Raw genomic sequence first — 114,825 nt, forward strand, 5'->3', positions numbered from 1 at the left:
TTTTCAATCTCAGATCTGTCGAGCCAGTTACATCGCCTTCGAAGCGCTGAAAACTGAATTGATCAGCGCTTCCCTAGGTGAATGATGACGACCCTGCTAGCAACCAGACATTTGAGCAAGAGTTTCAGCCTCCAGCGCGGCGCGCTGTCGAAAGCGGCCGCCGCGCTGGGGCTGGCCCGGCCGGCCCCGGCGCGGGTGTACGCCGTCAACGACGTGTCGCTCGAGATCGCCCGCGGCGAGGTGCTGGGGCTGGTCGGCGAATCGGGCTGCGGCAAGTCGACGGTGGGGCGCATGCTCGCCGGCCTGCTGCCGGCCACCAGCGGCGCGCTGGAATTCGACGGCCGCGACATCGGCCAACCGAGCGTGGCCACCCACCTCGACATCCAGATGGTGTTCCAGAATCCGTACGCCTCGCTCAATCCGCGCCAGCGGGTGGACCAGGTGATCAGCGAGGCGGCGCTGTACCACGGCCTGGTCGAGAAGCGCGACGCGGCCGCGTTCGTGGCCGGCTTGTTGCGGCAGGTCGGGCTGGACCCGTCGTACGCCGGGCGCTACCCGCACCAGTTCTCGGGCGGGCAGCGCCAGCGCATCGCCATCGCGCGCGCGCTGGCGCTGCAACCGAAGTTCGTGGTTTGCGATGAGGCGGTTTCGGCGCTGGACGTGTCGGTGCAGGCGCAGATCCTCAACCTGTTCATGGACCTGCGCGAATCGCGCGGGCTGACATACCTGTTCATCAGCCACAACCTGGCGGTGGTGGAGCACATCGCCGACCGGGTGGCGATCATGTACCTGGGGCGGATCGTCGAGCTGGCCGACACGCGCTCGGTGTTCGCGCGGCCGAACCATCCGTACACGCGGGCGCTGATGGCCGACGCGCCGCGGCTGGACGCCAGAGTGGCGCAGCACCGGCCGATCCAGGGCGAGCTGCCCAGCCCGCTGAACCCGCCGTCGGGCTGCGCCTTCCACCCGCGCTGCCCGCACGCCATGGCGCGCTGCGCGCAACAGCGCCCGGCCCTGGCCGAGCTGGCGCCGGGACACTGGTCGGCCTGCCATCTCAACGATTCGAACCACGCATGATGCAACCACACGGAATATTACAATGATCAAATCAAGCAACCAGGTCTATTCGATCATCCGCCCGGGAGTGACGGAAACGCGCCTGCCGATGGTCGTCGATTCGCCGCACAGCGGCACGCTGTATCCCATCAACAGCGCGATCGTGGCGCCGGCCGATGCGCTCAGAAGCACCTGGGACGCCTACGTCGACGAGGTGTGGGGCGCCGCGCCGGCGGTCGGCGGGGTCTTGCTCTCGGCCCGCTTTCCGCGCGCTTACATCGACCCGAACCGCGCGCCCGACGATATCGATGAAACCATGCTGGCCGGCGCGTGGCGCACGCCGCCGGCGCCGTCGGCCGCGTGCCGCCGCGGCATGGGACTGATACGTCTCAACGCCTTGCCGGGCGTGCCCATGTACAACGGGAAATTGCCGGCGGCGGAGGTGGCGCATCGGCTGGACGACTACTACATGCAGTACCACAATGTGCTGGAAACCCTGCTTGACGACGCCGTCGAGCAGTTCGGCGCGGTCTGGCATCTCGACTGCCATTCGATGAAATCGGTCGGCAACGCCATGAATGTCGACAACGGCGCGGCGCGGCCGGACATCGTCGTCAGCGACCGCAACGGCACGTCGGCCCATCCGCGCTTCACCGCATGGGTCGCCGCCCAATTCGAGCAACTGGGTTACCGCGTCAGCATCAATACGCCTTACCAGGGCGGCTACATCGTGCAGCGCTACGGCGTGCCGCAGCGGGGCCGGCACAGCGTCCAGATTGAAATCCGGCGGGACGTGTACATGGACGAGAAAAATTGCAAAAAGCATCAAGGCTTCGACCGGCTGCAAGACGACCTGGGACGCTTCCTGCGGGCGATGGCGCGGCACGTCGCGCACGAGTTGAAGAGCAAGGCCGCGCGGCCGGCCATGACGGCACGGCGCGGCTGAGATCGGGCCGTCAAGATAAAATCGGAACATTGTTTGAAAGGAAGGGAAATGCAAGCTTTGATAGCACGTTTGAACGCCATCTGCGACGAGCAGCCGTACGTCACCGCCTGGTACCTCAAGAATCTGGTAACCGGCGAGCAGGCCGACCGCGATGGCCACACGCCGTTTCCGTCGGGTAGCACGCGCAAGACCGCCATCATGATGACGGTCTTGCGCGCGGTCCATCAGGGACGACTGTTCATGAACGCGCCCATCCTGTACGAGGAACGCTTGCGCGAAGGCGTGGTGTCGGGCACCTTCAAGTTCTTGACGCCCGGATTCTCGATCAGCCTGCGCGACGCGCTGGTGCAGATGATCATCGTCAGCGACAACGTCTGCACCGCCATGCTCATGGAGCGCGTCAGCCTGGACGAGATCAACGCGTTCTGCCGCGCCATCGGCATGAAAACACCGTACACAGGACCTCGGTGCCGCGTCCGGACATGCCGGCCAACCATGCGCTGAGCGAGGTCACCACCATCAGCGCCTGCGACCAGGGACTGTTGTACGATCTGATCCTGCGCGGCTGTACCGACCCGGCGGCGGCTGACAAACTGGGTTGTAGTCCCGAGCAATGCGCGTTCGCCGTCGAAGTGCTGAGCTGGCAAAAGCTGCGCACCAAGATGGCGTCGCAGTTGCCGTCGGACGCCAAGGTGGCGCACAAGGGGGGGACCGGTAAACGCGGCCGTATGGATGGCGGCATCGTGTTCCGCAACGGCAGGCCCCTGTTCATCATGACCGGCTATACCGACCAGGTGCCGTTGGAGATGCCGGATGGTCTGCCCGGCTATGTGTCCGCCTTCAACACGCTCGGCCGGCTGGCGCGCGCCTGTTGGGACGGGATCGAGGATGCGCGCGGCGACGCGTGAAATGGTTGATAGTTATTGATGAAAGAAATCGCATGAACGAGAAGAACGGCGCGACGGTGGCCGCGCCCCATGAAGCGGGAACACTGGCGCCGTCCTGGATCGACGCCAACGTGCCGGACGGATTCACCCTGGTGGCGGTCGGCGACCTGATTATCACCGATGCCATCTATCCGCGCCTGCGGCGCCAGGCGCCGGAGCTGATCGCCTTGCTCAAGCAGGCCGACGTCACGTTCGGCAATTTCGAGGGCACCGCCATCGACCTGCGGAAATTCGGCGGCCACCCCTCGGCGCTGGCCGGCGGCTCCTGGCTCATCAGCACGCCCGCCGTGGCGCGCGACATTAAGGACATGGGATTCAACTTCGTGAGTCGCGCCAACAACCACACGACGGATTGGGGCGTGGAGGGCATGCGCTACACCGATGACTTATTCGGCCAGGCCGGCATGGCGCACGCCGGCACCGGCGAAACGCTGGCGCAGGCGCGCGCGCTGCGGTTCCTGTCGACGCCGGCGGGACGGATCGCGATGGTGGCGTTCGCTTCGCGCTTCGAGGCGAACGCCCGCGCCATCGACCCGCTGGGGCAGATCCCCGGACGTCCGGGCCTGAGCGCCCTGCGCGCCACGCGCTACGTGCTGGTGTCGCCGGAGCGCCTGCAAATGCTGGCCGCGATCCGCGACGCGCTGCCCCAAGGCATGATGCGCAAGTCCATCCTGGCCGCCGACGCCAGGAACGGCACGGTCACCCTGTTCGACGTCAAGTATCGCGCCCGGGACGACATCGGCGACGGCGTCGATTTCACCTTCGCGATGGATGAGCGCGACCGCCAGGGCATCCTCCACAATCTGCGCCAGGGCAAGCAGAGTGCGGACTTCGCCATCGTTTCCATGCATACCCCCGAGCCGGGCAATTATTGCGAGGCGCCGCCAGACTTCATGCCCGTCATCGCGCGCGAAGCCATCGACAACGGCGCCGATGCCTTCATCGGCCACGGCCCGCACCAATTGCGTGGCATCGAGATCTATAAAGGCAAACCGATCTACTATTCGCTGGGTAATTTCTTCTTCATGGAAAATCAGCAGCAACCTGTCACACGCGATGAATACGACAAGGACAAGGTGGAGCCGATGTCCATGACTGAGGCCGAGTTCATGGAGCACCGCCGCGTGCACGGCGTGTTCAAGGAGCAGATCTGGTACGAAAGCGTGGTCGCGGTCAACCGTTACGACAGCCGCGGCGAGTTGCGCCAGATCGCCCTGCATCCGGTCGAGATGCACTGGCAGGATGAACGCGACGCCGACCGGGGCATACCGCGCCTGGCGTACGGCACCGATGCCCGGCGCATCCTGCAACGGCTGCAACGCCTGTCGGCGGCGTACGGGACCGAGATCGACATCGTCGACGGCGTCGGCAGGATCGACGTCGCCACTGGCGGGAAATAGCACCGGCCGGTACCGGCCAGATCGCGTGACGGGCGTCGATGCGCCATAAAAATACCGCTTGCCCGGCAGGGCAAGCGGCATGGCCATGCCGCGCGAGCGTGTCGGCGCAGTTTCCCGCGTCGTTCAGAAATCCCGGTCCTTCAAAAATCCCGCCGCCCATTGCTGCCGCATCCGGCCGCTCGGGGCGTGATTGCGCCGCGCCGGCGGATGGTCGAGGAACTGGTCTTTGCGCCAGTCCATCGCCTTGGCGGCGAGATGGGCCAGGATGGCGCGCAGCATCTTCGGCTCCATGCCCCTGAGCGGGTAGTGGTTGGCGAACACGACGCGGCCGGTGGCCGGCGACAAAGTGTACATCGGCCCGTTTGCCGCGTACATCAACAGGTTGGTTTCGAGCAGCGCCCGGTAGGCTTCCGCTTCGCGGCCTGCCTCGACGGTGCCGAAGTCGCAATAGACCAGCAAGGCGTTGGCGTCGACCTCTTCATTGTAGGCAAGGGAAAACACCACGTCGTTGACCGCCAGCGGTCCGCCTTCCAGGATGCCTTGCGCGCCCTGGACCTTGCACAATGCGCATAGCGCGTGTATCAATTCTTCGTAATACTGTTTGGACATATCGTTCCCCGTTCAGATCAGTTGTCCCGAGGTTCAGGCGTATTTTCTTTCCAGTCGCGCCAGCGAGCGTGAAAATTCCACCGCCATCTCGGCCAGCGCTTGCGTCGGGTCGACCAGCTTGATGTCGCCGTAGTCCTTGTCCCGCAGCGCGATGGGGATTTCCGTGCAGCCTTCCACGGCCGCCGAGATCTGGTGCCGGGACGCGATTTCCTTGACGCCGGCGTCCATCAACGCCGTTCCCCGCGCGACATCGCCGGCTTTGACGCCCTGGTAAATGCCATCCGTGATGTGTTCTTTTTGCGATTGCGACGACGGCAATACCCAGTTGATCTTCGGGCACCCGTAGGGCTCCATTTTTTGCGACGCGGTTTGGTACAGCTTGCTGGCGATGGTGCCGTCGGTGGCGAGCAAGGCGACCGACTTGTCCGGATCCAGGTTGCCTTTCTTGAGCGCCCACATGGTCGCCTCGGCGATATGCAGCAGCGGGACCTTGAGTTTTTCGGACAGCACGCCGTGATAGGCGTGGAAGGTGTTGCAGGGGAAGACCAGGAAGTGCGCGCCGGCTTCAACGGCTGCCTTGGCGCATTCGAGCGAGCCCCAGTATGGATTGTCGGGATCGGCCTTGAGCAGATGGGCGCGCCATTCCTGGGGATTGTCGCGATTGCCCATGAAGCTGTTCAGATATGCGGTGCGGTCGCCGATCATCCGCGACAGATTGAAGGTCACCACCGGCATGTGATCCTGGTCCTTGGCGGGCCGGCCGACCTTTAGCGCGGTGGTGAACAGCTTGTGGTTCAGGTCCAGCGTCGCTTCCGGCCCCATGCCGCCGACCACGCCGACGGTGACGAAATTGCCGATTTGCGGCAGGGGAACCTGGCTGGCGGGAATGTCGTCGGTGCGCAGGCGTTTGGGCGAGGGGGAGCCGTCCTTGAACGACGCGCCCAGTTTGACGTTGGCTTCCCACTTTCCTTCGAGAATGGGATAAATATCTTCGTTGTTGAGGACCAGTGCCGGTCCCCATGGTTTGACGCGCGGTTTGGTTTCGAGCACGCGGTCGGTTGCCGCGTCCTGGACGGACGAGGACGCGTCGCCGTGGCCGGCGGAAGCGGTGTGTGAAATGACTGCCATGATAGTACCTTCGGACTTGATTGTGACGGGCAAGGGCAATCTCTGCGCGGCGGCCGATGCCGCCGCCGTCGCCGGCGGCGGCAAGCCGGACAGGATCGCGCTGTCCGGCGCAGGATTATTTGTTCAGGATGCTGTCGGCTTGATCGACATTCTTCAGGATATCTGCCACCGCGCGGGTCGACCATTTGCACAGCTCGGTCATCTCAGCCTCGGTCACGCCGACCAGGTCCAAGGTATCCTCGCACAGCGGCTTCATGAATTCCGAAGCGGGCAGGCCCGTCGCCAGGACCTGGGCGGACACGCTGGCGAACTGCTTGGAGAAATCGCCGCTCTCGCCTTCGGCCAGCTTCGAACCGCCATCGATCTTGATGATGGCGGGAGCCGCCTTGAGCTGCGGTCCCTTTTCCTTGTCCGAGTAATCCGCATACACTGCAACGCGGAACTCGTACTTCATCGACTTCAGCGGCGAGTCTTCCTTGGTGATGCGGTCTGCGGTCAGGTATTCCGAAATGGTGTAAGGGAAGCCGCCGCGATCGCCGTAGGTGCCCTTGACGGATGCATAGGACTCACTGATTTCTTGGCGGATGCTGTCCGGTGTCGCTTTTTCCGGAATGTCGAAGGAGCGAATGCCGTCGCCGTGGCCGGTGCCGCTTGGCTTGATGATGGCGCGCTTGTCTTGTCCCAGCATGGTCTGGACCTTCTCTTCGATTTGCTCCAGGGTGGGCGCCTGCTCGTTGATGATCTCGCGCGCGAAGCCGGGGTAGGCGGCGCCCTCGCCCTTGTTGAAGTTGTTGATGAAGGCGTAGGCGTGACCCTTGGACGCCGCTGGCAGATAGCTGATGTTGTTGGACGTGAATTTCTTCGTGTCCAGCTTCTTGCCGCTGGCTTCGTTCAGCGCGTTGATATTCAGCACCAGGCGGTCATTGCCGATGAAGCTGACCTTGCGGCCATTCAGGAAGGGCGTGCCATCCTTGATTTCGATGGCTTTGGCCAATTGCGCCGTGTAACCGACCACCACGGTAGGCTGGGTCGGATTGTCCCAGTTGTGCTGATTCAACGTGGCCTTCATGTTTTCGATGCCATCCCAGTGAAAACGCCGGAGGGATGGTTCCATCGCGCCGAGCGGCGGTGGAAACGGCGAACGAAGGAGGGGGAGCAGGGAAAGAAAGCGTTGAAAAACCCAGGCCTGCTGGGCGAACGCCGGGCACGATGGAACGCGGCACATCCGCCGTGAGCGGATGGCGGGCGGCCGGAGCTGTCCGGCCGCCGCTAGTTTGCGCCGGAAGGAGGGCTTAACCGCCTTTGATGTCGCTGTCGGAAGACGAGGAAGTGTCGCCACCGCCCTTGACCGCATCCAGCGATTTGGTGTCGACGCCTAGGGCGCCCGCCAGTTTTTGCTCTTCTTCTGGGCTGATGGTGCCTTTCATCAGTTTCTTCAGCAGCTTCTTGATCTCGTCGTCTTCGCCGCCGCCCGAGCCGCCGCCGCTACCCTGGGTACTACCGCTTTCATCTGGTTTCTGGGATTGTGCAGCGCGGTTTTCCAGTTCTTTGAGAATGGCGTCTTTTTGCCAGGGTTCCATGCCATCCTTGCCGAGCGCTTTTAGCAGGTCGTCCGACGAAGCCCCTTTCAGGGTCGACGAAAACGAATTCATTTCAGAGCCGGTAGGGATGCCGCTGACGCCGCCGCCTGAGGACGAGATAGTTAAGCTCATGTTATTTCCTTAAAAAAATTGAGGGGAACATCTTTACTGCCCGGATGGGTCGCAAATGGATCATGGGCGGTTCCCGCGGTCCGGGCCGGAATTTGCGGGCGTCATTCCGCCATGGCGCGCCGGCCGGAACTTTTTCCCGTTTCGTTGCCATCCACAGCACAGCCGCGGACGATAAGAATGCATACCGGCCGGCGGCAATTTAAGCGCTTTTTCGATGACGCCACAGAACAGGGAGGCCAATTTGGCAAAGAAATGCGCCGCGTTCGACCCCGCCAAACTGGCGCGCACCATCAGCAAGGATCCACGCGCCAAGAAAGCCGTCGAGACCGCCAGGAGCGGGCTTAACGGTTTGTACCAACAGATGACCGCGCTGGTGAAGAATTTCCGCACCGAGTTGAACAACCGCGTCCAGCAGGGCGGTTATCGCCCCACCACCGAAGAGCAGCGGATCAATGGCCATTGGCGTGCATTCTTGCCGCATGGAGCGGCCTTCATGCCGGGATCTACAATCGATCCCCAAAGCCGTGTGGAGAAGATAAGCTGGCACAAGGACGGGGTCGTATGGATATCGACCCACAACCCCAATACCGGGGAACGCACTTCCTCCACCGGTTGGGGCACGATGGACGCCAACGGCTGGCAGCGGAGCCAGTCGATTGATCACCGGACGGGCCTGCACTGGTTCTCCACCCGCAATCCCACAACCGGTCAGCATACGAGTCAGACCGCATGGGGGGGCGGACGCGGAAGGCTGGCAGAGATGCAAAATGTTCGATCACAAGACCAAGTCGAATTGGACCTCGTTCCATCACGCCGCGGCCAATAAGAGTTTCTGCTGTAGCGCATGGAGCAAGCCGGGCGAGGATGGTGTCAAGTCGCGCACGACGATCGATCAAAACACCAGGACGCGCTGGCAGGAAACCCTCAATACCAGGACCGGCGAACATATATCGAAGACCGGCTGGCACCCCGATCAGGCGGGCGCGCGCCTTCAACGCTTGGTGAAGGATCATAGAACCGGGAAGACGCATATCGAGCTCGAGGACACTACCAAGCCTAGCGCGAATCACGAGAATTTTTCCTTTGAAATGAATGGCAAGACCCCGGAACGGCTTGCCGCCGAATCGCTGGCAAGCCTCGGTCTCGACCAGACCGTGACCGATAAGGCCACGATCAGAAAACAATACTTTAAATTGGCGCGGGAAAAGCATCCTGACAAGGTGGCGGACCAGAGTGATACGGCGGCCATCGCGAAGGCCAAGGACGAGTTCGCGCAATTGCAGAGCGCTTATGCTTTCTTGATGAGCGAAAAATTCCCAGTACAAAAAACGGAGGGGTGAACATGGTCCAGGATGATGATCCGAATTCTTTCTCCTATCCGGATCCGGCGTCGCTGCCGGACACGGTCAGGAAGGTCGAGCTCGACTATGCGGTCGATGTGGGCGCGTTGACCGAGGCGCCCGACTTCAGCCAGTTCTTTCCGCCGGCCGCGCCGGGCGACGAGAAGCTGGAGGCGACCGACGACGACAACGGGCTCAGGCAATTGGAAGCGTTGCAGACCAGCGGGCTGTCCGAACTGGAGCTCGAAAAGCTGCGCGCAAAGCTGCACCAAGGTTTTTCCGCAGTGATCGACCAGGTGTTCGCCTCGTTGGCCGCCGATGCGAAGCCGACAGCGGCCGCGGCGGCGCCGGCGCTGAACCAGGAGATGGATTTGCGCACCCTGGTGGCGGCTTCGCGCCGCGGCGAATCGCTGACCCGGAACGGGCGGGAACTGGCGGAGGACATCGTCATCGGTAGCCTGGTCAACTGGGGGAACGAGGTCTGGGACCCGCACGATCCGGAGACCAGTCACCCGAGCGAAAAGAATTTCTCGTTGGCGTTATTGCAGCAGTGAGAGCGATGTCGCGTTTGCCCGCGGGGACGCCTCCATGCCTTGGCATGGGCGCGTCCCTCGGTGCATTCTGGGATTGCGCTGTTCTTCGCCGCCGGCCGGCTTCAAAAATTCTTGTTCTGGAAAGGAAAAGATGGAACCCGGGAACGGCGGAGCGTCACTTATGGTGGACCGCCCGGTTCATTTTGCAGCGAGGCGGTATTTTTCAATCACTTATGGAGGTTACTATGGCAGCAGTTGCAGCAGGAGCGGCACTCGGCGCTGGACAAGGCATCATCGATCAAGAAGGTACCAGTGCGGCAAAGACATTACTCGACGCTGACAATGCGAAACTGAAGATGGCAAAGGCCGGTCGTGACAATTCCTTGCAATTGATCTGATCGCGTTATCCTGATCGGAGTAGATCTTCTGGGAACAGGGAGTGCAGCGGTTCGGTATTCCCTGTTCCGGGCGCCTTGCCCGAGCCGAGGCCAGCCAGCAAGTCCCCCGGCAACGGACTACCCCATTGATGAAAGAGACAACATGAGCACATACCAAAGTCAGCTTGATCGCGGTTACCAAACGCAGCAGGGTGCCGGATTCCGGCAGGACAATGCCAATCCCATGGTGCAGGCGGCGCAACAGGGTTCGGCCGAAGCCATGGAATTCCAGTTGTGGGTTTCGCAACAGGCGACGTCCCTGGCGAAGTTGAAGATCTTCAGTTCGATGGCGAAGAACGTCAACGACCAACAGTAAGCAAGGACGGGGCGCATGCCGATGGCGTTGCGTCGTTTAATTCAACACGGGGAATCTGTCATGACTACATCTTCATCAATCGGCGGCGCCGCCGAGAACGGTGCACAACGCTCGATCGCAACCCAGGAAGGTGTGAGCGCGGCCAAGGCGGATCTGGATCATGTTGCCGTGTTCACCCGATTCATAAAAAAAGCGGAAGAGGCGGCCCAGGCGGCGATCTGACGCCGCACGCGCAGCGGTTGCGTTTGCCGCCACCCGCATCCGGGACGCGACGGGCTTGCACGCATGGCGCCCTGGCGCCATTGCGTCATCGCCTCGCCCGGCGCCACCATGCGTGACGCCATCGCGCGGGCCGCTCGTCCAACAATCTTCGAAACACCTTTTTCCCGACCGCATGCGCCAGCCGGCGCCGCGCGGGTTGGCGCATGTTTTTCGCTGCGGGCATTCATCTTGACGCCGATTCCGGCGCCGGCCGGGATGGCGATCCCGCCGCCGATAAATTCTGGAACTATCAAATCCACCGTGCCACTTACTGCGGAGTCCATGTGAGCTGCGGCATAGGAAGACATGGTGCGGGAAAACCGTTTCCATGGGATACGCGACGCATCAGGGGCGAGCGATTAGTTAACCATTTTCGGAGAAAAGCATGTCGGTAAATATCACCACCACCACCACCACCACGACCACCTATAGCAGCGATCAGGATGCCCGGTTTCCGGGCGCCGGCAATTTGCCGGGGAATGCTTTTGATCCGGAATCTTCCGATATCCTGTTCAATAACGGCGATCCCGGCAACCCGTCTAACCTGGTCAATACCCTGCCGATTCCCGACAGCCTGAAAGATGCCCTCCTCGGCATGATGGGGTTGGGCGGCCATCGTTTGCCGTCCGATTCCAGCGCTGCCCAGACGATCCAGAACTTCCAGAAGGAAAACAAGACCGGCCTGCTATCCGCCGAGCAGATGAAGGATATCGCCGACACCGGCTATTACAAGGACAAGGACGGCAGTCTCAAGCCGGTTTCTTCGGAAGTGCAGGCCGCCGCCCAGGCGCTGATGGCCAATGGCGGCGCATTGTTCAAACGGTTAGAATCGGCCAACACCGGTAAACAGGACGGCCTGCTGGGCGCGCAGGATTTCCCGGCCGCAGTCAAGCAGGGCATGATTTCCGCTAATCCAAATAACGCGGGCGTGCAACCACGGAGCGGCCTGGCCAACGATTACTTCCTGCAGGCGGTGATGCAGGGGCTGTTGTCGCCGACGCGTCCCAGCGATTACAACACCGGCAAAACCATCGACAGCTTCATGAAGGATAACAAGCTCGACCTGCTGTCGGCCAGCGATATGCAGAGCATCGCCGACACCGGCTATTACAAGGACAAGGACGGCCAACTGAAGGCGGTATCGCCGGAAGTGCAGGCGGCGGCGCAGGCTCTGATGGCCAACGGCGGCGAATTGTTCAAGAAGCTTGAGGCGGCCAACACCGGCAAACAGGACGGCCTGCTGGGCCAGAAGGACTTCGCAGCCGCAGTCAAGAATGGCAGCCTCAACACCGGCAACGCCGGCACGCCGAATTATCCGACCATCGCCTCGTTGAACAACACGCTGCCGTCGGCCTACAGTGCGGCCAATACCATCGATCACTTCATGAAGGACAACCATGTCGACCTGCTGTCGGCCGACTTTGTGAAGAGCATCGCCGACACCGGCTATTACAAGGACAAGGATGGCCAGCTGAAAGCGGCATCACCGGAAGTGCAGGCGGCCGCCCAGGCGCTGATGGCCAACGGTGGCGAACTGTTCAAGAAGCTGGAGGCGGCCAACACCGGCAAGCAGGACGGCCTGCTGGGCCAGAAGGACTTCGCCGCCGCAGTCAAGAACGGCAGCCTGAGCGCCGGCGCGACCACTCCGACCGTCGCCTTGCCGAACAACGTGCTGCCGTCGGCCAACAGCGCTGGCAACACCATCGATCACTTCCTGAAGGACAACAAGATCGACCTGCTGTCGGCCAGTGATATGAAGAGCATCGCCGACACCGGCTATTACAAGGACAAGGACGGCCAGCTAAAGGCGGTATCGCCGGAGGTGCAGGCGGCGGCACAGGCCCTGATGGCCAATGGCGGCGAACTGTTCAAGAAGCTGGAGGCGGCCAACACCGGCAAGCAGGACGGCCTGCTGGGCCAGAAGGACTTCGCCGCCGCAGTCAAGAACGGCAGCCTGAACGCCGGTGCCACCACCCCGACCGTCGCCTGGCCGAACAACGTGCTGCCGTCGGCCAACAGCGCGGGCAACACCATCGATCACTTTCTGAAGGACAACAAGATCGACCTGCTGTCGGCCAGCGATATGAAGGATATCGCCGACACCGGCTATTGCAAGGACAAGGACGGCCAGCTGAAGGCGGTATCGCCGGAAGTGCAGGCGGCGGCGCAGGCTTTGATGGCCAACGGCGGCGAATTGTTCAAGAAGCTTGAGGCGGCCAACACCGGCAAACAGGACGGCCTGCTGGGCCAGAAGGACTTCGCAGCCGCAGTCAAGAATGGCAGCCTCAACACCGGCAACGCCGGCACGCCGAATTATCCGACCATCGCCTCGTCGAACAACACGCTGCCGTCGGCCTACAGTGCGGCCAATACCATCGATCACTTCATGAAGGACAACCATGTCGACCTGCTGTCGGCCGACTTTGTGAAGAGCATCGCCGACACCGGCTATTACAAGGACAAGGATGGCCAGCTGAAAGCGGCATCACCGGAAGTGCAGGCGGCCGCCCAGGCGCTGATGGCCAACGGTGGCGAACTGTTCAAGAAGCTGGAGGCGGCCAACACCGGCAAGCAGGACGGCCTGCTGGGCCAGAAGGACTTCGCCGCCGCAGTCAAGAACGGCAGCCTGAGCGCCGGCGCGACCACTCCGACCGTCGCCTTGCCGAACAACGTGCTGCCGTCGGCCAACAGCGCGGGCAACACCATCGATCACTTCCTGAAGGACAACAAGATCGACCTGCTGTCGGCCAGTGATGTGAAGAGCATCGCCGACACCGGCTATTACAAGGACAAGGACGGCCAGCTAAAGGCGGTATCGCCGGAGGTGCAGGCGGCGGCACAGGCCCTGATGGCCAATGGCGGCGAACTGTTCAAGAAGCTGGAGGCGGCCAATACCGGCAAGCAGGATGGTCTGCTGGGCCAGAAGGACTTCGCCGCCGCAGTCAAGAACGGCAGCCTGAACGCCGGTGCCACCACCCCGACCGTCGCCTGGCCGAACAACGTGCTGCCGTCGGCCAACAGCGCGGGCAACACCATCGATCACTTTCTGAAGGACAACAAGATCGACCTGCTGTCGGCCAGCGATATGAAGGATATCGCCGACACCGGCTATTGCAAGGACAAGGACGGCCAGTTGAAGGCGGTATCGCCGGAAGTGCAGGCGGCGGCGCAGGCTCTGATGGCCAACGGCGGCGAATTGTTCAAGAAGCTTGAGGCGGCCAACACCGGCAAGCAGGACGGCCTGCTGGGCCAGAAGGACTTTGACGCCGCAGTCAAAGCCAATCTGTTCTCGGCCTAAGCGACGGTCCCAAAACAAGGCTGTGTTAGACGGCGGATCAATGATCCGCCCCATGCTGCGGCGTGGGGCGGGTGGTTCGACACGCTGCCATCCGCAGCCTGGAATAGGCCAACGGTTAACGATTTTTTTGGAAATACTATGTCAATTTCTCGTATCGGCGGACATGGACCTTCGCGGGGCGTCGATCTGGCCATGCTGTTCCGCGAGTATTCGGATCTGGCCGACAGCCGCAGCGCCGCGGCGGCGCCAGCGTCCGCTTCCCAGGACAACGGGTTGCCGCAGGCGCCGCCGGTCAAGGCGATCGACCATCCACAGTATGGCACACGCTCGTTCCTCAAGCGTAGTACCGCGCCGGCGGAAAATCGCGTCAGCGGCAAACGTGGCCGGGGCGATTCCGGCGATGTTGTGCAAGGCGACATCCGGCGTTGGAACCGAATGGACGCGGAAGAATACCAAGCATTGGAAGCCATTCCGGGAGCACTCGAAGCGGAAGCCGCGGTCCGCTCGGACAAGCTATACATGCGTCGCCTGAGCGACATCACCGTGGGCCGCCGCAAAGCGCGGCCGGCGCCTGCGGTAGCGGCGCCGGCCGGCAAGAGCGCGCAGGGGAAATGGGCCTTCGGCGTGGGCAAGGCCCTGCGGGACAGGGCGCAGTTCGCCCGCATGCACGGCGGTTTTTTCGACGTACCGCCGGCCCCGCCGCTGGCTTTCGACTTTCCTTGAGAAGGGGCGGGACCATCGGCGGCGGCTGGCATTGACCCGAGATACCGCAGTCTATTTGGATTGGAGGAAGAGCATGATAAAGCAAACATGGTTAATCGATGAAACGGAATACAAGAATGGCCGCCGCCAGGCGCGTAAGCGCAGTAAAGCGCAGCCGTTCGAGGTCGAGGATCTATCCGACGACGATTTGATGCTGGGGGAGTATTTCACGGGGCATCGCATTCGCCGTCTGGACCTCGAGTAGTCCGGCGCAGGGAGCCCGCCGGTGCCAGCAATAAGTTGACCTGCGTGCCGGCGGGCTTGTCGTAGTCTCACTTCATTTTTAAGGAATGCCTATGGACTGGCATGAGGGTTATGTGTCCGATATCGATTATGTGGCCGAGTTCTTTCCGGAACAAAGTCCATCCCTGTTAAGTTTTGCCTGCATCCTCAACGGCTGCGAACCGCCGGCGCTGGATCGCCGGTTCACCTATTTTGAACTGGGCTCCGGCCAGGGCGTTACCGCCAATGTCCTGGCGGCGGCCAATCCGCAAGGCGATTTCTACGCCGCCGATTTCAATCCGGCCCACATCGCGGCCAGCCGCCAGCTGGCCGGGGCGGCCGGCCTGGACAACATGACTTTCCTGGAAAGCAGTTTCGCCGACCTCGCCGATGGGTTGGTCGACCTGCCGGCGTTCGATTTCATCACCCTGCACGGCGTCTACAGCTGGGTCAATGCCGAAAACCGCCGGCACATCATACGTTTCATCGACCGCTACCTGAAACCGGGCGGCCTGGCTTATGTCAGCTACAACGCCATGCCGGGGTGGACCACGACCTTGCCGTTCCAGCGCCTGGTGCTCGAACACGCCAGTCTTTATCCCGGTAGCAAGCACCAGCAGATCGAAAAAATGCGCGGCCTGATGCGCGGCTTGATCGACGGCAAGGCGGCGTATTTTTCCACTAACACCAGCGTCAATTTGCACAACTATATCGACGCGGCCATGGACGGCGACCTCGGCCGATCGCAGTATATCGCGCATGAATACATGAACCGCGGCTGGGAGCCGCTGTACCACATCGACGTGGCGCGCGCCGCCGCCGACGCCAAGCTCGACTATGTCGGCTCTGCCGGCTTGTCGTGGGCCTTCCCGGATCTCTACCTGACGCCGCGGCAGCGCGGTTTCCTGGACGACATCCATGACGACGGCCTGCGCGAGACCGTCAAGGATTACATGAAGAACACTTGCTTCCGCAAGGATATCTACGTGCGCGGCGCGCGACGCATGAGCCCAGAGCGGCAGGCGCAATGGCTGGGCCGCACCGGCTTGGCCCTGACGGTGCTGCGCGAGAACGTGACGCTCAAGATGAAATTTCCGGTGCGTCAACACCAGGCCGACGAGGTCGTCTACGGCGCGCTGCTTGATGCGTTGGCCGTGGGGCCCCAAACATTGCCGGAACTAAGCTTGCTGCCAGCCTTGAGCGGCAAGAGCCTGGCCGACATCGCCCGCATGGCGGCGCTGCTGATTGAAACCGGCCAGGCGGCGATCTTTTTCCAGACTTCCGCCGAACAGGACCCGGAACCGGCGCGCAACCTGAACAACGCCATCGCGGAGCTGGACGCCGGTTATCGCGTATTCGCCGCACCGTTGCTGGGCAGTGGCGTCACGGCGCCGTTGTTCCAGCGGCTGGTGCACGCGTCGCTGACGGATCCGGAATCGACCGCGGCCACGTCGATGGACATCGTTGACCAGGTGCTGTGGCATGTGGAGGCGCAACACCAGCCATTGATCGTGGACGGGCGCGAACTGGTGTCGCCGGAAGACAAACGGCGCGAAGTGGGGGAAACAGTCAAAGCCATCCTCACGCGGCGGCGGCCATTCTGGCGGCAGCTGCTCATGCTGCCGGGCGAAACGGCATCACCAGCTGTGCATGATTTGACCGCTGGGCCATGATCCGCGCTGCGGCCAGCGCTTGGCGGCCTGTCGCCACAGGGCATGGACAGGCCCGGGCATTTTTTCGCTAATAAGTCAATAAGTCCATGCCAGCTTTACCACCTGTTCGCACGATTCAGCAGGGGCTGCATTGTGCGTAGATCAGTACCGAAGGAATTCAATAATACGGGTATCTATCGGTCGGTCATTTGACAGTTTTCGCACACATTTTGACCAACCTGATGGAGTAGATTCGTTCCTGGCGAACCGTAGCTTGCCGTGGACTTAAGTCTCCCGTGACTATTCAGCCGCTACGGGGCTGGCGGGCGATAGAGCTCATGGTTGCTCTCGTCGGCAATTGTTTTGGAACTTCACGACTTTTCGCGTATGGGAATAAATATGGCAAACTCCATTACTCGTTATTTTTACAATCCGACTGAATACCCCCCGATCCAGCAAGCCACACCTGCTCAAAATCAGGCGTTGAGAAGCAATCCTGAATCTCCATTAAAAGATCGTTTCGATGAAACGCCTTTTCCGGCACGACTTGCATCTCGTCGCATTACCCGCGCTTCTCGGGGATCACTTCTTCAAACGCAATTTCTCCTAAACCGATCTACAGAAATTAAGGGAATTGGATACACAACTTCCAGTGGTCCGCCTGCCACCACCGGCACATCGAAATCTCAAGTGCTTTGCATGACTGACGGTCTTGATTTGTGTTTTGCTGTTGCTATTGGAGGGGAAAGACTTTCCGGGGAGCCCGGATCAAAAGTCCGAATTTTTCACGTTATGCCCGCGAATCAAGATGCTCAGCGTGATATACGAATTTACGTGCAACAGTTGAAGGGCGAGGGGTACTCGGTCCGGGCTGCTGTTCATGGCGGTGATTCAACATCACCAGCAAGTATGCGTAGGCTGGGTGCTGTCGACGCGACGCTGGAGGGACTTGAGGTTTCTGTAGATTTTCATGAGACAGGCGAAGGGGGGGAGGACAATGGCGCCCTTGGCGCAGTGATAGATTCAAACGGTCGCGTTCGATTTATAACCCAGCTTGTTAAATAGTCCGGCCTGAATAATTCGCCCCCCAGACAAAGACTCGACTGCGGGCGATAACTGCTGCTGGCGTCAAACAAGAGTGCCGGGGCCATCCATGCTCCAATCCACCCAAGTTAAGACATTTCAGCAGTTTTTCTGGGTCATTTTCTTGTGCGGTTTTGGACTCGGTTTGCGGGGTTTCGATCGATTCGCGCGATGTCGGTAGGTCTTGCCGGCGATCAGTGCCAACAGGTCGCGCAGCATTTTCGCGACCTTCCTGCCGATCTTGCCTCCAAGCAGAAGTATGGGCAACAATGGCTTGAGCGCGGTATGGGCGTAGCCATGGTTGATGCGTTTTTCCTCGGGTAAATCGGCGTCGGCATGGGCGGTCAGCGAGACGAGTGCCTGAAGCTTGTCGCAGACGATTTTGGTGGCCACATCCTGGGCCACGACCTGCTGGCTCAAGCCGGTGACATGTTCCAGATTGAGGCGGTGCTTGAGCCGATTGAACGCTTCCTCGATGCCCCAGCGCTTGTGGTAGAGCTCGCTGAAGCAGCCGGCCGGAAAGAGCTTGTCGTCGAACAGGTTGGTCATCAGCACGCGTTGCTCGCCGCCGGGCGAGACGGTGCGCACCAGGCGCACGCACTGAGGTTTGCGCGGGTACTCGTAGTCGAGCGCGTCCCGCTTGTTCGGCGCCGGCAACATGACGACCTGATCGAGCTTGTCCGAGCGCATGAACGCGCGCACGCAGGCGAAGCCGCCGGCATTGTCGACGCGTATGCAAAACTTGATGGCGCGGTGGTTCAGCACGGCGACGAGCCAGCGGCAGGGATAGCCGCGGTCAAGCAGCAGCAGGTCGTCCGGGGAGAGCCGGTCGAGGTGTTCGAACAGGAACTGGCGTTCGCCGCGTTCATGGACGTTGTGCAGGGAGGCGGCGAGCATCAGGTCGGGCCCCGGCAGGAACAGACCGAACAGGATTTGATCGGCGAGCTCGGCGCGTTTAACATGGCTAGCCCGCAGACCGAAACGCAGCGTCGAGGCGTCGGCGGCGACCAGGCGCAGGCCGCGCCAGCGCGACACGAAGCCATCGTGCTCGGAGCGCGCGATCAGCGAGTCGTTGAGTCCGGGAATGGCCACCAGGGACAGCTTGGCGCGCCTGCGCGAACGCCTGCTCTGACGCCTCGTGGAGCAACTGCGCTTGCTGGCGCAAATGCGCAAAGAAGGTGTCCAGTTCGGCCTGAACGCTCATGCGCATGCCCGTCAGCATGATGGCCACCAAGGTCGCCAGAGGCAGCTTGCGGCAGCGGGAAAACGCCGTGGGATGATCCGGATGGCGTGCTTCGTGGAGAAATTCTGTTGAGCATAAGCGGGCGGCGAAATCTTGAAACAGCGTGGTCAGAACGGACATGGCAGACAGGGATAGGAAAAATCCATGCTGCCGCCGCGATATTGGATCAATGTCAAGTATTTTTGTGAAAACATTGGAAATGATTTACTGAAATGCACGCCATCCGCTAACTTGGGTGGATTGATCCATGCTCCCGGTGTGAGGTGCGGCGATGCCATCCAAGCGGCGATGAATCCGAAGAAAAGCCGCAGTTTGCGCAGGTTGTGGCCGCAGCCACATAGCAGCGCGCTGTACGCGTCGCCGTGCGTACCTTTGAGCCAGTGCGCCGCAGCCTGCCGTCGTTCTTCATGTACCCGATGGCCGGTCCGATGGCGCCGCAGCGCCCGATGTCGCGGCGCAGACGCGCGGTGATGTCCCGCTTGGGCTTGTGGTGGTACACCTTCGTTCCCGTTTGCACGTCGGCGCCGCGATAGCCCAGGTCCGCAAACACTGAGGCTCACCTCACGGCCAGTCTGGGCGCCTCGCGGTTGTAATTTTGGCGCAGAGTCCCGGCCAGCTTGATCAACTGCTGCGTGGCTCGTTCCAGCAATTTGCTATCGGTCGGATCGGCGATGGCCTTTTCCTGCGCGGTGCTGTCGACGATCATTTTTGGAAGCTCTGGCGCTTGACCACCGGCGCCGATTCGGCCGCCTTGATGGTCTGCGTCAGCATCCAGTCCAGGCCGGCCTCGCCGATGCGTCAACGAACCGGAATCGATCGGTGAGCGGTGCTGGAGCCAGGTCTCGCCGTAGAACAGTTGCCAGTACGGGTTCTCCAGCCCCACACCACACTCTCGTCCGACAACGCGAACCTGTGCAGCAGGTACAGCAACCCTGCGATCATCCGGGCGGAGGTGGCGGGACGGGGAGTTGGCCGGCCCGTTCGCGCTGGAACACGGACCAATCGATGTGGGTGGCGAGCTGGGCCAGCGGGTGTCCGGGTCGCGAACGGGCTCCGTAGTCCGGCCTGAATAAATCGAAAATCACCCAAGACAGAGCCGTGCCTGCGGGCGATGGTTGTCGCGGGCGCCGTCAACTAAGCCTGCCAGAGTTACTCCCGGTCCCGGTGTGAGGTACAGCGATGCCATCCAAGCGGCGATGAAGGCGAAGAGAAGCCGAAGCTTTCGCAGGATCATGCGCAGGTTGTGACCGCAACCGCACAACAGCGCGTTGAAGGCATCGCCATCGGTGCCTTTGAGCCAATTGCGCCGTAGCCTGCCGTCGTTCTTCATGTGCCCGATCGCCGGTTCGATGGCGCTGCGGCGCCGGATGTCATGCCGCAGGCGCCCGGTGATGTCGCGTTTGAGTTTGTGGTGGTAGACCTTGGTGCCGGCTTGCACGTCGGCGCCGCGATAACCCAGGTCCACAAACACTTCCTTGGGCTGGTGCTCGGTGAGGATCGCCACCTGCTCCAGCGTTTCGTACAGGGTGTGGCCGTCGTACGGATTGCCCGGCATGCTGCGCATGCCCACCACCAAGCCCTCCTTGTGCGTGGTGGCGATCGACACCTTCACCCCGAATTCATAAGGCTGCCGCGTCCTGCCCCCTTGGCAATGCACTCGGCCTCGGGAGCGTGCAGGCTGTAGAGCTTGTTTTTGTCGCGCTGCTTCTGCGCGAGCAGGCGCTTGGCTTTGGCCAGCAGGTCGGTCGCCTTGTCCCGCAACGCACCGGGTATCTTGTCGCGTTGGCGCTCCACGTCGCGCCAGACACGGCCGACCACCGTCTTGAGTTTCTTCAGGCTGCCGCGTATGCGTTTGTATTGTTTGGCGTGCGCGTGGCGCCCCACCTGCACGGCCAGTCTCGGCGCCTCGCGGTTGTAATTCTGGCGCAGCGCCAGTCCCGCCTCGGCGGCCAGCCTGACCAGGTGCTGCCTGGCGCGCTCCAGCAATTTGCTGTCGGTCGGATGGGCGATGGCCTTTTCCTGCACGGTGCTGTCGACGATCACTTTTTGGAAGCTTTGGCGCTTGACCACTTGGGCCGATTCGGCTGCTTTGATGGTCTGCGTCAGCATCCATTCCAACCCTGTTTCGCCGATGCGCTGGCGCCAGCGCGTCAACGAACTGGGATCGATTGGCGGCCGGTGCTGGAACCAGGTCTCGCCGCAGAACAACTGCCAGTACGGATTCTCGACCCAGCCCCACACTGCGTCCTCGTCGGACAAGGCAAACGTGTGCTGCAGGTACAGCAGGCCCGCGATGAGCCGGGTGGAGGTGGCGGGGCGGCCGCGCGACTAGGGGAAATGCCCGGCCCATTCGCGTTCGAAGACGCTCCAGTCGATATGGGTGGCCAGTTGGGCCAGCGGATGCTTCAGGTTGACCAGTTCGTCCAGCCGTTGCCGGAACATGTCTGCGCTTTGTGATCCGGTTGGCTTTGGTCCCATTCAGGCCTCTGAAATTTGCAAGGAATTGCCACCATTTTAGCGAAAGCTTGCAAATCCCAGCGCCTGTTTTTTGGTCTTTCGCCAGCAGAATCAATCGGTTAGGATTTGTTCAGACCGGACTCCGTAGAGTCGGATGGAGAAGTCTATGGCAATCCCCCCCATCTGGTAACGGCGCCGCAGTAAGCATGCAGAGGTGGTGCCTGGGTGGTGCTGAGGAAAATATCCGTTCTACTATCCAAGCAGACGTAAGCCGTTATCGGCCTTCATATTGCTCTTCGACGTCTTGCACTACTCAGAGTAGTCTAACCCGGCATTTATTCGCTGTACTTATAAGTCTATGCCGTTTTTTCCATCTATTCATTAAACGGCGTAATACCTATACTAAATGTCATCTAAATTTATAAGAAGGTAGTTCGGAATTGGGCTGTGGATTCAGGAGCGAGCCTTCGACTAGCCCGGCCGCGTGAGGAGCCTGATCATGATCACATTCTTGTCAACGATATCCAGTCGAAACAGAACCAGCGAGCTTATCTTGCTTGCGGCGCTGTCTTTGTCTGCGCTCGCTTCCGCCACAGAGAGCAATACTGCTGCGCCGCTAACCATCCAAGAGCAAGGCAGTTTCGCCGTTGGTGGTACCGTCATTACCGGTCCCGCGTCCGTCGACCCGTTAAAGGCGGGGGCGGAGTGGAACACCTATCATGGCGACCACGCCTATGTGTTTTACCAAATACCGAAAAACGCGCGCACCTTGCCTCTCGTGTTCTGGCACGGCGCGGGTCAATCGTCGAAGACATGGGAAAGCACACCGGATGGCCGCGAAGGCTTTCAGAATATCTTCTTGCGTCGTAGCTTTCCAGTCTATCTGATCGATCAGCCACGCCGTGGCAAGGCTGGGCGCGGGACGGTGGCATTGGCGCTCGCACCTGCCCCAGACGAACAGCAGTGGTTCAACCAGTTCCGGCTTGGCGTCTGGCCCAACTTTTTCAAGGGGGGGCAATTCCCGCCCGGAGCGGAAGCATTGGAGCAATACTATCGCCAGATGACACCCAATACCGGACCGTTCGACGTTGATGTGACGTCGAATGCCACGGCGGCGTTATTCAAGAAGATAGGGCCCGGCACCTTGGTCACCCATTCGCAGGCGGGCGGCCCGGGTTGGGTGGCGGCGATGAAGGCTGCCAATGTGCGCGCGGTAGTCGCTTACGAGCCCGGCAGCGGCTTCGTGTTTCCACTGGGCGAGGTGCCGGCGCCAATGCCGAGTGCCGCCGGTCCGCTGGAGGCGGTTGGCGTTCCGCTTGACGAGTTCATGAAGCTAACGCGCATCCCGATCATTCTCTTTTATGGCGACAACATCCCGGATCATCCAAGTGCGAACCCGGCGCAGGATTCCTGGCGGGTGCGCTTGCAGATGGCGAGGGCGTGGCGGGACGCGGTGAATCGTCGGGGCGGCGATGTCACTCTGGTGCATTTGCCGGACCTGGCCATACGCGGTAATACTCACTTCCCGTTTGCGGACATGAACAACATCGAGATTGCCGATCTGTTGTCGGATTTTTTAAAGAAGAAGGGCCTGGATTGAAGTCGCCAGACAGTCGCACACCGTTTAATCACCGTCAGGAAAACACCATGCAAAACGACATATTGGAACAACGCATCCAGATACTTGAAGACAAGGATGCTCTAAAAACGCTCGTCGACACATTCTCCAACCTCGCCGACCAGAAGGATATGGCCAGACAAGCATTCCTGTTCACCGAGGACGCTGTGGTCGATACCTACTTCGAAGGCCAGCTCTTCGCGTCGCTCAAAGGGCGGCAGCAAATCCAGGAAACGTTTACAGCCTTCATGGCCAACTTTGAGACCGGCTATCACATCAATGGCCAGCATACCGCCAAGCTAGAAGGAGACCGCGCGACCGCAGTGCATTATTGCCTCGTTGTCCTCGTCAGCTCAGTAGATGGGAAAAAAATGAGGGGCACCAACGGGGTATATTACAACGACGAGTATGTTCGTCAAGCAGGACAGTGGCTGATCTCGAAACGAACTTCGTATTTCACCTGGCGCGATCAACAGGCCATCAGCCAGTTTTAAACGCGGCGTTTTGCAACAACGGGAATGGAATCCATGCACATGGCTGGCTTGCACAAAGATGAACAGGAGATCGTCGCGATGTATCGGCAGATGCAGCGCTCGATGGTAGCGGCTGATACGCGCTGCCTCGCAGCGTTGTTGACCGTTGATTTCCGGCTGGTTCACATGACCGGCTACGACCAGGCCGGCTCCGAATGGCTGGCCCACATCGAGTCAGGGCAGATGCGATACGACAGTTCGGAGGAGTCGCTGGTGATCGTCAAGTTCGCAGGCGAGCGTGCTGTGCTCATGGGCCGCAGCCGAGTCACGGCCAACATATGGGGAGCCCAAGGCACTTGGCCATTACAGCTTGATATCGACTTGGAACGGCGCGACCAGCGATGGATGATGGTCCACGCGCGCGCCAGCACATTTTGACCATCACAGCCAACAACACGGCCCGGCGCCTTCTGATAGCTCGTGCTGGCCAGCTCCTTCACTACAGCGAGTGGCGTTGAGCAGGTTGTGCAAGGCACCGCAATCGGGCAGCGAAGTGGCGCACGGACCGCATTTAAATTAACCTAGATTGGAGAGCCAACATGAATAAAGAAGTGGTAGTCGTTATCGGCGCCGGCGGTATCGGCCTGGCTATCGCGCGCCGTCAGGGCGTCGGTAAAACAGTCCTGCTGGCGGATTTCAATGAACAAATCCTGAACGCCGCAGCGGAAAGCATGCGCAATTCGAGTTACGCGGTTGAAACCCAGGCTGTCAATGTGGCGTCGCGCGAGTCAGTGGAAGCGCTGGTGGTCACCGCGGGCGCGCTGGGGAGTGTCGTTCAAGTAATTAACACTGCCGGCTTGTCGCCGAATATGGCGCCTGTAGCCAGTATTTTAGAAGTCGATCTGTATGGTTCGGCGCTGGTTTTCGATGCGTTCGAAAAAATCATTGCGCCAGGTGGCGCCGGCTTGATCATATCGAGCATGGCCGGACACATGATGCCGGCACTGCCTCCAGAACAAGACCACGCGCTGGCCTATACCCCCACCGAGGAGCTGCTGGGACTACCATTCCTGCAGGCGGATGCGGTACCTAACACGCTGGTCGCCTACATGATGGCTAAGCGCGCAAACCACCTGCGGGTCCAAGCGTCGGCCATTACTTGGGGCGCGCGTGGCGCAAGGGTGAACTCTATTAGCCCTGGCATCATCGTCACACCTTTGGCATTGCATGAGCTGAACTCCGAAATAGGCGGCATGTACCGTACCATGGTGGAAGCTTCGCCTTCCAAGCGCATGGCACCGCCAGATGAAATCGCCACCGCGGCGTCGTTCCTATTGGGACCGGATGCGGGCTTCATCACCGGTAGCGACCTGTTGATCGATGGCGGCGTTATTGCAGCCATGCGTGCAGGCAAGCTGCCGACTCCCGGCTAAGTTTGATGACGAAAGAGAAAACGCGATACAAGATATTCTCATCCTCGGTGCAAACGGGCAACTGGCACGCAATACCACGGAGCGTCCGCCTCAAACTCTACCTCCGCCGTGCCGCCCCGCTGGCCAACCCTAACCCTGACCGTATCACGGTAATGGAGGGGACGTGTGCGATGCTCAAACATTGCGGTCCGCAATGCAGGGCCTGGACGTGGTGTTAGCAAGAAAAACTGAAGAAAGCGGGAGAACGATATGGAACAAAGCCGAATGCAGTTCGCTTATTTTAACAAGATATTCTGACCCCAATCGTCATGTCCAATATCCTTGCATTCAAAGTGATCTTGCTGTCGTTGGTGGCGATCGTCGGACTGGAATTGCTCGCCAAGCGCCTGCGTTTACCGCCCGCCGCAGCGTTGCTGCTGGGCGGCGTGGCAATGGCGTTCCTGCCCGGTTTGCCTGTAGTTGAGCTGGATCCAGAGTTGGTGTTGTTGGTATTTCTTCCTCCTCTACTGATGAACGGCGCTTATTTTATGGTTTGGGATGAGTTTAAGCGCCATGTATCCGGCGTCATGCTGCTGGCGGTCGGCGCGGTGACATTCACGACGGCGGTCGTCGGCTGTGCTACCCATCGGATTGTTCCTGGCTTGCCGTGGGGCGTCTGTTTCGCTCTCGGCGCCATAGTTTCTCCACCTGATGCGGTCGCCGTCAAAGCCGTTCTCGAGCGCCTGCGACTTCCGCGCAGGATCATGATCCTGCTTGAAGGCGAAAGCATGCTCAATGATGCGAGCGGCCTTGTGTTGTACCGGTTCGCGGTGGCGGCTGCGCTGACGGGTACGTTTAGTCCGCTGCAAGCTGTGAGCAACTTCGTTCTATTGTTTTTCGGCGGGATCGTGGTCGGTCTCGTCATTGGCTACCTGGCGCTCCAGTTGCTCAAGGCGCTTACGGAAACGTATTTGTTAATAGTAGTTGCCGTGCTGCCCGCTTGGATTTGCTATGCGCTGGCCGAAACCGTAGCGGTGTCAGGCGTCATGGCGACCGTCACTTACGGAATCATGCTTGGCTGGCACCAGCATGACATCGTGTCTGCCACCGTGCGCACCCAAGGTGCTGCTTTCTGGCAAGTGTTGATCTTCTTACTTGAGTCACTGGTGTTCATCTTGATTGGTTTGTCCTTACGCGGCGTAATGGATCGGGTGGGGGGCATTGATCAAGCTATCGAACAATTTGCTCCGGCGGTCGGACAGATCGTCCTGGTAGTCCTATTGTCTCGCTTTGTGTGGATCTTTTGGGTGGACGGTTTCAGCGCGGCGTGGACGCGATTGTCCGGCGACGAGCGACTGGCGTTCGACTGGCGCGCCGCCACGATTAAAAGCTGGGCCGGCATGCGGGGCGTGGTCACGCTTGCGGCTGCGCTGGCATTGCCAACGTCCATACCGGGACGGGATCTCGTCCTCGTTACATGTTTCGTCGTGATTCTGGTGACCGTACTGGTCCAGGGGGCCACTATCGGTTGGCTCATCGGCAGATTGAAAATTGCCGGCGACGAGCACGGCAATCTGCGGTTTCTTACAGAGCCCGAGAGCTGGGCCTGGCTGGAGGCTGCACAGTTCGCCGCGATTGAGTCGTTGGCCTATGACGAGGAGGGTACGCTGCTGCATCCGAGACTGCTGGAGCAATATGGCTACCGCGCCAGGATCGCCCATGAGAACAGGCACGCGACCGAAGTGCCAGCGGCGGTGCGTACCTCCCACTACGATATCGTGCTTGCGGGGATTGCTGCGGGCCGAGAAATGCTGCTCGAACTGCATCGCGACAAACGGCTCTCGGATGAGTTATTGCATATGCTAGAGCATGATCTGGATCTACAGGAGATTACCGCACTCCACGGTAGGGGTGGTTAAATAAATAATATAAGTTTTACATTGGTAATAGGGTCGCCCCCTTCGCGGAAACGTTCCGAATGCAGGTGCTGTCGATGTTCCAGCCGACTGCCACCGAGCTTCGGCGTAAAGACGCACGATGCAACCTCGGGCCGCTTTTGCTCTTTAGTCTTTCTCCATCCAATGGCATACAGCGCCGACTGGGCGAAGGGATCGGAGGCTTCGACATAGCGTATCGCCGAATGGACATCGCGCCAGCCGATATACTCCATCAAGGTTTTTAAATTCCATCGGTTCGACGACGCGCAATGGGCGAATTCCGCCGCAATGAATGGGCCTGTATATTCGTTGGTGAAAGGCACGTCGGAGGCCATGAATAGCGCGTAGCAGCGGCACCAAGGCGTTCATGCCGTTTCAGTTTGCGAAGTCGTGAAACGTTCGCCGGCGCACGGCGCTCGTTGTGCAAGCTGATCGCTACCGCGGCCACTGGCGCCACCGACACCGGCGCCAGCCGGGCACGGGACGACTTGGTCAGCTGACGCATCCAACAACCGACCTGACGGATCGGAAAGCCTTGCTCAATGGCGTATTGCCCGTTGCGACAGCCCGCTGGGCCCGCCGTTGTGCCACACGTTCTTCCCACTCCTTCTGCCGGTCCTTGTATGAACCTTCCACCCCCCATATTGATCGAGAGGATAGCGTGGCACCGCCGATCAGGAATTCATAGATGGGACGGATGGACGATTACGCATAGTGCCCTCTGGCGCCGATTTTGTGGCTCCCGCACGCGCTCCGCTCCGCGCTGCGCCGTGGCGCTCCAGCTTCAGGCCATCCAATTATTATTCTCGGCAGGGGAACTGGTCGGCAGGAGGTCATCACTCATCGATGGCAAGTTGCATGCATGATACTTGCTAAACCAAGGGGAACGCGGGACGCCGGTTTCACGGTATCCCCTGACCGCGCCAGGATATGTCCAACCTGGCGTATCGATCAAAGGGCGCAATCATATATCAGGAGCGAAATGATGAAAAATTTGAATACCAAAACCGGTCTGGCCCGTAAAGTAAAAACCGTTACCGGCGCTGTCATGGCGCTCAGTGCCGCCGTGGCCGTGACCATGGTGCCAGCCTCCCAGGCTTTCGCCTATCAGTCATATGTGGCGCCAAGAGCGCTGGCCACCGGCATAAACTTCAAAGTCACGTTCAAAGGTCACGGCAACACGCTGGCAAAAGCACAAGCTGATGCCTGGAATGGTGCACGCTGCGACGCTGTTCTTCCCGGCATCCCGGAAACTGGTCCTCGCGTCTGGGGGAAGCCCGTAACAATGTACAACGGCACGTGGTTTAACGCATTCCTGGTATTGACGTGCAAAGGCTAAGCGACCCGGATGCGTCATCGATGCTCCCGCTTAACACTTTGACGGGGATGTGGCGCCCGCATTGACAGTCAGGCGAGGCGATATCAACGCCGATGGCGAAGCTCGCTCTTCCCGTGAAAGCGGGGGGGGGGGCGTGCCGAACGTAATAATTGGCGGCGGCACTGCGGCGCCGGCGCAGCACCCATTTTGGGGTGAACGATAACCACATTGTCGGTACGCGGGTAATTACGCAGGGCAACATAGGGGAATTTACCGCGCACGCCCTTCTTGCGAAGTTATAGAGTCGCATACAGCGCAGTGGTTATGCGCAACTATTGTTCGCCTGATTGGCGGCAGTCATTAGAGAACAGTAAGAAAATGCGAATTGGAAATAGTCAGCTTGGTGTTGTGCTGCAAGCGGTGCAACGCACCGAAAGCCAGTCACGTGAAGCGGTGGCGGCACTTCACAAAACGAGTGGCCCATCCGATTCGCAGGCCCCCCGAAAGGAAGCATATCCCCTCCTAACAAGCCGGGTCCCGACATCCCGGGGCGGAGCCGGAGAAGGCGGGGCAAGCGATATGCTGCGCGTGGTTTCTCGTTCGATGAAGTACGCCTTGGGCTTGGCGGGGGCGGCCTATCTTTACGACAAGGGCGCCAATGATTTCTTCCTTTCCACTACTTCTTTGCACGATGGGAAAGGTGGTTTTACCGGCAACGAGAGACTAGACAAGGCCAACAAAGCGGCGCAAGAATACTTCCAGCGCTACCACGGCAGCGGCCCTGATGAACAGAAGCTGAACCATCGCCCCATTAACCCCATCAGGACGTGCGGCAACAACCAATTCGTGACCATGACCGACTATCGGGCGGGCACCAGGGTACACGTCATGCACATGATAAATACCGAACAAGCGCATCAGTCGCTGGTGAAGAACCTCGCTTGCCTCAAAGGCCATCTCGTGAAGGCTGAGCATGTCGCCAAATATGCCCCGGCCCATGTCCCCCAGAACTCCGATTTGACGAAGAGCAGCCTGTACGACAAGAAAAACAGGTATGCGCTGGTGGGTGTTACTAATGAAGAAACCGGAGCCCGCGGATACGCATCACGGTCGATCACCCGGCCGTTCGTGCTCAAAGGCCACCAGCATTTCAAAGATGTATCCGAGGAGAGGGGCTGGACACCGAGGCAATGCGTCGAGTCGCTGGAGGCGTCGCTACGGAAGGACAGCAAGCTCAGCGAGGAGGCGCAGTTTGCCGCCGGCCGGACCCTCTTGAATTTCAGGCAGGTCTATGCCCGGGACCAGCACTGGGGAGATGCTGAAAAAGTCATTATGAAAACCCTGGCGGAGCACGGCGTGCTATCGCTGGATGAAACCCATAAGGTCGACGAGAGCCTGATGTTCGAGGACCCGTCGAAAAATATATTGAAGAGAAATAACGGTGTGATGGGGCCGCTATTGCACAAGCTCGAGGCCCGTTTGCAGGCGTTTCGCTTGCGGGACGATCCTGCGGCGCTCGACGATCTCAAGCCCATGGCGAGCTCGAAGAACATGGAGAATCTGGCGATCGCGCATTTCAAGCTGAACGAGCGGGGTAACGGATTTGAGGACAGCTCGGGATTGGGGGACTCGTTTACGAGCGCCAATGCCGTCGCGTGTATCAACCACGCGCGATTGATGAGCGGTGAAGAACGCTTGTCCAAAGAGGACGTGGTGGTGCTCGTGGGATGCCTCAATGCCGTGTATGACGACGCCAGCGGGATCAGGCATACGCTGCTGGAGGTGGCGCGAGGATGTTTCGCGGGTGCGGGCTATAGCGTGGCTGACGCGGACCGGTTCTATGAGGAAGTTTGCAGGAAGGCCGCGGAGGAGTTTTACGGTGGAAAGAACTTGGCAAGGCGCGCCTGACATGGGGACTTAAATCATATCTTGCGCATCCTGCAATATCGTGATGCAGGTAAGCGTTTTTTTCGGACGGATCTTTTCATTGGAGGGGAAATATGGATTGGAATCAGGGCTACGTGGCCGGCATCGATTATCCGACGGGGTTTTTCCGCGAACAAAGTCCGGCGCATCTGAGTTTTGCCTGCGTGCTCAACGGTGTCGAGCCTGTGCCTTTGGATCGTCCATTCACCTACATGGAGCTGGGGGCGGGACAGGGGTTGACCGCCAATGTGCTGGCGGCGGCCAATCCGCAAGGGCGCTTCTATGCCGTCGACTTCAGCCCTTCCCACGTGGTCGCGGCGCGCCAGCTGACGGAGGCGGCGGAACTGGACAACCTGACGCTGCTGGAGACCAGCTTTGCCGAATTGGCGGCCGGCAAGGTCGCCTTGCCGGCCATGGATTTCATCACCATGTACGGCGTGTATAGCTGGGTCGACGTGTGCAACCGCCAGCACATTGTCGATCTCATCGGCCGTTATCTGAAGCCGGGCGGCATCGTTTATCTCAATTATAACGCCATGCCGGGATGGAGTCCGTCGTTGCCCCTGCAGCGCCTGATTCTCGAACGCACGCAGACCGACCGTTACGCCTCGCATAACCAACTCGAGCAGGCGCGCCAGATGGTCGATGGCTTGGTACAGGCCGGGGCGACCTACTTCGACGGCAATCCCAACCTGCAGTACCGGCTCGATTCCCTGCGCAACGACAAGGCCGGCTATCTCGCACATGAATATATGAGCGACGGCTGGAGTCCGCTGTATCACGCCGACGTGGCGCGCGCGATGGCCGGCGCCAAAATGGACTATATCGGTTCGGGCGAACTCTCGCACGCCTTTCCCCAGCTGTACCTGACGCCGGAGCAGCTCGAATCGCTGGCGACGATAGACGATCCGATGTTCCGTGAAACGGTCAAGGACTATATCAGCAACACTAGTTTTCGCGAGGATATCTACATTCGCGGCGCGCGCCGCATGAGCACGGCGCGGCGCGAGCAATGGTTGCGCCAGACCGGACTGGCGCTGACGAGTCTGCCAGACGCGGTGAACCTCGACCTGCGCCTGCCGATCGGCGCGGTGTGGGGCGATGCGCGGCTCTATCGGCCCTTGATCGACGCCTTGGCGCGCAGGCCGCACAGCCTGGTGGAACTGGCGGAAATTCCGGCGCTGTTTTCCGCCAGCCTGGGCGACATCGCCCAGATGGCGGCGTTGCTGACGGCGTCGGGGCAGGCGTCGACGTATTTCCTGTGTTCCGCCACCATGCCGGACGCCCCGGCGCGGCGGATGAACGCGGCGCTGGCCGACGCCTCCCGTATCAAGGATCATTACCAGGTGCTGGCGTCGCCGCTGCTGGGCAACGGCGTGCAATCGGGACTGGTGCAACGCTTGCTGTTCAGGTTGTTGCGCTCGCAGCCGCCGACGGTCGACATCGACGCCTGCGCCCATGATCTGCGCGAGATCCTGCAGGCGCAGGGACAGCGGCTCAGCAAAGACGGGCGCACGCTGGACTCGGAACAGGAGGTGGTGGCGGAACTGCGGTTCTTGATCGATGCTATCATGCGGCGGCGCGCGCCGGTCTGGCGGGCGCTGAACATCCTGTGAACGGCGGCGCATGAGACGACCGCGCGGCGCCGCCAGCTTTTTCCCCGTTCACCGGGTTTGTTGGGTAAAATCGGCGGCGTTACTGCGGACATTCCCTTTTCAGCGCGCGCGCGTCCGTTTCGCCCGAACCGATTTTAAGAAGCGACGATTTTGCACAGCCATGACGACAACGCCGACCAGGCCAACGACGCTCCTGTAAGCAGGATCAATCGTTTATTGCTGGAACTGATTGAATTGTCTGGTCAGCAGGCATTCGCGGCGCCGGTGCTGGAACTGCTGATCGGCGAGGTCCTCACCCGGACCTCGATCGCTCCCGAGGCGGCGGACCGTTGTCTTTCCATTACCGCCCTGCTGCCGAAATGCGAGCAGCCGCATTATGTGCCACGGCTTTTCTCTCCGGCCGGGGCGGAGGCGTGGCCGGCCGGCGTCGAGGTCCTATGGCATGCGGACGAGGGGCGCTACATCGTTGTGCACAAGGTTCCGGTGGCCGGGTTGAAGGACGAGCGTGGCATTATGGACGCCATCTTGCTGACCGCCGATATCGCACGCGACTATTTCGCCGCCATAGGCGACGACCAGCCATCATCCTGACCAAGCCACAATCCTGGCGCGCTGGCGGAACGCATGCCGCGCCAAGGCCCGCATGCGTTCCCGTATTCTGTGGTTGCGGCGATCAACGGCCCGCCAAACCGCCGTTGCTGAACGGCGAGCTGCCATATTCGTTGCGCATGGTGGCGCGGACGCGCGAGACGCGTGAGCGGACCGTGCCGATAGGGATGTGCAAGTCTTCCGCTGCCGCCTCGTACGTGGCGTCGCCATCGAGCACGGCTTCGAACGTGGCGCGTATTTTCGGCGGCAATTCGCTGAGCAGGCGATCCACCTTTTCCGCGATCTGGCGCATTTCATACAGTTTGGCAGGATCGGCGTGGGTGTCGATGATCTGGTCCATGAAATTCTCGTCGACGGTGTCATAGCGATCGGCGATGTTGCGGCGCACCTGGTTGCGCGCCAGGTTCAAAGCGATGCCGAACAGCCAGGTCGATGGTTTTGACAGGCCGGAAAAACGGTGCGCGCATTTACTGGCTTCGATAAAGGTGTTTTGCACGACGTCCTCGGCATCTTCGTGGCTGCCGACATAGCGCTGCACAAAACGCAGCAGATGGTTGCGATGCGCGGTATAGAGCTTGACGATGTCGATGGTCTCGACGGGTGCCGCCCCATCCGCCAGGGTATCTGGTTCGACATCTACTTCCGTTACTGGGGGGGTGCCGGCGATTGCTTGAGTCATGTGGTTCTCCTTAATAGATCAAGGTGGTCGTGGGAGCGAGGTATCGTCGCGCCTTGCGTGGCGGAACTCGCTGGTTGAATGGAAGATAGCAGCGCGCCGACGGCTTGCATCCAATCAGTGAGGATTCCTGAGACTTTGAAAAAAATTGAGGAACCCATCAACAAATTATGAGAAATACAGGGAACTGGACGTGGCGGGCGCGCTACCAGCCCCGCATGCGCCCGGTCGGTGCGCGCCAGCGCATGTCCCATGGAACCGGGCGGCCGGGCGCCGCCACCCAATGCCATGAACATGAAAATCAACTCTTTCGACAATGTCGCACTGGATCCCGCCATACCGGTGGTCAAGCCGCATCCGCGGCATGGCCACCGGTATGGCGAGCACGCCATCAATCCCGATGCCCTTTTAGACCTCAGTCCGCTCGACGCGATCGATGCCCAGGCCGGCGTCAAGGAGGGGCTGGTCTATGGCCGCAAGACGCTCAAGCAACGCCTGCGAACACCGGCGCGTCCGCAGGGGCAGCAGAAACCGGCGCAGCCGTCGCGCAAGACGCGCGTCAAGGTCGATGGCAAGGAGCGCGAAGACGAGGACGATGAGTTGTTCGCGCCGGTTGCCGACACGCTTGACCTGTTGCGCAACGGTGCCGGCCGGGATCGCCAGGAAGAGGTCGAAGCCATGCTGTCGCGGTACTTCGAACCGTTGCAGCGTTACCACGTGCTGTACGAAGCGCTCGGCAAGCTGGAGGAAAATCCGGGCGGCAAGGACCTGGCGGTCAAAAACGCCCTCAACGAAATGATGAGCAATCTGATGGAGCGCCACCCGCATGAACTCAGGCGCGCTCTGCAAGAGACCGACGACCTGGTCGATTCCCTGGAAGCGATGGCGGGCGAGGAACGCATCGGTTCCGGCGGGCCGTCGACGCGCGAACTGCGGTTTTTGATCGGTGCCAAAAGCAAGGGCAATTTCGATGCGCCGCTGACGCCGTTGACCATGCTCAAGGCGCTCATCAAGAATTTCGGCGCCGACAACTGCGTGCCGGCGCTGACCAGTTTGCGTTCAAGAATGATGATTGGTTTTTAGATTTGGTTTCAGCATGCCGCCCCACCGCGGCGATTGATTAAACGGGTAGCAAGGATGGAAATGAAATTGGAACAAAATCGACATATGCATGTTTTCCCCCGCTTTGGCCTCGCCGTTGGCAAGAAGGCGCGCGGCGCGGGCCCGCGATTCGACTTCGCGGTGGGCGAGGCCCTGCGCCGGGAGTTGTTGGAGGGCCGCTTTGCCGCGCCGGAGGGGCATCGGCATGCCGTCTGGCGCCGCCGGTAGCCACGGGCACGGCGCCACAAGCTGTTTTTCAAGCAGGCATTCCGGTCGAACAGACCTCATTCATTGATTGCGCCGCGGGACTTGAGGTCGTCGCGGCCATCTTGCAGTCGGGAAGAATCGAAAAATGAAATCGGATTTGCGCAAGAACCCCCATAGGAGCATAGGCCGCTACTGGCTGACGATGTCGGACGCCTCGGCATTTACGTTGGTCAGGTCCAGCGTATCGATTGCCGAGGACCTGCGGCGGGACTTATCGGACCAGGAAAAGATCCTGATCAAACAGAGTGCCGCCGAGTTGGCGGTGGTGCTGCTTGCCGCCGCCGAGGCAGGCTGGGGCAAGGGCAAGGCCAGCCATCTGATCGCGCAGATGCTCGAACTGAGAAGGACCGGCAACGCCCAGAGGGCGCGCATTATCTTGTTGGTGCGTGACGCGATGGCGCGGCTGCCGACTATCCTGTGGCCCCAGGACAAACAGCAGGCGCGGCGGGAGCTGTTGGAGGAATTCACGCGTCAGGTCAACAATCTTCAGGTCGATGTGCCTTTGTTGCCGACGCGCGATGAGATCCGCGAACGCGAATGGCGGGAATCTATCATGGCATGGCGCAAGAGCGAGGCGCGACAACGGGGGTAAGGCGGCGATCATGGAAGAACTTCTCAAAACACTTTTACACGAAGCCAGAATGCAGCGGGCGGTGGCCATGCAGCGGCTTGACGGCGGGCTGCATGTCTTTGTCTATCCCTTGCCGAACGGCGTGATCGTCGCGCTCGGCGTTCCGCCGGAGCGGTCGTTGCCGCCGAAGGACGTGCTGCGCAAACGCTCCGCGGATCTGGCGCGTTACGGCGCGTGGCTGCCCGCCATGTTCAATGACGGCAGTCTGTATGTGTTGAGGCGCGTGGCCGGACAGGACGACGAAGCCTCGTTGACGGACGCGGCGCTCGCCGTCGCGGAGGAGTTGCTCAATTGATCAATCATCAAACCTCGGCGGCCGACCTCGCCCGGTTGCGCGGTATCGACGACCTGGCGGAAATCCACAGCGTTCCCGATGTCCCGGCGGTGCTCAAATCGCTGCCGGACTTGTTGCAGGTGGAGCAGGAGGCATCGCTGCCGCCCAGCGAAATCCCGACCGATGCGACGCTGGTGGTGCTCAACCGGATCCTTGGACCGCGATTGTCGTCGGACAGTCCGGCATGGAGCGGCAATCCGGTGCCGCGCATGCGGTCCTTGCAAAAGAAACTGATCGAACATTCGTTGAACCTGGACGAATCCGAACGCGGTCCCTGCATGGGGGCCATACTCCGGGTCAACGCGGTGATCGATTGGCGCTTGCGCTGGAACCAGATGCGCAGGAGCGACGCGGAGAGGATGTTCAACTTGCGGGATGAAAACGACGATGAGAAAAAAGACACAGCATGAGGCCATGCCGGACGAATTATTGCTGGCGGTCGGTCTGGTATGGGGCTATTTCAGTGCCCGTCAATATGAAGAGGCCTACGAGCTGGCCACGGGATGCATGCAGGTCTGGCCGCAGGACCATCATTTGTTCCTGATGGCTTCCTACGCGGCGGCCGAATTGCTGGAACCGGTCGACCGGGAGCGGCTGCTGTCGGTGCGCACGCCGGATAACGAGGCGTGGGTCAATCTTGTTCTGCGCAGGCTGGAGATACGGGCGGCGCCGCCGCCGGCGGCGGCCCTGAACGCAAATAGCTAGGGGGCGGTATGCAAGGAATTGTCGTATTGATGGCGTTGAACAAGTTTGCCGCCAAACTTGCCCAGCGCGCCGAACTGATGGTCGCCGCCTTTGTGATCGGCATCGTGTTCATGCTGGTGCTGCCCATGCCGGTATGGTTGCTCGACATGCTGATCGCATTGAGCCTGTGCATCGCGGGCCTGATCGTGATCGTGGCCATGTACATGGCGGGGCCGACGGCGTTTTCGACCTTCCCGGCGGTATTGCTGCTGACCACCCTGTTTCGCCTGGCGATCTCGGTGTCGACCACGCGCCTGATCCTGCTCGAAGGCGACGCCGGCCATATCGTCGAAACCTTCGGAAACTTCGTGGTGGGCGGCAATCTGGTGGTCGGCCTGGTGATCTTTCTGATCCTGACGGTGGTGCAGTTCATCGTGATCACCAAGGGATCCGAACGCGTCTCCGAGGTGTCCGCGCGGTTTTCGCTGGACGCCATGCCGGGCAAACAGATGTCGATCGACAGCGACCTACGCGCCGGCATCCTGACCGCCGAGGAGGCCAAGGAGAAGCGCGCCACGCTGGGGCAGGAGAGCCAGTTGCATGGTGCCATGGACGGCGCGATGAAATTCGTCAAGGGCGACGCCATCGCCGGTATCATCATCGTCGCCATCAACCTGGTGGGCGGCATTTCGATCGGCATCATCCAGCACAACATGGATGCCGCCGAGGCCATGCGCGTCTATTCCATCCTGTCGATCGGCGACGCCCTGATCGCGCAGATCCCGGCGCTGCTGATTTCGCTGGGCGCGGGCATCATCACCACCCGCGTCAGCAAGGATGACGAGGCCGGTGAAACCAGTAATATCGGGCGCGACCTGATCGGTGAATTGTTCGCCGAACCCAAGGCCCTGCTGACGGCTTCCGCCATCATGCTGTTGTTCGGCCTCATCCCCGGCATGCCGAGCCTGGTGTTCATCGTGCTGGCGCTGGGACTGTTCGGGTCCGGCATGGTGGGCCTGCTCAAGCCCCTGGCGGAAGCCGAACTCAAGCGCGAAGCCGATGAAAGCGAACGTACCAACGCCGGCATCGTCGACCTGACCAACTTTTCCGCGACCATGCCGTTTACCTTGCGCATGCCGGAAGCGATGCGCAACACACCCGAGGCCGAGATCATCCGTTCGGCGGTGCGCATCATGCGCAACGGTTTGCTGGAGCGGCGCGGCATCCCGGATCTCAAGCCGATCGAATTCGAATTCCACCCCGGCATCCCGGAAGGGCGGGTGCAGTTCCTGATGGCCGAGGTGCCACTGGTTGACGAGCAGATCATGCTCGGCTGGGGTGCCACGCGCGACAACCTCGAACGCGTCATCGAATTGGGCTTCGAGGCCAATGAGCGCAATATCGCCGGCTCCAGGCGGCGCCGGGTCTGGGTGCGCTTGGCGGACGAGCAGGCGCTGGCCGAGGCCGGGATTCCGGTTCAGCGCTGGGAGCACGTGTTCTCGGCCGATATCGAGATCGAATTGCTGCGCAACTGCCAGATGTTCGTCGGCGTCAACGAGGTTATCCGCTTCACGCGCTGGGCCGAGCGCCGCTATCCGGAATTGGGCAAGGAAGTCCTCAAATCGGTGACGTTGCCGCGCTTGACGGAGGTTGTCCAGCGCCTCACGCGCGAAGGCGTGGCCTTGCGCAACGCCCGGCTGCTGCTGGAAACCACGCTCGATTGGGCGCCCAAGGAACGCGATCCCGATGTCATCGCTGACTACGTGCGGCTGGCCTTCAAACGGCAATTGTGCCACGAGGTGGCGCGCGATGGCCTGATCGAAGTCATCCTGCTGTCGCCGGAACTGGAGGATAAATTGCGCAACGCCATGCGCCAGACCAGTCAAGGCAGCTACCTGGACATCGATTCGGAGTTGGAGCAGATGTTGCTCGACCGGCTCAACGAACTGTGCTCGAACGTCAGCACGCCGATCACGCCGCCGGTGCTGGTGACGGCGGCGGACATACGGCGCTCGGTGCGCAAGCTGATCGAGGAGGAATTTTTCCCCGTGCCGGTGTTCGCCTTTTCCGAACTGACCCAACACGCCAAGGTGAAACCGGTCGGCATGATCGAGGTGTGATGGCGGGCCCGCCTCGCCGCTTGTTTCCACGGAACTTGTTGCGGGATGCCGACATATAGAGGTATCGGTCCTCCAGATGCAAACGATGCCCGGAAGGTGACATGGCGCGGCCTCGATGAGGTCGTGGCGCCGGCCGCCACCGGCGTCGCCCCTGCAAGGCTGGATGGGCCAGACACCGCCGCCCCGCAGGGCGGACCTCGCATTTTTTTTGTTGGAGCAACCATCATGGCTTTTCATGTCAACTCGTCGGCCGCCTCCGCGGCCGACCCCAATCACGCCGCCGACGGCGCGGCCCATTCCGCGGAGGCCAATGCGCCGCGCACAGGATCGTCGTCCATTTTCAGGAGGGTCATGGGCGCGTATATCGGCTTTGAGCTGAAGAACCTCGCCAAGTGCATACACGCTTTTTCATCCGCGCCGCAGGTCGCGCCGGAATCGTCCCTCGACCAGAACGCGTTCATCAAATCGATCTGCGATCAAGTCCAACACCGGATCAGCGGCCAACAGAATGAATACGACGCCGCATTGCGCAGGATGCAAGAGCTGTTGAACGCGGCGTCGGCCCAGCCACCCGCCGGCGCGGCCCCGCAAGCAGAGCCGCGGCCAGGGCCGCAATCGAGGCCACAGCCGTCATCCCAGCAAACTCCGCGGCCGAGCGCGCAAGACGCGCCGCCGCAACCGCCGCATGCGGAACCGCCGCAACCGCCGCACGCCGCCCATGCGGAACCGGCGGAACCGGTCCCGGCTGGGCATGATCGGCAACAGCAGGCGCGGCGGCAGGCGGAGCAGCGTCAGGTGGAGAACGCGCGCCGGACGTTGGCGCAGGCGGGCCGCGCCAATGCCCTGTCGCTGTTGGGAGGACATGCCGCGCCGGGCGGCCATGACAACATCGGTAAGCACTCCGCGTCGGCGGACGGGGGGGATGCCTCCCTGCTGGAGCAGTTCAGGGCGCTGCGCGAGGAGTTGCGCGACGCCCTGGCCACCCGTCCGCCTCCTCGAACGGAGGCGGACAACGGATAGGCCAGGCGGCCGCGTGCACTTATTCATCCGGGGCAGGGCCGCCCGTGAAACCATTAGTTGATAGCCAGACCGAACGGAGCGTAAGCCATGAGCTTTCCTGCAAAAGAGATATCGACCCGTCATCACACATCGCCGATGACGCATGACGAAGCGTTGGGCATTATTGAAAGGGCGAGCAAGGACAGCTTTCTTGCCCAGGAAGTTGACCAGTTGCGAGAAAAATGCTGTGTCTTCATTGGTGAGGTCATGCATGACGTCAATCGTGCGCTGGCCGAGAAGGACCGGCGCACGCCGGCGCTGCTTCGCAGCAAGCCTAGCGACGCGGTTTCCCTGCAAGCGGCCGGGCGCGAGCGCGAGAAGCTCGCCAAGCAGCGGCGCGAACTGGCCGAGGCCATGGTCATCGGCGCGCTGCTCAACAGCGACAACCCCGACTGGAATCCACTCGATCCGTCCACCGGTAACGGCGGCGGTGGCAGCCTGTTGCTGGCGTTGCTGAAGAGCTTGGTCGGCTAGGACACGCCGTCGGCGGCACGTCGGTGCGTGCCGATCGCATTTTAAATTTGATGGAGCGTCACCATGCATGAGTTGCGAATTCTAAACGGCTACCACCGGGGGGCGACGTTCCCCCTGGACGGCCAGACCTATGTGATCGGTGCCGATGACGAGGCCGATGTCGTCATCGTCGATCCCGGCATCGCGCATCGGCACGCCAGCATTACGTTGTCGCCATCCGGCTGGTCGCTGGAAAGCATGGATGGGGTGGTGCACAATGCGCAAGACAATCAGCAACAGGGGGCGCTGCGGTTTGGACTGGGCGATTTCGCCCGGGTGGACCACATCTGGTTGACCGTGACCGAAGCGGGAGCCCCGTGGCGGGAGCCGCCGGCCGAGCCGACCGACGTCGCGCCGACGGCGCAGCCGGAACAGGAGCCGGCGATGGCGTCGGCCGACGGCGGTGCCGGCGAGGAACCCGCCGGGCCGGAGCAACCGGCGGTGGCGGACGGCGACGCGCGCGGCGTTTCCGCGCGTGGCAGGGGCAAGCGTCGCTTGATCGCGACACCGCTATTGCTGGCGACGATATTTTCCGCCGCCGCCGCCTACGCCATTACGCGCCACTATCCGTCGGGCGCCGAGGACGGTCTGACGCCGGCCGCGCGCGTCGCCGCGCCGGCGGCCTCCGCTTCGGGCGACAAGAAAATGGCGCCGGAAGCGCTGCGTGCGGCCTTCCGGAAAAGACTGGCCGAAATCGATCTGCTCAAGCGTTTCAACCTGCAGCTCGAGGACCAGTCGTGGTCCATGCAGGCGGCGTTGGACGAGGACGACGCCGAACGGTTTCAGCGCATGTTGAACAAGTTCGTGCGTGCGCACGATATCCAATTCCCCGTCAAGGTCAAGATCGGCAACGCCGAATCGATGCTGCCGTTCAGGGTGCAGCAAGTCATCTCAGGCAACAACGCGAGCATCGTCACCGACGACGGCAGGCGCATGTATGTTGGCGACGAATACCGCAGCGTGACACTGGCGGCCGTCGACGGCGGCCTGGTCCGCTTCACCGGCAAACACAATATCAACATCCGATGGTGACGGCGATGACGGTTGACGGCGATGGCGCCGACGCGCTCGACAGCAAGCTGCGGCATATGCACTGCCGCCTGCCGGCATGGCGGCAAAGTTTGAGTGCCCGGCCGGGGTTTGTCAGTTACGGCAAGGTGTCGCAGGTGCTCGGCACGCTGGTGGAGGCGCAGATGCCGCCGGTGCGGATCGGTGAGTTGTGCCATTTGCGCAATCCGGACGCCAACACCGAGCCGATCCTCGCCGAGGTGGTCGGTTTCACCGACAAGGCATCGATCCTGTCGGCGCTGAGTCCATTGGAAGGCGTCTCCAGCAACACCATCATCGAACCGTTGCGGCGCGCCCACAGCATCGAGGTCGGCGATCACCTGTTCGGCTGCGTGCTGGACGGCTTCGGGCGTTGGATGTTCCGCGCCCCGGCGGCGGCCGAGAATGTCGCCACCTGGCGCAGCGTCTCGGCGGTCATGCGCGACGCCCCCAAAGCCACCGACCGGCCGCGCATCTCGGTGCCGTTGGCGACCGGCGTGCGGGCGATCGACGGTTTGCTCACCATGGGGACCGGCCAGCGCATCGGCGTGTTCGCCGGACCGGGGTGCGGCAAAACCACGCTGATGGCGGCCATCGCGCGCGGCTGCGAGGCCGACGCCATCGTCTTCGGCCTGATCGGCGAACGCGGCCGCGAACTGAATGAATTTCTCGAGCATGAACTGGATGCCGAGTTGATCCGAAAGACGGTGGTGGTGTGCGCTACCTCTGACCGCACTTCCATGGAAAGGTCGCGCGCGGCGTTCACCGCGACAGCCATTGCCGAGGCGTTCCGCGACCGCGGCAAGAAAGTGCTGCTTCTGGTCGATTCGTTGACCCGTTTCGCGCGCGCCCAGCGGGAGATCGGCTTGGCCGCCGGCGAGCCGCCCGCGCGCGGCGGCTTCACCCCCTCGGTCTACACCATGTTGCCGCGCTTGATAGAGCGCGCCGGCGCTACGCCGCTGGGATCGATCACCGCCATGTACACCGTGCTGGTCGATGGCGAATCGGCGTCCGATCCGATCGGCGACGAGGCGAAATCCCTGCTCGACGGGCATATCCTGCTCACGCGCAAGCTCGCCGAGCAGGGCCACTATCCGGCCATCGACGTGTTGGCCAGCATCAGCCGGGTGATGGGCAACGTGACCACGCGCGAGCATCGCAAGGCGGCGTCGCATTTCAGGGAGTTGATGGCGCGCTACCAGGAAATGGAATTGTTGATCCGTCTGGGCGAATACAAGAGCGGGACCGATCCGGTCGCCGACCAGGCCATGAGGCTCAGGCCGGAGCAATTGGCGTTCCTGCGGCAGGACACCAGCGCCAGCGCGCCCTACCAGGCGACGCTGGACAAGATCATGGAGTTACAAGAGTGAACCGGCAGCCGCGAATGGGGGGCGCGCCCGGCGGGCGCGGCAAGCGCGAAGTGATCGACGTGGCCGAACGCAAGGTCGAGGATCGCCGGCTGGACCAGTTACTGCATGTGCGCAAGCAGCGGCTGGGGCGGCTGGAGCGCGAACGCAACGAGGCGCGCGACACGTGGCGCGCGCAGCGCCAGGCGTTTCGGCTAGCCAAGCAGCGTTGGCGCGACATGCTGGCGGAGGCGACGTCGCAATGGCAGCGTTCGCGCGCGGAGTTCCTTCAGATGACGCTCACCAATGGGCAATTCAGCAAGGCCAAGGCGGTATACAAGCGCCTGCAGAACGAGGCGGCCCAATTGTACCTGGCCTGCCAGGTACAACTACGCAGCTGTCGCCAGGCCGGAACGGAATTTTTCCTGGCGCGCCAGAATGTGCTGCAAGCCAACCGGCAGCAGGAGAAGCTGGGCATCATGCGCGACGAAATACGCGCCTTGGCGCAGGCGGCGGAGTGCTGACGTGGCACTGTCCACGATCTTCTCGGCTATCCAGGCGCCTCATGCGGATCCGGCGCCGGTGGCCAGCCGGTCGCCGCCCCGGGCCGCCACGGCGCCGTTTTCGGCGCGCCCGCCCGGCGCCGCGCCGGTGCCACCCCAGGCGCCGCCGCGCGCGCCGACGCGTCCACCGCAAAACGCGCGCGACAATGCCGCGCGGCAGGGCGGAGTCGAGCGCCAAGCAGCCGGCAACACGACCGCCGGAACCGCTGGCGCGGCCTGGGTGGCGGCGGAGTACCAGCGCGACGGGAACGGCGGCGGGCAGTCCGGCGACAGCGGCGGCGGCCGCCAGGACAAGTTGTCGGCCGGCGGCATCGGCCACGGCATCGATACCGAGGCCTTGCTGGACCTGCTGCCGATCGACGGTGACAGCGGGATTTTCGAAGTGCTGCTGCCCGGCGGGGAGCGCATCGGCGTGGCCGCCGATGTCAGGGCGTCATCGGCCTCGTTCCTGCTGACGACGGACAGCGACAAGCTGCGTTCCCGGTTGCAGCAAAAAAGATTGGAACTGGAAAGCGGCTTGAAGCGACGTATGAACAGGCCGGTCCGGCTCGCCGTGTTGTAGTGGTTGCCGCCTCATGCGAGCCGAGGCCGCCGGGCCGACTTTCGATCAATAGCACGCCGGAACCCGACTATGTCAGATATCGTTCTCCCCGAGCAGGGCGTAACAGAAAATGAGATGCCTTCGCGGCATGGCGGGGCGCTGTGGAAGGACGCGCCGAGGGTCGGCGCCGCGCTGGCGGCTCTGACGCGCCGGCTGGGCCGCGGATTGCACATCGCGCTGGACGCGCCGGCGGGCGATCCCGCCGAGCTGACCTTGCGCTGGGCGGATGCGGACGAGGCGTTGCCGCGGGCGCATCCGTTGTACCTGTCGGGCGCCGCCGGCTTGCTGCAGTTGTACGACGGCGCGCGCCTGCTGCGCGCGCTCACCGGCATCGACCTGACGTCCATGGTGGCCGCCGACGGCCGCTATCCGGACTGGTTTGTCGCGGCCGTGGCCGGCCGCCTGGCGGGCACGCCGTTCGATGGCGTCGCTGGGATCGCGTCCGAGGCCGCTTTCGGCGAGCGCGGCGCTTGCACGCTGCATCTGACATTGCGCCAGGACGGCCATGCCATCACGGTGGCCGCGCGCGCCGCGCCGGCGACTTGGCTGGCGATGCTGGACGGCGTCGCGGCGACGCGCCTGCGCGCGCCCCTTGCCGAGTTCCTCGACCTCGCCGTGGCTGCGCCCGTGCGGCTGGCACGGCATCGCCTGCCCGCCTCGGCCTGCCGCGCGCTGGCGGCCGGCGACATCATTGTGCCCGCCGGTCCGTCCTTCGACGCCGGCGGGAACGGCATCGCGCATCTGGCCGGCGCCGCCTGGCGGGTGCGTTACCTTCCACCCGGAAATTTGCAACTTATTGCTTTGGAGAACATCGTGGACATGGAACTATCGGACGACGGCATCGACGCCGGCGCTGCGCCCGCGCAGCAAGAGCATGGCGCGGCGGGTGGCGCGCCCGATGGGGCGGATCTGGACCAGGTGCCGCTGACCTTGGTATTCGAACTGGGACGCGTCGGCTTGCCGCTGGCCGAGCTCAGGACGCTGGCGCCGCAAACGATCCTGACACTCGACGACGGCGGACCGCGGGCGATCGCCATCGTCTGCGGCGGCCGTACCGTGGGACGGGGCGAGGCGGTCGATGTCGACGGCGCGTTGGGCATACGGATCATCCAATGGGGCGGGGCATGCTGAACAACCAGTTCGATGTCGTGTCGTTTTCGGTGTTGCTGGCGCTGCTGGCGCTGGTGCCGCTGCTGGTGGTGACGACGACCTCATTCCTCAAGATATCGCTGGTCCTGCTGGTGCTGCGCAATGCCATCGGCGTGCAGCAGGTGCCGCCGACGCTGGCGATCTACGGCATCTCGCTGGCCTTGAGCGTGTTCATCATGGCCCCCACCGTCCAGGAGATCGGCAAGCACGCGCTCAGCGCCGACGCCGGCCAGGTCAACTCCCGCGCCACGCCCTTGCTGGCGAAGGCGCAGGAATCGTTCGAGCCGTTGCGCACCTTCATGATGCGGGTGAGCCACCCCGAACAGCGCGAGTTGTTCCTGGCGTCGGCCAAGAAACTCTGGCCGAAGGACGCTGCCAGGGATGCCCGCCCCAGCGACGCCCTGATCCTGATTCCCGCCTTCGTGGTCTCCGAATTGCAGGCCGGTTACGAGATCGGTTTCCTGATCTACATTCCGTTCGTGGTCATCGACCTGTTGATCTCGAACCTGCTGATGGCGCTCGGCATGCAACAAGTCAGCCCGCAGACCATCACCATTCCGCTCAAGCTGCTGTTGTTCACACTGGTGGCCGGATGGGGCAAGCTGCTCAACGCGCTGGCCATGTCGTATGCGTGAGCCGCCGCCGCGCGCGGCCGGCCGATTTTTCAACCAAGTGGGGAATGAAACGATGCCCGATACGCTCAATTTTTTCCAGCAAGGCCTGTGGATGGCGGTCATGATGTCGGCGCCGCCGTTGATCATCGCCACCCTGTGCGGCGTGGTGGTGTCGCTGATCCAGGCGGTGACGCAGATCCAGGACCAGACGCTGCCGTATGTGGTCAAGCTGGTCGCCGTCGCCGTGACGCTGGCGACCATGGGCCGCTGGATCGGCGTCGAGCTGATCCAGTTGGCGGACCTGGCGCTGAGGATGGTGCCGGATGTCGGACGCTAGGAGCGGCGATGCAGCCCTCCCTGTTGATTGACCTGCACGCGGTGATGGTGACCATCGCCATCGTGACGCCGCGCGTGCTGGTGTGCCTGGTGATCCTGCCGGGATTCGGTTTGAACGTGCTGACCGGCATGGCGAAGAACGCGACCGCGATGGCGATCGCCTTGCCGGCGGCGCTGCCCACTTTCGTCTACGTGCAGCACAATGTGCCCGATTTCCTGATGTCGGGCATGCTGGTGTTCAAGGAAGCCATGATCGGCCTGGTGTTCGGCGTCATGATGGCCGTGCCGCTGTGGGTGGCGCAGTCGGTCGGGTCGATCTTCGACATGCAGCGCTCCCCGATCCAGATCCAGGCCAACAACGCCAGCGTCGACCGCGACGCCAGCGCCATCGGCGCCATGCTGGTGCAGGCGGTGGTGCTGGTGATGGTGCAGGCCGGGCTGTTTTCCGCGCTGGCGCGCATCCTGCTTGAGAGCTATGCCGTCTGGCCGGCACATACCTTGTTGCCGCCTTTCGAGCCGGGACATTTCGACGTGCTGGTGCAGCGCTTCGGCAATTTCCTCTGGTATGTGCTGGTGTACGGTGCGCCGGTGATCATTCCGCTGATGCTGATCGAGTTCGGTTTCGCCATGGTCGGCGTGTTCGCCTCCAATTTGCAGGTGTCGTTCGCCTCGGCGCCCGTCAAGAGCCTGGTGGGCCTGCTGATCCTGCTTGCCTACTGGGCGACGTTCTCGCACTACATCACCGGCGATTTTTCGCAGCTGCTGGATCTGCTCGCCAGTCTGACCGACGCGGGGAAACGATGAGCGACGACAAGAACGAAGAACCCACACATAAAAAGATCGAGGATGCCAAGAAGAAAGGGCAGATCGCGGTCAGCCGCGACTTGGCGCGTCTGGCCATGCTGGTGGTGGTGGCCGAATTGGCCTTCGCTACCGAATCGCTGTGGCGCGGCGTCATCTCCAACCTGATGGCGGCGAGCATCACCGGCGTGGGGCGGGACTTCACGCCGGCGATGCTGCAGATGCTGACGAGCGCCGGAATTTTCCTGGCGATCGTCATTTTTGTCTGCTTCGTGGTGTGCATCACGATCGCGGTGGCGGCCCACTGGGGACAATTCGGCATCCTGGTTGCCACCGAGGCGGTTACGCCCAAGTTCGACAAGCTCAATCCGGTCAACGGCCTCAAGCAGATCATTTCCAAGAAAAAACTCGTCGAATTGCTCATCACGGTGGGCAAGGCCGTGTTGATCGGCTGGATAGTCTACATCCTCGTACGCGGTAATCTCGCCAATATCGTCGGCTTGTCCGGCGGCGAGCCCAAGGATGTCTACTACGGTTTCATCACGATACTGCGCGCGATTTTCCACGTCCTGATCGTGGTGTGCCTGTGCCAGGGCATGGTCGACTTCGCCATCCAGAAATACTTCCATAAAAAGGAGTTGATGATGGACAAGGAGGAGGTCAAGCGCGAACACAAGGAGTCCGAAGGTGATCCGATGGTCAAGGGCCAGCGCAAGCGGCTCGCGCGCCAATGGGCCAATGAGGCGCCGGTGGCCAAGACGGAGGGTGCCAACGCTGTGGTGGTCAATCCGACCCACTTCGCCGTGGCCATGTATTACGACGCCGGGGAGCCCATGGTGCCGGTGGTGCTGGCCAAGGGCAAGGACGAGGTGGCCCGGGCCATGATACAGCGTGCCCGGGAATGCGGTATTCCGGTGATCCGCCACGTCTGGCTGGCGCGCACGCTGTACGCCGCCTGTCCGCCCGACACCGTGATTCCGAAGGAAAGTTATGAGGCGGTGGCGCACGTGTATGCCGTGGTCCACGAACTCGTATCGAGCGCGCGGACTGATCGCGAAGTCGAGTTGGAAAGCCATGGCGTGGCGCCGGACGGAAGGCAGGCATGAAAATGTTCGCCCTCCCCGGGCGCGCCGAGGGCGCCGTAGCGGCGCCCGCCGGCGCCGATGGCCCGGCGGCGCACGGCGCAGGGCCGCGTCTGTCGAAAACCGTTAAAACCGTCGTCAGCGCCACAGTGACGTCGACGGCGTGCCTGGCCAGAGTGCCGGACGGTGACGGCCCGGATGGCACGGTCGGCGTCGTGGCGACGCTGGTGTTGATCGAGTGCATAGGCGAAACCTGGTCCGTCTGCGCGCCGCGACACGAGGCCGGGTGCGGGCGCGTCGGCCAGGACGACGCCATCGCCGGCGTCACCGACCGGGCCCATCATCTGTCGCTCAAGGTCGCCCAAGTCGCGGTGGCGCCGCGCCGTCCCGCCGGCGGCGGCCCGCAGTTGGTCGAGCCGCGCCAGGCGCTGTCGCGCGCCGAATGCCGGCGCCGTTGCGGCAAGGCCGGCTTCTGCGATCCGGCTTCCGAGCTAGGATGCGGCGGCGAGTATTGCGGCAATCGCTATGCGTTCTAGTCTTTCGCCGGGAACCGCCGGCGCCGCTGGCGCCACTCAAGGAAGAGTCGAAACAAGGTCCTTCCTGGAGCGGAGTAAAACATGAATGCAACGATAGAACCGGCGGCCTCGGCACTTTCTTCATCCGTGCTGAAAAATAATAATGTTTCTCTTGAGCTGCAACCGACGGACGCCGGCGACGCCGCCCAGTTCCGGATGGCGCTCGAGCGTCACATGAAAGGCGATGCCGTTAAGAGTAAAACCGACAATGCCTCGCTCGGCTCGGCCATTGTCGGTCGCACCACGCATCTGGCGTCGGAAATCAAGCAAGACCAGCAATATGTGTCGAAGTTGCTGGAGCAGGCCACGCGCACGGGCGATTCCATGCAGCTGATGAAAGCCATGATGGCGCTCAACGATTTCCAGTTGCGCGTGCAGACCGTGTCCAAAGTGGTATCGAAGGCGGTTTCGTCGGTCGATTCGCTCACCAAGCTGCAATAAGACCATGGATCCCCGCTCCAACTTAGGGCCGTCGGCTGTGCCGCCGAGGCTGGATTCATGGCCATCGGCGCCGACGCGGCTGGCGCGCCGGCTCGGCGTCCTCGCCTGCCTGTTGCTGCTGTCGGCATGCGGCAAGATGGTCAACCTGCAAGCGAGCCTGTCCGATGGCGACGCCAACGAGATCGTCCTGGTGCTCAACCGCAAGGGCATCGGCGTGGAAAAACAGAAGGACAAGGAGGGCGTGACGCTGATTGTCAAGGAGGCCGATCTGTCGCGCGCCACCGCGACGATGAACGAGGCCGGCCTGCCACGTCGCAGTTTGTCCAATCTGGGCGAAGTGTTCAAGAAACAGGGCATGATTTCGACGCCGATGGAAGAGCGCATCCGTTATATCCACGGCCTGTCCGAAGAGCTCGAATCGACGCTGCAGCAATTCGACAACGTGGTGTCGGCGCGGGTGCACGTGGTCTTGCCGGAGCGGATAGCGCCCGGCGAGCCGATCCAACCGTCGTCGGCCGCCGTGTTCGTGAAGTATCGCCAGCCGCTGGACGAGGACGCGGTCCTGCCGCGTATCCGCAAGCTGGTCGCCTCCAGCATACCCGGGCTGGGCGGCGAAGAGGGGCGCAACAAGGTGTCGGTCGTGATGATGCCGGGGGAGGCGCCGACGGCGGGCATCGAGTGGACCACGTTGGGACCGTTCGTGGTCGCCGCCACCTCCGCCAGGGGGCTGATACTGACGTTGCTGGCCCTGGCGCTGCTGGCGCTGGGCTGCGGCGGCTACCTGCTGTTCTCGGTGGCCGTGCGCCATCCCAAAGTGGCGTTGCTGGTCGCCCGCTTCTCGATGGGCAAGGCGCGGCGCGCGGCGGAAACGACGGCCGCCGCGGCGGCCAAGCCGGCGGCCAAATCGTGAGGCCGGAGCGCGCGCAAGCGGTGCCCGCCGCCTTGTCGGAGGATTTTCTCGACTGGTGGTTCGCGCCCTGGTCCTATTTGGCGCCGGCCCGGCTGCCGGGCTTGAGCGACGCGCCGGTGGCGCGACGCGACGCCTATCGGCCGTGGTGCGCCGGGGTGGGCGCGGCGGCGGACCTGCCGCCCCATTTTGACGCGGAATGGCAGATCGCCGCCGTGCGGCGCGAACGGCAATTGAGCGACTGCGCGCGCTTGTTCGGCGGCCTGTTCGCGGCGCGTGCGCATGATGTCGGGGCGCTCAACCAACTGCCCAAGGGGGAGCAGGCCTGGTGCCGGAGCATTTCGCTGGCGCAGCCGCTGGTCGCTTGCGCCACGGCCTTGCCCGATGGCGCCGGCGCCGAGGCGCGCGGCCTGGCGGAACTGGCCTGGCGGCTGGAGCGTGATTTCCCCGGCATGTGGTCGCGGCTGCGGCTGCTGATACCGGGCGCGCGCGCCGACGTGGTCGGCCGCGCGCTGGAGCGCGGTCCGGCGGCGGGCGACGGCGAATCGGCCGCCGCCATGCGCCGGGCGCAGAGTTGCTGGCGCATTTGCCGCGCACGCGCGGGTCTGTCCGGCACAACGTAAGCGGCCGGCGCCATATTGAAAAAGAGAAAACCCTTATGAACGAATTTTGTGTTCAGGCCGTGTCCATGCCAGCCAACCTGCTTCCCGCCCATGGCGTACTGCGCACGGCGGCGTTGGCCGCGACGGCCGATGCCGGCAAGCTGGTCGAGGACATGCTGGCGCAGGCGCGCCAGGATGCGGAGCGGCTGCGCGCCGCCGCGCACGCCGAGGCGCTGCAGGCGGTGCTGCATGAACAGCGGGAGATCGCCAGTCAAGGCAGCCTGCTGTTGGAGACCTTGCGGCGGGCGCGGCACGACATGCTGGAACGGGTGGAGGCGCTGGTGGTGGAACTGGCGCAGGAAGTGGTCGATCGGCTGCTGCTGGAGCTGACGCCGCGCGAGCGCATCGCGGCGATGCTGCGCCGCATCCGGCAGGAGGCGCCTGCCAAGCTGCGCGAGGCGGTGTTGTGGGTCCATCCCGACGACGGCGGGCATTTGCCGGAAAGCCCGTGGGAGGTCCGGGTCGACGCCGGGTTGACGGCGGGCAGCTGCCGTCTGGAGGCCGCCAGCGGCGAATGGCGCGCTGAATTTCCGCTCGCCGCCCAAGCCTTGCGCGAAGGCCTGGCGGAGGCGGCGCGCATCTTGGGCATGCCGCCCGACGCTTGTGCGCCATGCAACATATTTGGAACCGAGCCGGCGCCCGCCGCCACCCATGTGTGTCAGGCGGTATGCCGAAATCACTGAGGAGATGATGCTTATGTCGAGTAATCCGGTATTGCAAAATTTGCGCCACATGGACAAGAAGTTCGATCAACTTGGCCAGCAAATCAACGATTTCAACCGCCAGCAGGCCGCGGGTGAAATGCCCGATCCCGCGGCGTTCATGGACCTTTTGCAAAAGCAGTCCGTGACCAAGAGCGCGATGAGCGCCCAATTCAACTTGCTGCAAAAGCCGTTGAAGACCGTTCTCAACGAAACCAAATAGCCCCATGGTCAATGACAGCCCCGAGCAGTGGCTGCAAGCCCTACCGCTTGACGAACCGGTCGATATCGATGGCGAGTCGGTTTTTCTGAGGGTTCAGCCCGGCGGCGCGGAACTGGGTGTGCGCCTGCTCGGTCACGCCAGCGACGCCAGCCTGGCCGATGCGTTGCGCACCGGCTTCCAGGGCGCGCTCGAATTCGATGCCGGCCTGGGGTGGGAGCAGGACGGCGGGGGATTGGTGTTGACGCAATGGCTCGTGGGCGCCGCCTCCTGGAGCGAGGTGCCCGAGGCGTTGGAGAAAATCCTGAACCAGGCCGGCATGTGGCGGGCGGCGATGGCGCCAGTGGCGGCGCGCCAGGAAGAGCGTTCAAGGCGCGTCGAAGAGCGTTTCCGAAAATTACTATCTGAGGGATAAAATGAATTTCCACGGGTTGATCAAGTCATGCTGCATGGCGATTCTGGTGGCGGGGTTGCTGCCATGGGGGGCAAGCGTGCATGCCGCCGTTCCCGCCGCATGGAAGGAGAGCGGGTTTTCCATCAATGCCGGTGGTATGACCTTGAAGGCGGTGCTGGAGGAATTTTCCCGCACCTACAATGTGCGGCTGTCGATGAGCGCGGACGGCGAGCGTCTGGTCAAGGGGCGCCTTAAGGCCGACAACGGCACCGACTTCCTCAACCGGCTGGCCGGCACCTACAAGTTCCGCTGGTTCGTCTACAACGACGCGTTGTACGTGACGGCCGCCGGCGACAATACCTCGGTGCGTCTGGAAGTGGGGGAGGACGCGGTGCAGGACGCCAAGGCGGCGCTGATGGGCCTGGGGCTGTTCGACGAGCGTTTCGGCTGGGGCGAGCTGCCCGACGAAGGCGTCGTCATCGTAAGCGGCCCGCGCAGTTATGTCGATTTGGCGCACGATGTCTTACTGCCGCCGGCGGAAAAGAAATTCGCCCGCAAGGGCAAGCAGATCATGATGTTCCGCCTCAAGTACGCCAGCGCGATGGATCGCACGATCAACGCGCGCGGCAAGAGCGAAACGATCCCCGGCATCAAGTCCATCCTCAGCAACCTGTTGTTCGGGCAGGGCACCGGAGAGAAGTTGGCCGCAGCCGGTCCGCGTTTCGACGCCGGCAGCAACAAGCGTTCGCGCACGCCGAAAAACGAGCGGGACCAGACGCGCGAACCGGCCGGTGGCGCGCCTGCCGGCGCGCCCGGCGGGGTGTTCGCCCCGCTGTTCGCCGCGCCGGGCGCCGGCGGCAAGAACCAGCTGCTGCCTGGCGGACCTGGCGGCGATGCAGGCGGCGCCGCTCCTTTCGCCTACCCGCCCGCATATGCGTCCCAGCAGCGCGGCAATGACGACGACGGCCGGCCGCGCATCGAGGCCGATGCGACGCTCAACGCCATCATAATCTACGACAATATCAACAAGAAGGACATGTACGCCGCGTTGATCGCCGACCTCGATGTGCAACCTCAACAGATTGAAATCGAGGCGTTGATCGTCGATATCGACCGCGGCAAATTATCGGACATGGGGGTCGAGTGGGGCATACGCGCCGGCGCCGTCAACACCACCATGAACGCGACCACGTCGGCCTCGCAAGGCCGGGATTTGCCCTTGCCGGGAGCGACGCTGCTCATCAGCAATGTGGCGCGGTTCTATGCCCGCCTCAAGGCGATGGAATCTACCGGCGATGCGCGCGTGCTGGCGACGCCGACCGTGCTGACGCTGGACAACGTGGCGGCGGTGCTGGACCTGAGCCGGAGCGCCTACGTGCCGCTGATCGGCGAGCGCGTGGCGGACATGACGGACATCACGGCCGGCACCATGCTGCGTGTGATCCCGCGCATCATCCACGACGGCGGCCAGACGCGGGTGCGGCTGGAGGTGGATATCGAGGATGGCTCGCTGGATAGCCAAGACAATGCGGGCGGCAACGGCGCCGGAACGGTCTCGACCAGCGTCACACGTTCGACGATCAGCACCCAGGCGATCATCGACGCGCAACAGACGTTGATGATAGGCGGCTATCGCGCCGAATCGCTGGGCAAGAACCGGCAGAAGGTGCCGGTGTTGGGGGACCTCCCCTGGCTGGGCGGTTTGTTCCGCAGCGAATCCCAATCGAACAGCACCAGGGAACGCCTGTTCCTGATCACGCCGCGCATCGCCGGCACCGATGGCGCGGACATGTCCACCATCAAGGCGCTGAAGGAAAGGGCCGGCGCGGCGCCGGGCGCGGCCAAGACCGAAGCGCCGCCGGCGGCGAACACCGCGCCGACGGTTGCCGCGGCGCCCGGCCGGGACATGTTGATGTCGCTTGGCGGCGGCTTGCGGACTCCCGTGCGCGTCAAAGGCGGATGCAAGAAGGCGGCCGGCTGGCGTACGTTGTAGTGATACTTGCATGTTGCAAGCAACGAGTGGAGCGGGGCCGGGATGGATGGCGCGCGGCCCTGCCTGCTCCGACATCCTGTGGGATGGTCCCCGTGTCGAAACATCCCGGTGATATTTTTTGAGAGTTCAATTCTCAAATATTCATTATTATCAAAAAAATTGCGATGCGCTCAGTGGTTCTGGATGCGGGCCCATGAGCGATGGAACAACGGGTTTTCGGACTTTCAACGATATGACGGAGAAGGGTTAGTCATGTATCTCAAACACACTCCCACCAACACCCTGGGCGAGGTGCTGCATGTAGCCGCTTTCGTGGCGGGTTTGGCCATGCTGGGCTGCGCCCAGGCGCGAGCGGCGGTGCCGGCCGTGCAGCATGCCTATGGGCTTGATCCGTCCCCACCGGGGTTCGGCCTGCTGGCCAGCGGTTCGCCGGAGGACTGCGATACGGACCCGCCCGGCGCCGCCGGGCAAGAGTGGAACCGGCCGGCCGTCTTGCTGAGCATGCTCGATACGAACCTCGATGCGAACCGCAAGCCGCGTTCCGCGTCGACGGGAGGCGCGGCGGCGGCCGCCAAAGGCAAGAAGGTGGCCACGGCGAAGGATGTGGAGGCGTTCCCGGTTTCGCTGCCGCAGGCCGCGACCGGGCCGGAGGCGCAGGACACCTGGGAGATCATCGTCTCCGATAAGACCCTCAACGCCGCCCTGGCGCGGTGGGCCAGCAAGGCCGGCTGGCAGTTGCTGTGGGAGTTGCCGGTCGATTACGCGGTTCAGGCGAAAACCACCGTGCATGGCAGTTTCGAAGACGCTGTCGGCACGGTCGCCAAGAGCATGGAAGGCGCCGAGATACCGATGAAGGCCATGTTCTATGAAGGTAATAAAGTCTTGCGCATCATGGCGAAAGGAGCGGAATAATGTCATCCAAAATGTGGGCGCTGGCGCCATTGGCGCTGGTGATGGGCGGTTGCACCTCCATCAGTCGGATGGAGGCCGATGTGGACAAGGCCAGCGACAAGACGGCGGGCTTGGCCAGGGAGGTGGGACGCACCGCGCCGGGCGCGGTGCTGCCTTCGGCACCGCTGGTCACGCATGAAGGCGGCATCTGGTTGGGCAAGAATATCGTTAAGCTGGGGCAGCCGGCGTTGCCGCCCATTTTTTATGAACGGACCACGTTCGACCGCACCATTTATTCGTTGACCGAACTGGCCGAGCGCATCACTTTGCGCTCCGGCATACCCAGCAGGGTCACGGCCGACACGCTGGCCGTCGCCAACACGGCGTTCCGCAAGCCGGGCGGCGCCGCGATCGCGGGCGGCGCCATGCCGCCGCTGCCGGCCGGCTTGCCGGGCGAGGTCGCGGCGCCCGGGATGACGCCGGGGACGCCACTGCCGCGCATGCCGTCCACCCCGGCGCCGACGCAGCAATTGCTGCCGCTGGCCGTCGACGCGTCCGGTGGTGTGCGCATCTCCTATGCCAACGGTTCCCTGAAGGGCTTGCTCGACACGGCGGCCGCCCGTTTCGGCGTGTCGTGGAAATATGTCGACGGCGCCATCCAGTTTTTCCATACCGAGTCGCGCAATTTCCAGATCAGCGCGATTCCCGGCGACTCCACCTTCACCGCCACCGTCACCAGCGGCGCGAGTTCCAGCGGCGGCGTTTCCAGCGGCGGCAGCGGTTCGTCGTCCGGCGGCAGCGCGGTGTCGGCGAACAATTCGCAAAACACCGGCGTGGCGTCCAAGCTGTCGGTCTACACCGGCATCGAGAACGCCATCAAGGTTATGCTTTCCCCATACGGCAGGGTGCTCGCCTCGCCGGCGACCGGCGCCATCACGGTGGTCGACACGCCGGATTCGCTCGAGCGCATCGCCGCCTATATCGAGGGCGAGAACCGGGCGCTGTCACGACAGATCGCGATCAACGTGACCGTGCTGTCGGTCAGCCTGGCGCAGTCGGACGAGTATGGTATCAATTGGAACGCCTTCTACAACAGCCTGAGCAGGAAATTCGGCATCAGCAATAGTTTCACGCCGGCCTCGTCGGGCGCAGGCAGTTTTACCGCCGGCATCGTCGGCGCCTCGAAGCTGTCCGGCACGACCGCGGTGATCAACGCCTTGTCCGAGCAGGGCAAGGTGCGCCGCCAGACCACCGCGTCGGTGGTGACGTTGAACAACCAGCCGGTGCCGGTGCAGGTCGCCAGACAGACCACCTATCTGCAGTCTTCCCAGACCTCTATCGTGGCCCAGGTGGGCACCACGACGACCCTGGTTCCAGGCGTGGTGACGGCCGGCTTCAACATGAGCATCCTGCCGCATGTGCTGACCAACGGGACGGTGATGCTGCAGTTCTCGACCGATATCTCGACCTTGCGCGGCATCCGCCAGATCGAAAGCAATGGTAGCAAGATCGAATCGCCGGAACTCGATACGCGCAATTTCCTGCAGCGCGTCGCGATGAAATCGAACGAGACCTTGATCATCAGCGGCTTTGAACAGACCGACGACAACGTCGACTACAAGGGCGTCGGCACGCCCAGGAACTTCCTGCTCGGCGGCGGCGTCAATGCGACCGGCAACAAGGAAGTGATGGTGGTGTTGATCACGCCGGTCTCCATGTCCGCCATCTGAGGTCGAGGAATCCGCCATGGCGATCTACGTCACCAAGATAGAGCAACACAAATTCGTCTGCGGCCTGTTCTGGCAGTCCTTGTCGCGCCCGCGTGAATTGAAGAAGGAGGCCATGGACCTGGGCCGGAAGATCGATTCCGATCTGCTGGTGATCCGCATGGACCACTCGACGGCCCAGGCGGGTTTCGCGCAGACCCGCGAAGGCGCGCGCCGCAAGATGTTTTCGCTGGCGGCCATCGTGTCCAAGACGCTGGTCATAGAGGGCGCGTTCTACGACGGCGAGCAGCAACCGGTGCACAACTGGCTGGGCGCGTTCAATCTGCCCGACGGCAATTGGCTGTACCTGGCCGTGCGCAACGCCAATTTCCTGCCGAACGGCGATTTCGCCGGCAGCAAGGAAGAAGTGCTGGAACGCTTGCAGAGCGATTACGCGCTGGGCGGCTGGAACGTTGTGATCGGCGACCCCGAACTGGCCGAACTGGGTTTCCACAATTTCAATGCGCGGACCATCGCGACCCTGATTCCGCGCAAGAAGGATGGCACGATCAGGGCGCACAAATGGTGGGGCCTGTACCAGATCGACGGCTTGCCGGCCTGGCTGCCGACGGTGCTGAGCGTGGCCGGCGTGGCGCTGGTGGCGACCGCCGCCTTGTTCGGCTGGCGTTATGAGCAGCGGAAAAAGAGCGACGAGGAAAACGAGCGCGCCATGGCAGTGGCGCGGGAAAACATCCAGCGCCAAGCCTCGGCGGCGGCGCATCCGTGGTCGAAGTCACCCTTGCCCGCGTCCCTGGTCAGCGCTTGCCAGGGACGGTTCGACCATATCACGGCGGGCGGCTGGCAGCTTGAATCGTATACCTGCACGCCGGAGCGGCAGAGTTATGCCTGGGTCCGCGGCGATTCGACGATCGCCCTGCTGCGGGCGCGGGTGCCGGCCGCGGTCATCGACGACAGCGGCGACAAGGCCAGCTATGCCAGGCCGCTCACGCTGGCGTCGGGACGCAACGACGAATTGCGCGAGGCGCGCCAGACGCTGGAGCCCTTGATGTCGCAGTTCCAGTCGCTGCGCCTGCCGTTCAAGATCGCGCTGGTGGAGGCGCCGAAGCAGAATGGCGGGGTGCCGCGCTGGCAGCCGGGTTGGAAGTCCTTTGCATTTTCACTGAATGCGCGCGGCGTCGCCCCCGGCGACATCGCAACCATGCTCAATCGACCTGGCATACGGGTGGAAAAACTTGTTTATCGCGGGGCCGAGTGGTCCATGGAGGGAACGATTTATGCGAAATAAATGTGCGTTGCTATTGGCCGCGATGACGGCATTGTATGCGACCGGCGCCGGCGCCGAAAGCACCTCCGAGATCTTGTCCAGGATCGAGGCCGAGACGCTGGTGCTGAAGGCGCGTGAGAAGCAGCTCGAGATACAGTCGAGTATCGTCAGCAAGCAAAACGAGATCGCGGTCAAGCAGAGCATGACCGCGGCGATCACCCAGCCTGTGGTGGTGGGCGATCCGGTCATTCGCGCGATCGAGGGGATGGGCGGCAAGATGTACGCGACCTTGCAGTTGAGCGACGGCAGCGTCGTCGATGTCCAGCAAGGGGACGTGCTGTCCAGCGGCATGAAGATCGTCGCCGTCTCCGCGCGCGAAGTGGTGGCGCTGTCGCCCAACAACCGGCGCGTCCGGCTGGCCTCGTATGCCCAGCAGAACAACGGATTCAATCCCGGCTTCCCAGGCGCCGGATTGCCGCCGCCGCCGCCCAGGAGTGCCGCGCGATGATACCGCATGCGGACAATCCGGATGGCCAAGCGGCGGGCATGAACGATGTGTTGATGCTCGACAATTTGCAGGAGTTGTGCGGGCTGGGCATTCTCAGCAACGCAGGCAGCTTCGAGGCCCGCCCGGAAGAGAAAAAATTGTTATGCCTGTTGGGAGACGGCAGGCTGCTGGTGGCCTCCGGGCAGACGTTCAATCCGCACGTGTTGTCCTATCAGGGGCGTCTGGAAAGAATGCGGTGCCCTTTCAGGACGGTGCAGGCCAGCATAGAACTGATACGCCGCATTCACTGCAATGGCTTGCCGTTGATGGCCGAGCGCAACCAGGAACATTCGATGATGCAGGTCACGGCCAAGGAATTGCTGAACAAGGCCTGCCGCGCCAGGGCGTCGGACATCCACTTGCGGGTCAGGAAGAATTGCACGGAAATTTACTTTCGCATCCATAACGACCTGGTGGCGGTCGGCGGGCAAACGCGCGAATACGGCGAGCGCCTGCTGGCGACGCTGTACGGCGCGATGACGTCGGTGTCGGACAGCTCCTATAAACCGACCGAACGCCAGGACGCCAGCATCGCCGACCGCGACAAGTTGCCGCCTGGACTGTATGGCGTGCGCATCGCGACGGTGCCGACCAACGAGGGCAGCCTGATGGTGTTGCGCCTGCTGTACAACGACGTCGGCGAAAACCTCGATCTGGACTCGCTCGGATTTTCCGAGGAGCATGTCCGCGATTTGCAGACGTTGAAGGAGCAGCCGATCGGCATGAACGTGATCAGCGGCCCGACCGGGTCGGGCAAGTCGACCACGCTGCAGCGCGTGTTGAGCGGCCAGATCATGGAGGCTGACGGCAAGCTGCATGTGCTGTCGATCGAGGATCCGGTCGAGTATCCCATCGAGGGCGCGGTCCAGACGACGGTGACGAACGCGCACACGGAGGAAGAGCGCTCGCGCCTGTTCGCCGCAGCCATCTCGAACGCCATGCGCCTGGATCCGGACACCATCATGATCGGCGAGGTGCGCGACAAGGCGTCGGCGCAGAACGCGCTGCGCGCATCGATGACCGGGCACCAGGTCTGGACCACGCTGCACGCCAACGGCGCGGTGGCGATCGTCGACCGGTTGCTGGACCTGGGTTTGCCGCAGAGCCTGGTGGCCGACCCCACGGTGGTTACCGGATTGATCAGCCAGCGCCTGGTCAAACTGCTGTGCCCGCATTGCCGGCGCCGGCTGATCGATCATCCGCACGAACTTCCGGCGGCGGCGCTGGCGCGCCTGCGGCAGGCCATACCCGACCGGCTGGAGCGGGTATGCGTCACCGGTCCGGGATGCGAGGCGTGCGCGCACCGGGGCACCATCGGACGCAGCGTGGTGGCCGAGATCATCGTGCCGGACGACGAGTTCTTCCGATATGTGAAGCTGGGCGAAAAGCACCTGGCCATCCAGTACTGGATCCAGCAGCTCGGCGGCAAGACCATGCTGGACCATGCGCTGGACAAGGTGGCCGCCGGCCTGATCGATCCGCGCATGGCGGAAAAGGTGGTGGGGCACTTCAAGGCCGCGCCGCTCCATCCGGCAGCGCATCTGCAGGTGGTGGAGGTCGATAGTGTTGCATGATCTGAACCGCTGGTGGGCCAGGACGCAGTTCACGGACACGGTGCGCTTGAGCTTGTACCGCAAGATCGCCAAGATGCTGTCGCATGGCCTGCCGCTGCTGAAAATACTGGAAGAGCTGCGCGACCGCGCCTCGGAACATGGCAAGCGGCCCCATGAACCGCTGGCCATCATCCTCGACGATTGCCGCCGCATGGTGCAGAACGGTCGCCCGCTGGCGGACGGCCTCGAGTGGTGGGTGCCCGGGGCCGAACGGATGATCGTCATGGCGGGGGAGCAGTCGGGCAAGCTGGAACATACTTTGATGGCGGTGGTGGACGTGGTGCGGGCGGGCAAGAGGATCAAGAGCGTCATCCTCGCCGGCATCGCCTATCCGCTGGCGATCTTCGCCCTCATCATCGTCTACGTCTATCTGTTCGGCACCCGCGTCATTCCGCAATTCACCCGGATGATCGATCCCACCGGCTGGCATGGCTCGGCGAAATCGCTGTACCTGTTATCGCTGTGGGTGCAGAACTGGATGGCGTACGCGGTGGTGGCCGTGCTCGTTGCGATCGCCTGCGTCGCCGTGTCGCTGGCGCGCTGGCGCGGATCGGCGCGCATCCTTTTCGACCGCCTGCCGCCGTATTCGATCTACCGGCTGATGGCCGGCTGCGGTTTTCTGATGGCTTTTTCCGCCTTGCAATCGGCAGGGGTCACGGTCGAAAAATCCTTGCTGCGCTTGTCGTTGATGGCCCGGCCATGGCTGCGCGAACGGCTCGACGGCGCGCTGCTGGGGGTGCGTTCGGGACTCAATTGCGGCGAGGCGTTGCGCAATGCCGGCTATGAATTCCCATCGAAGGAGGTTATCGACGATCTCTGCGTCTATGCGGAATATAAAGGATTCGCCGAGGCGCTGAAGCTGCTGGCGGATGAGTGGATGGAGCAGGGCGTGGAAGCCATCGCACTGAGGATGAAGGTATTGAACGGTTGCGCGGTCATTACCTTGGCCTTGGTGATTGGTTGGCTCGTTACCGGATTTTTCGGCATCCAGCAGGAAATTGCAGCACTTACCCGTAGTGTCCACTGACTATTTAATTGAGGAACGCATGATGAACGGCAAACACATTAACATGAAAAACAACTTGGCGATCGGTTCGGGCCATCGCCTGGCGCGGCAGCGGGGGGCTTCCCTGCTGGAGGGCATCGCCTACCTGGGCATCGCCGCCATCGTGGTGCTGGGGGCGGTGTCGTTGCTGACCGGCGCGTTCGGCAGCGCCAAGGCCAACCAGACGACCGAGGAGGTGGTGGCGATCCGCACCGCCGTCAGGAAACTGTACATGGGACAAATCTATCCCGCCGGCTCGCTGGTGGCCGATCTGATCACGGCCAACGCGATTCCCAACACGCTGGCGCGGGGCGCCGCCGCCGGCACGCTGAACAACAGCTGGGGCGGCGCCGTGACGGTGGTCGGACTGGCTGCGGGGGCTGGGTTTGCGGTCACCTATACCGCGGTACCCCAGGACGTGTGCGTCAACATGGTCAGCGGCGCCAGCGGCTGGACCCAGATCGACCGGGCCGGCGCCACCCCGATCATCGTCTTCCCGGCGACGGTCGCCGCCGCCACCGCGCTGTGCAGCGTGAACGGCGGCGCCGGCAACGCGGTGACGTTCACCGGCTCCTGACTGCCGCGGCCGGCGTTGCGGGCGCCTTGAAGGCGCCGGCCGCGCCTTGCGCGCAGCGCGGATTTTAACCGATAGATAGGAGGCACCCGAATGTGGAGTCTTGTAGTAGCGGCGGTACTGGTCTCGACGGCCGGAGTCTATTCCATCACGTGCGAGCGCACGTTGACGGCGGCGCAGTCCAACGCGGCGCGGGAGGTCGCCGGCAGCATGGCGTTGTATCGCCAGGCAGTGGTCGATTATTTCACCGAGCACGATGTGCGCGGCACCAGCGTCAGCCTGGCCGCGCTGAAATCGAGCCATATGCTGCCGACCTGGTCCGTCTTGTCTCAGCGCAGCGACGCGCCGATATGGGGCAACTATCGCGACGCCAACGGTATCATCTATATCTACACCACGTCACTGCCATCGGCCGGCGTTATCGACGAAATGGCCCGCCTGTCCAACAATTCGGTTCTGGCGGGAACTTACCGCAACAACGCGGCGACCTTGCAATCGGCTGTCTTTGGCGACACCCATATCCCAGTGACGGTCCTGGCGGGAAAAGCGATACCGGACGGCGCGCCGGTGTGGATCGCGATGACCAAATGAGCCACGCCTTCCATGCGCTGCGGCGCTGGCGGGCGTTTCCTCTTTCTTGCGCGCCGGCCGGTGCCGGCGCGCCCCCCTTTCACGGAGCTGATTACATGCATTCCAGACGGCCGGCACGCAACAAACGGCAAGGTTTCGCCATCCTCGAGCTGCTCGGGGCGCTAGCCATCGGCGCCATGATCCTGCTGGGATTGTCGAGATTGATGGACGACTCGTTGGACGACCTCAAGGGAACGCAGGCCGCGTATTACCAATCGCAAGTGCGGGCTGCGGCTGCCAAATATATCAACGCCAACAATCAGGCGTTGCGGACCGCGACGCCCACCGCCGCGACGGTCGTCGCGGTCAGCGTCGCCGACCTCAAGGCGGCGATGTTGTTGTCGAGCGGCCTGTCCGGCACCAACCCCTATGGGCAAACGCCCTGCGTGCTGGTGCGTCAGCCTGATCCGGGCGGACATCCGGGGCTGTTCGATGCGCTGGTCATCAACACCGGCGGCCAGCGGATCGCCGACCGGGATATCGCCGTCGTCGCCATGAATGCCGGGATTGGCGGCGGCTACATCGCCGCCGCCAATCCCGGCGTGGCCCGCGGCGCCTCCTGGAGCATCGACACCAGCTCCTACCGTTCAGTTGCCTGCGCCGGCGCGCCGGCGCTGACCGGCGGCGCCGCCGATGGCGGCCACCTCGTCTCCAGCCTGTTCTATGACGGCCCGGGGCAGTTGTCGACCGATTTCCTCTATCGCGACGCCGTTCCCGGACGGCCCGAACTCAACCGCATGAACACGCCGGTGCGGCTGGCCGGCGGCGCCTTGGCGACGTCCGGTTCGTCCTGCCTCAACACGTCCGGGGTGGCCGAGGCGGGCATCGCCATCGACAGCGCCACGCGCAATTTCCTTAGCTGCTCCAGCGGCGGCGTCTGGACCGGCGGGTCGCAGTGGAAAGCGCCGGTCGCCAACTGGGGCGACTTGCCGACCGCCGGCAGTCTGGCGGGGGACGTGCGCATGGTCAGCGGCCTGAGCCGGGCGTTCACCTACAACGGCGCGCAATGGGTGGCGCTGGCGGTCGACAACCAGGGCAATTTCACTGTTCCCGGGGCGATCGCCACCGCCGCGCTGACCGCGTCGCAATCGATTACTTCGCAGGGAACTATCAGCGCCGACGGCGCCATTCAGTCGGGAACCGACATCGTGGCGCAGAACGATATGACCGCGGGACACAACATCAGGGCATCGAACAATCTCTATGCGACCAACGACGTCAATGGCACCTATGTTTATGCCGAGCAGGGCGTTGCTTCACAGGGCTGGATCTATGGCGAACACGTGGAGCTTTTTGGCCGCATGAATCCTGGCGATATCTGCAACAACATCGTCATCCTCAGCGGCGTGCCCGTGATTCCGTTTCCGACCGGATCGATTATCCAGGGACCGCATGCCATCCCGCTGGTTTGCAGCGACGACAATACATTCAGGTATGCCAATGGAACTTACAATCCTTGACCGGGGCAGGCGCCGATTCGCGACGCCCCGGCGCGCGCTCGCGGCGCTCTCCCTGTCCCTTTTCTGCAATGCCGCGCAGGCTTGCTGGCAAGAGGTCGCGCAATGGTATGGCGTCAATGTCCATCTGTTGTATGCCATAGCCAAGACGGAATCCAACCTCAATCCGCTGGCGCGGAACCGGAATAAGAACGGCTCATACGACATCGGCCTGATGCAGATTAACAGCTCCTGGCTGCCGACGCTGCGCAAATACGGCATCGACGAATCGCAACTGGGCGACCCTTGCGTCAACTTACAGGTGGGCGCGTGGATCCTGTCGCAGAACATGCAGCGCATGGGACAGACCTGGGAGGCCGTGGGCGCGTACAATGCAAAGAATCCTCAATTGCGCATCAAGTACGCACAAAAGGTCTACAAAAATATTCCCGCCGAAGCCCGGATTCAGGCGGAAAGGTGATCCGAAAGCTCGTCATCCGCTGATGCGGGGAGGTTTTCGGTGCCGCACAGTTCCAAGCGGTAGCCCTGGTTATAGGCGGTGCGTATCATCACCACCGGCTGCTTGTCATCGATCTGTAATTTCTTGCGCAGTTTATAGACGTGTTGTTCAATGGTGCGGCCGGCGATGTCACTATCGGTGCTCCATATCGCCGCGCCGATGGTGTCGCGCGATATGTAAACGCCGGGGGACGAGAAGAAGAGCCACGCCATGCTGAACTCGCGCGGCGTGAGATTGATGGGCGTGCCTTGATGGCTGAACTTCGCTGTTTCGCGGTTGAGGGAAAAACCGGCATATTCAATGGTGCGCCGCATGTTGGTCGGCGCGCATCGCCGCAGCAGCGCATTGACGCGGGCGGTCAGTTCAATGGCCTCGAAGGGGCGCACCAGGAAATCGTCGGCGCCGCTATCGAGCGCCATGGCAACCAGTTCCGCGCTGCGGGTGGTGGATAGCACCAGCGTCGGGGTGCGGTCGCCGCTGCGGCAGTTGAGCCAGGAAAAAATGCTGTCGTCGCGGCCGGGAGCGATGTCGAGGATGATGAGGACGAAGCTCCGGCGGCGCAGGGTGCGCAGCAAGTCCGTCTCGGAATCAAAGCGCACCGCTTCAAATCCCGCACGTGCAAGTGCATCCTTTATTGGCTCGAATACCGTGGCGTTACGTAGATAGCATGCGATCTTCATGTGGTCGTTCAAAGTTTTGTTTCTGGTAATGATGCTTGTTGTTTATTAAGGAAGCGGCATTGAATGGATATTTGTTGAACATTCTTGAGCATTTTTTTATCGTGTCCACTATATACTTTGATTGTGCGTGGATGGCAAGGCTTGCCCACGCAGACGGTACCGCAAGGAGGCGCAACACTTCCGTGTGCGGTATTTGCTAGCGGCTCTGATGTCACATTTATAGGCTGACCTATGTAAGGATTTTCTGACATAATTGGCAGGGAAATGAAGCTAGAAACCTTAAAGGTGTTGCTATATGGAAATTATTCCAATGTTAGGTGATCGAATGGCCAATAATTCTTCTTTGCCGCGCGACTTGCGCCAAAAACTCCTACACCTGGTCAATGCGCCTCAGACATTTTCAGATATTCATATCGAGCAGGATGAGCTGATCATGGTGAAAACGCCGCGTGGCTGGCAGTCAAAGGGCGAGACCCCCGTAAGCCTGGAAGAGATGGCGCCGTTGCTGGAGGCGATAGATGAAGACTGGGAAGACAAGATTGTTGACAAGGCCATCGATTGTCCTTTCATGCTGGATAAGTGGCGGTTGCGCTGCAATGTTTTCCGCATGGCGCGCGGCACGCGCGTGGCGATATCGATCCGCCGTTTTCCGCTTGAACCGATGGCGCTGGAGGATACCGGGCTGCCCCCCTACGTGAAAACGATGCTGGAGGTCACCAAAGGCATCATCTTGATCACTGGGCCGACTGGCGCGGGCAAGACCACCACGGTCGCCTCCATGCTTGAATATATCAATACAACGCGTCATGCCCATATCGTCACCATTGAAGAGCCAATTGAATACGAACTCGTGCGAAAGCAGTCGATTATTTCGCAAAAAGAGGTACCGACGGATACCTCCAGTTTTTCCAGCGGCCTGCGCGAAGCGTTGCGGCAAAAACCCGACGTGCTGATGGTCGGCGAGATTCGCGACTTCGATACCGCGGACACCGTATTGCATGCGGGAGAGTCGGGGCATCTTGTCTTGGCCACATTGCATACCAGCAGCGCGGTGCGCGCGATTACCAAATTACTGAGTTTTTTTTCGCAGGACCAGCGTTCCCAACGGGCCACCATGCTGGCGGATTCACTGATCGGCGTCATCTTCCAAAGTCTGCTGCCTTCGGAGGATGGCGAGCAGCAGGTCCTGGCGAGTGAAATGGTATTCAATAATAACCAGCAGATCGCTCCGTTCATTACGGACCCGGACAAGTTGCACCTGATTTCCGATTTCATGAAACGCAAAGAAGATAACATGTCCAGGCCCCTCAACGACGTCTTGTTGCAACTTATTGCAAAAAAGAAAATCCACGCGCGCGACGCGTTACGGGTTGCCTATAACCGTATTGAGTTGCACGACATGCTCACCAGCAAACGCTAAGATCGCTTCCAGGAATTTCGCCTGGTTTCCACTTCCATTCCGCCCCCTCCCAAGGGCGGTTTTTTTTCGTGGCTCGTTTTATCTGGCCGCGCCTTATCCTCTCCCCGCGCGCGCATCCATCTTGCCACTTCGCCAATGCATCGCGTCCAAGCCCAGCGCTTCAGTTAATGCCCGGGAAGCGGGAATAGGTTCTATCCCAAATAAAAAAATATAAGTGCATGAATTTGGTTTCATTGTGCACTGAAAGTTGTATTTTGGCAATCAAATATTCCGTGCACTGATGATGCGTCGTATCGTACCGTAATACATGAATCCGTGAGCAATACATTGTCATTCTTTTGACTGGAACCGTTCGTTACCGAATACCGACGCAACGATGCGTGGGAAATTTATCTTGTGAAGCCACGTCTCCCACCATGAAAGAATGAAAATGAACGAACAGAATTTTCGTGCTTTACTCGCAGATATTTTTCAGATGGCAACCACCGTTCCCTCGGGCGAGGCAGCCGATCACGCGCAGCTGGAGATCGATGGCATTAATTTCACATTGATGGATGGTGCCGCGATGGAGGAAGGCAGCATGGCGTATTTCTGCGACTTCGGCCCGGTGCCGAACAACGCGGACCGCGCTGAAATCCTGCAGCGCCTGCTCGAATGCAATCTGCTGATATTCGGTGTGGGAACGCCAACATTTTCGGTGAACTTCGAAACCGGAAACGCCATGCTGATGGGGCGTGCCGAACTGGCGCACATCGATGCAAAAAAATTACTCAACGCGTTCGCGCATTACGCGTCCCAGGCCAAGCAGTGGCGCCAGACGTATTTCCTTGAAAACAAGCAAAGAACCCGATCAAAAACACAACACCGGCTACTCTCCGCGGCGGAAGTCTGACCTCGGCAGCCGATCCGAGCGAGAACAATTATGCATATCAGAACAGAAAATCCACCCTCGGCATCCGACATCGGCGGCGGCGACAGCTTGCGCTTGCCGCGCACCGGCCCGACGGTCGCCATCAGCACGACACCGCCCTCCCGCGCGCTCACCGAAATCGTGGCGGCGGGGAGCGAACCGCGGCACGAGTTGCCCGTCCATACCCTGGCCTCCCCCGAAGAGCAGCGCGGCGCCGACGATCGCGCGTTGCAGGCCGTCCTGACCGAATATCTGGCGCAGGGAAAAGGGCGCACGGTCGACCCGTCGCTGGCCCTGGCCTTTGTGAAGGAACAGCAAAGACAGCTGGCGAAGCCGGAAAAGGAGCAGGATTGGTCGACCGCGAAAGGCCTCTACCTGGACATGCAGGGCATCACCCCGGAAGAAATGAAAGCGGTAGAAGGGGGCGTTTTTAAAGGCGGATGGATCGGCTCGGGCACGGTGTATGGCATGAGCAGCCAACTGGCTAATTTCCTGTCGGTGTTGCCGTCCATTTATACCGCGTCGGTTTCCACCGAAGAGCTGAGGAAACACCCGGTGCATTACGCCACGCTCAACCTAGGCATGCAAGTGGGATTTTCGCTTGTAACGCCATTCATCAACGCCGCCATCCAGATTCCGATGGTCGCAAGGCAAGAGCTGATGCGTGCCCAGGGACAGCCCGCCCGTTCCAAGGAAATGAAGGCGCCGCTTTACCCGAAAACGATGAAAGAGATGGGCCAAGTCGTGACCGAGATGCAGACCTCGACGGCGAAAATGGAAGCACACAGCCAGTCGTTCGCACGACTCAAAAGCGAAGGTAAGGTGGATACGCCGGAATGGCATGAGTGCATGCGGAACATGGAGGCGGACGGCGAGGCGGCGGTGGCCCTGATGTCGCGCCATACGGATCTGCTCCGGCAATTCCAGGTGCGCAAGGATGTGACCGAGCTCAATTATGTCAGTCAGCATTATCTGGCGTTGAACCGGGGGCTGCGGGTGGCCGGCACCCTGGCCGGCCAGGTGGTCGGCACGGCGACGCGCAACTCGCATCTGTCGGCGTATATCCAGATCGGCACCGCGGCCGTCACCATGGGCCTGCAGCAATTCTGGGCGGCGCCGAAAGGTCAATTCGCCAAGCAAAACGACACCTTGATGGCGACCATCCGCTCGACCAAGCTGATCGAGCCGGAGCAAGACCGTTTGCTGGCAAGCGGCGAGTTGTCCATCGACGATTTGCGGGAAGACAATCTCGATCTTGCCGACGTGCCGAAACGATGGACGCGCGGCGCTGTGGTGGGCTTGGGGCAGTTCAAGGAATACCTTGGACTGAATGTTAAATATTGCGAACAAAATCTTGCCGATCTGGCGAAGATGGATCCGCATGAATGGCGGCAGCTGGAAGCGCTCGAGGCCAAGGTCGGCGGCGCGGACGTCGAGCGGGGCGGGGAAACGCCGTTAAGCGATGCCGAGGGCGCGCAGCTCTTAACGCTGCGGCAAAAAGCAACTCCGCTGGCCCGGACCGACGGCAGTATCGAAAAGCGCGAAGCCCTGAAGCAGGAACTGGCGGTGTTGAAACAAGATCTTGCGCACATCAAGAACGACGAATGGCTGAGCCTGTCGCCGGAAAACCGGCGCATCCTGCTGCGGTCGGTGGACGGCAAGCACGAATGGGAGACGGCGTTCAGGGCGGCCCTGGTGCGCATGCGATTGCCGTCGGATTTCATTCCCCAGGTGGCGCAGCGGTTCGGCGCGCAATTCCAGATGGTATTTGCCGGCAGCAACATGCCGCTGATCGTCTCGGCTGTGCTGCGGCTGGTGCAGGCGCACGCGACCGAAGCGCACCGCGCCGTGGTGGGGACGCTGGCGCAGGCGCCGGGGCCGTTGAGCGCGATGGCGCCGGTGGTCGCCGTGGCGCCGGCCGTGGTCGCGGCGACGGCGCCGGTGCTGAGCAATGGCGTTCGCTATACGATTTCATCGCTGATGTCCGTGATCGGGGTGGCCGGGGCTTTTTCCAGCGGGGCGCTGGTCAACGACAAAATTACCCAGCGTGCGGAGCTGCGCAAGGACGCGGATGACGGGACCACCCCGCGCGTCGGCTTTCAGCCGCGCCTGGCATCTCGGGCCTTGAGCGCCATCGGCCGCTCGATGGTGGCGCTGCCGACATCCATCAAGAATCGCGTGCAGATCGAGATCACGGCACACGGCGGGAAAAAAACGCAGGCACAGTTGCAGGGACGCATGGACCGGTTGCGGGCCCAGCTCGCGACGGACAGCCGGGGCGCATCGTCGAGCCCCGCCGCGGCGCCCTCCGCTCTGTTGACGGAAGGGCCGGCCTGACCTTTCTTGGGCGCGGCGGGAACTTTATTTGCAGCCGTTACACCCATGGTTAAATTCATTCTCATGGACAAGGATCGCCGCTATGCCGCCACGTATTGATAGCCCTTCCATACCGGACACGTATTTTTCCGCAGAAAACACGGCCCCTGCCGCGCCTGCGGCGGCGGCTTCCCATCCTTCGGCTCGGTCCTCCGCCCGCTCACACGCAGTCAGATCCGGCAGCCAAAACCTGGAGCGTTTTTTTGCGTCGATGAATTGTTTCCGTAGCGAACCGCTCAGCCTGGACGTGACCACGGAAGAGGGGCGCGCCAACTACAAACTGGCCGTACGCGCCTGGGCCGCGCGGCCGGCCAGCTACATCGAGGAATCCAAGCATCGCAAGGCGATCGCCGAACGCATCGACCTATGGCTGGAGGCGAACGATCCGGGCGCGACCTTGGACCTGTCGAACTCGGAGTTAAAGAGCCTGCCTCCATTGCCGTCCAACCTGCAGTCCCTGAATGTCAGCAACGCCTTCAACTCCCATTATGGACCAAAAAAGTATCCCAAGACATGGCCGGCCGGATTGCGCGAACTGAATATCAGTAACAATGAACTGACGAAACTGCCGGACAATCTGCCGGATACGCTGACGATACTGGATGCGCGCAACTGTTCGCTGAAGCGCCTGCCGGCGAAATTGCCGCAGTCGCTGGAACAGCTCCATGTGGCAAGCAACGGGCTCGACGCCTTGCCGGATGAGATGCCGCCCGGGCTGCGTGTGCTCGACGCGAGGTTTAACAAATTAACCGGCATTTCGGCGGCGTTGCCGGGCACCTTGAGGGAACTCGACCTGAGCAACAACTCACTCCCTTCCATACCGCAACTGCCGGACGGCCTGACCCATCTGCATCTGGATGCTGTCCGCCTGTGCACCCTCCCTCCGCTGCCGTCGGGACTGGTCGAACTGAGCGTGCAAGACAATGCGCTGCAGCGGTTCCATGAGGCGTTACCGTCTGGACTGCAGATCCTGGATGCGGGTGGCAATCCCCTCATGGAGTTGCCAAGCCTGCCGGATACGCTGGAAAGACTGGCCATCAACAGCACTCTGGTCTTGGAGTTGCCGGCCACGCTGCCCGCCAACCTCGGTTATCTGAATATCAGCCATACCCAGGTCACCGAGGTTTCCGACCAACTGCTCCAGGCCGTCGGACGTCCGGACTTCCCCCTGTCGCTCGTTGCGGAGGGGCTCACGTTGGCCGGCGTAAGCATGGCACAAGCGAATCGAGCCGCAGTGGGCACCGTGAACATGTACGGCGTCGGGATGGCCTCGCTATCGTTATCCAAAGCGGTGGAAGCCTGGTACGGCAAGCCGGATGCCGGGCGCAACGAGGCCTGGGACCGGATTTATCAGGATAGCCAGGATGGCTTGGCCAATGCTACCGTGCCATTATGGAAACTGCTCGATAGCCTGGAGGGTACTGCGGACTATCCGTCGAAAGTCGGCGATACCGCCGCGACCAAGGAGGCGCGCAACGAAATGCGGACGGCGTTCAAGCAACGCGTCACAGACTTGCTCGACGGGATGGCGAACGACAAGGATTTGCTCAAGACCTGCCTGGCTATCGTCGACGATAGAGTGGAAAGTTGCCACGATAACGTTGCCCTGGGGTTTGATGAAATGGAGCAGGCGCATCTGGCGGCGCGCGCCATCAACGGGGAGTTTCCGCAGGACGTGCTATTTAACATGGGCATAGGCAGATTGAAATTACTGCTGCTGGATGAGCTGGCCATACCAAAAGGAAACGCCGTGGCGCTCGAGGTGGCGGCCGAAACGGGGCGTCCGCCCGATCAAGTCCTCGAAACCATTGAGGTCGTGCTGGCGTATCGCCTTGGTCTGGCGGAGCGGCTCGATCTGCCTACCAAGACCAAGCACATGCGCTATCACGAAACCGCCAGGGTAACGGAACAAGATCTGTCGGCGGCGGCGGAAAAAGTCGCCGGGGCGATTGCGGATCCCGGGCAGGTCGCCGGCTTTATGGCGGGATGGCGCCCATGGCAAGTCGAACTCGAGCGGCGCCATCCGAAGGAATTCGACCGACTGGCCCTGGGCGAGGCGGAGGGCAGACTGAAGCGCGAGATGGAGGAGCTGGGAGACGCGTATGATCATTTCTGCGAAGAGGAAGGGGAGTTCAGTACCAACGCCCTGGATACCCTCCAGAAAATCAATGTCCTCAATTCGAAACTCGACACCTTGGAAGATGATACGTTCAGAGAGCCGAGGGAGCGCCTGACCAAGACCCACATGGCGGTGGCGTAACGTTGCCGCCGGGGTTGGCAATGCGTGCTCGGCATTTGAGTTCAATTCTTCATGGTTCGAGGATTGGGTGGGGAAAACGGTATGGATTATTTATGGAAATCATGGAACAAGCCTTTAAGGAAAAACGGACCACGCAACGAGAAGAGAAGTTGATGGCGGATTGCCGCGCTTTGATTGCGCACGGGGCCAAGGGCGCAGCTTCCGCGGTGTCCATCTACCGCCTTGCCAAGCGGTGCGACCGTCAAACGGCCATGCGCGAGTTGGAGATCTGCTGAACGCTTGCGCTGCCGAAGGCGGGGACCGCGAGAGCGGGCGAAATTCGATGGGCCACTTCTTGAGCGCCGGCCACCCTGCTGGCGTCCAAAATAGACCCCGGCAGGGCGGGCGGCGCGTAGCGGCGATAAGTTGGACTGTCTCTCGGTCCAACCACGTTGGCTTATTGATATGCCGTCGAATTACTGACGAAACAAGTCCATAATCCGATCAATACGCCACACCCCGTCATGTCCCTGTTCCCAGCGTATCACGTAGTTGTTTTTCTTTAGAGACTGCACACCGTCGACCGCCACGGTATTATCAGATTGTCCGACATCAAAGGCGACATTATCATGTAGGAACCTTTTGAATAATCTTGTGTCGGATGAGACGATGCGCCCCGTTTCAAAAAACTGACGATAGTATTCAAGTAATCCTTCACGATTCACATCGAGTCCTTCCCCGTATAAGTGGACATTGTTTGTCCAGAACTTGGAGGCTGAATTCACATCGGCTGAGGCAAGCGCCGCTTTGTATGCCTCAAAACGGCGTGTAATTTTCCGGCTGGTCGCCTCTTCGCCTGGATGGTCGGTTGGCTGGTATTTGTGGTCACAAAACACCGGCCCGCCATCAGTTGTGGGGGTAACTTTAATTGTGTTACCTCGGGGGCCGGCAGCAGACAGGTCCACACGCCACATGCCGTTATCGTCCTTTACCCAGCGGTGGAAATAGTATCTACTTAGTGGAAACGGCACGCCATTCGCGGTGGTATTGAGATTGTCAAAGGCGCCAATGTCGTAAGCAACATTCCGATACACATATCGGTCCAACGACTGCATGTCAAACGAATTGTTTTTTCCTCCAGAACCATAGAACTGCGTCAAGCGTTGCCTCATCTCCTCACGATTGCTGGCGGCGTTGGGGACGAATTCATAGTGTGTCGGCGTCCAAAAATCGTAGTACAACTTGTCTATCTCTTTGTTAATAAAAGCGTCGTTATAGGCCCGAGTGCGATCCGTGATTTCCTGACCGACAGCTTCACATTTTCCATTGATTTTCGTTGCGTGCGCCATCGATACCGGGTTTGTTTGCGCGCTTGCTTCGGAGGGGGCGAACGCACCCCCCGCGATTGTTAACGCGGCCAACGCAACGATGTTGGACATCGCAGGGGGGCGACGATTTGATTTTTCCTGCTTCCAATCCAGTGTGTATTTGTTCATTTTATCCCTGACATTTTATATGTGGACTCCCGCCGGTTTGGAAGACATCCGGTATCGGGGGCTGCAATCCGCATTGGACTCATTTCCCCTTCGATCCGTGTTGTCCGCAAAGGCGGCGGGATACTCGGTTTGGTTGATCCTCGGCGTCTGATTTTCGTTTGGACAGCCGTCCCGCACTTGCCACCTTCCGCTGGTTGAAATCAGCATAAATTAGCAGAGTGGTCAAGATTGTTTCAAAGACGTTGAACTACCTTTGCAAGAGGCTCACGGGTTACCCGCAATTGGTTTTTTTGAAATTACGTTTCAATCAAATTAGCGTGTCGCCAATGAATTTTAAAATGTAAACATTGCAACTTAAAGATATTGTATATTGCAACAGTTGTCTGTAGGGAATTACTTAAATTTCAGTGGGAATATCCCTACATCGGGGGCGATGACCGGCGCTAGCCAGCGTGCGGTTTTTCAACAACAAAAGTCGAACTATCGCCCCCTTCATGCCACTTATCAAGGTATCCGCTTGGTCGTGATGCTCGCGGCAGAGCGATGACGTTCCCGGACGATATCGTCACGTTTCCACGCCAGTCGCGGCATGGCAAGCGGTTCAACGTCAAAGTAAAAAACTAAAAATGGAGATCCTGCCATGGTCGGACCTGTCACCAATCCCTCTTATCCCCTTTCGATTGAGATGCCGACGCCATCGCCGTCGAACTCCGAGACGTACCTGAACCGTCACCAGCAACCACTGTCGCCGATGTCGCCCGGCGTTGAAACCCCGCGCGCCACCGATCGCTCGCGCGCCTGGCGGGCGAAACTGACCGTGCTGGACACACCCGGCGGACCGGTCAGCCATGCGGCAAGCAAGGCGATCAACCAATGGCTGCAACGCCGCCCCGGACTGGACAGCTGTGAGATTCTGCCCGTGCGCGCCGCCAACGGCACGCATCTCGGTGGCACAACCGGTGGCATGCTCTATCGATACCAGGCCAGCCCGTCCGAGCCGCACGCGGCGCGCTGCGAAGCGTTCTATACGACGGTGCCGGGCGTCCTGATGGCGGCGTTGACGGTCCACCCGCAGGCGGAGCGGCGCGCCGGCCGGGCCGACCCGCCCGCCGCCGACGTGGCGCCGCATCTGAGCGATCCCCCGATCGGCCTGCTCTCCGGGGTGTGGCGGAGCAAGGCCGGCCACACCTTCCACCTGCACAATAACTTGATGCACAAGATGACCGAGAGTGGCGAGTGGGCGTCGCATCCGATGCCGGGCGCCTCTTCACACACACCGGACGCCGCGCAGATGCACATGCTGGGCCAGCAGGCCGATGGCGAGGTGTACGCGCAACAGGGCGGTAATCTGCTCAGGCTGGTAGCGAACGGTGCCGAATTTGTCGGCAACGCGGCGGCCGGAGCGCTGGCCCGCGTGGACGAGAACGGCGCCCCCGTGTTGCTGCGCGGCGACCGCCTGATGCTCGGCGACGGCGCGGCGCGGCCGTTCGCGCTGATGCGCGAAAACGCGCGTGGAGCATGGGAGCATAGCCCGGCCCAAGCAAAGGATTTCGTGACCGCCGGCGACCGGCGGCTCGTCGTGCTGGACAACAAGGGCCGCCTGTACGACGCCAATGGCGCCGCGGCCGGCGCCGTCGCCGCGCGGCGCATCGATTTACCGCTGCCGGGCGGCAGCCGCGACTGGGTGGTGACCGCGCTCGGGCAAGCCGGGGACGCGTCGATCCATGCGATCGCCGAGCACCGGGACGGGCAGCGCGTGACGCTGCAGCGCCCCCCCGGCGCCGAGGCCTTCGAACCGGCGTTCATGCTGGACCATGCGACGCTGCTGGTTGCGCGCCAAGGCTTGCACGCTCCGCGCGACGACGAGATTGAGAGCCGAGTGGCGCTCGACGGTCACGCCGGGCTGGGCACGCACGCGGGCATGGCCTTCTTCCGCGAAAGTCCCCGGCACCCGTGGGCGGCGTTGAACGGCCCCGACGGCAAGCCACTGCACAACGTCGAGACCGTCATCGCCAGCCCGTTCGGCTTTGTCGACCGCAAGCCCGCGTTCGCCCTGCTGCGCGAACCGGGGGCGCGGACGATGTCCATCGTCCACCTGAACCTGCAGGGCCGCACCACCTTCCTGCCGGCCGAAAGCGAGTCCGCCGCCAGCACGCCCGCCGGCGGCCCGCTGACGGTGGTGCCGGCCCAGGTGCACGCCCTGCCAACCTTGCTGGCGGCGCATGACCAGGCCATCGGCGACTTCGCCGTCGACAAGGAGCGCCAAGTGTATTTCCTGGAAAAAAATGGCGGCAACCGGCGGATCCTGACCAACCAGCCGGGTCCGCCGGGCACGGCGGCCGGGCTGCGCGATCTGAACGGCGACCAGGCGCTGGTTCCGCTGAGCCTGGCGCTGGCGTTGGACAATCGCCCGCATGTGCTGCACCAGGCTGACGGCGTCGTAGAACTCAAGCGGCTGGACCCGGTCGACGGCTGGCAGGATGTCGCCCTCGACCTGTCGGGCTTGGCACCAGGCGCGCGCATGCAACAGCTGCGCACCTCGCGCACCGGACAACTGGAAGTGCGGCTGGCGTCGGCCGACGATCTCTGGGGCGGCTGGCACGCCGTGCTGCCGCGCCTGACGGTGACGGACGCCGCGGGCGGCAAGCAACAACTGGCGCCGGCGCGCGTGGTCCCGCTGGAGGCCGCGCCGCCGCAGGACGGGGACGGCCGGAACGCGGGCACCAATGCGCTCATCAACCGGCAACAGGCGTCCCGCCTGCCGCTGGGCAATGGCTTCGCCAGCCTGCGCACCACCTTGCTGGGCAATCTGTCGACCGACCCGCTCGCCGTGCGCTCGCCATGGCAATCGCTGACGCGGACCACGGCCGACCATACGCGCAAGGTACTCGACTCGCTCGCCAACACAGTGGTCGACAGCGCGCGTGCTTTCGCCAACAGCCTCGGTTTCACCGCCATGTCCGCGCCGCAGTTCGAGCGTCTCAAGGGGCATTTCCACGAGGCGCAGCTGGCCCACGCCGCGCTGCGCGCTGCGCGGCCCGGCGCCGCCGCCGAATCGCCGCTGGCCGGCGCCTTCCGGCAAGCTTTCACGCTGCCCGGCGCCGCGTCGGCGGCCCCGTCGGCGACCCCGCCGCGCGACGGCACGCTGGGCGGCATCCTGCGCGCCGATCAGGCCGTCGCGCACGGCGCCGGCGCGCGCGTTGACATGCTGGAAAGCCTGCTGTTCGATCTGCGCAAGGTGGGCGTTAAAGACCGGGCGCTCGACCCCAACCTCGATCCCAAGCCCGATCTCCACAGCGGCGCCAATGCCAGCTACCAGGCCGTCGACCTGTGGCGCAGCGGCACCCGGATGCTGGGCGGCCGGGGCGATCTGCTGCCCGGACTGCGGGCTGCGTTCGACCAGCTTCCGGCCGACGCCGACCTGGACAATATCCCCGAGCTGGGCGAGCGCGAGCGCGGCCTGTTGATCCAGGTGCGCGGGCTGCTGCGCGACCTGGAAGCGGGCGGCGCACGCATTCCCGGCGCGCCGGCCACCGCGCAAGACGACGGCGCCGACCAGGCCAGGCGCGATCTGCGCGACCCGCATGCGATCCGCTCGGCCAACATCGCGCGCGCACACATACAGTACACCAAACTGCTCGCGGTGAACGACGTGGACGAGCTGCGCGCGCTCGAAGCGGCGCAGCGGCAGAGCGCGGCCGCGGGCCTGGGCAGGCTCGCCAAGCTCGGCATCTCCTCCTGGAACGACCTCGAAGCGCTGGACGACATCGTGTCGACCTTCCGCGCCGACATGGCCGACCCGAAGTCGGCGCGGCGCCAGCAACTGCTCAAGAGCATGGGCCTGCCGGCCGACGCGCGCCGCGACGTCATGGCCGCGCGCATGGCCGACCTGCTGCAGGACCTGTACAACCGCAGCACCTTCTTCTCGGTCACCAGCGACAGCAAGTCGGTTTCGGTGTCGATCCTCAACAACCGGATGCAGGTGCTGGGCTACGGTGACGCTCCCGGCGTGGCCGGCGAGCACATTCACGCGCTGGGCGTCGAGCGGATCGGCGACTCGCTCGAGGGCGACGCCGGCCTGGTCGCCTTCTTCGTGCGGCACAACAAGGCCAGCCTGTCGCTGGTGGGCTCCAAGGGCATCGATATCAACCCGGGCAAGGAGGGCGCGCAGGAGGAGCGGACGGTGGTGCCGTTCAAGAACGAGCTCAACAAGGCGGCCGAGGGGATCGCCTCGTTCTCGCTGTCGGCGGCCGGGCGCCTGACCCTGGCGGCGGCGATGCAGCACGGCGTCGGCGCGGCCGTGATCCTGAGCCCGGACACCATCCCGGAATTCGCCCGTCTGCTGTTCGATTCCGAGCAAAACGATACGACCGAGGTGCTGGCGATCGGCGTCAACCGGGGCGGCATCGGCCTCGACCTGTTCGAGACGAACTTGGATGTGAGGGGGGCGGTGACGGTGGGCGCCAACCTCTCCGCGCAGCCCAGGCAATCGTTCGGCGCGCTGCAGCCCGCCCCGTCCAACCCGGGCGTCGCGGGCGTTCCGGACAGTCACCGAGGCACATGGTCGACGAACACCGGCGCCGGCATCACGGCCGATTTCGGCCTGCACTGGAACGAGATGGAACTGCACCTTGATCATGCGTGGAAAAGTATCCTCGGTCTGGAATACCAGGGTCGTTTCGATTTCAACACCTCGCTCGACGCCGGCCTTAACCTGGGCTCGGCGTTTTCCGTCGCGATCGGCAGGGTGATCGGCGACCTGGACGCGCTGATCGTCCCGAACATGAGCAACCTCCGGCTGGGCGGGGTGAACCTCGCCATGGGTAATGGCAATTTCTTCGGCTATCTGAATCCCGCGCTGAATGGCTTGAAAGAGGCGGCCAACAGGGGCGCCGGCATGGACGGCAACATCGCGCTGGCGCCGGCCACCTACAAGCGCACGCTGGACGCCGAAGCGGCCACACCGGTCGGCCCGGAGCAGTGGCGGGGCATGGGCGCCAAGCTGCTGAAGGCGTTCCCGCAAGCGACGGACCCGGCGTTTTCCGCCATGCCGGATGAGCGTTACGCCCGCATCGAGGACTTGCTGGCGCGGATACAGGGGCGGGAGGCGCTGGAGATTGAGCGCGACGCCGCCCCGGACGACAAGGGCTGGCAGGCGCTCGCGCGCGAGGCCACCGGGCGCGCCGTGCTGGGCGGCGAGGCCTGGCGACCGAAGTCGGACGCGGCGCGCGCCGTGGTGGTCGATGAACTGAAACTGATGCAGCAGCAGGATAGCACGGCGCTGCAACACCGCGCCATGCTCATTCCCGGCGCGCGCATCGAGATCAACACCTTCGGCAAGGGCGCGCTCGACCAAATGGTCGCGCAGGCGGTCGGCCACTGGCACCTGGGGTCGAAGATGGCCGAGCTGGACGGCGCCAGGAAGCAGATCCCGGGCTTGGCTGGCGTCCTCAAGACCATCAAGGACAACAGCGAGAACATTAGCCAGGTCCGCTTCGTGTTCGAGATGCGGCCGCAGGCGCTGCGCGGACTGAACGCCGCGATGGCGTTGCAGCGCAAGCAGCTAGCCGCAGCCGAAGGCGGTCCGGCGCTCAGCGCCGCCGAGCGGAACCGCCTGGCGATGTCCTGGCGCGAGGTGATGCACAAGGCGCGCTCGGCGCCCGATCTGTATCGCCTCGCCGTGATCGTGCCGCACAACACCGACGACAATCCGAGCGCCGTCAACGTCGGCATGCTGGGCTTTAATCATGGCCGGACGGCGAATACCCCGCATCAGCTGTTCCAGTCGGAGGTGCAGCTGCGCTACGATATGTATGACAGGCTGGTCGGCGCCGAGATCCTGGAGGGCGCGGGCCGCGCGCTCGACAAGGACTTCGAGGAGATGCGGCGCGGCGGGGTGGTGCCGATCGCGATACCGAAGCCGCCGCTGAGCGACGAGCACTTCGCGCCGCCGTCGCCGGTGGTCGGCGGCTCGTCCGGTGGACGATAACGGTTGCGTCGGGAGTGGCGCGCCCGCTTAAAGCGTGCCGCGTGGCGCATCGTTACCGGGCCTCCCGGCCCGCGCTGGCGCATAGCCGACGGGTTAAGGATTTTCCCGGCCGTCGCCGATGCGGAGGCGTGCGTGCGCGGCTGGCGCGCGTCGTGTCGAACCCGGCGCTCGCGGCGGCAGTTTGAACACGCTGACCACATGCGCCAGCTTGCCGGTTTGTTCCAGCATGGATTCGGCCGCGCAGGCGGTTTCCCGCACCAGCGCCGAATTTTGCCGGGTCGCTTGCTCCATCCGCACCATGGCTTGGTTGACCCTCTCGATGCCGTTGGTTTGCTCCTGGCTGGCGGTCGTGATGTCGCCCATGATGTCGGTCACCCGCTTGACGCTGGAGACGATCTCCTTCATCGTTTGGCCGGCCTGGTCGACCAGGTGGGCACCGAGATCGACCTGCCGCAGCGAGTTGCCGATCAAGTCCTTGATTTCCCTCGCCGCGGTGGCGGAACGCTGCGCCAGGTTTCTGACCTCGGTGGCCACCACCGCGAAGCCACGGCCCTGCTCGCCCGCCCGCGCCGCCTCCACCGCGGCGTTCAAGGCCAGAATATTGGTCTGGAACGCGATGCCCTCGATGACGCTGATGATGTCGACGATCTTGCGCGCCGACGCGTTGATGTCGCCCATCGTATCGACCACCTGCGCGACCACCGCGCCGCCTTTGACGGCCACATCGGAGGCCGACAGCGCGAGCTGGTTGGCTTGGCGCGCGTTGTCGGCGTTTTGCTTGACGGTCGAGGTCAGCTCTCCCATCGACGCCGCCGTCTCTTCCAGCGAGCCCGCCTGCTCCTTGGTGCGCGACGACAAGTCATGGTTGCCCGAGGCGATCTGGCCGGACGCCGTGGCGATGCGGTCGGAACCGCCACGGACATCGCCGACGATGCGCCCCAGGCTGTCGTTCATGTCCTTCAGCGACTGCACGAGTTGTCCGGCCTCGTCGCTCGATGAGACATGGATGTCGCCGCTCAGGTCGCCGGCGGCGACGGTTTGCGCCACCACGACGGCGTGCTTCAATTGCCGCAGCAGGGAGCGCGCCACCGTCACCGCCACACCCAGCGTCAACACCAGGCCGAGGCCGCCGATCGCGGCGCCGATGGCGATCGCGCGGTCGGCGTCGCGAGTGGCACTGCCGATGGTGTCGATGAAGCCCTGGTTGGCGGCATCGCGAAACGCCGTCAGGTCCTTGCGGTAGATCTCAAGCAGCTTGGACATGGTCTTCGCCGCATGAGCCTCGGGCACGCCGTTTTTGTCCACCAACTGCTTGGCCAGCGCGTAGGCGCTCTCATAGTAGGCGTCGAACTCGGCCGCCAGCCGCCGCAGGGCCGCCGCGTGTGTGCCGTCGACGCTGCGCAGTTTGGTGTAGTTGCCCCTGACGCTGGCGGCGATGGCGGCGGCGGTCCGCAGCTGATCCTGCTCGCCCGAAGCTGCCGCGCCATTCAGGTTGTCGATGATCTTGTCCAGCGCGCCCACGTTCTCCGTGCTGGCGTCCAGCAAGGGAAGCTGCACATCGCGCACGCTGGCCAGGCGCTGGTTGTTTTGCTTGAGGACGAACGAGCTCGTGCCCAGGTAGGCGGCCATGCAGCACATGGCGATGATGGGCGGAAGCAGTACCTTCCACAGCAGTGGAACGCGATGCAGCTGTTTCATTGGATCCTCGTTGAGTTTGTTGGGCGCGATGCCGGCTCACGGCGCCAGCACGATTCTGACGCTGGCGTCCACGGCGCTCTTGTCGATGTAGCCGATGGCGCTCGGATCGTTGGCGACGGCCTTCCTGACTTCGTTATTGCCGCCCACCTCCCTGGGCGGCTCGCCCTTGCCGGTGAAAATCTGCTTGGACCAGTAGGCCTTCAGCTGCGCGGCGGACTTGCCGACGCGCTTGGCGTAGAACTCGTCGCGCGGCGGCGAACCCTCGGACTGGTCGAGCAGTACGATCGCGGCGCCACCGGGAAAGGTGGACAGCTTGCCCAGGAAGATGTCGGAGGTTTGCTCGGGGGTTAGCATCTTGACCGTGTTTTTCGCCGACACGATCACCACGACTTCGGCCGACGCGCCGCCGGCCGCCAGGGCCAGGGCCAAGGCCAGCGGCCACAGTTTCAGGGGTTTCTTGATCATCATTTTTTATCCTTCGCTGACTCAGAACACGAAATCGACGGTCGCGCTGAGCAAGTTGGCAGCGGCCGGCACGCCGTTGATAAAGAATCCGGTTGAGCCGTTGTCCGGCTTGACCCTCTCGTATTGCAACTTAAAATCGGCATTCTTCAGGAAGTCCCAACGCAGGCCGCCCGACAGCGTTTTTTGCGCGCTGCTCCCCAGGAAGGGGGCGCCCATCTGGCCCACCCGCGAATAGCTGAGATAAGGGGTGAATTTATCGATGTGGTAGCCAGCCGTGGCATAGGCGGCCGTCTTGGTCCCGGCGACGCTGAACGTTTTGCGGTACAGCTCGCTTCTTGCCCATTCGCCCATGACGAACCAGTCGCCCGGGTCGTAGGTGAGGCCGGCACTGGCCACCTTGATCGCCGCGCCGAGATCGCAGCGGTCACAGCCGAAGGCGTTCAGCCCGGCCAAGGGCGGCGTCAGCAGCACGGCGCGTTGGTAGGCCACCCTGGCGGTCCATGCGCCGTATTCCATCTGGTCGGACACCCCGCGGATCTTGCGGAAATGGGTCGGGACGCCGGGAACCAGGGCGGTGTTGACCGTGGCCTGGCCCGCCAGGACGCCGGTGGTGTTGGTCACGTCGCCAAGGCGGAGCCGGTACGTGGCGTCGACGCCGTCGCTCTTGGTGAGCCCCAGCAGGTTGTACAGCTCAACCGGCGGCCGCACCCAGGGGGTGGCGTAGCCGACCTTGCGCGATTCCGACTGCATGTAGGTGGGCAGCAGAATGCGCCCGGCGCGCACGCTGAAATCCGGTGTGAACGCGTATTTGACATTGGCCCACTCGACGCCGGGACGCCAGTTGCCGTTCCATTGCTGCTCGGAGATGACTTGCACGACCGCCGAGAGTTGTTTGCTGAAGGTGGCGGTCAACTGAACGCCGAGCACGCTGTCGACCGAGGCGCTCCAGGCCCGGGTCTTGCCCGCGCCGTTGGGTTGGTCGTAGTAGCGGGAAATATAGTCGGCGGCGTCGCTGTCGGAATGGGTGACGCCCAGGGTGCCGAAACCGCCGACCTTGAACATCGGTGCGGCGCTACCTTCCTCCGCACGAGCCGGGCCGAGCGCGATCGCCGCGACGGCGAGGATGCCGACCTTCTTTTTGTCTATCATGTTGCGTCCTTCTCTGGATGTGCGCGCAGTCGATGTCGCGATTGACTGCAGGTGTGTGGGCGCTTCGTAATGGGAACAATCCGGTCGTCGCCCGCCTGCTAAAAATGGTAGCAAACCGCAAGAAAAATTAATGTACGGAAATATCACAGCTTGCTGTGGGAAAATTCCTATAAATTGGTAGGGAATTCAGCGCGCGGAGCCGCCACCACTGGCGTCGTGATGATTTTCCTTGGTCATGACAGCCCAAAAAAATTTCAAGCCGGCCTTGGTCTGGCTGTTGTAATTATGCTGCCTCGGGTCTTTTCCGGCATTGCGCAGGCGATCGACGTTGATGATTTGACGGCGCGACTGGCAAGCCGGTGACGGCCGGGGCGAGGCTGCGCGAGAGGCGCCGGCCGGCGGCTTTGACGCGTTGCGCGCCATGGCGCGCGGCGCCAACCGTGGCGGCGGGCAGGACTTGGCTGTTACGTATGACGGCCGCGTGTTGAAGGCCCCGCCCGTGGCGCCTGTCGCGCGTCCTCGCCGGCCGGCCGTTTCTGTCGCGGCTCGATGGTGAGCGCCCCCAGCCGCTGGGGAACGGCCGGGACCCGGCGCAAGTGCATCAGGGCCGCACGGATGCCTATGCCGTCCCCGTTCTGGACGAAGAGATCGAGCAGCGCATCCAACTCGGGGGACGCCGAGGCCAGCCCGGGCCGGCCCTGCCGTGCGAGCCAGGCGCTGAATCCGCGGAGCCGGCTGGCATAGGTGCCCACGGTGGCCGGCGCGCTACCGCCAGCCAGCATCGTTTCCTCGAAACGGGCGATGAGCGCCTGATCCCCGGCGGGAACCACGTGCCTATTTTGCAGCGGGATGGCCACCACCGCCTGCCGCGGGGGAGCGGCCATGACCTGGCGCAACTGCGCCAATGCCGCCGGGGTTTTCTTGTTGCCGCCCCCGTCCCTCACGAAGAGATCGACTTGCGCCTCCAGATCGGGTTCCTCCGACGCCAACCCGGGCCGGCCTTGCCGCGCGAGCCAGGCGCTGAAGCCGCGGAGCCGGCTGGCATAGGTGGCCACGGTGGCCGGCGCGCTGCCGCCGGCCTTCGCCATTTTCCCGAACCGGTCGATGAGCGCCGCGTCCGCGCCGGAAACGGCATGCATGGGGTGGGGCGCGATGGTCGCCGCCTCTCCTTGCGATGGAACGGCGATGGTGTCGCGCCAGTGTTTCAGGGCCGTGGCGGTGTGCTTATGCCCGCCGTCCGCGATGAAGCGCCCGACTTGCGCATCGCGTTCGGGATGGTCCGGTCCGGCGGCCAGTCCCGGCTGGCCTTGCCGCGCGAGCCAGACGCTGAAGGCGCGCAGGTGGCTGGCATACTTGGCCACGGTAGTCATGGCCGTCACGCCGCCGCCGGCCCTCGTGGTGGCGATGAAGCTGTCGATGAGCGCCTCGTCCTCGGCGGGAGCCGCGTGTTTTTTCGCCGAGGGAATGGCCATTGCCCCCAGCCGCCGGGGAGCGCTCATGACCCGGCGCAACTGCGTCAGGGCCGCGCGGGTGGATTTCGCGCCGCCCCCGTGGTCCATGAAGGTCCCGACCAGCGTGTCCAGCTCGGGATTGTCCGGTCCGGCGGCCAGCCCTGGCCGGCCTTGCCGCGCGAGCCAGGCGCTGAAGCCGCGCAGGTGGCTGGCATACTGGCTCACGGTGCCCGGCATGCTGCCGCCGGCCGCCGTCGTTTCCTCGAACAGGGTGATGAGCGCGGCGTCCTCGTTGGAAACATCATGCCGCGGGTGGGGCACGACGGTCGCCGCCCCCCCTTGCGGGGGACCGGCGATGGCGTCGCGCCAGTGCCTCAGGGCGGTGGTGATGTTCTTATGCCCGCCGTCCGCGATGAAGAGCCCGACTTGCGCTTCGCGTTCGGGATGGTCCGCTCCGGCGGCCAGCCCCGGCCGGCCTTGCCGCGCGAGCCAGGCGCTGAAGCCGCGCAGGTAGCTGGCATACTTGCCCACGGTGGCCATGCCCGGCGCGCCACCGCCGGCCCTCGTCGTGGCGATGAACCTGCCGATGAGCGCTTCGTCCTCGGCGGGAACGGCGTGTTTTCTCGATGGAGGGATGGCCACCGCCCCCGGTCGCCGGGGAGCGCCCATGACCCGGCGCAACTGCGTCAGGGCCGCAAGGGTGTTTTTCCTGCCGTTCCCGTCGTCCATGAAGGTCCTGGCCAGCGTGTCCAGCGCGGGATTGTCCGCTCCGGCGGCCAGCCCCGGCCGGCCTTGCCGCGCGAGCCAGGCGCTGAAGCCGCGCAGATTGCTGGCATACTGGGCCACGGTGCTCGGCATGCCGCCGCTGGCCATCGCCGTTTCCTGGAACCGGGCGATGACTGCGGCGTCCCCGCTGGAAAGCACGGGCTTAAAACGCAGTTGGAAGTCGTCCCGCAACAGTTCGTCGATCATCTCGTCCGCCTCCGTGGCGGGAGGGCGCGGACGGACGTCGGCCCCCAGCAGTTCGTCGATCATTTCATCAATCTGACTGGGGTCGAGCGGGGCCGGGGGCGCCATGGGTGGGGCGCCCCGCCACGCCGGCGCGTGGTCGGCCCCCCCCCATGCCGGAGGGTTATCGTCTGCTATCGAGGGCGGATGGGCAAGCGGGGCCGCCAAGGCCGCCAGCAGTGTCCGGCGCAGCGGTTGCCCCGCGCCAGGGCCGCGCGGCGGGCGTGGGGCGAGCCCCGCCAGCCCCGGCGTCGTCGCCGGGCGTGGCCCGCCGCCGCGGGTGGCGGCCGATGGCGACGACTCCGCAACGCCGCCCGCCTGCTGGCTATCGGCGGACGGGGCCAAGGTTGGATGGGCGGGGGACGGATTAATTCGCATGCATGCACCTTATTCGTGCCATTTTTTGACCGATGATTTTGCTGTTTTTCATTTGAATACCCTCTCGATGACTGTGGAGAAAAGAATGGCCCGTGGCGGCGGGACTTGGCCGCTAGGCATGACGGCCGCGTTTTGAAGGCCCCGCCTGTCGCGCTTCCTCGCCGGCCGGCCGTTTCTGTCGCGGCTCGATGGTGGACACCGCCGGCCGCCGGGGAGCGGCCAGGACCTGGCGCAACCGCTTCAGGGCCGTACTGGTGCCCGCGTCGCCATCCCCGTTCTTGACGAAGATGTCGGCCAGCGCATCCAGCCCGGGGTTCTCCGAGGCCAGCCCCGGCTGGCCCCGCCGCGCGAGCCAGGCGCTGAAGCCGCGGAGCCGACTGGCATAGGTGGCCACGGTGGCCGGCGCGCTGCCGCCAGCCAGCATCGCTTCCTCGAACTGGGCGATGAACGTCGCGTCCGCGCCGGAAACCACATGCTTCGGGTGAGGCACGACGGCCGCTGCCGCCCCTTGCGGGGGAACGGCGATGGCGTTGCGCCAGTGCTTCAGGGCCACGGCGATGTTCTTCTGCCCGCCGTCGGCGATGAACATCCCAACTTGCGCCGTAAGTTCGGGATGGTCCGGTCCGGCGGCCAGTCCCGGCCGCCCTTGCCGCGCGAGCCAGGCGCTGAAGCCGCGCAGGCTGCTGGCATACTTGGCCACCGTCCGCAAGTTCAGCCCGCCGCCCCCCACGTTCACCGTGGTGATGAATTTGTCGATGAGCGCCTGATCCCCGGCGGTAACCGCGTGCGTTTTCGATGATGGGATGGCCACCGCCATTGGTCGCCGAGGAGCGCTCATGACCCGGCGCAACTGCCTCAGGGCCGCGCGGGTGTTTTTTGCGCCGCCCCCGTCGTTCATGAAGATCCTGGCCAGCGTGTCCAGCGCGGGATTGTCCGGTCCGGCGGCCAGCCCCGGCCTGCCTTGCCGCGCGAGCCAGGCGCTGAAGCCGCGCAGATGGCTGGCATACTGGCCCACGGTGCTCGGCATGCCGCCGCAGGCCATCGCCGTTTCCTGGAACCAGGCGATGAGCGGGGCGTCCCCGCCGGAAACGGCGGGCGTCAAGCGCAGGTGGAAGTCGTCCCGCAACAGTTCGTCGATCATTTCGTCCGCCTCGGTGGCGGGAGGGCGTGGAGGGACGTCGGCCCCCAGCGGTTCGTCGATCATTTCATCAATGTGAGCGGGGGCGAGCGGGACCGGGGGCGCCATGGGCGAGGCGCCCCGCCGCGCCGGCGCTTGGCCGGCCGGCCGCCATGCCGGATGGGTATCGTCCGGTAGCGAAGGCGGATGGGCAAGCAGCTCCGCCAGCAACGTCCGGCGCAGCGTTTCCCCCACGCCGCGCGGCGGGCTGGGGGGGGCGCTCCTCCAGCTCCGGAATCGCCGCCGGACGCGGCCCGCCGCCGCGGGCGGCGGCCGATGGCGACGACTCCGCAACGTCGCCCGCCTGCTGGCTATCGGCGGACGGGGCCAAGGTTGGATGGGCGGGGGATGGATTAATTCGCATACATGCACCTTATTTGTGTTTCCGCCATCGAGGGCGGGTCGTCCTGTTTCCCGGCCAGCGATGTGGCTTCCCTGTCAAAATGACCGACGCGTTCGGCCGGCGAAAAACAGGCCCCCAAGCCGGCCTTGCTGTTCACAGCCGCCCCTGCAACGTGGTCACCGGATCGAGGCGCGCCGCGCCGGCCGCCGGATAGGCGCCGGCGGCCAGCCCGCTCAGCAGCGCCAGCGCGGCCGAGCACAGCGGCGTGGCGACATCGAGCGTGACGTCGATCCCGGCCACCGTCAGCGCCGCGGCGGCGCCGGCGACGCCCAGCACCAGCCCCAGCGCCGCGCCGAACATGCAGATCAGCACGCTCTCCATGAGGAACTGCGCCACCACGTCGCCCGCGTGCGCCCCCAGCGCCATGCGCAGGCCGATCTCCGCCTTGCGCTCGGCGACAGCGGCCAGCATCACGTTCATGATGCCCAGCGAGCCGACCAGCAGCGCCACGCCGCCGAGCACCGCGAGAAAGCGCGTGTAGAGCGCGACCTGCTGCTGGCGCAGTTCGCTGACCTGCCGGGCGCCGCTCGCCTGCAGCGGCTGCGGCAACAGCGTACGCAGGCGCGCCGCCAGCCGCTCGGGCAGGTCGGGCGCCGTGGCGCCGGTCCGCAGCCGCGCCAGCAGCAGCGCCGTCGACGGCGCCGGCGGCCCGCCCAGGCGCCGCGCCGCCGCCGGCGAGACGAACACGCTGCGGTTGATCTTGACCGACTGCAGCAGGTCGTCGCCGAAGTATGGCGCCAGCACGCCGGCCAGCAGGAAGGGCTTGCCGCACAGGCGCACCGGCACGCCCGGGCGCAGGTCGAGCCGGGTCTTGCGCAACTCGGCGGCGGCGTCGGCGCCCAGCACCACCCACAGCTCGTGGCCGTCGAGCGCGTGCAGGAAGCGCCCGTGGCGCAGGCGCAGCGACAGCACGCCCGGCAGGTCGGGGTTGGCGGCGACGATCTCCGGGTTGCCCAGCGCCGGTTCCGGCCCGTCGCCGCAGCCGAAGCGGCGCTCGAGCCGCGCCACCGACTGCACCTCCGGCATCGGCCGCAGCGCGGCGGCGGCGGCGCCGGTGGCGGCGTCGAGCCGGCCGCGCGCCGCGCCGCCCAACGGCTCGCCCTGCGCGCCCGGCGCCTCCGGCGCTGCCATGGTGATCGTCACCACGTCCGCGCCCAGTTGATCGAGCGCCCGCGTGGCTTGGGCGGCCACGCTGTTGCCGATGATGAGCATGGAGGTGACCGCGGCGATGCCGATCGCCACGCCGACCACCGCCAGCGCGATGCGGCGGCGGTTGCCGCGCACGCTCTGCCAGGCGAAGCCGAAGGCGATCCGCAGGCGCTGCCGGTGGCCCCCGAGCTCACGCATGGCGCCCCCGTCCTGCCGCGCAAGGGCCCGATGGAGCGCCCGCTCCGGCCGCCGGCGCGCACGGTGCAATGCGGCCGTCGCGCATCTCGATCTGGCGCGGCAGTTGGCGGGCGATGCCCATGTCGTGGGTGATCATGAGCAGCGCCGCGCCGCTCGCCGAGGTGACCTCGCGCAGCAAATCGAGCACGCGCGCGCCGGTGGCCGAGTCCAGCGCACCGGTCGGCTCGTCGGCCAGCAGCAACCGTGGCCGCCCGGCCACGGCACGGGCGATGGCCACGCGCTGCTTTTCGCCACCGGACAGCTCCGCCGGCCGGTGCGCCATGCGGTGCTCCAGCCCGACCGCCGCCAGCGCCTGACGCGCCGCCTCGAGCGACGCCCGTTGCGACAGGCCGCGATACAACAGCGGCAACTGCGCGTTCTGCTGCGCCGTCAACGACGGCAACAGGTGGCACTGCTGGAACACGAAACCGATGTCCTGGTTGCGCAGCCAGGCCTTCTGCCGCGGCGACAGCGTCCGGGTGTCGACGCCGGCCAGCCGGTAGTGGCCCGCGCTGGGCGTGTCGAGCAGGCCGATCAGGTTCATCATGGTCGACTTGCCCGAGCCCGACGGCCCGACGATGGCCAGCGCCTCGCCGGCGCCCACCAGCAGGTCGACGCCGCGCACCGCCACGACCTGTTCGCCGGCCACCTCGAACGCGCGCGTGACCTGGCGCAGCTCGATCAGCGGCGCGCCCGCGCGGCCCTCGTCAAGCAGGCCGGCCTCATTCATCGCCGGCCGCCGGCAACAGTCGGTCCAGCATGCCCGGCGCGGCGGCGGCCAGCGCCGGTGCGGCCGGCACCCACACCTCGTCGCCGGCGGCCACGCCGGACTTGACCTCGACGCTGTCGGCGAGCGCCTTGCCGGCGTCGATCTCGCGCACGCGCCCCGGGTCCGACGCCGAGCGGCGCACGCGCACCACCGGCCGCCCCGCCGCGTTCCAGGCCACCGCGGCCAGCGGAATGCGCAAGGTGGCCGGCCCGGGCGGCGGCGTGATGCCGACGGTGACCGAGCTGCCCACGCGCAGCGGCCGGCCGGCCGGCGCCTGGAGCAGGATCTGCACCTCGAATTCGGCCGCGCCGCGGTTGCCCTGGCGGGCGTCGGCCGCGCGCGCCTGCGACGACACCCGCCGCACCACGCCGTCGAACGCGCGCGCGCCGTCGGCGTCGAGCGTGACGCGCGCGGCCTGGCCGGGCGCGAGCTGGCGCGCATCCTCCTCGTCGACCCAGGCCTTGATCACGAAGGCGGAGGTGTCGCCCACCGTCAGGATCACATCCTTGGGCGTGACGGCCGCGCCCGGGTTGAGCTCCCTGGCCGGCGCGGCGTCGCCGCCGTCGCCCGCCGCCGGATAGAGCACCACGCCGGCGAGCGGCGCCAGCATCGTCGTCGCCTTCAGCTTGGCGCGCAGGTCGTCGAGTTGCAGCCGGCGGTTCTCCAGATCCAGTTCCAGCACGCGCAGCGCCTCGCCCGAGCGCTTGAGCTTGAGCGTGGCGATCTCGTCGGCGGCGCCGTCGACCTGGCTCTGGCCGGCGTCGATCTCCTGCCTGGCGGCGTCGAGTTCGGTGCGCGCGATGATGCCCTTGTCGTACAGCCGTTGCGCCTCGGCGCCGCGGCCCTGCGCCGCCGCCAGCGCGTTTTGCGCCGCCAGCAGCCGGCGCGCGGCGCCCTGGTACTCAGTACCCGCCTCGAGCCGCCGGGCGGCGTTCAACGCCTGCCGCGCCTGGATCTCGGCCATCTCGGCCTCGCGCAGTTGGCGCTTGAGTTCGGTGTCGCTGACCTGCGCCAGCTTCTGCCCCGCCGCCACCGCGTCGCCGAACTGCACGTACTTGGCCAGCAGCACGCCGTCGACCGGCGCGCTGATGTTGACGGCGTTGAGCGGCGCGAGCGCGCCCTGCAGTTGCAACGGCTGCGCGGCCGGCGCCGCCGCCGCCTTGAGCCAGCGGCCGGCCTCCGGCGCCGCCGGGCGCGCCGCCAGCGTCAGCGCGCAGGCGGCCAGGCCGGCCAGCGCCGCCGCGGCCGCGCGCACGTAAAATCGCTTTCTCGGGGAATGGTTCAGCATGTCGGTGTCCCGGTTCGGGTGGGTCATGGGGAAAGTCCGGTGTCCTGCGCCAGCGCTTGCACATGCCATTGCTCCAGCACGGTGCCGCTGACGCGTTGCAGCTCGAGCTGCGCGGTGAAGATCGCGAAGCGCGCCTGCACCTCCTGCGACAACGTCTGGTTCAGCGCGTCCTGCGCCAGCGACAGATCGGTCGCGCTGCTGCGGCCGGCGCGGGTCTTTTCGACCTCCGCGTCCAGCCGCTGCCGCGCCAGCCCGGCCGTGCGCTGCGCCAGCCGGTACTGCAGAAACGCGAAATCGATGTTCCTGAGCGCGTCGCCGACCTCGGTGCGCGCGGTGCGCTCCAGATCGGTCCGCGACAGCTCGGCCTTGCGCAACGCCACGCGCGCCGCGCCCGCCGCCAGCCGGCCGGCCGATTTATCCAGCGGCATCGAATAGCTCAGGCCGATGGCGAGGTTGGCGCCCCGCGTCGCCACGCCGGCGGCGTTCTGGCCCGAGCGGTCGCGCCGCACATACAGCTCGAGCTGGTTGCGCAGGCCGTCGTCGGCCTCGGTCACGCCGAAGCGGCCCTCCTTGACGGCCGCCGCCGCCAACGCCAGATCGACCCGCCGCGCCAGCGCCTCGCGCATGACCGCGCCCTCGCTCTGCGTTTCCGGCGGCAGGTAGGCGGTGAAGGTGTCGGTGAGCGCGACCTCCGTGCGGTCGGCGTCCAGGTCGTAGCGGCCGATCGCCCGCAGCAACTGGCGGCGGGCGACGTTCTCGGCCTGGCGCGACTGCATCAGCGCCAGTTCGGCATGGGCGGTGTCGGCGTCGCTCTGCAGCAGGGCGATGCGCGAGATGCGCCCGGCGGCCAGCAGGTCCTCGTTGATCGCCTTGGTCTCGGCCGCGCGCTTGAGCGCGGCCTGCGCGAGGGTGACGTTCTGCTGCGCCTGTTCGAGGCCGAAGTACGCCGCCACGCCGGCCAGCACCACGTCGCGCTGGGTCTGCAAAAAACCGTTGCGCGCGCTCTCCAGCGCCAGGCCGGCCCGGCGTTCGTTGAGCAACACCACGTCGCGTCCGGCGCCGCGCAACAGCGGCTGCGTCAGCGACAGCGAACGGACCCGGCTGCCGGTGTTCGGATTGACGCCGGGATCGACGCCGTCGACCGGCGCCGTCTGGCCGTGGCGGTCATACTGGCGCCCCTCGGTCAGCGATAGCTGGGTGCCGGAGCGCAGCTTCCAGGTCGACGTCAGGTCGGCCGACAGCGCCGTGCCGCGCGCGGCGGCCATGCCGGTGGCGGAGGCGCTGTTGCGCTCCAACTGGCTCGACAGAACGGTCTGCGGCAGGAATTCATGGCTGGCCTGCTCGGTCTGGGCCTGCTGCTGCCCCACATCGAGTTGCTGGGTCTGGATGGCGACGGCGCGCGTCAGTGCGCCCCGCAGGGCCTCTTGCACGCCCAGCCGCAATACCGCCGACGGTGGCGCCGGCGCGGCGTCGACCACCGGCCGCGCATCCGGAAGCGCGGCTGAAGCGCCGGGGTGGGCGCGCGCCATGCCGGCAGCCGCCATCTGCAGCGCCAACAACAACGCGCTATAGCGAAGTAAACACATCATAGGAACCGTTCTTGCTGATGATTTTGCCGGTCTTCATTTCAATACCCCCGATAAGTCAACGCGACGACATATGAGTCATAGGATGCCCGGGCAAGCCTGACGTCTGGCGAAACGAGGGCCCGCCCCACAAGCTCAGGGAAGTGCGATCCGGGCCGTGCGGATATGGCGGCACCCCTCGCCGAGACGTCGAACGCATCCGCGTGAACCCGCGACACCGCCGTACAAGGGGATGTTGGGCATCGCGGGGCGCATGGCAGCTTACCGACACATCAGAAGGAGCAGTTCGCCACCTCTTTGACATCGGAGAAGGGGCCGATGGTTGGCGAAGTGATGTGGTAACAGTGATTTTTGTTCAGCGGAAGGGTCAAGTAGGATTTCCGTTGGGAGGGCGACGGATCGACCCAGATATGGACCCATCCGCCGTCGCCACCATCGGTGTACTCCCAGCGGACGTGGCCTTTGCCGCCCTTCTTGCCGGTCTCCTGCCAGTGGTAGACTTTTCGACCTTTACGGTCATAGAGATCGGCAAAGACCGACCACTTTGCCAGGGCATCCGGACTCGTATCGACCTTGATCACATGTCGCTGGCCTGCGGCGGCTGCCGAAGCGCTCAAGCCGCAGAACATAGCCGCCCCGACAAGAGTCGCCGCCAGCGACGCGTTGGTGCGATTTGCCTTGAATGTACTGACCATATTTACTTCCTTATGATGAATGAATAAAAAAGAATGGCGCCCGAAAAAAAAAGGGTGGCCTGGAAACCACCGCGAGCGGCTGTGGCCGAGGCGCGCAACAGTACGACGGTACGCCTGCCATCGCGGGCTGTTTCACATAAAAAATCGCGTGGAGTTGGTTCATCGGGTAGGTGACTTAACGCTCCTGAGGGCCGCGCCGCCGCAGGCCCTGCCTTGAAAACGGACGCCATGTACCTCCTGCCTTCCACGACCCCGCTAATTGTTGACCAGATCCGGCGCCCCGTTCAGTTATTGCCGGTGGCGGTTATTGCGCGTGCCAGCCATTCCCGGCCGGCCTTGCTGTCGCTAGGGAAGCGTGGGTCGACATAAACCGTACGCAACCGCTCGTTCGGTTATTAAAACCCGACAACTGGACAGGATTCCTGGCCACGGCTGTGGTGTATGCTGCGTAACGGGGGGCGTTCGTGGGGCGCTGCCACTGCCGGCTCCGGCGTTGGCGGAACCGGCGATCAACGCACTCGTTGCCGCGATAGCAATGACGGTTGCCTTTTTGGCTATGATTTTGCTGATTTTCATATCAAAACCCTTGAAGTCGAGTTGATCGATTGGCGAAGTAGCCGACCGGTGCCGCAAATCGCGCCGGGGCAACACTGTGTGTTGCCCGGTGTTATCGAGTTCCGCAGTGGTGGCGAAATTGTGGAATAGTTGGAATATGGCCCCGCAGGAGACCGAGTTGGCAATGGCGCACATTGCCTGTGGATTAGGACAGGAGTGCGAAGGCCGCTAAGTTAAGCTCTCAGCGTGTTCGTTTGCTGGCGGGATTGATAATCATCTAGCCGTCCTCCCTTCGGCAGAGCCGAGGGATAAAGTCACGGTACGAATCCGAACTTTATCGAGGAGGACGTCATGCTATTTTGTGGCATTGATCTTCATTCCAACAACTGCGTTGTCGTCGTCTCCGACGAAGCTGACAAGGTGCTGTACTCCAGGCGGCTGGCCAACGATCTAGTCACGATCAGCGCCGCGCTGGAGCCATATCGGCATGAATTGTCCGGCGTTGTTGTGGAGTCTACTTACAACTGGTATTGGCTGGTTGATGGACTGATAGAAGCGGGTCACGTGCTTCACTTGGCCAACACGACAGCAATCAAACAATACGATGGGCTCAAGCATCGCGGTGACGAATCCGATGCCCGGCATTTGGCGCAGCTACTTCGGTTAGGGCTCTTGCCCGAAGGGCACATCATGCCCAAGTCTGCCCGCGCCGTCAGAGACCTGGCTCGCAAACGTATGCAGCTGGTCGATATGAGAACCGCGAATATTCTTTCGATTGAGACCTGCATGGCTCAGCAAACAGGTTGCTACCGGCGCCGAGGAGGTTGTCATGTTGTGTTATGCAAATATAAGTAACCAATAACTTGAAAGCCTAGTAAACACAGGACTAAAAACTTCAGACTCGTGTGGTGTGAGATGTGGTAGACCTTTAAGTCTCTGATTTTTAATGGGCTAAACGGCCTGCAAAGCCGTCTTGTCGAACGAATCATGTGTAGATTGAATTCAACAGATCGGAACTCTTCCCTGGTTTAGTCGCGACCGGATATGATGAGCTCGCCGCGACTTAGAATTGGGGCAAACTTGAGGCAATGTGAGCGTATGTCAGCGCGCGGTAGCGCATTTGACCAGCCAGTCTCTGTAACACAGCCCCTGCGCTGCGCTGGTGCTACGTCATGCGCAAGTTCGAAACTGTCATGCCCGCCGTGGCCATAGCTTCGGCTGTTCCGGTGTGGTACCCATAGCATCGTGCCTAACGTAATACTGGACATAAGGCCGTCGTACCTTACCGACAAATAGAACCTGTGTGCAAGGACCGTCAGGCCGCTCGCCGCCTGGCGAGTTACTACGGCAGCGGACGGAGCAACGCGTTCACCTTGACACGTCCGGCGCGACCTCGGGACGGTAGAACGTGCTGGAGCCGAATGTGTTGTCGTACCTAAGTGCGCGGTAGAGCGTGCGGTCCTCCCAGTCGGGACAGTACAACGGCGTTGCCGGCAGCCAGTCCTTGGCGCTGGCGATGACCTGCTCGGCATGGGCTAGCAACTGATAGGTCGAAATGAGTTTGAAGCGCTCCGAGACGAGAACCGCAAGATCCGAATGCCAGTTCCTCTCCATGGCGGTGGCGCGCTGGTGTAGTTCCTCGAGCCAGATTCCGCGCGTCGTGCTATCCATGCATTCGACAATGTAGCCGATGATCGGGAAATCAAAGGCGCTGTGTTTGACGCCGCTGACATGGCAGGAATACTCGGTGCGACCAAAGTCCCACTGCAACCATCTCCGGTAAGCGGCGCTCCACAGCCGTTGCCGTTTCTGCAGCGTGGCCTGGATGCTGAACGGCTGCAGCGTGGAGGCTACTTGTATCCGGTTCGCTTCATAGTCGCTCAGCGAGGCTACATAGGTATCGACCGCTTGGTCGGATGCGCTGGCAAGCATCGTGCCGAGGGCCGTCTGCAGTTGCGGATAGCGACTCGGATATTCGTTGAACACGGCTAGCCAGCGTATCCATTCATCAGGAACCTGAGCGGCCTCGGTTAGTAGGGCCTCCCACTCTGCCGGGAAGCAGCTTGCGCCCGCCGTCGCCCTTTGCGCGGAATGAAACAACGCCCAGAATTTGAGTGTCCAGTTGCTACTAGCGGCCGCGAGCCGCAGCGACTCCGCAGTGGGCGCCTGCAGCACATAGGTGTTCACTTCGAAGAAATCGTGATCATCTTCAAAGTAGGCGTGCAAGCTGACCGGATGCAGTTGCGCCAGTGCTGCCCAGGCTTGCTGCTTCAACGGCGACTGGAACTCGTGTGCTTCTCGCTGCACGGACCATTGCAGTCGCGTCCAGTTGCGCGCGGCGGCATTGGCCATCATGGCAGGTATTTGGTCGGCACCGGATCGAGTACGCGTCAAAATCCGCTGGCTGTCGACACGGTAGGTCCTGACAATGCTGAGTAGGTCTTCAATAAATGACAGCGTCGGGTTGCCGGCTGTCTGGCTTAGCTCGTGCCACAGCCGGCCGTCGCAGTCCATCACCGACGTCAGCGCCAGCAGTTGCGGCAGGCAGGACGAGAAGGGGCGGCCGTTCGCATAGGTTGCTATCGCGCGCGCGAGCCACGCATACAGGCCATCATATTGCGCGCGCTCTTCCTCGCTCAGCTCCGAGTGCTCGAACCACAGAAACGGATAAGCGTCGTGAAGTGCTCTTCTGGTGCGGTTAAATTGCTCGCGGATGTCGCAATCCGAAATGTCGAACATGGGGAGGGGCGAGAGCAGCAGTGCGTCAGCGGACCGGCTGGCGATGTCGTTGAGTAGGTCGGTCCTTTTCACTGGCATTTCCAAACAAGATATTTATCGTCCAGGCTTTGCTGCCAGAAATCCGCGAATGCCTGTTGCACCGGCTCGGGGTAGGCCACTTCCTGTACGATGCAGTGCTGCGCGCCGATATGATTGATGGAGGCGCCCAGCGACCACGCACGTGTACGGTCGCGTCCCAGCCCCGGAAAGATCAGGAAGCGGTCGTGGAAGCTCCCCTTTTCTGTGGAACTCACGCGATATTCCAAACGCATGCGGGATGGCGTCTCAAAGGCCGTTTCGAGCGTGCGACGTTGTGCCTCGATCCACTTCTGCCGCTTGCTGTCATCGGTTATATCCGGTACGCCATCGGCCTGACTGGTTTGCGCGACAGTTTCGTGCCGGCTGGCACCTTTAGTCGAGGTCAGCGCACGCAATTCGGTGCCGGTATCCGTGCAAAACGTCAGGGTGCTGAGAATGTCATTGGCCGACAGGTATGGATCCCACAAGTAGACCGCGCCCTGATTAACGGTGCGTATCAGTTCCCTCAGATCCTTCAGCGCGCGCATCTGCTCGGTTTGCGCATGCGCATTCCCCAGGCCATATTGCAGGAAACGCCTGGACTCGATCAACTGTTTCATTTTCTCCTTCAGCTCCCGGCGTCCGCGCCAGTCAGTCTCCATCGGAAGCATGGCGGCCCAGGCGGCGCGCCCGCCGCCGGACGGCTCCCACACCGCCACTTCATGGGTGATAATCTGCTTGCCGGGTTCCTCCACACTGAACCGGCGAGGTTCGACCAAGGTGCTACTGTATGACTCGACCGCTCTGGCCTTCGCATGCACTTGGGACGGAGCTGTCGCCGCCAGCAACATTCCGCTGTCGGTATCGTAGACCGAAAACTGCAAATTGCCGGCAAACGAGGGAATCTGCCATTGCAGATGACCGACGGGGAGTGGCGCGCGCTGCAGGCTAATTAGTCCCTCTTGTTCGACACGGTAGTCGACAGAGACCGCGCGTGGCGTGATACTCGGATTCCAGGCCACCTGCAGGTCTAAGGGGGTGCAGGGACGGCGGCGGAACTCAACCATCAATGCGTTGGCTGGCACCTGTAGCAAGATATCACCGATGCGATCGGGTACCCGCGACAGATTCAGCGGCAACAGCGGGCCCATCCATGCAGACAGTTGGTCCACCAGTGCATCGTGCTTCACTAGGTCCTGCAGCGTCGATTTGGCATGGTCCTTGAGTTCGAGCACGTAGGAACCGGACCAGAAATTGTTTTTCAAAACGCTGTTAAGCGGAATAGTGGACCAAGCGTCCGGCGGGCAGAACAAGGCCGGTGAGGCGCTCAGTGTACCGATTTTGAGTTCGGGCATGCCGGGTGGCTCCCATATGCTGGCGCGACCATAGCGCTCGATGGACTCCAGCAGGGCGTCGATTGCGACCGGGCGCCGGGTCACGCGGAATTGCCATCCCTTCAGTCCGCTCAGTTTTTTACTCTTCGATAAAAATGGGTCGCTAGGCGTCGGCGGTATGTCGCCTTGCTCTGCGACGTAGACCGAGAATACATTGTGCGCTTCCCTGATGGCCGAACCAGGCAGCTCACGGAATGCAATCACTTCCACTGCTTCAAGCCACGTGTAGTGCCCGAGTAGTCCTGGCGCCAGCAGGTAATTTAAATCGTTAAGCGCCTCTTGCACATCTGTTTGCTGCTTTGATTGTTGCATCGCGTCGTTTCGACCGGTTTCGGCGTTCGTTGGTTAAGCTGATCTAATTTCCGCTGCGCACCGGCATGTATAGGCGGCGTGCGGGATCCATCGCGATACATACCTAGGGAGGGCGGCATGTCGCGGTGTATTAGACCAGATCCTGTAGCTGGTCGCAAATCGCAGTGTCGTATTTTTCAGGATGCCCTGTGGCAATGCATCATGGCCAGTCCTCCTTGCGGTGGTGGAACAGTACCGGCCAGATAAACAGGATATTGACCACCGCTTACTTCGACCGCCTCGGTGTGCCCCGTCTTTATACCGCATAACCTTACTCAACCTCTCGAACCGCCCGGTGCGGACCCGCATGCCGGGTGGTGTGGCAGGGGTGCAGCTGACATTAGCTGCCCCCTATGCCGATTGGGTGCTAGTCCCGCCGCGAGTCGGAGCCTAGCTATTGGCGTACCAGTTCCTGGATCAGGCCAATCAAGTAAAAGAGCGCTTTAAGTAGGCTCGCTACGAAAGGTATTGCTCGCCCTAGTTTGGCAATGGCAGCAGAACCGTTTTGCTTCGATGTCATTGCTTGCTTTTTAGTTTTCATAGATCGCCACCTTCCTATTTCGTGCAAGTCGGGTAATCGGATCGGTGATGAAGCCACGCGCCATCCACTCCAATTCCTTAGCGCTGAGAACGTTGAGTCCAAGGGCCATATCCGCGAGCTTCCCAGTCGGCAGGTCCAAATAAGCTAGTGCCAGCTTAGACAGTGGGTGGCCGTCTGCGCGTAGTGATGTGGCTAGCGCGCGAAGGCACTCGTGCATTTGGCTGACGCAGTCATCCTGATTAATGGCGCCCTTGGCCCATTCCTTCACCGCCTTGGTGGTGGCGCGAACAAGCGAGCGTTGACTGCACGCATCGGCCAACAGGAACGATGTGTGGCGGGTAATAAAAGGATGCACGCCGCCAAGCCTGCGATTAAACTGCCTCACAAGGATCAATAATCGGTGTAGAGCAAAGTAGTCTTCGAGGCGGTCCTTCGCTTTTCGATAAGAGGCGTTGGAAAGAGTGGGCGAGTGCAAGCTGCAATAATCGGTGGCGAATCCCTTGGTCTGAAAACGGGTTCCTTCCTGATTTATTAGAAGCAGGGCCTCCGTACTGATCTCAGTGATCTGTTGGGGATGTTCGAAAACGCGGATAATCTCCTCTGCCTGTTCGGTAAGGCGCGTGCAAAGCTGGCAATGGCGATTTTCCGGGCCGTAGTCCCTAAAATCGAGCAATGTTGGCAAGTCATGTTTGGCCATTGTCTTGCCCAGTGCGCGGCGCTTGGTCTCCACTACGATGATTTTGGTGCTGCTACCGCCTTCGAGGGTGCAGGTCGGCACCAGGGCCACACGCTGCTCATGCTCGCTGCGATGGAGGCAGTAGAAGTCCGCCATTTCGATCAGGACGTCAACGGTTAGTGCGAGCTCGGGGAACTCTTCTTGTGTTTTAACCCAACCCCAGTCATCTTCATTGCGTTGATACAGTTGTTTAAATAAGCTGAGTGCCTCACGTTCCATTCTTTCCAATAGCTCAGAAAACGGCGACGTTTCGACGTCGTAGCGATGTAACCACGCCTTGATCGAAGCATCCAGATGCCGGCGCATATAGCTCTGTAGCAAGCGCCTGGATGGATTTTTTTGCTGCTTTGCCTGATAAGATTTCGCCTTACGATAGACCGTTCGGGCGCCGTCACCGATCGCTTCATCACAGCCATCGTTGACATGCGTAAACGTCAAGTGCATTTCTTCTTCGTATAGGATATTCAAGATAACAATACCGGTAAGTGGCAACGGTGGTCATCCTAGCAAGGAACGTAACCGGGAAGGGAGATGTCGAATAATTCTTCCTGATGTATTCGGGCGTCTACAAAAATAACCTGATGAGCTAACCTCCGCAGTCGGAATGCGTACGCTGACGTGTCCCAGCCTTCTTTGTATTTGAAGAAGCGAATAGGCTGAGCCAACTGCTTGGACAGCTTCCGAGCGGATACGTGGTCAGCCGGGCATCACGGGCTGCCGCCACAGTGCTATGACGCTGGAAGGGAAGAGCGGTCGATTCAGATTTGCCGACGCGATGAAACGGGATCCTCGCAGCAAGTGGTGGAGAATCGGCATGGCCACACAGGCACGACGTTGCCACATGCGGATGGGAAGAGCTGAGTTGTGGGTCTAACGAACCCTAATTGCTATTCCCTTGTGTCATGGCGAGCTGGAGCAGCCTGCAAAGTCGTATCCTCGGCCCATCACCCTTCTAATACTGAGCATCACCAAATTGATGGTATTTCTGATGGTGTCGCCCTTTTCCAGAGTGTGGAAGATGAAGCTAATCAGTAGCTTACAGCTCTCATTGATAATCGAGTGGGAATGATGTTCCGCCGGACACCAGTTTATTAAAAAAGCTCGCTTCGGCGAGCTTTTTTTATGAGAATTTGAACTGGTATGCCATTGCCATGATCGTCAATACGTAGATAGCGAGGAAGTGAAATCTCGAATTTCTGAGCTATAAAAGAAGAGGAGCGTCAGCTCCCCTACCTGTCAATAATGGTGGCGGCTCGAAGGAGATGACTACTGCATCCGGCGCGTCTCTACGCGAGATAATGGTCACCTCAGCATCCTGAACCACTTGGTCGATAACAGTTCGAAGGCTGTCGCGAGCATCAGAAAAGTTGATGATTCTCATTTGTTACTCCGTTCTTTCAATACTTATCAGTGTCAGTAGCCGTTGTCAGTATCAGTAGTCGTTGTCAGCAGTGTTTGTCGGAATCAGCGAAAAATTTGAATGGTATGAACTTGTACGATAAATCGTACAAGTGTAAGTATGTCGCAAATTTCGCGCGTGATAAGCTTATGGTTGGCGAGGAGCGACGATTGTCGGAGCCATGATCGCGCCCTTTGGGCCGCATAGCTTTTCCGACGGCCTATTGTGCGTGAGTTCGTACAACTCCGTTCGCCGTGCAATTCGCATGGCGATCCCGGCTGCTCCTCATTTTTTATTCCGCAAAGTGTGCGGAACTTCGCATACAGCCGACCTGCCAAAAAGTATCCTAATTTTCATTTTTAAGGGAGAGCGTCATGCCGACAGGTGCCAATCCGAAGCGCGAACGAGAATACAAAAAGATCGAACGGAAATTTAAAAAGGAGGGACGTTACAAGGGCAGGGAGGAGGAGGTAGCTTCCCGTATCGTCAATAAGCAGCGCGCCGAGGCGGGCGAGACGAAGAAGCACGCGCACAAGCCGGCCCGTCGGTCTGCCTCTCGACGTAAAAGCAGCGGCGCGCGGACCACTTCGCGTCGCGGAAAATGACCAAAGGGAGGGCGGGCGGCGATGTCACAGCTACCTATCTTAAATCGCGTGTCCGCAGGCGCGCTGGATGTCGCCTATTTCGAGGTCGGGCCTGCGGACGGCGTTCCGACCATTCTTCTCCATGGCTTTCCTTATGATGCCCACGCCTTTGACGAGGCGTCGGCTAGCCTTGCCGGCGCCGGGCACCGTTGCATCGTCCCATTTTTGCGTGGCTATGGCCCGACTCGGTTCCTGTCGGCGGATACGCCGCGCGCGGGTGGGCAGGCGGCGCTAGGCGCGGATCTGCTGGCATTGATGGATGCCCTCCGTATTCAAAAGGCGATCCTCGGTGGCTACGACTGGGGTGGTAGAGCTGCCTGTATCGTCGCCGCGTTATGGCCGGAGAGGGTGGTCGGCCTTGTTAGCGCCGGTAGGGGCTACAACATTCAGGACATCGCCGCAGCCGCCAAGCCAGGCATGCCGGATCAGGAGGCACGCCACTGGTATCAATACTACTTCCACACGGAGCGGGGCCGCAGGGGCCTGGACGAAAATCGGCGTGAAATCAGTCGGCTTCTCTGGAAGACCTGGTCGCCATCCTGGTCCTTCGATGAAGATACATTTCAGCGAACCGCTGTCTCTTTCGACAACCCCGACTTCGTCGATGTGGTGATCCATTCCTACCGGCATCGGTATGGCGTCGTTGAGGGAGATCCGGCCTATTCGGAGATCGAAGCGGCATTGGCACGCCAACCCGATATTTCGGTTCCGAGCATTGTGTTGTTGGGCGCGGACGACGGCGTCGATCCTCCGCCCAACGAAGACGAGGATGCCAGAAAGTTCATCGGGTTCCATGACCGCCGCGTGCTGCCCGGCGTCGGACACAACGTGCCGCAGGAAGCGCCGAGCAGTTTCGCGGACGCCATTCGGGAACTGCGCTAAAGCGCAACCGCCCGAGTCGGCCGCGCACTTATTCCTTGATTTCTGCCGGCGGCGTCACGTCGTGGGCTTTTTCACGCTGTATTTTGCTTGCGGTCCGACAAACGGCCAGGCCTCGGCATTGCCCGTGCCGTCGTGGACCAGGCAATTAGGGTGGGCCGGCCGTTGACCATATGCAGGAATGGTTTGACACGCTATCACGTGTAAGATATTATTTACACATGAAATCAAAAACGCAGCCCCCGAACGGAGACCAGCTACTGACGATGCTGTCGGCGCTATCGAATCCGCACCGGTTGCGCATCGTGGCAGCACTAACGTCTGGCGGCCGCAATTACGTGAGCCAGCTGGCGCGCGAGCTTGGCATCAGCCGCCCGTTGCTGCACCTGCATCTGAAAAAACTGGAAGACGCCGGCTTGGTCACCAGCAAACTGGAACTGTCCGCCGACGGCAAGGCGCTGAATTATTTTGAAGTGCCCGATTTCAGCGTGCAGCTCACGCCGTCCTCGATCGCCGAGGCGGCGCAGTCCCTGTCCACCAATCTCGAACCATAGAGGCTTTTATGTCCGAACCCATCTACTTGCTGACGATATTCCTGCTGCCAGTGACGGTGCTGCTGATTTTCGGCATGCGCTTTCTTGTGCAGCTCAAGCAAGCCAAGTTGCGCCATCAAAGCGACAACGATTATCGCTTGCTGGCCGAACGCGGCGTCGCCGCGCAGGCTGAAACGGCCGCCGCGTTGGCCGATTTGAAGTCCCGCATCATTGCCATCGAAAAAATTCTGAAAGAAGTCGAGTAATCCCGTCTCGAGGAGTTTCGCTATGCAACAAGTATCGCTGACCCGTCTGTATATGTTGAGAATCGTGTACCTGGTCATCGCTGTCGGCCTGGGTTTGATGATCTGGCCCGGCGTGATCCACCACGAACAGCCATGGAGTCTGGCGCAAGGCTTCGTCAACTGCATGCTGGCGGCGTTCGGCTTGCTGTGCGCGCTGGGCGTCCGTTACCCGCTGCAAATGCTGCCGGTGTTGTTGTGGGAACTGACTTGGAAAACCATCTGGCTGCTGATCGTCGCACTGCCGGCCTGGCGCGCCGGCCCGCTGGACCAGGCGATGCTGGAAAACCTGTTCGCGGTAGGGCTCGTCGTCATCATCCCGATCGCCATGCCGTGGGGCTACATGGCCGAGAAGTACTTCAAGCAACCGGGCGACCGCTGGAGCCGTTCAGCTTCGCACTGAGGCCAGGCGCCGCCGAAGCTACCTCGATAAAACTACGGCCGCGCGACATCGTCGCGCCGCGCGGCCGGGAGCGCCCTATGGTTTCGCCGGGCCCGTCAGGCGCAGCATCAGCACGCTGTGCGGCGCCAGCCGCGTTTGCAGTTTGGCGCTGGTGTCTCCCGTTTTCTTGCTCCACAGGTCGGACCAGCGGTAGACGTTCTCCTTGAAATCGACCGACCGTTTGCTCAGGTCATCGATCAGGACTTGCTTCTTCCAGTCATGGTGAATGTCGGCAGGCTGGTTGGAGCGGTTCAGGAACATCAGCGCCCATTCGCCGCCGTCGAGCGGCTTGGCATAGACCTCCAGCGGACCGTCGGCCAGCACGCGCAGCGCTTGAATACCCAGCTTGTCCTGGCTGACGGCGATCACGCCGGGAGTGGTCAGGATGCGGCGGGTCGCCTCGGACATGGAGCGCAGGTCGTTGCCCAGGATGAGCGGCGAGGCCATCATGGCCCAGATCGACAGATGGGCGCGGTCTTCATCCTCGCTCATGCCGTTGCCCACTTCGAGCATGTCCATGTCGTTCCAGCGGCCGGGCCCCGCGAACTTGCGCAGGTTGGCGTCAGCGTGCTTGTCGAGGATGCGCAGCACGCCCAGACCGGTCGATAAACCGGGGCTGAACTGGCAGTCGAAGCAGTTATAGATATCGGGTGTGGTGCGCCACGAATGGCCGACCGGGCCGGCCCATTCCCACGGCTTGCTCATGCCCCATTCGCAGATGCTGAACACCATCGGACGGCCTGCCTTGGCGATCGCGTCGCGCATCGTCGTGTAGGCCGCTTCGGCGTTCAAACCCGGGGTGTCGCACCAGTCGTACTTGACGTAATCGATGCCCCATTTCGCATAGGTCCGCGCATCCTGGTACTCGTGGCCGCGGCTGCCGGGACGGCCGCCGCAGGTGGTCGCGCCGGCGTCCGAGTAGATACCCAGCTTGAGTCCCTTGCCATGCACGTAGTCCGCTAGCGCCTTGATGCCGGACGGGAAGCGCTTGGGGTCGGGCTGGATGTTGCCGTCGACGTCGCGCTGGCCTTGCCAGCAATCGTCAATGTTGACGTACTGGTAGCCGGCGTCCTTCAGGCCAGTCTTGACCATGGCATCGGCGGTCTCGCGGATCAGGCGCTCGTCGATTTCGCAGGCAAATTTGTTCCAGCTGTTCCAGCCCATTTGCGGGGTGGCGGCCAGGCCTTCAGACTTTTGAGCCCAGCAATTGCCCGCCGCGCCAACCAACAGGGTCAATGCCGCGGCGGCCGCCATGATCGCCTTGCTTGGGAACAGCGGCTTGTGTGTTACGTGCTTTGTTTTCATTTCTAAATCACTCGCGAAAAAATGGGGGGACATCGTACGAATCCATGACGGAAAAATACCGGCGACGGACGTCGATCGACAGCGCGAGCATAGATAGAGGAGCCAAGAGAATCTAACGATACAAGCGAAACCTCTATAAAACTGCAGAAATTGCGATTGCTACTGTCAGGAGTGAAAGAGGGTCAGGGCGGCGAGTGCGCCGCTGAGCGCGCCGGGAAGTCCTCGACGGGCGCCGATTGTTGCCCCGAAATCGATCGAAACACTTTCGGGGGACAGCCATACTCTTCCTTGAACAACTTATTGAAGTAGGAAACATTGGCATAGCCAACGGAATACGCAATCTCCAGGATGGCGGCGCCGTTATTTTCGGACAATAAGCGGGCCGCTTCCGTCAGCCGTAATTTATTCAGGTAGCCGGTGAAAGTCATGCCCAGTTCCGATTTCAATAGGTCATTGACCTTGGTTCGGTTGATCCCGGTCGCGGTAACAACCGACTCCAGGGCCAGGTTGGTATCGGTGTAATTGGTGGCAATATATTTCAGGAGCCCCGCCTTTTCCTTGTCCTTATACGGTTCCAGGGTTAATTGGCGATAGGCGGCCAGGGGAACATCTTTCCTCAGGCTGGTCGCCACGCTGGCAACCAGTGCGCGCGTATGGGCCCGGAAAAACCAGGCCGCAAACATGGCCCAGCTGGCCAACAGCGCCACGGCCAGCCATGCGAAAGCGTGGTAGTCGCGGCCATGCAGCACGAGTTCGCTGATTTCCACTTGGGAATCGACGTCCAAGGGACTATTCAAATTGGCGCCGAAGGAAATCTTTGCCACCTTGTCGAGGGCGTAACCCTGGCTCGATAGGTCCAGCTTCATCTTGTTGAGCCACCAGTCGGGCAGCGCGAGCCGGGCCAGGTCCAGGGAAACCGGCACCCCTTGCTTATTGCAGGAGAAATAGGTGGCGGGAACCCGGTAGGTTTGGAAGTCGGTCTTGTTCGAGATCTTCTCGTCGAAGGTGGTGATGGAAAATACCATCGAATTCGAGGGAGCGCATTTGGCAAGGAAGGTAATGTTGGTGTACCGCGACCAGTCCACCAGCACGTGCTGTCCTGTCGCGTCGACGAGCATCAGGTCGGCAATAGCGGACGGGAATGCCGCCGCTTTCGTCAATTTCATGTCGAAACGCAGTTTGTCCGGTTGGTCATCGTGGATGCGGACGATCGAGGTGCCGCCCATTCCGCTATCCGTCCAACCGGCGGCCTTCAGGCTCACCCCGCCTCCCGCCCAAGGCAACACGGAAAGGGAGCGATAGCTCTGATAAGTGAAAAAAGACACCATCAGCGCATTCGCGGCCACGAGGAGCATCAGTGCGAGCAGCGCCTTCTTATATATCTCTTGCATTATGCGATATTCTGATGACTCGCGAAGTAGGCCTGTGCCGGCGAGAGTGCGCTTGGGATGGTGTGATGTCGCAAGACCGGTCTCCAGAGAATGAGCTGCATTCTGCGCGCTCCCCGCGTGCGCCGCAATCGTCAAAATCACCAAGGCGCGTAGTCATTTTTCTTTCGGCAGGCGAGACAGTGGAAATTCGGCACTCTGACTGGTTATCCCTATATGGGTAGTTTCCGCTTGACGGTTGTTAAGCCTTGCCGGCGAGGGCGCCGATCGCGGCCACCAGCTTGTCCAGATCGGCCGTGCGGGTGAAGAATGCCGGCGTGACGCGGATGCAGGCGCCACCGACCGGACCGCTACGCGCGACGGTGAAAATGCCGTAATCGTCCATCAGCGTTCGGGCCAGCGCGACGTTGTCCTCGAAGCTGGTCTTGCCGCGCAGGCGGAAGGAGGTGACCGCGCCGTACGCGCGGGGCTCCTCGGGCGTGAGAATCTGCACGCCCGGCACCTCCAGCACGCGCCGCACCCAGTAATCGCGCAGCTCGCGCAAACGGGCGGCGCGTTCGGCGATTGGAATCTGACCGTGGTATTTCAGCGCGGCGGGAATGGTCATGACGCCGGCGGCGTTGACGGTGCCGGCATGGACGCGCGCGCGGATGTCGGTGGCCGGGTAACTGCTGTTGCCAAGCTGAATATCGATGTCTTGCAGGCGCGACTCGCGGATGTAGAGGAAGCCCAGCCCCAGTGGCGCGCCTATCCATTTGTGCAGGTTGGCGCCGACGAAATCGGCGCCAAGGTCCGGAATGCGGAAATCCAGTTGGCCCCAGGATTGGGCGATATCGACGATCACGTCCACGTTGCGGCGCTTGGCCAGGGCGACGATCTCCGCCACCGGTATCACCAGGCCGGTGCGGTGGCTGATGTGCGTTAGCAGCAGCAGCCGGGTGCGGGGGTGCTGGCGCAAGGCCCGCTCGTAGGTGTCGATCACCGCCTGGCGGGTGCCCGGTTCGGGAATCAGCACCGTCGCCACATTGGCGCCGCGACGGCGCGCCAGGTCGTTCATCGCGTCGATCATGGTGTCGTAGTCGAGGTTGCCTACCATGACGGTGTCGCCGGCCTTGAGCGGGCGGTAGTTGGCGATAAGGTTTTGCAGCGACTCGGTGGCGCCACGGGTGATGGCGATTTCCCCGGTGGCGACGCCGGCATGCCCGGCCAGCGTGGCACGGATAGCCTCGGTCCCGGCGCGGTCGAACCGGCCGCGCAGATAGTGCGAATTCTGGCGGTTCAGGTAATCGATGTTGCGTTTGAAATCGTCGGCCACCGGTGTCGGCATGATGCCGTAGTACGCGTTCTCCAGATTGACGAATTCCGGCGCCACATCGTAGTGCGCGGCCAGGTTATCCCATTTGCCGGATGCCCCGACTGCGGCGGAGCCGCGCATCGGCGAAGCCAGGGCGACGCCGCCGAGGGTGAGGCCGGCGACACCGCGCAGCCAGTCACGTCGATTTCTGGTGAGGGTATTCATCATGCTCCTTGCGGTTGAGTGGAGGACCCCAGTATAGGGGCATTGGTGAGTAAACAAACTAGCCCGGCGGGTAGGCCGGCCACCAGGACTTAAGTGGCATCCGGTTCTTGGGCGCAGGAACCGAGCAATCAGCCAGGGCGACTTCCCGTTCAAAATCGCATTAGAATCCCCGTAGTTACTACAAGGTCAAAGGGAAGTGTGATGAACTTGAAAATAGGCGAACTGGCTGCGCGCACCGGCTGTCAGGCAGAGACCATCCGCTACTACGAACAGCGCGGCTTGCTCGCCGCGCCGACTCGATCCAGCGGCAACTATCGGCTGTACGGCGCCGCGCACTTGGATCGGCTGACCTTCATCCGCCGCTGCCGTGGGCTGGACATGTCGCTGGATGAAGTGCAGTCGCTGCTGGCGTTTCAGGACCATCCTGAGCAGCCATGCCGCGGCGTGAATGACTTGTTGGACCAGCATATCGGCGAGATCCAGCGCAAAATGGCCGAGTTGAAAGCACTGCAGGGAGAGCTGTTGCGGCTGCGGTCCCGCTGCACAAGCACGGTGCGTGTGAGCGAGTGTGAAATTCTGCGCGACCTGGCTGCCTAGCCGACCGCGGCCGGCTGATATCCGGAAATTGCATTTTTGCGGCCGCAGGCGATCCGTTTTCTGCGGGATCGCCTCAGCGCATCGCTGTACAAGAATGTTGCCAATCATCAATTCACCTTCGCTAGTTGTTGGCTAGAATCATCGTTAACCGCAAATACGCGTCGGGGAGTTTTATTTATGAGTGCCGTCTACAAGGGTAGCGCTGGCCGACAGCGTGGTATTGCAGCCGTCGAGTTCGCAATCGTTTTACCCTTTCTGGTGTTGATGCTGATAATGCCGCTGTATCTTGGCCGCGTTTTTTGGCATTACACCACCATCCAGCATGCCGCGCAGGACGCCGCCCGCTACTTGTCCACAGTTCCCGCCGCGGATATGGGCAACCCTGCGCGAGCGCCCGCGGCAGTAGCGGTGGCTAACGCCATCTTGACAATGGAACTGGCAGAGCTTGCGCCAGGAGATTTTGCGTACGGGGTTGCGATAACCTGCGACGGTGCCGCCTGCCTGGGATTCTTTCGGCCAGACACTGTGCGCGTGAATGTCTCGCTGTTGATGCAGGATGTGGTTTTCGCCGGTCTGAACCCGACGGTGATTCCACTGGTTGCGGATGTTAGTTATCCCTATATGGGCAGATAGTCTCGTTATGTCCCGGCCGAGGCGGCATTTGCGGGCCGGCCCGGCTCGCGATAACCGCCAGCGCGCGTTCCCGTCCACTTCATCGCAAGATGGTTGCATTGCGTGTTTCCCTGCGGAGCGCGCCTCACCGAGCGCTTGCTTGATCGTTCGCCGCCGCCATACAATAGGCCGGCGCCGGGTGACCGCTCGCGCCCGTCTAACACCTCCACAAGGACTCCATGACGAATATCGATCAACGCCGCCGCACTGTGTGCATGGGATTGCTGGGTGGTCTCGCCGGTTTGTCCATCGCGGGCAGCGTCAAGGCGCTGCCGACTGTAGATGCGGCGGCCAAGGTCTTCCGGCTGGACGGGGGCGCGGTGACGTACGCCTTCGGCGTCAATCCGGACGGCCGCCTGCAAACCCTTTATTGGGGCAGTTCCCTGGCGTTCGATGACCAGGTGCCGGGCGCTGTCCCCGTGCCCGACAACTCCAGCAACGAGATGTCGATCACCGTCACGCCGTTCGAGTTTCCCGGCTTCGGCGGCGGGCTGACGGTGGAACCGGCGCTCAAGGTGACCTTTCCCGATGGCGTGCGCGACCTCGATCTGCGCTATGTCGATCATCAACTGAACGATGACCAACTGGTGGTGCGGCTCAAGGACGTGGGCCGCGCGGTCCATGTCACGCTCACCTATGCGATGGACGCCGCCACCGGTATCCTCTCGCGCACAGCCACGGTGGAGAACCGGACCAGCGGCCCGATCCAGATCGACCAACTGGCGGCCGCCAGCGTCAATCTGCCCTACAGCGACGACTATCAGCTGTCCTACCTGACCGGCCGCTGGGCGGGCGAGTTCGCGCTGCAAACCCGTCCTGTCACGCCGGGCGCCACGGTGCTCGAAAGCCGCAAGGGCATGACTTCCCATCAGGCCAATCCCTGGATTTCGATCAGCCGGGGCGCTACCGAAGAAGAGTCCGGACCGGTATGGTTCGGCGCACTGGGGTGGAGCGGCTCGTGGCGCATCAGTGTGGACATCGATTCCCTTGGCGGATTGCGTGCGACGGCCGGGTACAACCCTTTCGATTTCGCCTATCGCCTGAAACCGGGCGAGCGCCTGGCCTCGCCGGCGTTCCACGCCGGCTATTCCAGCGCCGGCTTCGGCGGGGCGTCGCGCCTGTTTCATCGCTATCAGCGCACGCGCATATTGCCGGGCGCCCCGGCGCCGCGCCCGCGCCCGGTCCTCTACAATTCCTGGGAGGCGACCGAATTCGCCGTCGACGAGGCCGGGCAGATGACCTTGGCCGAGAAGGCGGCCAGTATCGGCGTCGAGCGCTTTGTCGTCGACGACGGCTGGTTCGGCGCGCGCAACGATTCACGCGCCGGCTTGGGCGATTGGGTTGTCAACCGGAAGAAATTTCCGAACGGGCTGGCGCCGCTGATCCAGCGAGTCAACGACCTCGGCATGGAGTTCGGCCTGTGGGTCGAGCCGGAGATGGTCAATCCGGACAGCGACCTGTATCGCGCGCACCCGGACTGGGTCATCCACTTCGCCGGGCGGGCACGGTCCGAAGCGCGCGATCAGATGGTCCTCAACCTGGCGCGCAAGGATGTCTATGACTATCTGCTGCGGGTGCTGGACAAACTGCTCGCCTCCAATAACATCGCATTTCTCAAGTGGGACCATAACCGCGCGTGGTCCGAGCCCGGCTGGCCGGACGCGGGAGCGGCCGATCAGCAGCGGCTGTATGTCGCGTATGTGGACAACCTCTACAAGCTGCTGGCCGAGCTGCGCCGGCGTTACCCGCGACTGGAGATCGAATCCTGCGCCAGCGGCGGCGGCCGCGTCGATCTGGGCATCATGCGGCTGACCGATCAGGTCTGGGTGTCCGACAACACCGATCCCTATGACCGGTTGCTGATCCAGGATGGCTTCAGCCAGGCCTACGCGCCGGCCATCATGATGGCGTGGGTGACCGACGCGCCGAATTTTGTCAACAAGCGCGTCACCTCGCTGGAGTACCGTTTCCTGTCCTCCATGCAGGGCGCGCTCGGGATCGGGGCCAATCTCAACCATTGGAACGCGGACGACTTCGCCAAGGCGAAACAACTCGTCGCGGCGTACAAGACGATCCGGATGACCGTCCAGCAAGGCGAGTTGTACCGGCTGGTATCGCCCCGTGGCGGCTCGGCCCGCTCCGCGACCCTGTCGGTGGCGCAGGACGGCAAACAAGCGGTTCTGTTTGCCTTCCTGCACTCGGGGACGCGGCGCGACTCGCCGGCGCGCATTCAACTGCGCGGACTCGATCCGGCGAAGGTGTACGCCATGCGCGTCGTTTCAGGCGGCGTCATGCCGGAAACGCCGAAAAAAGCCAGCGGCGCGTTCTGGATGGGACATGGGCTGAGGGTCGATCTGCGCGGCGATTTCCATGCCGCCGCCGTCGTTTTCGAGGCCGGCTGACGTTCGGGCGTTCGTCGCCGGACCGGCGCCGCGTCGCGCGCGCGGGCCATCAATACCGTTCCAGCCAGTGCGCGTAAGGCGCCGGCAGGGTCCACGACGCGCGCTCGACGCCGAGTTCCTTGGCGGCGGAGTAGGCCCAGTGTGGATTGGCCAGGTGCGCCCGGCCGACCATGACCAAGTCGAGCTGCCGGTCGCGTACGACTTGCTCGGCGATGGCTGGCGTGCCGAAGCCCCATGCCGACGACACCGGCACATCGGCTTCGCGGCGCACCCGTTCGGCGATCGGCCCGAGGAAGGCCGGCCCCCACGGAATCGAGGTCTGCGGAATCGTGAAACCGATGCTGACGCTGATCATGTCCATGCCGGCGGCCTTGAACTGGCGCACCAGCCCTATCGAATCGAGCAAGGTCTGTTCGTCGCGGCCGTCGTATTCGATCACGCCGAAACGCACCGTCAGCGGCAGGTGCTCCGGCCACACCTCACGCACCGCCTTGAGCGTCTCGAGCAGGAAGCGGGCGCGGTTTTCGACGCTGCCGCCGTAGATGTCGTCGCGCTGGTTGGAATGCTCGGAGAAAAAACTCTGCGCCAGATAGCCGTGGGCGAAATGCAGCTCCAGCCATTCGAAGCCGGCCTCCACGGCGCGGCGCGCCGTATCGACGAAGTTCCGGCGCACGCGGGCGATATCGTCGAGCGTCATCGCGCGCGGCGTTCGCGGCAGGTTGGCGCCGAACGCGATGGCCGACGGCGCGATGGTTTGCCAGCCGCGCGGGTCGCCTTCGGCGATGTGGTCGTCGCCTTCCCACGGACGGTTGGCGCTGGCCTTGCGGCCGGCGTGGGCGATCTGGATGCCCGGCACCGCGCCGGCGGCCTTGATGGCGCGTACGATGGGCACGAACGCCTGCGTCTGTTCATTGTTCCACAAGCCGGTGCAGCCGGGCGTGATGCGTCCCTCCGGCGCGACGGCGGTCGCCTCGACGATCACCAGGCCGGCGCCGCCGCGCGCCAGGGCGGCGTAATGCGACAGGTGCCAGTCGTTGGCCAGGCCGTCGACGGCGGAATACTGGCACATCGGCGGCACCGCGATGCGGTTGCGCAGCGTGACGTCCTTCAGGGTGTAGGGTTGGAAGAGGGCGGACATGGATTTCCTTTGCAGAAGAGGGAACGAGGGAGCGATATTGTGCTGTAGTTCGAAAACATTCGAACAATGGAACGATTATACCCCAAGGTGTATGATGTCGCCGATGCGTCCCTATAAACATCCCGTCGCCAGCGATCTTGTCCTTGAACGCGTGCTCTACGCGCTCAGCGATTCGATACGCCTGGAAATCGTGCGCCACCTGGCGCGCGTGGACAGCGCCACTTGCGGCGAGCTCGACGGCGGCCGGCCGAAGTCGACCGTATCGCACCACTTCAAGGTGTTGCGCGAGTCGGGGCTGGTGCGCACGGAGAGCACCGGCACCACGCACATGAACACGCTGCGCCGCGCCGACATCGACGCCCGCTTTCCCGGATTGCTGAGCGCGATCCTGTCGCAGCCCCAGTCCGCGCAGTAGGTTCGGACTATCCGCCTACGCCCCCGTGAGCAAACGCAGCAACTGTCCGGCGATCCAGCCGCCGTAGGTGCCCAGCGCATAGCCGAGCACCGCCAGCAGCACGCCCACCGGCGCCAGCGCCGGGTGGAAGGCGCTGGCCACCACCGGCGCGCTGGCCGCTCCCCCGACGTTGGCCTGGCTGCCCACTGCCATGTAGAACACGGGCGCCTTGATCAGCCAGGCCATGCCCAGCATCAGCGCGCCGTGGAAGCTGATCCAGATCAGCCCCAGCACGAACAGCTCGGGATCGGAGAATATCGCGGCCAGGTTCATCTGCATGCCGATGGTGGCCACCAGCACGTAGATCGCCACCGAGCCCACCTTGGACGCGCCGGCGCCCTCGAGCTTCTTTGCGCGGGTGAACGACAGCAGCAGGCCGAAGGTGGTGGCCAGCACGGTCACCCAGAAAAAGTTGGCCGTCAGGCTGTAGCGTTCCAGATGCGGCGCGTGGGTCTTGATGAAGGGCACGATGTAACCGGTCAGCCAGTGCGCCAGGCCGGTGGCGCCCAGGCCGTACGCCAGGATCAGCACGATGTCGTAGGAGCCGGCGATGCGCGCGCTCTCCAGCTGCACTTTCTCGACCTGGATCCGCAGCGCGTCGAGCGCGCTGGTGTCGGCGCCGCGCCAGGCGTCGATGCGCGCGCTGCGGCTGGCCAGGAACAGCAGGAAGGCCATCCAGATGTTGGCGCAGATGACGTCGACCGCCACGAATTTGCCGAACACGTCCGCCCCCACGTCATACACTTCCTTCATGGCCGCCTGGTTGGCGCCGCCGCCGATCCAGGCGCCGGCGGTGGTGGACATGCCGCGCCAGATGGCGTTGGGGCCTTCCGGATTCAGCAGCGACGGGTCGAACACGCCCATGATGGCCAGCGCCACCGGCGCGCCGATGATGATGCCGGCGGTACCGGTGAGGAACAGGATGATGGCCTTGGGGCCGAGCCGCGCGATCGCGCCGAGGTCGCACGCGAGCGTCAGCAGCACCAGCGCCATCGGCAGCAGGTAGTCGCGCGCCATCGGATACAGGCGCGAGGTTTCGCCGTCGATCACGCCGAAGGTGTTGAGCAGGCCGGGAATGAAATAGCACAGCAGCAGCGCCGGCACCACGGCGTAGAACTTGCGCCAGAACGGGTGGGTGGAACGTTCGCTGGCCATCACCAGCGCGAGGATGGTGACCAGGATGCCAAGCACCACCGGGTCGGACGCGATGAGCGGGGCGGCGGAGGGTGCGGTTGCGCTGGGGACGGCCATGATTTCCTGTGAATGGGCGGATGAGTTGGCGATAGTATCATCCGCGGCAGTTGATACATAGCCGAAACAATTAGTAATCCGGAAGTAATGATAGAGCGGCTAAACTCGGTTCACCGAGGTGGCAATTGACCGGCGCCGCGCCGCGACCCGCATCCGCTTCAGATGTCCTGCGGGACCGCTATGTCTCGCGGGAAGCGCTATGATCGCCCCGATACGTCAATTCCCCGTCACCAGCCATCGAACCAACGAAAGCCAGACCGACATGCCCATCCCCACGCCCACGCCCCGTCGCGGCTCCCTGATTTTGCTGCTGCCGATAGCCCTGATCCTGGCCGTCCTCGCCGCGCTGTTCGCGTGGGTGGGAGGCTGGTTCGGCAACGACAACCTGACGCCGCAAAAAATGATGGACTTCGCCGAGACGTCCGGCAAGCAGGCGGCCGGTTTCCGGCGCGCGCACAGCAAGGGCGTCTGCTTTGCCGGGACGTTCGCGCCGACCCCTGAAGCGGCCAAACTGTCGACGGCGCGCGCGTTCTCGCAGCCGTCGATCGCCGTCATCGGGCGCTTTTCCGCGTCCTCCAACAACCCGTATGCGCCGGACGGCGCTTCGCCGGTGCGCGGCATGGCCGTGCAGCTCAAAACGGACGACGGCCAGGACTGGCGCATCGCGATGAACAGCTTCCCGTTCTTCGCCGCAGCCACGCCGCAGGCGTTCCAGGCCATGAACGAGGCCGGCAAACCCGATCCGGCCACCGGCAAGCCCGACCCGGACAAGATGAAGGCCGTGCTGGCCGCGAACCCGGAGATCGCCGCGTTCCAGGCGTGGGCGAAATCGGCGCCCCGGTCGGACAGCCTGGGCAGCACCCGTTTCAACGGCGTGAACGCGTTCCGCCTGACGGACGGGCAGGGTACGGACAGGATGGTGCGCTGGTCGATGCGCCCGCGCCTACCGTTCGTGGCGTTGACCCCCGAGCAATTGAAGGCGGCCGACCCCAATTTCCTGGTTGAAGACTTGAACCGGCGCCTCGCCGCCGGCCCGCTGGTCTGGGACATGGTGGTGCAAATCGCCGCGCCCGGCGATCCGATCACCGATCCCTCCAAGGCCTGGCCCGATACGCGGCAGGAGGCCACCATCGGCACCTTGACCCTGGCCCATGCCGAGCCGCAAGCGAACGGTCCTTGCCGCGATATCAATTTCGACCCGTTGATACTGCCGACCGGCATCGCCGCCAGCGACGATCCGGTGCTGCATGCCCGCTCGGCGGCGTACTCGGTGTCGTTCAACCGGCGCGAACGCGAAATTAGCGCAGGCAAGACCGCCCAAGCTATCGGCCAGAACGGGAGCGCACGATGAACCGCCCACGCCACTTCAACCTCCTTGCCCGGGTGCTGCACTGGTCCATGGCCCTCGCCATCCTTGCCATGCTGTTCGTCGGCGCCGGCATGGTCGTCTCGCTGCGGTACCGGGACCTGCTGCTGGACCTGCATCGCCCGCTCGGCATCGCCATCCTGCTGCTGGCCATCGTGCGCCTGGTCAACCGCCTGACCCGGCCGACGCCGGCGTTGCCGGCCGACCTGCCGGCCATCCAGAA

106 protein-coding genes and 4 pseudogenes (1 of these 110 only partly in view) are annotated in these 114,825 nt (G+C 62.8%); 79 read left to right on the forward strand and 31 right to left on the reverse strand.

Translation table 11 applies throughout. The annotated features are described in order from the left end of the window. Positions 1-84: 84 nt before the first annotated feature. The 5 genes from AC07P1_RS08580 to AC07P1_RS08600 are packed head-to-tail and all read left to right on the forward strand — an operon-like array spanning position 85 to position 4,349. On the forward strand, positions 85-1,077 hold the full coding sequence (locus AC07P1_RS08580) for an ABC transporter ATP-binding protein (RefSeq protein ID WP_494695380.1): 993 nt from the start codon (positions 85-87) through the stop codon (positions 1,075-1,077). Between the two features lie 22 nt (positions 1,078-1,099). Beyond that, positions 1,100-2,002, forward strand: coding sequence for an N-formylglutamate amidohydrolase (locus tag AC07P1_RS08585; protein ID WP_494695381.1), 903 nt, complete (start codon positions 1,100-1,102; stop codon positions 2,000-2,002). Positions 2,003-2,050: 48 nt separating this feature from the next. After that, positions 2,051-2,506 carry a serine hydrolase gene (locus tag AC07P1_RS08590; RefSeq protein WP_494695382.1) on the forward strand — a complete coding sequence of 152 codons (456 nt, stop codon included), beginning with the start codon at positions 2,051-2,053 and terminating at the stop codon, positions 2,504-2,506. After that, positions 2,485-2,910: a serine hydrolase gene (locus tag AC07P1_RS08595; RefSeq protein WP_494695383.1), complete on the forward strand. Its 426-nt coding sequence runs from the start codon at positions 2,485-2,487 to the stop codon at positions 2,908-2,910. The genes AC07P1_RS08590 and AC07P1_RS08595 overlap by 22 nt, the downstream gene beginning before the upstream one ends. Positions 2,911-2,942: 32 nt before the next feature. Continuing rightward, positions 2,943-4,349, forward strand: a complete 1,407-nt coding sequence (locus AC07P1_RS08600; RefSeq protein ID WP_494695384.1) for a CapA family protein — start codon at positions 2,943-2,945, stop codon at positions 4,347-4,349. Positions 4,350-4,472: 123 nt separating this feature from the next. Here the strand turns inward: AC07P1_RS08600 and AC07P1_RS08605 are convergent, their stop codons facing one another. From AC07P1_RS08605 to AC07P1_RS08620, 4 genes are all read right to left on the reverse strand, one after another. After that, complete coding sequence (locus AC07P1_RS08605) at positions 4,473-4,958, reverse strand: CesT family type III secretion system chaperone (RefSeq protein ID WP_494695385.1); 486 nt, start codon at positions 4,956-4,958, stop codon at positions 4,473-4,475. A 33-nt stretch (positions 4,959-4,991) separates the two neighbouring features. After that, entirely contained in the window at positions 4,992-6,086 is a 1,095-nt protein-coding gene (locus AC07P1_RS08610) for an aspartate/glutamate racemase family protein (RefSeq protein WP_494695386.1), read from the reverse strand. A gap of 115 nt (positions 6,087-6,201) precedes the next feature. After that, a complete protein-coding gene (locus tag AC07P1_RS08615) occupies positions 6,202-7,200 on the reverse strand; it encodes a hypothetical protein (RefSeq protein ID WP_494695387.1) in 999 nt (332 codons plus the stop codon). A gap of 178 nt (positions 7,201-7,378) precedes the next feature. Continuing rightward, complete coding sequence (locus AC07P1_RS08620) at positions 7,379-7,798, reverse strand: hypothetical protein (protein ID WP_494695388.1); 420 nt, start codon at positions 7,796-7,798, stop codon at positions 7,379-7,381. A gap of 214 nt (positions 7,799-8,012) precedes the next feature. On the opposite strand from AC07P1_RS08620, the gene AC07P1_RS08625 reads away from it, so the two are divergent. From AC07P1_RS08625 to xopAF, 11 genes are all read left to right on the forward strand, one after another. After that, complete coding sequence (locus tag AC07P1_RS08625; RefSeq protein WP_494695389.1) at positions 8,013-8,624, forward strand: hypothetical protein; 612 nt, start codon at positions 8,013-8,015, stop codon at positions 8,622-8,624. Next, a complete protein-coding gene (locus AC07P1_RS08630) occupies positions 8,566-9,138 on the forward strand; it encodes a J domain-containing protein (protein WP_494695390.1) in 573 nt (190 codons plus the stop codon). Before AC07P1_RS08625 ends, AC07P1_RS08630 begins: the two co-directional genes overlap by 59 nt. A 2-nt stretch (positions 9,139-9,140) precedes the next feature. Then, positions 9,141-9,692, forward strand: coding sequence for a hypothetical protein (locus AC07P1_RS08635; RefSeq protein ID WP_494695391.1), 552 nt, complete (start codon positions 9,141-9,143; stop codon positions 9,690-9,692). Between the two features lie 224 nt (positions 9,693-9,916). Then, positions 9,917-10,069, forward strand: coding sequence for a hypothetical protein (locus AC07P1_RS08640; RefSeq protein WP_494695392.1), 153 nt, complete (start codon positions 9,917-9,919; stop codon positions 10,067-10,069). 142 nt (positions 10,070-10,211) lie between these two features. Next, on the forward strand, positions 10,212-10,424 hold the full coding sequence (locus AC07P1_RS08645) for a hypothetical protein (protein ID WP_494695393.1): 213 nt from the start codon (positions 10,212-10,214) through the stop codon (positions 10,422-10,424). Positions 10,425-10,484: 60 nt separating this feature from the next. After that, on the forward strand, positions 10,485-10,646 hold the full coding sequence (locus tag AC07P1_RS08650) for a hypothetical protein (RefSeq protein WP_494695394.1): 162 nt from the start codon (positions 10,485-10,487) through the stop codon (positions 10,644-10,646). 424 nt (positions 10,647-11,070) lie between these two features. Beyond that, positions 11,071-13,983, forward strand: a complete 2,913-nt coding sequence (locus AC07P1_RS08655) for a hypothetical protein (protein WP_494695395.1) — start codon at positions 11,071-11,073, stop codon at positions 13,981-13,983. Between the two features lie 138 nt (positions 13,984-14,121). Further along, positions 14,122-14,706 carry a hypothetical protein gene (locus tag AC07P1_RS08660; protein WP_494695396.1) on the forward strand — a complete coding sequence of 195 codons (585 nt, stop codon included), beginning with the start codon at positions 14,122-14,124 and terminating at the stop codon, positions 14,704-14,706. 73 nt (positions 14,707-14,779) lie between these two features. After that, positions 14,780-14,950, forward strand: a complete 171-nt coding sequence (locus tag AC07P1_RS08665; RefSeq protein ID WP_494695397.1) for a hypothetical protein — start codon at positions 14,780-14,782, stop codon at positions 14,948-14,950. A gap of 91 nt (positions 14,951-15,041) precedes the next feature. Next, positions 15,042-16,640 (forward strand): methyltransferase regulatory domain-containing protein, encoded by a 1,599-nt coding sequence (locus AC07P1_RS08670; protein ID WP_494695398.1) that lies wholly within the window; start codon positions 15,042-15,044, stop codon positions 16,638-16,640. A 342-nt stretch (positions 16,641-16,982) separates the two neighbouring features. Then, positions 16,983-17,684, forward strand: coding sequence for a XopAF/AvrXv3 family type III secretion system effector (gene xopAF, locus AC07P1_RS08675; RefSeq protein WP_494695399.1), 702 nt, complete (start codon positions 16,983-16,985; stop codon positions 17,682-17,684). 117 nt (positions 17,685-17,801) lie between these two features. Here the strand turns inward: xopAF and AC07P1_RS08680 are convergent, their stop codons facing one another. From AC07P1_RS08680 to AC07P1_RS08690, 3 genes and pseudogenes are all read right to left on the reverse strand, one after another. Next, complete coding sequence (locus AC07P1_RS08680) at positions 17,802-18,794, reverse strand: transposase (RefSeq protein ID WP_494695400.1); 993 nt, start codon at positions 18,792-18,794, stop codon at positions 17,802-17,804. 438 nt (positions 18,795-19,232) lie between these two features. Then, a pseudogene (locus AC07P1_RS08685) lies at positions 19,233-20,039 on the reverse strand (transposase); the annotation flags it as partial. Continuing rightward, positions 20,027-21,423 (reverse strand): annotated as a pseudogene (locus AC07P1_RS08690) (IS5 family transposase). The pseudogenes AC07P1_RS08690 and AC07P1_RS08685, both read right to left, overlap by 13 nt. A gap of 478 nt (positions 21,424-21,901) precedes the next feature. Here AC07P1_RS08690 and AC07P1_RS08695 point away from each other — a divergent pair. The 5 genes from AC07P1_RS08695 to AC07P1_RS08715 all read left to right on the forward strand — a co-directional run bounded on the left by AC07P1_RS08695 (position 21,902) and on the right by AC07P1_RS08715 (position 26,824). Then, positions 21,902-23,002: an alpha/beta hydrolase gene (locus tag AC07P1_RS08695; RefSeq protein ID WP_494695401.1), complete on the forward strand. Its 1,101-nt coding sequence runs from the start codon at positions 21,902-21,904 to the stop codon at positions 23,000-23,002. A gap of 47 nt (positions 23,003-23,049) precedes the next feature. Next, positions 23,050-23,514 carry a nuclear transport factor 2 family protein gene (locus tag AC07P1_RS08700; RefSeq protein ID WP_494695402.1) on the forward strand — a complete coding sequence of 155 codons (465 nt, stop codon included), beginning with the start codon at positions 23,050-23,052 and terminating at the stop codon, positions 23,512-23,514. A gap of 24 nt (positions 23,515-23,538) precedes the next feature. Then, positions 23,539-23,931, forward strand: a complete 393-nt coding sequence (locus tag AC07P1_RS08705) for a nuclear transport factor 2 family protein (protein ID WP_494695403.1) — start codon at positions 23,539-23,541, stop codon at positions 23,929-23,931. Between the two features lie 161 nt (positions 23,932-24,092). Then, the gene (locus AC07P1_RS08710; RefSeq protein ID WP_494695404.1) at positions 24,093-24,926 is read left to right on the forward strand and encodes an SDR family oxidoreductase; all 834 of its coding nucleotides are present in this window, start codon (positions 24,093-24,095) and stop codon (positions 24,924-24,926) included. A 308-nt stretch (positions 24,927-25,234) separates the two neighbouring features. Further along, on the forward strand, positions 25,235-26,824 hold the full coding sequence (locus AC07P1_RS08715) for a Na+/H+ antiporter (RefSeq protein ID WP_494695405.1): 1,590 nt from the start codon (positions 25,235-25,237) through the stop codon (positions 26,822-26,824). Here AC07P1_RS08715 and AC07P1_RS08720 read toward each other — a convergent pair. Then, positions 26,821-27,177: a hypothetical protein gene (locus AC07P1_RS08720; RefSeq protein WP_494695406.1), complete on the reverse strand. Its 357-nt coding sequence runs from the start codon at positions 27,175-27,177 to the stop codon at positions 26,821-26,823. The two genes, AC07P1_RS08715 and AC07P1_RS08720, sit on opposite strands and share 4 nt — an antisense overlap. A 650-nt stretch (positions 27,178-27,827) precedes the next feature. On the opposite strand from AC07P1_RS08720, the gene AC07P1_RS08725 reads away from it, so the two are divergent. From AC07P1_RS08725 to AC07P1_RS08740, 4 genes are all read left to right on the forward strand, one after another. Then, a complete protein-coding gene (locus AC07P1_RS08725) occupies positions 27,828-28,181 on the forward strand; it encodes a hypothetical protein (protein ID WP_494695407.1) in 354 nt (117 codons plus the stop codon). Positions 28,182-28,739: 558 nt separating this feature from the next. Then, positions 28,740-30,068 (forward strand): XopAG/AvrGf1 family type III secretion system effector, encoded by a 1,329-nt coding sequence (xopAG, locus tag AC07P1_RS08730; protein WP_494695408.1) that lies wholly within the window; start codon positions 28,740-28,742, stop codon positions 30,066-30,068. Positions 30,069-30,160: 92 nt separating this feature from the next. Next, on the forward strand, positions 30,161-31,702 hold the full coding sequence (locus AC07P1_RS08735) for a methyltransferase regulatory domain-containing protein (protein ID WP_494695409.1): 1,542 nt from the start codon (positions 30,161-30,163) through the stop codon (positions 31,700-31,702). 150 nt (positions 31,703-31,852) lie between these two features. After that, a complete protein-coding gene (locus AC07P1_RS08740) occupies positions 31,853-32,293 on the forward strand; it encodes a hypothetical protein (protein ID WP_494695410.1) in 441 nt (146 codons plus the stop codon). An 82-nt stretch (positions 32,294-32,375) separates the two neighbouring features. Here the strand turns inward: AC07P1_RS08740 and AC07P1_RS08745 are convergent, their stop codons facing one another. Further along, positions 32,376-32,990, reverse strand: coding sequence for an RNA polymerase sigma factor (locus tag AC07P1_RS08745; RefSeq protein ID WP_494695411.1), 615 nt, complete (start codon positions 32,988-32,990; stop codon positions 32,376-32,378). Between the two features lie 249 nt (positions 32,991-33,239). On the opposite strand from AC07P1_RS08745, the gene AC07P1_RS08750 reads away from it, so the two are divergent. From AC07P1_RS08750 to AC07P1_RS08925, 36 genes are all read left to right on the forward strand, one after another. Next, the gene (locus AC07P1_RS08750; protein WP_494695412.1) at positions 33,240-34,070 is read left to right on the forward strand and encodes a hypothetical protein; all 831 of its coding nucleotides are present in this window, start codon (positions 33,240-33,242) and stop codon (positions 34,068-34,070) included. 60 nt (positions 34,071-34,130) lie between these two features. Further along, positions 34,131-34,316 carry a hypothetical protein gene (locus AC07P1_RS08755; RefSeq protein WP_494695413.1) on the forward strand — a complete coding sequence of 62 codons (186 nt, stop codon included), beginning with the start codon at positions 34,131-34,133 and terminating at the stop codon, positions 34,314-34,316. Positions 34,317-34,440: 124 nt separating this feature from the next. After that, positions 34,441-34,947, forward strand: a complete 507-nt coding sequence (locus tag AC07P1_RS08760) for a hypothetical protein (protein ID WP_494695414.1) — start codon at positions 34,441-34,443, stop codon at positions 34,945-34,947. 10 nt (positions 34,948-34,957) lie between these two features. Further along, positions 34,958-35,281 (forward strand): hypothetical protein, encoded by a 324-nt coding sequence (locus tag AC07P1_RS08765; protein ID WP_494695415.1) that lies wholly within the window; start codon positions 34,958-34,960, stop codon positions 35,279-35,281. Further along, a complete protein-coding gene (locus tag AC07P1_RS08770; protein WP_494695416.1) occupies positions 35,278-35,730 on the forward strand; it encodes a hypothetical protein in 453 nt (150 codons plus the stop codon). Before AC07P1_RS08765 ends, AC07P1_RS08770 begins: the two co-directional genes overlap by 4 nt. After that, positions 35,708-36,025, forward strand: a complete 318-nt coding sequence (locus AC07P1_RS08775; protein ID WP_494695417.1) for a hypothetical protein — start codon at positions 35,708-35,710, stop codon at positions 36,023-36,025. The genes AC07P1_RS08770 and AC07P1_RS08775 overlap by 23 nt, the downstream gene beginning before the upstream one ends. A gap of 8 nt (positions 36,026-36,033) precedes the next feature. Further along, on the forward strand, positions 36,034-38,124 hold the full coding sequence (sctV, locus tag AC07P1_RS08780) for a type III secretion system export apparatus subunit SctV (RefSeq protein ID WP_494695418.1): 2,091 nt from the start codon (positions 36,034-36,036) through the stop codon (positions 38,122-38,124). Between the two features lie 225 nt (positions 38,125-38,349). Beyond that, on the forward strand, positions 38,350-39,144 hold the full coding sequence (locus tag AC07P1_RS08785; RefSeq protein ID WP_494695419.1) for a hypothetical protein: 795 nt from the start codon (positions 38,350-38,352) through the stop codon (positions 39,142-39,144). A gap of 87 nt (positions 39,145-39,231) precedes the next feature. Further along, positions 39,232-39,657 (forward strand): hypothetical protein, encoded by a 426-nt coding sequence (locus AC07P1_RS08790; RefSeq protein WP_494695420.1) that lies wholly within the window; start codon positions 39,232-39,234, stop codon positions 39,655-39,657. Between the two features lie 63 nt (positions 39,658-39,720). Then, positions 39,721-40,728 carry an FHA domain-containing protein gene (locus AC07P1_RS08795; protein WP_494695421.1) on the forward strand — a complete coding sequence of 336 codons (1,008 nt, stop codon included), beginning with the start codon at positions 39,721-39,723 and terminating at the stop codon, positions 40,726-40,728. A gap of 5 nt (positions 40,729-40,733) precedes the next feature. Then, positions 40,734-42,113 carry a FliI/YscN family ATPase gene (locus tag AC07P1_RS08800; protein WP_494695422.1) on the forward strand — a complete coding sequence of 460 codons (1,380 nt, stop codon included), beginning with the start codon at positions 40,734-40,736 and terminating at the stop codon, positions 42,111-42,113. Between the two features lie 14 nt (positions 42,114-42,127). After that, positions 42,128-42,613: a hypothetical protein gene (locus AC07P1_RS08805; protein ID WP_494695423.1), complete on the forward strand. Its 486-nt coding sequence runs from the start codon at positions 42,128-42,130 to the stop codon at positions 42,611-42,613. 1 nt (position 42,614) lies between these two features. Further along, entirely contained in the window at positions 42,615-43,214 is a 600-nt protein-coding gene (locus AC07P1_RS08810) for a hypothetical protein (protein ID WP_494695424.1), read from the forward strand. A 69-nt stretch (positions 43,215-43,283) separates the two neighbouring features. Then, complete coding sequence (sctQ, locus tag AC07P1_RS08815; RefSeq protein ID WP_494695425.1) at positions 43,284-44,384, forward strand: type III secretion system cytoplasmic ring protein SctQ; 1,101 nt, start codon at positions 43,284-43,286, stop codon at positions 44,382-44,384. Beyond that, entirely contained in the window at positions 44,378-45,037 is a 660-nt protein-coding gene (sctR, locus tag AC07P1_RS08820; RefSeq protein WP_494695426.1) for a type III secretion system export apparatus subunit SctR, read from the forward strand. The genes sctQ and sctR overlap by 7 nt, the downstream gene beginning before the upstream one ends. Before the next feature lie 52 nt (positions 45,038-45,089). Then, positions 45,090-45,353: a type III secretion system export apparatus subunit SctS gene (gene sctS, locus AC07P1_RS08825; protein WP_494695427.1), complete on the forward strand. Its 264-nt coding sequence runs from the start codon at positions 45,090-45,092 to the stop codon at positions 45,351-45,353. An 8-nt stretch (positions 45,354-45,361) separates the two neighbouring features. After that, positions 45,362-46,156 carry an EscT/YscT/HrcT family type III secretion system export apparatus protein gene (locus tag AC07P1_RS08830; RefSeq protein ID WP_494695428.1) on the forward strand — a complete coding sequence of 265 codons (795 nt, stop codon included), beginning with the start codon at positions 45,362-45,364 and terminating at the stop codon, positions 46,154-46,156. Next, the gene (gene sctU, locus AC07P1_RS08835; RefSeq protein WP_494695429.1) at positions 46,153-47,259 is read left to right on the forward strand and encodes a type III secretion system export apparatus subunit SctU; all 1,107 of its coding nucleotides are present in this window, start codon (positions 46,153-46,155) and stop codon (positions 47,257-47,259) included. Before AC07P1_RS08830 ends, sctU begins: the two co-directional genes overlap by 4 nt. Further along, positions 47,256-47,771 (forward strand): hypothetical protein, encoded by a 516-nt coding sequence (locus AC07P1_RS08840; protein ID WP_494695430.1) that lies wholly within the window; start codon positions 47,256-47,258, stop codon positions 47,769-47,771. Before sctU ends, AC07P1_RS08840 begins: the two co-directional genes overlap by 4 nt. Positions 47,772-47,852: 81 nt before the next feature. Further along, on the forward strand, positions 47,853-48,251 hold the full coding sequence (locus AC07P1_RS08845) for an EscF/YscF/HrpA family type III secretion system needle major subunit (RefSeq protein ID WP_494695431.1): 399 nt from the start codon (positions 47,853-47,855) through the stop codon (positions 48,249-48,251). A gap of 4 nt (positions 48,252-48,255) precedes the next feature. Then, positions 48,256-49,161 carry a type III secretion system inner membrane ring lipoprotein SctJ gene (gene sctJ, locus AC07P1_RS08850; RefSeq protein ID WP_494695432.1) on the forward strand — a complete coding sequence of 302 codons (906 nt, stop codon included), beginning with the start codon at positions 48,256-48,258 and terminating at the stop codon, positions 49,159-49,161. Next, complete coding sequence (locus AC07P1_RS08855) at positions 49,158-49,781, forward strand: hypothetical protein (protein ID WP_494695433.1); 624 nt, start codon at positions 49,158-49,160, stop codon at positions 49,779-49,781. Before sctJ ends, AC07P1_RS08855 begins: the two co-directional genes overlap by 4 nt. A gap of 35 nt (positions 49,782-49,816) precedes the next feature. After that, on the forward strand, positions 49,817-50,503 hold the full coding sequence (locus AC07P1_RS08860) for a FliH/SctL family protein (protein WP_494695434.1): 687 nt from the start codon (positions 49,817-49,819) through the stop codon (positions 50,501-50,503). A 49-nt stretch (positions 50,504-50,552) separates the two neighbouring features. Then, positions 50,553-50,744: a hypothetical protein gene (locus AC07P1_RS08865; protein ID WP_494695435.1), complete on the forward strand. Its 192-nt coding sequence runs from the start codon at positions 50,553-50,555 to the stop codon at positions 50,742-50,744. Positions 50,745-50,748: 4 nt separating this feature from the next. Then, positions 50,749-51,156, forward strand: a complete 408-nt coding sequence (locus AC07P1_RS08870; protein WP_494695436.1) for a hypothetical protein — start codon at positions 50,749-50,751, stop codon at positions 51,154-51,156. Between the two features lies 1 nt (position 51,157). Further along, positions 51,158-53,128 (forward strand): type III secretion system outer membrane ring subunit SctC, encoded by a 1,971-nt coding sequence (gene sctC / locus AC07P1_RS08875; RefSeq protein ID WP_494695437.1) that lies wholly within the window; start codon positions 51,158-51,160, stop codon positions 53,126-53,128. 252 nt (positions 53,129-53,380) lie between these two features. Next, the gene (locus AC07P1_RS08880) at positions 53,381-54,040 is read left to right on the forward strand and encodes a toxin co-regulated pilus biosynthesis Q family protein (RefSeq protein ID WP_494695438.1); all 660 of its coding nucleotides are present in this window, start codon (positions 53,381-53,383) and stop codon (positions 54,038-54,040) included. Beyond that, positions 54,040-55,749: a PilN family type IVB pilus formation outer membrane protein gene (pilN, locus tag AC07P1_RS08885; protein WP_494695439.1), complete on the forward strand. Its 1,710-nt coding sequence runs from the start codon at positions 54,040-54,042 to the stop codon at positions 55,747-55,749. The genes AC07P1_RS08880 and pilN overlap by 1 nt, the downstream gene beginning before the upstream one ends. Positions 55,750-55,765: 16 nt before the next feature. Then, the gene (gene pilO2, locus AC07P1_RS08890; RefSeq protein ID WP_494695440.1) at positions 55,766-57,031 is read left to right on the forward strand and encodes a type 4b pilus protein PilO2; all 1,266 of its coding nucleotides are present in this window, start codon (positions 55,766-55,768) and stop codon (positions 57,029-57,031) included. Then, a complete protein-coding gene (pilP, locus tag AC07P1_RS08895; RefSeq protein ID WP_494695441.1) occupies positions 57,021-57,518 on the forward strand; it encodes a type IV pilus biogenesis protein PilP in 498 nt (165 codons plus the stop codon). Before pilO2 ends, pilP begins: the two co-directional genes overlap by 11 nt. Beyond that, complete coding sequence (locus AC07P1_RS08900; protein WP_494695442.1) at positions 57,515-59,131, forward strand: GspE/PulE family protein; 1,617 nt, start codon at positions 57,515-57,517, stop codon at positions 59,129-59,131. Before pilP ends, AC07P1_RS08900 begins: the two co-directional genes overlap by 4 nt. After that, on the forward strand, positions 59,121-60,197 hold the full coding sequence (locus AC07P1_RS08905) for a type II secretion system F family protein (RefSeq protein ID WP_494695443.1): 1,077 nt from the start codon (positions 59,121-59,123) through the stop codon (positions 60,195-60,197). The genes AC07P1_RS08900 and AC07P1_RS08905 overlap by 11 nt, the downstream gene beginning before the upstream one ends. A gap of 22 nt (positions 60,198-60,219) precedes the next feature. Further along, positions 60,220-60,792 carry a type 4 pilus major pilin gene (locus AC07P1_RS08910; protein ID WP_494695444.1) on the forward strand — a complete coding sequence of 191 codons (573 nt, stop codon included), beginning with the start codon at positions 60,220-60,222 and terminating at the stop codon, positions 60,790-60,792. A gap of 90 nt (positions 60,793-60,882) precedes the next feature. Next, the gene (gene pilM, locus AC07P1_RS08915; protein WP_494695445.1) at positions 60,883-61,380 is read left to right on the forward strand and encodes a type IV pilus biogenesis protein PilM; all 498 of its coding nucleotides are present in this window, start codon (positions 60,883-60,885) and stop codon (positions 61,378-61,380) included. A 95-nt stretch (positions 61,381-61,475) separates the two neighbouring features. Beyond that, positions 61,476-62,879 (forward strand): shufflon system plasmid conjugative transfer pilus tip adhesin PilV, encoded by a 1,404-nt coding sequence (pilV, locus tag AC07P1_RS08920; protein ID WP_494695446.1) that lies wholly within the window; start codon positions 61,476-61,478, stop codon positions 62,877-62,879. After that, entirely contained in the window at positions 62,860-63,336 is a 477-nt protein-coding gene (locus AC07P1_RS08925; protein ID WP_494695447.1) for a lytic transglycosylase domain-containing protein, read from the forward strand. The genes pilV and AC07P1_RS08925 overlap by 20 nt, the downstream gene beginning before the upstream one ends. Here the strand turns inward: AC07P1_RS08925 and AC07P1_RS08930 are convergent. Further along, a complete protein-coding gene (locus AC07P1_RS08930) occupies positions 63,321-64,067 on the reverse strand; it encodes a response regulator transcription factor (protein ID WP_494695448.1) in 747 nt (248 codons plus the stop codon). The genes AC07P1_RS08925 and AC07P1_RS08930 overlap by 16 nt on opposite strands. 313 nt (positions 64,068-64,380) lie before the next feature. Here AC07P1_RS08930 and AC07P1_RS08935 point away from each other — a divergent pair, with 313 nt between their 5' ends. From AC07P1_RS08935 to AC07P1_RS08955, 5 genes are all read left to right on the forward strand, one after another. Next, positions 64,381-65,475, forward strand: a complete 1,095-nt coding sequence (locus tag AC07P1_RS08935; RefSeq protein ID WP_494695945.1) for a type IV pilus twitching motility protein PilT — start codon at positions 64,381-64,383, stop codon at positions 65,473-65,475. A 430-nt stretch (positions 65,476-65,905) separates the two neighbouring features. Then, complete coding sequence (locus AC07P1_RS08940) at positions 65,906-66,367, forward strand: CesT family type III secretion system chaperone (RefSeq protein ID WP_494695449.1); 462 nt, start codon at positions 65,906-65,908, stop codon at positions 66,365-66,367. Between the two features lie 30 nt (positions 66,368-66,397). Next, entirely contained in the window at positions 66,398-68,722 is a 2,325-nt protein-coding gene (locus AC07P1_RS08945; RefSeq protein WP_494695450.1) for a hypothetical protein, read from the forward strand. A gap of 82 nt (positions 68,723-68,804) precedes the next feature. Then, positions 68,805-71,021, forward strand: a complete 2,217-nt coding sequence (locus tag AC07P1_RS08950) for an NEL-type E3 ubiquitin ligase domain-containing protein (protein ID WP_494695451.1) — start codon at positions 68,805-68,807, stop codon at positions 71,019-71,021. A gap of 92 nt (positions 71,022-71,113) precedes the next feature. Beyond that, positions 71,114-71,296, forward strand: coding sequence for a hypothetical protein (locus AC07P1_RS08955; protein ID WP_494695452.1), 183 nt, complete (start codon positions 71,114-71,116; stop codon positions 71,294-71,296). Between the two features lie 180 nt (positions 71,297-71,476). Here the strand turns inward: AC07P1_RS08955 and AC07P1_RS08960 are convergent, their stop codons facing one another. Then, positions 71,477-72,496, reverse strand: a complete 1,020-nt coding sequence (locus AC07P1_RS08960; protein WP_494695453.1) for a Cif family virulence factor — start codon at positions 72,494-72,496, stop codon at positions 71,477-71,479. A gap of 640 nt (positions 72,497-73,136) precedes the next feature. On the opposite strand from AC07P1_RS08960, the gene AC07P1_RS08965 reads away from it, so the two are divergent. Continuing rightward, positions 73,137-78,485: an AvrE-family type 3 secretion system effector gene (locus tag AC07P1_RS08965; protein ID WP_494695454.1), complete on the forward strand. Its 5,349-nt coding sequence runs from the start codon at positions 73,137-73,139 to the stop codon at positions 78,483-78,485. Positions 78,486-78,578: 93 nt separating this feature from the next. Here the strand turns inward: AC07P1_RS08965 and AC07P1_RS08970 are convergent, their stop codons facing one another. From AC07P1_RS08970 to AC07P1_RS09020, 11 genes are all read right to left on the reverse strand, one after another. After that, the gene (locus AC07P1_RS08970) at positions 78,579-80,183 is read right to left on the reverse strand and encodes a methyl-accepting chemotaxis protein (protein WP_494695455.1); all 1,605 of its coding nucleotides are present in this window, start codon (positions 80,181-80,183) and stop codon (positions 78,579-78,581) included. A 36-nt stretch (positions 80,184-80,219) separates the two neighbouring features. Next, positions 80,220-80,651, reverse strand: a complete 432-nt coding sequence (locus AC07P1_RS08975) for a type 2 periplasmic-binding domain-containing protein (RefSeq protein WP_494695456.1) — start codon at positions 80,649-80,651, stop codon at positions 80,220-80,222. 18 nt (positions 80,652-80,669) lie between these two features. Next, a complete protein-coding gene (locus AC07P1_RS08980; RefSeq protein WP_494695457.1) occupies positions 80,670-81,797 on the reverse strand; it encodes a hypothetical protein in 1,128 nt (375 codons plus the stop codon). A 186-nt stretch (positions 81,798-81,983) separates the two neighbouring features. Further along, a complete protein-coding gene (locus tag AC07P1_RS08985) occupies positions 81,984-82,220 on the reverse strand; it encodes a hypothetical protein (RefSeq protein ID WP_494695458.1) in 237 nt (78 codons plus the stop codon). A 41-nt stretch (positions 82,221-82,261) separates the two neighbouring features. After that, positions 82,262-84,283: a hypothetical protein gene (locus AC07P1_RS08990; RefSeq protein ID WP_494695459.1), complete on the reverse strand. Its 2,022-nt coding sequence runs from the start codon at positions 84,281-84,283 to the stop codon at positions 82,262-82,264. Between the two features lie 463 nt (positions 84,284-84,746). Then, positions 84,747-85,775 carry a hypothetical protein gene (locus tag AC07P1_RS08995; RefSeq protein ID WP_494695460.1) on the reverse strand — a complete coding sequence of 343 codons (1,029 nt, stop codon included), beginning with the start codon at positions 85,773-85,775 and terminating at the stop codon, positions 84,747-84,749. Positions 85,776-86,307: 532 nt separating this feature from the next. Beyond that, complete coding sequence (locus tag AC07P1_RS09000) at positions 86,308-87,561, reverse strand: ABC transporter permease (protein WP_494695461.1); 1,254 nt, start codon at positions 87,559-87,561, stop codon at positions 86,308-86,310. Beyond that, positions 87,554-88,330, reverse strand: coding sequence for an ABC transporter ATP-binding protein (locus tag AC07P1_RS09005; protein ID WP_494695462.1), 777 nt, complete (start codon positions 88,328-88,330; stop codon positions 87,554-87,556). The genes AC07P1_RS09000 and AC07P1_RS09005 overlap by 8 nt, the downstream gene beginning before the upstream one ends. Then, positions 88,323-89,684 (reverse strand): efflux RND transporter periplasmic adaptor subunit, encoded by a 1,362-nt coding sequence (locus AC07P1_RS09010; RefSeq protein ID WP_494695463.1) that lies wholly within the window; start codon positions 89,682-89,684, stop codon positions 88,323-88,325. The genes AC07P1_RS09005 and AC07P1_RS09010 overlap by 8 nt, the downstream gene beginning before the upstream one ends. Continuing rightward, positions 89,681-91,246 (reverse strand): TolC family protein, encoded by a 1,566-nt coding sequence (locus tag AC07P1_RS09015; protein ID WP_494695464.1) that lies wholly within the window; start codon positions 91,244-91,246, stop codon positions 89,681-89,683. The genes AC07P1_RS09010 and AC07P1_RS09015 overlap by 4 nt, the downstream gene beginning before the upstream one ends. A 269-nt stretch (positions 91,247-91,515) precedes the next feature. Further along, positions 91,516-91,938 (reverse strand): hypothetical protein, encoded by a 423-nt coding sequence (locus AC07P1_RS09020; RefSeq protein WP_494695465.1) that lies wholly within the window; start codon positions 91,936-91,938, stop codon positions 91,516-91,518. A gap of 906 nt (positions 91,939-92,844) precedes the next feature. Between AC07P1_RS09020 and AC07P1_RS09025 the strand changes: the two are divergent. Beyond that, a pseudogene (locus tag AC07P1_RS09025) lies at positions 92,845-93,297 on the forward strand (IS110 family transposase); the annotation flags it as partial. Positions 93,298-93,861: 564 nt separating this feature from the next. Here AC07P1_RS09025 and AC07P1_RS09030 read toward each other — a convergent pair. The 4 genes and pseudogenes from AC07P1_RS09030 to AC07P1_RS09045 all read right to left on the reverse strand — a co-directional run. After that, on the reverse strand, positions 93,862-95,304 hold the full coding sequence (locus AC07P1_RS09030; protein WP_494695466.1) for a hypothetical protein: 1,443 nt from the start codon (positions 95,302-95,304) through the stop codon (positions 93,862-93,864). Continuing rightward, positions 95,301-96,995 (reverse strand): VPA1262 family N-terminal domain-containing protein, encoded by a 1,695-nt coding sequence (locus AC07P1_RS09035; protein WP_494695467.1) that lies wholly within the window; start codon positions 96,993-96,995, stop codon positions 95,301-95,303. Before AC07P1_RS09035 ends, AC07P1_RS09030 begins: the two co-directional genes overlap by 4 nt. 569 nt (positions 96,996-97,564) lie before the next feature. After that, positions 97,565-98,749, reverse strand: a complete 1,185-nt coding sequence (locus AC07P1_RS09040) for a hypothetical protein (RefSeq protein ID WP_494695468.1) — start codon at positions 98,747-98,749, stop codon at positions 97,565-97,567. A gap of 814 nt (positions 98,750-99,563) precedes the next feature. Next, positions 99,564-99,692, reverse strand: a pseudogene (locus tag AC07P1_RS09045) (type II toxin-antitoxin system Phd/YefM family antitoxin); the annotation flags it as partial. 392 nt (positions 99,693-100,084) lie between these two features. Here AC07P1_RS09045 and AC07P1_RS09050 point away from each other — a divergent pair. From AC07P1_RS09050 to AC07P1_RS09070, 5 genes are all read left to right on the forward strand, one after another. After that, positions 100,085-100,315, forward strand: coding sequence for a hypothetical protein (locus AC07P1_RS09050; protein ID WP_494695469.1), 231 nt, complete (start codon positions 100,085-100,087; stop codon positions 100,313-100,315). A gap of 21 nt (positions 100,316-100,336) precedes the next feature. Then, the gene (locus tag AC07P1_RS09055; RefSeq protein WP_494695470.1) at positions 100,337-101,236 is read left to right on the forward strand and encodes an alpha/beta fold hydrolase; all 900 of its coding nucleotides are present in this window, start codon (positions 100,337-100,339) and stop codon (positions 101,234-101,236) included. Between the two features lie 218 nt (positions 101,237-101,454). Continuing rightward, positions 101,455-101,787 carry an ArsR/SmtB family transcription factor gene (locus AC07P1_RS09060; RefSeq protein WP_494695471.1) on the forward strand — a complete coding sequence of 111 codons (333 nt, stop codon included), beginning with the start codon at positions 101,455-101,457 and terminating at the stop codon, positions 101,785-101,787. A gap of 8 nt (positions 101,788-101,795) precedes the next feature. Further along, positions 101,796-102,032, forward strand: a complete 237-nt coding sequence (locus tag AC07P1_RS09065) for a hypothetical protein (RefSeq protein WP_494695472.1) — start codon at positions 101,796-101,798, stop codon at positions 102,030-102,032. 22 nt (positions 102,033-102,054) lie between these two features. Then, positions 102,055-102,471, forward strand: a complete 417-nt coding sequence (locus tag AC07P1_RS09070) for a hypothetical protein (RefSeq protein ID WP_494695473.1) — start codon at positions 102,055-102,057, stop codon at positions 102,469-102,471. Positions 102,472-102,546: 75 nt separating this feature from the next. On the opposite strand, the gene AC07P1_RS09075 is transcribed toward AC07P1_RS09070, so the two are convergent. From AC07P1_RS09075 to AC07P1_RS09085, 3 genes are all read right to left on the reverse strand, one after another. Continuing rightward, entirely contained in the window at positions 102,547-103,815 is a 1,269-nt protein-coding gene (locus tag AC07P1_RS09075; protein WP_494695474.1) for a glycoside hydrolase family 27 protein, read from the reverse strand. Between the two features lie 182 nt (positions 103,816-103,997). After that, positions 103,998-105,206, reverse strand: a complete 1,209-nt coding sequence (locus AC07P1_RS09080) for a helix-turn-helix domain-containing protein (protein ID WP_494695475.1) — start codon at positions 105,204-105,206, stop codon at positions 103,998-104,000. A 238-nt stretch (positions 105,207-105,444) separates the two neighbouring features. Next, on the reverse strand, positions 105,445-106,722 hold the full coding sequence (locus AC07P1_RS09085; RefSeq protein ID WP_494695476.1) for an aminotransferase class V-fold PLP-dependent enzyme: 1,278 nt from the start codon (positions 106,720-106,722) through the stop codon (positions 105,445-105,447). Positions 106,723-106,923: 201 nt separating this feature from the next. Here AC07P1_RS09085 and cadR point away from each other — a divergent pair, with 201 nt between their 5' ends. The 3 genes from cadR to AC07P1_RS09100 all read left to right on the forward strand — a co-directional run bounded on the left by cadR (position 106,924) and on the right by AC07P1_RS09100 (position 110,393). Then, positions 106,924-107,319: a Cd(II)/Pb(II)-responsive transcriptional regulator gene (cadR, locus tag AC07P1_RS09090; protein ID WP_494695477.1), complete on the forward strand. Its 396-nt coding sequence runs from the start codon at positions 106,924-106,926 to the stop codon at positions 107,317-107,319. Positions 107,320-107,496: 177 nt separating this feature from the next. Continuing rightward, positions 107,497-107,952 carry a TadE/TadG family type IV pilus assembly protein gene (locus tag AC07P1_RS09095; RefSeq protein ID WP_494695478.1) on the forward strand — a complete coding sequence of 152 codons (456 nt, stop codon included), beginning with the start codon at positions 107,497-107,499 and terminating at the stop codon, positions 107,950-107,952. A gap of 218 nt (positions 107,953-108,170) precedes the next feature. After that, entirely contained in the window at positions 108,171-110,393 is a 2,223-nt protein-coding gene (locus tag AC07P1_RS09100; protein WP_494695479.1) for an alpha-galactosidase, read from the forward strand. 49 nt (positions 110,394-110,442) lie between these two features. Here AC07P1_RS09100 and AC07P1_RS09105 read toward each other — a convergent pair whose 3' ends face one another. Continuing rightward, the gene (locus tag AC07P1_RS09105; protein ID WP_494695480.1) at positions 110,443-111,531 is read right to left on the reverse strand and encodes an NADH:flavin oxidoreductase/NADH oxidase; all 1,089 of its coding nucleotides are present in this window, start codon (positions 111,529-111,531) and stop codon (positions 110,443-110,445) included. A 103-nt stretch (positions 111,532-111,634) separates the two neighbouring features. Here AC07P1_RS09105 and AC07P1_RS09110 point away from each other — a divergent pair, with 103 nt between their 5' ends. Next, entirely contained in the window at positions 111,635-111,946 is a 312-nt protein-coding gene (locus tag AC07P1_RS09110) for an ArsR/SmtB family transcription factor (protein ID WP_494695481.1), read from the forward strand. Between the two features lie 15 nt (positions 111,947-111,961). Here the strand turns inward: AC07P1_RS09110 and AC07P1_RS09115 are convergent, their stop codons facing one another. Continuing rightward, a complete protein-coding gene (locus AC07P1_RS09115) occupies positions 111,962-113,236 on the reverse strand; it encodes a DUF819 family protein (RefSeq protein WP_494695482.1) in 1,275 nt (424 codons plus the stop codon). A gap of 199 nt (positions 113,237-113,435) precedes the next feature. On the opposite strand from AC07P1_RS09115, the gene AC07P1_RS09120 reads away from it, so the two are divergent. Together AC07P1_RS09120 and AC07P1_RS09125 are read left to right on the forward strand one after the other, a co-directional pair. Continuing rightward, complete coding sequence (locus AC07P1_RS09120) at positions 113,436-114,587, forward strand: catalase family peroxidase (protein ID WP_494695483.1); 1,152 nt, start codon at positions 113,436-113,438, stop codon at positions 114,585-114,587. Further along, positions 114,584-114,825, forward strand: partial view of a cytochrome b gene (locus AC07P1_RS09125; RefSeq protein WP_494695484.1) — the start only. 295 nt of this gene lie beyond the right edge of the window; only the first 242 of its 537 coding nucleotides appear in the window; its start codon is at positions 114,584-114,586; the stop codon falls past the right edge of the window. Before AC07P1_RS09120 ends, AC07P1_RS09125 begins: the two co-directional genes overlap by 4 nt.

The sequence above is a fragment of the Duganella sp. GW821-FHT07F09 genome (assembly GCF_059418705.1).

Coding starts and splice junctions, on each gene's coding strand:
- AC07P1_RS08580 (WP_494695380.1), top strand. CDS start 85: ATGACGACCCTGCTAGCAACCAGACATTTGAGCAAGAGTTTCAGCCTC.
- AC07P1_RS08585 (WP_494695381.1), top strand. CDS start 1,100: ATGATCAAATCAAGCAACCAGGTCTATTCGATCATCCGCCCGGGAGTG.
- AC07P1_RS08590 (WP_494695382.1), top strand. CDS start 2,051: ATGCAAGCTTTGATAGCACGTTTGAACGCCATCTGCGACGAGCAGCCG.
- AC07P1_RS08595 (WP_494695383.1), top strand. CDS start 2,485: ATGCCGGCCAACCATGCGCTGAGCGAGGTCACCACCATCAGCGCCTGC.
- AC07P1_RS08600 (WP_494695384.1), top strand. CDS start 2,943: ATGAACGAGAAGAACGGCGCGACGGTGGCCGCGCCCCATGAAGCGGGA.
- AC07P1_RS08605 (WP_494695385.1), bottom strand. CDS start 4,958: ATGTCCAAACAGTATTACGAAGAATTGATACACGCGCTATGCGCATTG.
- AC07P1_RS08610 (WP_494695386.1), bottom strand. CDS start 6,086: ATGGCAGTCATTTCACACACCGCTTCCGCCGGCCACGGCGACGCGTCC.
- AC07P1_RS08615 (WP_494695387.1), bottom strand. CDS start 7,200: ATGGAACCATCCCTCCGGCGTTTTCACTGGGATGGCATCGAAAACATG.
- AC07P1_RS08620 (WP_494695388.1), bottom strand. CDS start 7,798: ATGAGCTTAACTATCTCGTCCTCAGGCGGCGGCGTCAGCGGCATCCCT.
- AC07P1_RS08625 (WP_494695389.1), top strand. CDS start 8,013: ATGACGCCACAGAACAGGGAGGCCAATTTGGCAAAGAAATGCGCCGCG.
- AC07P1_RS08630 (WP_494695390.1), top strand. CDS start 8,566: ATGTTCGATCACAAGACCAAGTCGAATTGGACCTCGTTCCATCACGCC.
- AC07P1_RS08635 (WP_494695391.1), top strand. CDS start 9,141: ATGGTCCAGGATGATGATCCGAATTCTTTCTCCTATCCGGATCCGGCG.
- AC07P1_RS08640 (WP_494695392.1), top strand. CDS start 9,917: ATGGCAGCAGTTGCAGCAGGAGCGGCACTCGGCGCTGGACAAGGCATC.
- AC07P1_RS08645 (WP_494695393.1), top strand. CDS start 10,212: ATGAGCACATACCAAAGTCAGCTTGATCGCGGTTACCAAACGCAGCAG.
- AC07P1_RS08650 (WP_494695394.1), top strand. CDS start 10,485: ATGACTACATCTTCATCAATCGGCGGCGCCGCCGAGAACGGTGCACAA.
- AC07P1_RS08655 (WP_494695395.1), top strand. CDS start 11,071: ATGTCGGTAAATATCACCACCACCACCACCACCACGACCACCTATAGC.
- AC07P1_RS08660 (WP_494695396.1), top strand. CDS start 14,122: ATGTCAATTTCTCGTATCGGCGGACATGGACCTTCGCGGGGCGTCGAT.
- AC07P1_RS08665 (WP_494695397.1), top strand. CDS start 14,780: ATGATAAAGCAAACATGGTTAATCGATGAAACGGAATACAAGAATGGC.
- AC07P1_RS08670 (WP_494695398.1), top strand. CDS start 15,042: ATGGACTGGCATGAGGGTTATGTGTCCGATATCGATTATGTGGCCGAG.
- AC07P1_RS08695 (WP_494695401.1), top strand. CDS start 21,902: ATGATCACATTCTTGTCAACGATATCCAGTCGAAACAGAACCAGCGAG.
- AC07P1_RS08700 (WP_494695402.1), top strand. CDS start 23,050: ATGCAAAACGACATATTGGAACAACGCATCCAGATACTTGAAGACAAG.
- AC07P1_RS08705 (WP_494695403.1), top strand. CDS start 23,539: ATGGAATCCATGCACATGGCTGGCTTGCACAAAGATGAACAGGAGATC.
- AC07P1_RS08710 (WP_494695404.1), top strand. CDS start 24,093: ATGAATAAAGAAGTGGTAGTCGTTATCGGCGCCGGCGGTATCGGCCTG.
- AC07P1_RS08715 (WP_494695405.1), top strand. CDS start 25,235: ATGTCCAATATCCTTGCATTCAAAGTGATCTTGCTGTCGTTGGTGGCG.
- AC07P1_RS08720 (WP_494695406.1), bottom strand. CDS start 27,177: ATGGCCTCCGACGTGCCTTTCACCAACGAATATACAGGCCCATTCATT.
- AC07P1_RS08725 (WP_494695407.1), top strand. CDS start 27,828: ATGAAAAATTTGAATACCAAAACCGGTCTGGCCCGTAAAGTAAAAACC.
- xopAG (WP_494695408.1), top strand. CDS start 28,740: ATGCTGCGCGTGGTTTCTCGTTCGATGAAGTACGCCTTGGGCTTGGCG.
- AC07P1_RS08735 (WP_494695409.1), top strand. CDS start 30,161: ATGGATTGGAATCAGGGCTACGTGGCCGGCATCGATTATCCGACGGGG.
- AC07P1_RS08745 (WP_494695411.1), bottom strand. CDS start 32,990: ATGACTCAAGCAATCGCCGGCACCCCCCCAGTAACGGAAGTAGATGTC.
- AC07P1_RS08750 (WP_494695412.1), top strand. CDS start 33,240: ATGGAACCGGGCGGCCGGGCGCCGCCACCCAATGCCATGAACATGAAA.
- AC07P1_RS08755 (WP_494695413.1), top strand. CDS start 34,131: ATGAAATTGGAACAAAATCGACATATGCATGTTTTCCCCCGCTTTGGC.
- AC07P1_RS08760 (WP_494695414.1), top strand. CDS start 34,441: ATGAAATCGGATTTGCGCAAGAACCCCCATAGGAGCATAGGCCGCTAC.
- AC07P1_RS08765 (WP_494695415.1), top strand. CDS start 34,958: ATGGAAGAACTTCTCAAAACACTTTTACACGAAGCCAGAATGCAGCGG.
- AC07P1_RS08775 (WP_494695417.1), top strand. CDS start 35,708: ATGAGAAAAAAGACACAGCATGAGGCCATGCCGGACGAATTATTGCTG.
- sctV (WP_494695418.1), top strand. CDS start 36,034: ATGCAAGGAATTGTCGTATTGATGGCGTTGAACAAGTTTGCCGCCAAA.
- AC07P1_RS08785 (WP_494695419.1), top strand. CDS start 38,350: ATGGCTTTTCATGTCAACTCGTCGGCCGCCTCCGCGGCCGACCCCAAT.
- AC07P1_RS08790 (WP_494695420.1), top strand. CDS start 39,232: ATGAGCTTTCCTGCAAAAGAGATATCGACCCGTCATCACACATCGCCG.
- AC07P1_RS08795 (WP_494695421.1), top strand. CDS start 39,721: ATGCATGAGTTGCGAATTCTAAACGGCTACCACCGGGGGGCGACGTTC.
- AC07P1_RS08800 (WP_494695422.1), top strand. CDS start 40,734: ATGACGGTTGACGGCGATGGCGCCGACGCGCTCGACAGCAAGCTGCGG.
- AC07P1_RS08805 (WP_494695423.1), top strand. CDS start 42,128: ATGGGGGGCGCGCCCGGCGGGCGCGGCAAGCGCGAAGTGATCGACGTG.
- sctQ (WP_494695425.1), top strand. CDS start 43,284: ATGTCAGATATCGTTCTCCCCGAGCAGGGCGTAACAGAAAATGAGATG.
- sctR (WP_494695426.1), top strand. CDS start 44,378: ATGCTGAACAACCAGTTCGATGTCGTGTCGTTTTCGGTGTTGCTGGCG.
- sctS (WP_494695427.1), top strand. CDS start 45,090: ATGCCCGATACGCTCAATTTTTTCCAGCAAGGCCTGTGGATGGCGGTC.
- AC07P1_RS08830 (WP_494695428.1), top strand. CDS start 45,362: ATGCAGCCCTCCCTGTTGATTGACCTGCACGCGGTGATGGTGACCATC.
- sctU (WP_494695429.1), top strand. CDS start 46,153: ATGAGCGACGACAAGAACGAAGAACCCACACATAAAAAGATCGAGGAT.
- AC07P1_RS08840 (WP_494695430.1), top strand. CDS start 47,256: ATGAAAATGTTCGCCCTCCCCGGGCGCGCCGAGGGCGCCGTAGCGGCG.
- AC07P1_RS08845 (WP_494695431.1), top strand. CDS start 47,853: ATGAATGCAACGATAGAACCGGCGGCCTCGGCACTTTCTTCATCCGTG.
- sctJ (WP_494695432.1), top strand. CDS start 48,256: ATGGATCCCCGCTCCAACTTAGGGCCGTCGGCTGTGCCGCCGAGGCTG.
- AC07P1_RS08860 (WP_494695434.1), top strand. CDS start 49,817: ATGAACGAATTTTGTGTTCAGGCCGTGTCCATGCCAGCCAACCTGCTT.
- AC07P1_RS08865 (WP_494695435.1), top strand. CDS start 50,553: ATGGACAAGAAGTTCGATCAACTTGGCCAGCAAATCAACGATTTCAAC.
- AC07P1_RS08870 (WP_494695436.1), top strand. CDS start 50,749: ATGGTCAATGACAGCCCCGAGCAGTGGCTGCAAGCCCTACCGCTTGAC.
- sctC (WP_494695437.1), top strand. CDS start 51,158: ATGAATTTCCACGGGTTGATCAAGTCATGCTGCATGGCGATTCTGGTG.
- AC07P1_RS08880 (WP_494695438.1), top strand. CDS start 53,381: ATGTATCTCAAACACACTCCCACCAACACCCTGGGCGAGGTGCTGCAT.
- pilN (WP_494695439.1), top strand. CDS start 54,040: ATGTCATCCAAAATGTGGGCGCTGGCGCCATTGGCGCTGGTGATGGGC.
- pilO2 (WP_494695440.1), top strand. CDS start 55,766: ATGGCGATCTACGTCACCAAGATAGAGCAACACAAATTCGTCTGCGGC.
- pilP (WP_494695441.1), top strand. CDS start 57,021: ATGCGAAATAAATGTGCGTTGCTATTGGCCGCGATGACGGCATTGTAT.
- AC07P1_RS08900 (WP_494695442.1), top strand. CDS start 57,515: ATGATACCGCATGCGGACAATCCGGATGGCCAAGCGGCGGGCATGAAC.
- AC07P1_RS08910 (WP_494695444.1), top strand. CDS start 60,220: ATGAACGGCAAACACATTAACATGAAAAACAACTTGGCGATCGGTTCG.
- pilM (WP_494695445.1), top strand. CDS start 60,883: ATGTGGAGTCTTGTAGTAGCGGCGGTACTGGTCTCGACGGCCGGAGTC.
- pilV (WP_494695446.1), top strand. CDS start 61,476: ATGCATTCCAGACGGCCGGCACGCAACAAACGGCAAGGTTTCGCCATC.
- AC07P1_RS08925 (WP_494695447.1), top strand. CDS start 62,860: ATGGAACTTACAATCCTTGACCGGGGCAGGCGCCGATTCGCGACGCCC.
- AC07P1_RS08935 (WP_494695945.1), top strand. CDS start 64,381: ATGGCCAATAATTCTTCTTTGCCGCGCGACTTGCGCCAAAAACTCCTA.
- AC07P1_RS08940 (WP_494695449.1), top strand. CDS start 65,906: ATGAACGAACAGAATTTTCGTGCTTTACTCGCAGATATTTTTCAGATG.
- AC07P1_RS08945 (WP_494695450.1), top strand. CDS start 66,398: ATGCATATCAGAACAGAAAATCCACCCTCGGCATCCGACATCGGCGGC.
- AC07P1_RS08950 (WP_494695451.1), top strand. CDS start 68,805: ATGCCGCCACGTATTGATAGCCCTTCCATACCGGACACGTATTTTTCC.
- AC07P1_RS08955 (WP_494695452.1), top strand. CDS start 71,114: ATGGAAATCATGGAACAAGCCTTTAAGGAAAAACGGACCACGCAACGA.
- AC07P1_RS08960 (WP_494695453.1), bottom strand. CDS start 72,496: ATGAACAAATACACACTGGATTGGAAGCAGGAAAAATCAAATCGTCGC.
- AC07P1_RS08965 (WP_494695454.1), top strand. CDS start 73,137: ATGGTCGGACCTGTCACCAATCCCTCTTATCCCCTTTCGATTGAGATG.
- AC07P1_RS08970 (WP_494695455.1), bottom strand. CDS start 80,183: ATGAAACAGCTGCATCGCGTTCCACTGCTGTGGAAGGTACTGCTTCCG.
- AC07P1_RS08975 (WP_494695456.1), bottom strand. CDS start 80,651: ATGATGATCAAGAAACCCCTGAAACTGTGGCCGCTGGCCTTGGCCCTG.
- AC07P1_RS08980 (WP_494695457.1), bottom strand. CDS start 81,797: ATGATAGACAAAAAGAAGGTCGGCATCCTCGCCGTCGCGGCGATCGCG.
- AC07P1_RS08985 (WP_494695458.1), bottom strand. CDS start 82,220: ATGGCGCGCAACGCGTCAAAGCCGCCGGCCGGCGCCTCTCGCGCAGCC.
- AC07P1_RS08990 (WP_494695459.1), bottom strand. CDS start 84,283: ATGATCGACGAACTGCTGGGGGCCGACGTCCGTCCGCGCCCTCCCGCC.
- AC07P1_RS08995 (WP_494695460.1), bottom strand. CDS start 85,775: ATGATCGACGAACTGTTGCGGGACGACTTCCACCTGCGCTTGACGCCC.
- AC07P1_RS09000 (WP_494695461.1), bottom strand. CDS start 87,561: ATGCGTGAGCTCGGGGGCCACCGGCAGCGCCTGCGGATCGCCTTCGGC.
- AC07P1_RS09005 (WP_494695462.1), bottom strand. CDS start 88,330: ATGAATGAGGCCGGCCTGCTTGACGAGGGCCGCGCGGGCGCGCCGCTG.
- AC07P1_RS09010 (WP_494695463.1), bottom strand. CDS start 89,684: ATGACCCACCCGAACCGGGACACCGACATGCTGAACCATTCCCCGAGA.
- AC07P1_RS09015 (WP_494695464.1), bottom strand. CDS start 91,246: ATGATGTGTTTACTTCGCTATAGCGCGTTGTTGTTGGCGCTGCAGATG.
- AC07P1_RS09020 (WP_494695465.1), bottom strand. CDS start 91,938: ATGGTCAGTACATTCAAGGCAAATCGCACCAACGCGTCGCTGGCGGCG.
- AC07P1_RS09035 (WP_494695467.1), bottom strand. CDS start 96,995: ATGCAACAATCAAAGCAGCAAACAGATGTGCAAGAGGCGCTTAACGAT.
- AC07P1_RS09050 (WP_494695469.1), top strand. CDS start 100,085: ATGCCGACAGGTGCCAATCCGAAGCGCGAACGAGAATACAAAAAGATC.
- AC07P1_RS09055 (WP_494695470.1), top strand. CDS start 100,337: ATGTCACAGCTACCTATCTTAAATCGCGTGTCCGCAGGCGCGCTGGAT.
- AC07P1_RS09060 (WP_494695471.1), top strand. CDS start 101,455: ATGAAATCAAAAACGCAGCCCCCGAACGGAGACCAGCTACTGACGATG.
- AC07P1_RS09065 (WP_494695472.1), top strand. CDS start 101,796: ATGTCCGAACCCATCTACTTGCTGACGATATTCCTGCTGCCAGTGACG.
- AC07P1_RS09070 (WP_494695473.1), top strand. CDS start 102,055: ATGCAACAAGTATCGCTGACCCGTCTGTATATGTTGAGAATCGTGTAC.
- AC07P1_RS09075 (WP_494695474.1), bottom strand. CDS start 103,815: ATGAAAACAAAGCACGTAACACACAAGCCGCTGTTCCCAAGCAAGGCG.
- AC07P1_RS09080 (WP_494695475.1), bottom strand. CDS start 105,206: ATGCAAGAGATATATAAGAAGGCGCTGCTCGCACTGATGCTCCTCGTG.
- AC07P1_RS09085 (WP_494695476.1), bottom strand. CDS start 106,722: ATGAATACCCTCACCAGAAATCGACGTGACTGGCTGCGCGGTGTCGCC.
- cadR (WP_494695477.1), top strand. CDS start 106,924: ATGAACTTGAAAATAGGCGAACTGGCTGCGCGCACCGGCTGTCAGGCA.
- AC07P1_RS09095 (WP_494695478.1), top strand. CDS start 107,497: ATGAGTGCCGTCTACAAGGGTAGCGCTGGCCGACAGCGTGGTATTGCA.
- AC07P1_RS09100 (WP_494695479.1), top strand. CDS start 108,171: ATGACGAATATCGATCAACGCCGCCGCACTGTGTGCATGGGATTGCTG.
- AC07P1_RS09105 (WP_494695480.1), bottom strand. CDS start 111,531: ATGTCCGCCCTCTTCCAACCCTACACCCTGAAGGACGTCACGCTGCGC.
- AC07P1_RS09110 (WP_494695481.1), top strand. CDS start 111,635: ATGCGTCCCTATAAACATCCCGTCGCCAGCGATCTTGTCCTTGAACGC.
- AC07P1_RS09115 (WP_494695482.1), bottom strand. CDS start 113,236: ATGGCCGTCCCCAGCGCAACCGCACCCTCCGCCGCCCCGCTCATCGCG.
- AC07P1_RS09120 (WP_494695483.1), top strand. CDS start 113,436: ATGATCGCCCCGATACGTCAATTCCCCGTCACCAGCCATCGAACCAAC.